General features: G+C 69.1%; 80 protein-coding genes (2 of these 80 only partly in view). 22 read left to right on the top strand and 58 right to left on the bottom strand.

Translation table 11 applies throughout. From position 1 onward, the window contains the following. Positions 1-808, top strand: partial view of an MFS transporter gene (locus NUG20_RS08760; protein ID WP_263397961.1) — the 3' portion only. Its footprint begins 440 nt before the window's first position; the window shows 808 of its 1,248 coding nt (coding positions 441-1,248); its start codon lies beyond the left edge, outside the window; it ends in the stop codon at positions 806-808. 22 nt (positions 809-830) lie between these two features. Here NUG20_RS08760 and NUG20_RS08755 read toward each other — a convergent pair whose 3' ends face one another. Together NUG20_RS08755 and NUG20_RS08750 are read right to left on the bottom strand one after the other, a co-directional pair. Beyond that, entirely contained in the window at positions 831-1,946 is a 1,116-nt protein-coding gene (locus NUG20_RS08755; RefSeq protein WP_263397960.1) for an alpha/beta hydrolase, read from the bottom strand. Positions 1,947-2,457: 511 nt separating this feature from the next. Further along, positions 2,458-3,423 (bottom strand): S41 family peptidase, encoded by a 966-nt coding sequence (locus tag NUG20_RS08750; protein ID WP_263397959.1) that lies wholly within the window; start codon positions 3,421-3,423, stop codon positions 2,458-2,460. Between the two features lie 404 nt (positions 3,424-3,827). On the opposite strand from NUG20_RS08750, the gene NUG20_RS08745 reads away from it, so the two are divergent. Continuing rightward, positions 3,828-4,400: a peroxiredoxin family protein gene (locus NUG20_RS08745; protein ID WP_263397958.1), complete on the top strand. Its 573-nt coding sequence runs from the start codon at positions 3,828-3,830 to the stop codon at positions 4,398-4,400. Between the two features lie 277 nt (positions 4,401-4,677). Here NUG20_RS08745 and dksA read toward each other — a convergent pair whose 3' ends face one another. Beyond that, complete coding sequence (gene dksA / locus NUG20_RS08740) at positions 4,678-5,781, bottom strand: RNA polymerase-binding protein DksA (protein WP_263397957.1); 1,104 nt, start codon at positions 5,779-5,781, stop codon at positions 4,678-4,680. Positions 5,782-5,896: 115 nt separating this feature from the next. Between dksA and yidD the strand changes: the two genes are divergently transcribed. Genes yidD through NUG20_RS08725 form a run of 3 tightly spaced genes read left to right on the top strand, consistent with a single transcriptional unit; the run spans position 5,897 to position 8,367 of the window. Beyond that, complete coding sequence (gene yidD, locus NUG20_RS08735; protein WP_263398428.1) at positions 5,897-6,169, top strand: membrane protein insertion efficiency factor YidD; 273 nt, start codon at positions 5,897-5,899, stop codon at positions 6,167-6,169. Further along, positions 6,170-7,507: a dihydroorotase gene (locus NUG20_RS08730; RefSeq protein ID WP_263397956.1), complete on the top strand. Its 1,338-nt coding sequence runs from the start codon at positions 6,170-6,172 to the stop codon at positions 7,505-7,507. It begins immediately after the preceding gene. Next, a complete protein-coding gene (locus tag NUG20_RS08725; protein WP_263397955.1) occupies positions 7,507-8,367 on the top strand; it encodes a M23 family metallopeptidase in 861 nt (286 codons plus the stop codon). The genes NUG20_RS08730 and NUG20_RS08725 overlap by 1 nt, the downstream gene beginning before the upstream one ends. A 349-nt stretch (positions 8,368-8,716) precedes the next feature. On the opposite strand, the gene NUG20_RS08720 is transcribed toward NUG20_RS08725, so the two are convergent. Both NUG20_RS08720 and NUG20_RS08715 read right to left on the bottom strand, forming a co-directional pair. Then, positions 8,717-9,673 carry a C40 family peptidase gene (locus NUG20_RS08720; RefSeq protein WP_263397954.1) on the bottom strand — a complete coding sequence of 319 codons (957 nt, stop codon included), beginning with the start codon at positions 9,671-9,673 and terminating at the stop codon, positions 8,717-8,719. Further along, positions 9,670-11,355, bottom strand: a complete 1,686-nt coding sequence (locus NUG20_RS08715; protein ID WP_263397953.1) for a sensor domain-containing diguanylate cyclase — start codon at positions 11,353-11,355, stop codon at positions 9,670-9,672. The genes NUG20_RS08720 and NUG20_RS08715 overlap by 4 nt, the downstream gene beginning before the upstream one ends. A gap of 491 nt (positions 11,356-11,846) precedes the next feature. Here NUG20_RS08715 and eat point away from each other — a divergent pair, with 491 nt between their 5' ends. The 4 genes from eat to NUG20_RS08695 all read left to right on the top strand — a co-directional run bounded on the left by eat (position 11,847) and on the right by NUG20_RS08695 (position 16,157). Continuing rightward, entirely contained in the window at positions 11,847-13,214 is a 1,368-nt protein-coding gene (gene eat, locus NUG20_RS08710) for an ethanolamine permease (protein WP_263397952.1), read from the top strand. A 49-nt stretch (positions 13,215-13,263) separates the two neighbouring features. Further along, positions 13,264-14,658, top strand: coding sequence for an ethanolamine ammonia-lyase subunit EutB (locus NUG20_RS08705; RefSeq protein WP_263397951.1), 1,395 nt, complete (start codon positions 13,264-13,266; stop codon positions 14,656-14,658). Between the two features lie 9 nt (positions 14,659-14,667). Further along, a complete protein-coding gene (gene eutC / locus NUG20_RS08700) occupies positions 14,668-15,492 on the top strand; it encodes an ethanolamine ammonia-lyase subunit EutC (protein ID WP_263397950.1) in 825 nt (274 codons plus the stop codon). A gap of 164 nt (positions 15,493-15,656) precedes the next feature. After that, positions 15,657-16,157, top strand: coding sequence for a MarR family winged helix-turn-helix transcriptional regulator (locus NUG20_RS08695; protein ID WP_263397949.1), 501 nt, complete (start codon positions 15,657-15,659; stop codon positions 16,155-16,157). A gap of 114 nt (positions 16,158-16,271) precedes the next feature. On the opposite strand, the gene NUG20_RS08690 is transcribed toward NUG20_RS08695, so the two are convergent. The 7 genes from NUG20_RS08690 to efp all read right to left on the bottom strand — a co-directional run bounded on the left by NUG20_RS08690 (position 16,272) and on the right by efp (position 23,563). Next, positions 16,272-17,927: an FAD-dependent oxidoreductase gene (locus NUG20_RS08690; RefSeq protein ID WP_263397948.1), complete on the bottom strand. Its 1,656-nt coding sequence runs from the start codon at positions 17,925-17,927 to the stop codon at positions 16,272-16,274. A 621-nt stretch (positions 17,928-18,548) separates the two neighbouring features. Then, a complete protein-coding gene (locus tag NUG20_RS08685; protein WP_263397947.1) occupies positions 18,549-19,250 on the bottom strand; it encodes an isoprenoid biosynthesis enzyme family protein in 702 nt (233 codons plus the stop codon). 22 nt (positions 19,251-19,272) lie between these two features. Further along, complete coding sequence (locus NUG20_RS08680) at positions 19,273-20,010, bottom strand: phosphoglycolate phosphatase (RefSeq protein ID WP_263397946.1); 738 nt, start codon at positions 20,008-20,010, stop codon at positions 19,273-19,275. A 49-nt stretch (positions 20,011-20,059) separates the two neighbouring features. Next, positions 20,060-20,779, bottom strand: a complete 720-nt coding sequence (ubiG, locus tag NUG20_RS08675; protein WP_263397945.1) for a bifunctional 2-polyprenyl-6-hydroxyphenol methylase/3-demethylubiquinol 3-O-methyltransferase UbiG — start codon at positions 20,777-20,779, stop codon at positions 20,060-20,062. Positions 20,780-20,831: 52 nt separating this feature from the next. Next, a complete protein-coding gene (locus tag NUG20_RS08670) occupies positions 20,832-22,166 on the bottom strand; it encodes a TRZ/ATZ family hydrolase (RefSeq protein ID WP_263397944.1) in 1,335 nt (444 codons plus the stop codon). 25 nt (positions 22,167-22,191) lie between these two features. Next, positions 22,192-22,842 (bottom strand): TMEM175 family protein, encoded by a 651-nt coding sequence (locus NUG20_RS08665; protein ID WP_263397943.1) that lies wholly within the window; start codon positions 22,840-22,842, stop codon positions 22,192-22,194. Positions 22,843-22,996: 154 nt separating this feature from the next. After that, on the bottom strand, positions 22,997-23,563 hold the full coding sequence (gene efp, locus NUG20_RS08660; RefSeq protein ID WP_263397942.1) for an elongation factor P: 567 nt from the start codon (positions 23,561-23,563) through the stop codon (positions 22,997-22,999). A 101-nt stretch (positions 23,564-23,664) separates the two neighbouring features. Between efp and epmB the strand changes: the two genes are divergently transcribed. Further along, complete coding sequence (epmB, locus tag NUG20_RS08655) at positions 23,665-24,696, top strand: EF-P beta-lysylation protein EpmB (protein ID WP_263397941.1); 1,032 nt, start codon at positions 23,665-23,667, stop codon at positions 24,694-24,696. A gap of 265 nt (positions 24,697-24,961) precedes the next feature. Then, positions 24,962-25,993 carry a glycoside hydrolase family 43 protein gene (locus NUG20_RS08650; RefSeq protein WP_263397940.1) on the top strand — a complete coding sequence of 344 codons (1,032 nt, stop codon included), beginning with the start codon at positions 24,962-24,964 and terminating at the stop codon, positions 25,991-25,993. A gap of 144 nt (positions 25,994-26,137) precedes the next feature. Here the strand turns inward: NUG20_RS08650 and NUG20_RS08645 are convergent, their stop codons facing one another. From NUG20_RS08645 to NUG20_RS08635, 3 genes are all read right to left on the bottom strand, one after another. Further along, positions 26,138-28,282: a putative bifunctional diguanylate cyclase/phosphodiesterase gene (locus tag NUG20_RS08645; RefSeq protein ID WP_263397939.1), complete on the bottom strand. Its 2,145-nt coding sequence runs from the start codon at positions 28,280-28,282 to the stop codon at positions 26,138-26,140. Then, positions 28,279-29,169, bottom strand: a complete 891-nt coding sequence (locus NUG20_RS08640) for a phosphate/phosphite/phosphonate ABC transporter substrate-binding protein (protein WP_263398427.1) — start codon at positions 29,167-29,169, stop codon at positions 28,279-28,281. Before NUG20_RS08640 ends, NUG20_RS08645 begins: the two co-directional genes overlap by 4 nt. Positions 29,170-29,401: 232 nt before the next feature. Further along, positions 29,402-30,160 (bottom strand): RNA methyltransferase, encoded by a 759-nt coding sequence (locus tag NUG20_RS08635; protein WP_263397938.1) that lies wholly within the window; start codon positions 30,158-30,160, stop codon positions 29,402-29,404. Positions 30,161-30,275: 115 nt separating this feature from the next. On the opposite strand from NUG20_RS08635, the gene NUG20_RS08630 reads away from it, so the two are divergent. Next, positions 30,276-31,103, top strand: coding sequence for an inositol monophosphatase family protein (locus NUG20_RS08630; RefSeq protein ID WP_263397937.1), 828 nt, complete (start codon positions 30,276-30,278; stop codon positions 31,101-31,103). 163 nt (positions 31,104-31,266) lie between these two features. Here the strand turns inward: NUG20_RS08630 and secF are convergent, their stop codons facing one another. From secF to NUG20_RS08595, 7 genes are all read right to left on the bottom strand, one after another. Then, positions 31,267-32,232 (bottom strand): protein translocase subunit SecF, encoded by a 966-nt coding sequence (gene secF / locus NUG20_RS08625; RefSeq protein ID WP_263397936.1) that lies wholly within the window; start codon positions 32,230-32,232, stop codon positions 31,267-31,269. A 112-nt stretch (positions 32,233-32,344) separates the two neighbouring features. Further along, positions 32,345-34,189 carry a protein translocase subunit SecD gene (secD, locus tag NUG20_RS08620; RefSeq protein WP_263397935.1) on the bottom strand — a complete coding sequence of 615 codons (1,845 nt, stop codon included), beginning with the start codon at positions 34,187-34,189 and terminating at the stop codon, positions 32,345-32,347. A 56-nt stretch (positions 34,190-34,245) separates the two neighbouring features. Then, the gene (gene yajC, locus NUG20_RS08615) at positions 34,246-34,590 is read right to left on the bottom strand and encodes a preprotein translocase subunit YajC (RefSeq protein WP_263397934.1); all 345 of its coding nucleotides are present in this window, start codon (positions 34,588-34,590) and stop codon (positions 34,246-34,248) included. A 445-nt stretch (positions 34,591-35,035) separates the two neighbouring features. Next, a complete protein-coding gene (tgt, locus tag NUG20_RS08610) occupies positions 35,036-36,178 on the bottom strand; it encodes a tRNA guanosine(34) transglycosylase Tgt (protein ID WP_263397933.1) in 1,143 nt (380 codons plus the stop codon). Between the two features lie 213 nt (positions 36,179-36,391). After that, positions 36,392-38,215 carry a S8/S53 family peptidase gene (locus NUG20_RS08605; RefSeq protein WP_263397932.1) on the bottom strand — a complete coding sequence of 608 codons (1,824 nt, stop codon included), beginning with the start codon at positions 38,213-38,215 and terminating at the stop codon, positions 36,392-36,394. Positions 38,216-38,474: 259 nt separating this feature from the next. After that, the gene (gene queA, locus NUG20_RS08600) at positions 38,475-39,560 is read right to left on the bottom strand and encodes a tRNA preQ1(34) S-adenosylmethionine ribosyltransferase-isomerase QueA (protein ID WP_263397931.1); all 1,086 of its coding nucleotides are present in this window, start codon (positions 39,558-39,560) and stop codon (positions 38,475-38,477) included. 278 nt (positions 39,561-39,838) lie between these two features. Then, positions 39,839-40,270 carry an Lrp/AsnC family transcriptional regulator gene (locus NUG20_RS08595; RefSeq protein ID WP_263397930.1) on the bottom strand — a complete coding sequence of 144 codons (432 nt, stop codon included), beginning with the start codon at positions 40,268-40,270 and terminating at the stop codon, positions 39,839-39,841. Between the two features lie 128 nt (positions 40,271-40,398). Between NUG20_RS08595 and NUG20_RS08590 the strand changes: the two genes are divergently transcribed. Then, on the top strand, positions 40,399-41,895 hold the full coding sequence (locus tag NUG20_RS08590; protein WP_263397929.1) for an aminotransferase class III-fold pyridoxal phosphate-dependent enzyme: 1,497 nt from the start codon (positions 40,399-40,401) through the stop codon (positions 41,893-41,895). Positions 41,896-41,902: 7 nt separating this feature from the next. Continuing rightward, positions 41,903-42,202: a hypothetical protein gene (locus NUG20_RS08585; RefSeq protein ID WP_263397928.1), complete on the top strand. Its 300-nt coding sequence runs from the start codon at positions 41,903-41,905 to the stop codon at positions 42,200-42,202. A gap of 43 nt (positions 42,203-42,245) precedes the next feature. Here NUG20_RS08585 and NUG20_RS08580 read toward each other — a convergent pair whose 3' ends face one another. Together NUG20_RS08580 and NUG20_RS08575 are read right to left on the bottom strand one after the other, a co-directional pair. Next, positions 42,246-43,349, bottom strand: a complete 1,104-nt coding sequence (locus NUG20_RS08580; RefSeq protein ID WP_263398426.1) for a phytase — start codon at positions 43,347-43,349, stop codon at positions 42,246-42,248. Positions 43,350-43,390: 41 nt separating this feature from the next. After that, entirely contained in the window at positions 43,391-45,910 is a 2,520-nt protein-coding gene (locus NUG20_RS08575; protein WP_263397927.1) for a TonB-dependent receptor, read from the bottom strand. Positions 45,911-46,047: 137 nt separating this feature from the next. Between NUG20_RS08575 and upp the strand changes: the two genes are divergently transcribed. Then, positions 46,048-46,680 (top strand): uracil phosphoribosyltransferase, encoded by a 633-nt coding sequence (gene upp / locus NUG20_RS08570; RefSeq protein WP_263397926.1) that lies wholly within the window; start codon positions 46,048-46,050, stop codon positions 46,678-46,680. A gap of 669 nt (positions 46,681-47,349) precedes the next feature. Here the strand turns inward: upp and NUG20_RS08565 are convergent. The 7 genes from NUG20_RS08565 to rsmD all read right to left on the bottom strand — a co-directional run bounded on the left by NUG20_RS08565 (position 47,350) and on the right by rsmD (position 54,436). Beyond that, on the bottom strand, positions 47,350-49,083 hold the full coding sequence (locus tag NUG20_RS08565; RefSeq protein WP_317852738.1) for a glycoside hydrolase family 9 protein: 1,734 nt from the start codon (positions 49,081-49,083) through the stop codon (positions 47,350-47,352). A gap of 333 nt (positions 49,084-49,416) precedes the next feature. After that, positions 49,417-50,307, bottom strand: a complete 891-nt coding sequence (locus NUG20_RS08560) for an MBL fold metallo-hydrolase (RefSeq protein ID WP_263397925.1) — start codon at positions 50,305-50,307, stop codon at positions 49,417-49,419. 110 nt (positions 50,308-50,417) lie between these two features. Next, positions 50,418-52,157, bottom strand: a complete 1,740-nt coding sequence (gene ggt / locus NUG20_RS08555) for a gamma-glutamyltransferase (protein ID WP_263397924.1) — start codon at positions 52,155-52,157, stop codon at positions 50,418-50,420. Continuing rightward, positions 52,154-52,438, bottom strand: coding sequence for a YfhL family 4Fe-4S dicluster ferredoxin (locus NUG20_RS08550; protein WP_003466018.1), 285 nt, complete (start codon positions 52,436-52,438; stop codon positions 52,154-52,156). The genes ggt and NUG20_RS08550 overlap by 4 nt, the downstream gene beginning before the upstream one ends. Before the next feature lie 358 nt (positions 52,439-52,796). Continuing rightward, complete coding sequence (locus tag NUG20_RS08545; RefSeq protein WP_263397923.1) at positions 52,797-53,291, bottom strand: hypothetical protein; 495 nt, start codon at positions 53,289-53,291, stop codon at positions 52,797-52,799. Between the two features lie 36 nt (positions 53,292-53,327). Continuing rightward, entirely contained in the window at positions 53,328-53,834 is a 507-nt protein-coding gene (gene coaD / locus NUG20_RS08540; RefSeq protein WP_184411109.1) for a pantetheine-phosphate adenylyltransferase, read from the bottom strand. Beyond that, positions 53,831-54,436, bottom strand: a complete 606-nt coding sequence (gene rsmD / locus NUG20_RS08535) for a 16S rRNA (guanine(966)-N(2))-methyltransferase RsmD (RefSeq protein WP_263397922.1) — start codon at positions 54,434-54,436, stop codon at positions 53,831-53,833. Before rsmD ends, coaD begins: the two co-directional genes overlap by 4 nt. Before the next feature lie 202 nt (positions 54,437-54,638). Here rsmD and htpG point away from each other — a divergent pair, with 202 nt between their 5' ends. After that, positions 54,639-56,543: a molecular chaperone HtpG gene (htpG, locus tag NUG20_RS08530; protein ID WP_263397921.1), complete on the top strand. Its 1,905-nt coding sequence runs from the start codon at positions 54,639-54,641 to the stop codon at positions 56,541-56,543. A gap of 369 nt (positions 56,544-56,912) precedes the next feature. Here htpG and NUG20_RS08525 read toward each other — a convergent pair whose 3' ends face one another. Genes NUG20_RS08525 through NUG20_RS08515 form a run of 3 tightly spaced genes read right to left on the bottom strand, consistent with a single transcriptional unit; the run spans position 56,913 to position 63,459 of the window. Beyond that, positions 56,913-57,266: a hypothetical protein gene (locus NUG20_RS08525; protein ID WP_263397920.1), complete on the bottom strand. Its 354-nt coding sequence runs from the start codon at positions 57,264-57,266 to the stop codon at positions 56,913-56,915. Next, positions 57,266-58,276: an RHS repeat domain-containing protein gene (locus tag NUG20_RS08520; protein ID WP_263397919.1), complete on the bottom strand. Its 1,011-nt coding sequence runs from the start codon at positions 58,274-58,276 to the stop codon at positions 57,266-57,268. Before NUG20_RS08520 ends, NUG20_RS08525 begins: the two co-directional genes overlap by 1 nt. Next, positions 58,276-63,459, bottom strand: a complete 5,184-nt coding sequence (locus NUG20_RS08515) for an RHS repeat domain-containing protein (protein WP_263398424.1) — start codon at positions 63,457-63,459, stop codon at positions 58,276-58,278. The genes NUG20_RS08520 and NUG20_RS08515 overlap by 1 nt, the downstream gene beginning before the upstream one ends. Before the next feature lie 476 nt (positions 63,460-63,935). Between NUG20_RS08515 and NUG20_RS08510 the strand changes: the two genes are divergently transcribed. Then, positions 63,936-64,961 (top strand): Ldh family oxidoreductase, encoded by a 1,026-nt coding sequence (locus tag NUG20_RS08510; RefSeq protein WP_263398423.1) that lies wholly within the window; start codon positions 63,936-63,938, stop codon positions 64,959-64,961. Positions 64,962-65,372: 411 nt separating this feature from the next. Here the strand turns inward: NUG20_RS08510 and NUG20_RS08505 are convergent, their stop codons facing one another. The 21 genes from NUG20_RS08505 to NUG20_RS08405 all read right to left on the bottom strand — a co-directional run bounded on the left by NUG20_RS08505 (position 65,373) and on the right by NUG20_RS08405 (position 107,211). Continuing rightward, positions 65,373-68,261 carry a TonB-dependent receptor gene (locus NUG20_RS08505; protein WP_263397918.1) on the bottom strand — a complete coding sequence of 963 codons (2,889 nt, stop codon included), beginning with the start codon at positions 68,259-68,261 and terminating at the stop codon, positions 65,373-65,375. A gap of 630 nt (positions 68,262-68,891) precedes the next feature. Then, positions 68,892-70,478 (bottom strand): glycoside hydrolase family 27 protein, encoded by a 1,587-nt coding sequence (locus NUG20_RS08500; RefSeq protein WP_263397917.1) that lies wholly within the window; start codon positions 70,476-70,478, stop codon positions 68,892-68,894. Between the two features lie 56 nt (positions 70,479-70,534). Then, complete coding sequence (locus NUG20_RS08495; protein WP_263397916.1) at positions 70,535-72,955, bottom strand: glycoside hydrolase family 127 protein; 2,421 nt, start codon at positions 72,953-72,955, stop codon at positions 70,535-70,537. A 216-nt stretch (positions 72,956-73,171) separates the two neighbouring features. Next, complete coding sequence (locus NUG20_RS08490) at positions 73,172-76,081, bottom strand: TonB-dependent receptor plug domain-containing protein (protein ID WP_263397915.1); 2,910 nt, start codon at positions 76,079-76,081, stop codon at positions 73,172-73,174. Between the two features lie 381 nt (positions 76,082-76,462). Then, entirely contained in the window at positions 76,463-78,802 is a 2,340-nt protein-coding gene (locus tag NUG20_RS08485) for a S9 family peptidase (RefSeq protein WP_263397914.1), read from the bottom strand. 14 nt (positions 78,803-78,816) lie between these two features. Further along, complete coding sequence (locus NUG20_RS08480) at positions 78,817-80,406, bottom strand: family 43 glycosylhydrolase (RefSeq protein ID WP_263397913.1); 1,590 nt, start codon at positions 80,404-80,406, stop codon at positions 78,817-78,819. After that, complete coding sequence (locus tag NUG20_RS08475; protein ID WP_263398422.1) at positions 80,403-84,635, bottom strand: Ig-like domain-containing protein; 4,233 nt, start codon at positions 84,633-84,635, stop codon at positions 80,403-80,405. Before NUG20_RS08475 ends, NUG20_RS08480 begins: the two co-directional genes overlap by 4 nt. Before the next feature lie 95 nt (positions 84,636-84,730). Beyond that, entirely contained in the window at positions 84,731-87,565 is a 2,835-nt protein-coding gene (locus tag NUG20_RS08470; protein WP_263397912.1) for a TonB-dependent receptor domain-containing protein, read from the bottom strand. A gap of 331 nt (positions 87,566-87,896) precedes the next feature. Then, the gene (locus NUG20_RS08465) at positions 87,897-90,266 is read right to left on the bottom strand and encodes a glucosidase family protein (RefSeq protein WP_263397911.1); all 2,370 of its coding nucleotides are present in this window, start codon (positions 90,264-90,266) and stop codon (positions 87,897-87,899) included. Positions 90,267-90,805: 539 nt separating this feature from the next. After that, on the bottom strand, positions 90,806-91,114 hold the full coding sequence (locus NUG20_RS08460; protein WP_263397910.1) for a flagellar basal body rod protein FlgC: 309 nt from the start codon (positions 91,112-91,114) through the stop codon (positions 90,806-90,808). 548 nt (positions 91,115-91,662) lie between these two features. Further along, positions 91,663-93,996, bottom strand: coding sequence for a S9 family peptidase (locus NUG20_RS08455; protein ID WP_263397909.1), 2,334 nt, complete (start codon positions 93,994-93,996; stop codon positions 91,663-91,665). A gap of 134 nt (positions 93,997-94,130) precedes the next feature. Beyond that, entirely contained in the window at positions 94,131-95,702 is a 1,572-nt protein-coding gene (locus NUG20_RS08450; RefSeq protein ID WP_263397908.1) for an APC family permease, read from the bottom strand. Positions 95,703-96,159: 457 nt separating this feature from the next. Then, a complete protein-coding gene (locus NUG20_RS08445; RefSeq protein WP_263397907.1) occupies positions 96,160-97,983 on the bottom strand; it encodes a DUF885 domain-containing protein in 1,824 nt (607 codons plus the stop codon). Further along, positions 97,980-99,809, bottom strand: a complete 1,830-nt coding sequence (locus NUG20_RS08440; RefSeq protein ID WP_263397906.1) for a DUF885 domain-containing protein — start codon at positions 99,807-99,809, stop codon at positions 97,980-97,982. Before NUG20_RS08440 ends, NUG20_RS08445 begins: the two co-directional genes overlap by 4 nt. A gap of 79 nt (positions 99,810-99,888) precedes the next feature. Further along, complete coding sequence (locus NUG20_RS08435; protein WP_263397905.1) at positions 99,889-101,094, bottom strand: M24 family metallopeptidase; 1,206 nt, start codon at positions 101,092-101,094, stop codon at positions 99,889-99,891. Beyond that, a complete protein-coding gene (locus NUG20_RS08430) occupies positions 101,091-102,683 on the bottom strand; it encodes an aldehyde dehydrogenase family protein (RefSeq protein WP_263397904.1) in 1,593 nt (530 codons plus the stop codon). The genes NUG20_RS08435 and NUG20_RS08430 overlap by 4 nt, the downstream gene beginning before the upstream one ends. Position 102,684: 1 nt before the next feature. Beyond that, entirely contained in the window at positions 102,685-103,590 is a 906-nt protein-coding gene (locus tag NUG20_RS08425) for a dihydrodipicolinate synthase family protein (RefSeq protein ID WP_185813247.1), read from the bottom strand. Positions 103,591-103,594: 4 nt separating this feature from the next. Continuing rightward, entirely contained in the window at positions 103,595-104,935 is a 1,341-nt protein-coding gene (locus NUG20_RS08420) for an NAD(P)/FAD-dependent oxidoreductase (protein WP_263397903.1), read from the bottom strand. Further along, a complete protein-coding gene (locus tag NUG20_RS08415; protein ID WP_263398421.1) occupies positions 104,928-105,164 on the bottom strand; it encodes a 2Fe-2S iron-sulfur cluster-binding protein in 237 nt (78 codons plus the stop codon). The genes NUG20_RS08420 and NUG20_RS08415 overlap by 8 nt, the downstream gene beginning before the upstream one ends. Before the next feature lie 8 nt (positions 105,165-105,172). Next, on the bottom strand, positions 105,173-106,273 hold the full coding sequence (locus NUG20_RS08410) for an NAD(P)/FAD-dependent oxidoreductase (RefSeq protein ID WP_263397902.1): 1,101 nt from the start codon (positions 106,271-106,273) through the stop codon (positions 105,173-105,175). Next, positions 106,270-107,211, bottom strand: a complete 942-nt coding sequence (locus tag NUG20_RS08405; protein WP_263397901.1) for a 4-hydroxyproline epimerase — start codon at positions 107,209-107,211, stop codon at positions 106,270-106,272. The genes NUG20_RS08410 and NUG20_RS08405 overlap by 4 nt, the downstream gene beginning before the upstream one ends. A 173-nt stretch (positions 107,212-107,384) precedes the next feature. Here NUG20_RS08405 and NUG20_RS08400 point away from each other — a divergent pair, with 173 nt between their 5' ends. The 4 genes from NUG20_RS08400 (at position 107,385) to NUG20_RS08385 (ending at position 111,137) form a co-directional block, all read left to right on the top strand. Continuing rightward, the gene (locus NUG20_RS08400) at positions 107,385-108,092 is read left to right on the top strand and encodes an AraC family transcriptional regulator (RefSeq protein WP_263397900.1); all 708 of its coding nucleotides are present in this window, start codon (positions 107,385-107,387) and stop codon (positions 108,090-108,092) included. A gap of 163 nt (positions 108,093-108,255) precedes the next feature. Continuing rightward, a complete protein-coding gene (ftsY, locus tag NUG20_RS08395) occupies positions 108,256-109,602 on the top strand; it encodes a signal recognition particle-docking protein FtsY (RefSeq protein ID WP_263397899.1) in 1,347 nt (448 codons plus the stop codon). Between the two features lie 164 nt (positions 109,603-109,766). Then, positions 109,767-110,828, top strand: coding sequence for an A/G-specific adenine glycosylase (gene mutY, locus NUG20_RS08390; RefSeq protein WP_263397898.1), 1,062 nt, complete (start codon positions 109,767-109,769; stop codon positions 110,826-110,828). A gap of 30 nt (positions 110,829-110,858) precedes the next feature. Continuing rightward, a complete protein-coding gene (locus NUG20_RS08385; RefSeq protein WP_263397897.1) occupies positions 110,859-111,137 on the top strand; it encodes an oxidative damage protection protein in 279 nt (92 codons plus the stop codon). 40 nt (positions 111,138-111,177) lie between these two features. Here NUG20_RS08385 and NUG20_RS08380 read toward each other — a convergent pair whose 3' ends face one another. Further along, on the bottom strand, positions 111,178-111,666 hold the full coding sequence (locus tag NUG20_RS08380) for a DUF6491 family protein (RefSeq protein WP_263397896.1): 489 nt from the start codon (positions 111,664-111,666) through the stop codon (positions 111,178-111,180). A gap of 175 nt (positions 111,667-111,841) precedes the next feature. Between NUG20_RS08380 and NUG20_RS08375 the strand changes: the two genes are divergently transcribed. Further along, positions 111,842-113,590, top strand: coding sequence for a vWA domain-containing protein (locus NUG20_RS08375; RefSeq protein WP_263397895.1), 1,749 nt, complete (start codon positions 111,842-111,844; stop codon positions 113,588-113,590). Between the two features lie 111 nt (positions 113,591-113,701). Here NUG20_RS08375 and NUG20_RS08370 read toward each other — a convergent pair whose 3' ends face one another. Continuing rightward, on the bottom strand, positions 113,702-114,613 hold the full coding sequence (locus NUG20_RS08370; protein ID WP_263397894.1) for a M48 family metallopeptidase: 912 nt from the start codon (positions 114,611-114,613) through the stop codon (positions 113,702-113,704). Positions 114,614-114,695: 82 nt separating this feature from the next. Further along, a protein-coding gene (locus NUG20_RS08365) for a formylglycine-generating enzyme family protein (RefSeq protein ID WP_263397893.1) crosses the window boundary here: on the bottom strand, positions 114,696-115,343 show its 3' portion. 1,203 nt of this gene lie beyond the right edge of the window; 648 of the gene's 1,851 nt are visible here — the last part of the coding sequence; the start codon falls outside the window, past its right edge — the gene reads right to left on this strand; its stop codon occupies positions 114,696-114,698.

The following is a 115,343-nucleotide window of genomic DNA, read 5'->3' as shown; positions in this document are numbered from 1 at the left end:
TGCGCGCGGCGCCAGCATCGGCAGCGTGGTGTTCCAGACCGGCATGGTGATCGGGCCGGCGCTGGGCGGGGTGCTGGTCGGCTGGGGCGGCAAGGGCCTGTCCTACGGCGTGGCGATGGCGGTGGCCTGCGTGGCGATGCTGGCGCTGTTCCTGCTGCGCGTCGCCGAGCCGGTCAACGACGGCCCGCGCGCGCCGATCTTCCGCAGCATCGCCGAGGGCGCGCAGTTCGTGTTCTCCAACCAGATCATGCTCGGCGCGATGGCGCTGGACATGTTCTCGGTGCTGCTCGGCGGCGCGGTATCGATGCTGCCGGCCTTCATCCACGACATCCTGCACTACGGTCCCGAGGGCCTGGGCATCCTGCGCGGCGCGCCGGCGCTGGGCTCGGTGCTGGTCGGGCTGTGGCTGGCGCGGCGCCCGCTGCAGCGCAATGCGGGTCGCATCCTGCTGCTGGCGGTGGCCGGCTTCGGCCTGTGCACCATCGCCTTCGGCCTGTCGCGGCATTTCTGGCTGTCGGCGGCGATCCTGCTGGTCTACGGCATGTGCGACGGCGTGTCGGTGATCGTGCGCTCGACCATCCTGCAGCTGGCCACGCCGGATGCGATGCGCGGGCGGGTGTCCTCGATCAGCGGCATCTTCATCGGCTCGTCGAACGAGCTGGGCGCGTTCTACGACGGTGTCATGGCGCGACTGGTCGGCCTGGTGCCGGCGGTGGTGATCGGCGGTTGCGTGACCCTGGGCGTGGTCGCGACCACCGCCTGGAAGGCGCCGAAACTGCGCAAGCTGGACCTGCGCGAACTGCAATGACGGCGTGCGGGCGGCGCGCCGCTCAGCGCGCCGCCGCCGCGTCCGCGCGCTCGTCGGCAGCCCACGCCGCGGCGCAGTCGGGCAGCTCCGCCGGCTGGGTCAGTCCGCCCTTGCCGGCCAGGAACCGGCACGTCGCCGCGAACACCGCCGGCACCGCCCTGGAGCGGATCGGCGAGGCCAGCACATGGTTGCCGGCCTCCGGAAAATCCACCGCCTGGCGCAGCGCCTTTGGGGTGCCCAGCTGCGCGAACATCGCCTGCATCGCCGCCACCGACACCGTCGCGTCCTGCTGCTGCGCGTCGCGATAGTAGTAGCCGAGGAACACCGGCACACGGATCCGCGCATAGGTCGCCGGCAGCATGCCGCCGCGGGTCAGCGCGGCCAGCGCGCGGTAGCCGTCGACATGGGTGGCGTCGGCCCAGTAGCCGCTGTCGACCGGATAGCGCATGACCGGATCGCCGCCGTTGCGCGACCACAGCAGCAACTGCGCGCCCCACGGCCACAGCAGCGGCTGCAGTTGCTCGCCGTGCTCGCGCACCAGCGGCGACCACAGCACCAGGGCCTGCACCTGCTGCGGATGCGCAGCCACGGTCTGCAGCGCCAGCGCGCCGCCCATCGAGTTGCCGATTACCACCACCCGCCGGCCCAGTACTCGCGCCACCGCCAGCGCCTCGGCCGCGCCGCCGAGCAGACGCGGCGCATCGACGCCGCGCAAGGCGTCGGCGGCGACCAGGCCGTGCCCCGGCAATCGCGGCAGGTACAGATTGCAGCCGAAGCTGCGCGCCAGGCGCAGATGGGTGGGGGCGCCCTCGCCCTGGCTGGCGGTGAAGCCGTGCAGGTAGACGATGGCGCAATCGCGGCGCCCCGGATGCGCCGGGTCGGCCCAGACGATGCGCGCCTGGTTGTCCTTGCGCAGGCCCGGGGTGGCGCGTTCGCGCGCGTCCAGCCAGGCCTGCAGCGCAAGCGGATCCTGCGGCACGCTCGGCATCGCGACCTGCGGCAGCGCCGAATCGACCCGCGGCCCGAGCGCCAGCGCCGCCAGCAGCACCAGCACGATCAGCAGCGGCCAGCGCAGTCTGCGCCATTTGCCGCCGCGTCGGCCCGACCGCAGCGCAGCGCGCACGGATGCGCGGCTCATGCGCATGCTCCCGCGGCCCGACGCGGGCAGCGCCGCGCCCACGTCGGCATCCTCGGCTGCTGGTGCTGCGCCGCGCGCACGCTACGCGCGACGATGCGGCACGCCGTTGCAGGCGCGTGCGCGATCGTCACGGCCACGCACTGCGGCATCCGGGAAAGGCGACTGAAAAGCATCGGGAGGCGGCGGCCGCGTGGCCATGCGCCACGCGTCCAGTCTGCGGCGACGGCATGACAGGCGGATTTAAGCCACGGCACCTGCCCGGCATGCACCGCGTCACCCAGGACCGAGCCTAGTGATCGGACAGATGATCATGGGTAATCGGTTATTGCTGCAGCTGCCGGCGTTGGACCTCGGCCAGGCCGCCATGCAACGCAATGCACGCCGCGTGCGGCGCCGCATCTGCAACGTCGCTGGTGGCCACCGCGCGGGGCGTCGCCAGCGCGCGGCGCAGGCACGAGCGCGGCCGCATCTCGGTCGCATGCGCCGGTACCGCCGTCGCTGCGCGCGCCGGCTATTTGCCGAGCGTTTCCAGCAACCCGCGCAGGCGTTCGGTCTCGCCCGCATCGCGGCTCGCCGCCAGCAGGCCCTCCAGGCTCATGCGGTAGGCCGTCTGCAACGCCTGCGCCGCCGGCACCGCGACATCCGGCGCCACCCCGTCACCCTCCCAGTTGCCGCCGGTGATCGGGCTCACCGATTTCGCATACGGCACGCTGATGGCGAAATGCTCGGTGAGCCGGAAGGCGCGGCTGGGATGCGCGCCGCCGCCGGTGGCCTCGCCGACCACGGTGGCGCGCTTGAGATGCTTCAGCGCGTAGGCGAAATCCTCGGCCGCGGAGAACGTCTGCTTGCTGGTCAGGACGTACACCGGCTTGCTGCCGCCGAACGCGCGCCCGGGCACCGTCGGCGTGGTCCAGAACTGCTCGGTCGCGCCGTCCTTGCGGGTGTAGATGTAGTTCAAGTGCACGCGGCCGTCGAACAGATAGCTGGCGATGAACGCCACCATCGCCGGATCGCCGCCGAAATTCTCGCGCAGGTCGATGATCAGCGCATCGGTGTTGGCGACGAAGTCCATCGCCGAGCTGGCGGTCGCCGCCGCCAGGTAGGGATAGGCGAAGATGCGGAACTTGACGTAGCCGACGTTGCCCTGCATCCGCTCGACCTTGTCGAAGGCGAAGTTGTCCCTGGCGACCGCCGGCCGCGCCGCATCCAGGTCGGCGCGGCTGGGATACAGCGGTTCGTCGCGGGCGCCCTCCGGGTGGTATTCCAGCCACAGGTGCCCGTCGTGGCTGACCGCGCGCAGGTCCTCGGTCAGGCGGCGGGTCAGTGCGGCGGGGTCGTCGATACGTTCGTAGTCGCCGCGCGCGGCGTGACGCTGCAGCGCCTTGCCCATTTTTCTGGCCAGCGCTGGATCGATGTACTCCGCTTCCAACTTGACCGCCACCGCATGGATCAGTGCGTCCCGCTCGGCAGAAGTCACCGCTGCGGTTTGCGCCTGTGCCGGCGTCTGCAGGCAGAGAAATGCCCACGCCGCCGCCCCGTAAATCGCCATCCGCCACATGATCGGTCTCCTCGCGCCCGGACACTACCGCCCTGGCGCATGCTAGCGATTGCAGGCGACAAGCGCACCACCGCCGAAAGCGCGAGGCATGACCGGCGCCAATGCCATGGTTCGACACGCCGGCAGTTGCTCTGCCGACGTGCGCGAATCGGCAATGCTGCAAGCGGATGCGGCGCGCCCTTTCCGCTGTCCTAGGTGCGTTCGGCGAACTGGGATGAGCATCCATCACCGGGTTCGCAGCTCGCGCTTACTCTGCGGACAAGGACGACGGCGTGCGGCAGTGCTCACTGCAAACGCGCACCCTGGATATGGGAGATCTCACGATGAGAAGTACGCCCTTGTTGGCCATTGCCTTGGCAGTCGCCTGCAGCCTGGTCGCCGTGCTCGGCTATCAGAACCGCCAGTTGCAAGAGCTTCAGGACCAAGCCTTTTACCGAAGCCTGCGGCCGCAGCCGGGCACATGGCTGCCACCGCTCGAAATGGTGGATGTGCAGGGGCGGGCGTTGACCGTGGCCGGCGGGAGCGGACAGTTGATCTATTTCTTTCAACCCGGCTGTCCTGTCTGCGAGCGCTCCAATGCTGCCGTCAGGTCGTTGCAGCAAACCCTGCAACAGGCAGGGACCGCAGCGCCGTCGATGATCGGGATGGGCAGTGGCGCAGCGCAGGCGCTTCGGCATTACGCCCAGAGCAATGCGTTCGCATTCCCGGTGGCACAGCTTTCCGGCAAATCCCAGCACTTGTTGGGGGCAAAGCAGGTACCTCTCCTGGTGCTGATCGATGACGACGGCAAGGTTCTCTATTCCCATGTCGGGCTGATCACCAACAAGAACAAGGACGACGTGACCCACCTGATGATCAAGGCCGCGCGCAAGGATGCGTCGGTCGCGATCCAATGACGGAGCTCCAACCATGAAGACGGCAGCACAGCGAATCAAGGGTGCCCTGGTGGCATTGGCAGTGATCGGATCCCTGAGCTTCGGCGCAGCGCAGGCGGTGAGCTCCCACAGCTCCGGCAGCAAGTGCGTCAACCCCGATACAGGGTGCCCGTGCAAGCCCGGATGTCAGTATGGCGGTCAGAGAATCGGGTGTTGTCTGCTGCCCTAACCTCAATCGCAGCAACGAAAAAGGGCCGGTCATTGGACCGGCCCTTGATGTTGTCGCCAGGCAGACGGCTCAGTCGCCCTGCTGCTTCTGCAGGTGTTCCCAGCGTTCCTGCGCGTCGATGGTGCGCTCGGCGGTCAGGCGCGCCTCCAGGCGCTCCAGGCCGATTTCTTCGCCGGTATCGACGCAGTAGCCGTAGTCGCCGGCATCCAGGCGCTTGAGCGTGCTGTCGATCTTGCCGATCAGCTTGCGGTAGCGGTCGCGGGTGCGCAGTTCCAGCGAGTTCTCGGTCTCGCGGGTGGCGCGCTCGGCCTCGTCGCCGATGTCGCGGACTTCGTCGCGCAGGTTCTCGATGGTCTGCTTGGACTCCTCCACCAGATCGGCGCGCCAGTTGAGCAGGCGCTGGCGGAAGTACTCCTGCTGCAGCGTGCTCATGTACTCCTCGTCGCCGGCCGGCTTGTAGCCCTTGGGCAGGATCGGACGGCCCGTGGCTTCGTCGGTCTTGTACTCGACCACTTTGTACTTGGCCGGCTTGGTGGGCGTGTTGGACTTGGCGGTCACGGCGACGGCAACCTTGCCGGTCGGCTTGGCGATCGGCGCCTTGGGGGTGGATTCGGATTTGGTCGGGGTTTTCGCGGAGGATTTCGAAACGGACACGGGATTCTTATGTGGCGGGGCCGAGGGCGCGGCAGGCTTGGCGGCGACCGGCTTGGACACCGGGGCTGCGGCAGGCGTGACGGCCTTGGCCGGGACAGACTTGGCCGGCGCCGGCTTGGCAGCCGGCTTCGGTACGGATTTGGACACCGCCGGGGTGGCCGGGGCGGTAGCCGATTTCTGCTTTGCTGCGGGCACGGCCTGCTTCGCCGCCGGCGTGGCCGACTTTGCTGCGGGCGCGGCCTGCTTTGGCGCGGCGGCGGGCTTGGCCGCCGGCTTGGCTGGCTTGGCGGGCGGCTTGGCCTGGGCCTTCTTGGCGGGCGCGGCGGCCGGCTTGGGCGCCGGCTTCTTCGCCGCCGCCTTGGCCGGGGCCTTCTTTGCCGGCGCAGGCTTGGCTGCCGGCTTCGCCACCGGTTTCTTCAGCGGCTTGGCAGCAGCGGACGCCGTCGCCTTCTTGGCAACGGGCGGGACGGGCTTCTTGGCGGCCTTGACGGCCTTCTTTGCAGGTTTTTTAGCAGCCACGAATCGCTCTTCCTTGGTTTCCCCGGGGCCCGGGAAAGCGGGCCTTTATAGCCTACCCGCCCCCCAGCGGCAACCACACGGCCTACACGCCGGTGAACGGCGGCCCGTCGCGCAACTGGCATATCATGGCCGGGTGATCGCCCGCGCTCTCATCGCCTTGCTGCGCCTGTACCAGCGCTTCATCAGCCCCCTGCTGGGTCCGCGCTGCCGTTTCGTGCCCAGTTGCTCAGCCTATGCGGTCACCGCCCTTGCCCGCTACGGCGCGCTGCGCGGGGGCTGGATGGCCGCCCGCCGCGTCGGCCGTTGCCATCCCTTCCACCCCGGCGGGTTCGACCCGGTGCCCGATCCCGCGGCGCCGCCGGCCTGCCGCAGCCCAGGAAAACACTGAATGCCCGCCTCCTCCACCCTCATCGTCAACGCCCGCCTGGTCAATGAAGGCCGGGAAACCCAGGGCGACCTGCGCATCGCCGACGGCCGCATCGCCGCGATCGCCCCGCAGCTGGCCGCCCGCGACGGCGAGACCGTGGTCGACGCCGCCGGGCGCTGGCTGCTGCCCGGCATGATCGACGACCAGGTGCACTTCCGCGAACCCGGCCTGACCCACAAGGGCGACATCGCCAGCGAGTCGGCGGCCGCGGTGGCCGGCGGCCTGACCAGCTTCATGGACATGCCCAACACCAACCCGCCGACCCTGGACGCGGCCGCGCTGCAGGCCAAGTACGACGCCGCCGGCGGCCGCGCCTGGGGCAACTACGGCTTCTACCTGGGCGCCAGCAACGACAACCTGGCCGCGATCCAGACCCTGGACCCGAAGACCGCACCGGGGATCAAGGTGTTCATGGGTGCCTCCACCGGCAACATGCTGGTGGACAACCCGCAGACCCTGGACGCGATCTTCCGCGACGCGCCGACCCCGATCATCACCCACTGCGAAGACACCCCGACCATCGACGCGACCCTGGCCGCGTTCAAGGAAAAGTACGGCGAGGCGCTGACCCCGGAGATGCACCCGGACATCCGCTCGCGCGAGGCCTGCCTGAAATCCTCGCAGCTGGCGGTGTCGCTGGCCAAGAAGCACGGCACCCGCCTGCACGTGCTGCACATCTCCACCGCCGACGAACTGGCGCTGTTCGCGCCCGGCCCGATCCAGGGCAAGCGCATCACCGCAGAGACCTGCATCCACTTCCTGCGCTTCGACCGCGCCGACTACGCCACGCTGGGCAACCTGATCAAGTGCAACCCGGCGATCAAGGACGCCAGCGACCGCGAGGCGCTGATCCGCGCGCTGGCCGAGGACGTGATCGACGTGCTCGCCACCGACCACGCGCCGCACACCTGGGAAGAGAAGAGCAAGCCGTATGCGCAGGCGCCGTCGGGCCTGCCGCTGGTGCAGTACGCGCTGGTCGCGGCGCTGGAACTGGTGCACGAGGGCCGGCTCAGCGTGGCGCAGGTGGTGCACAAATTCGCGCATGCGCCGGCGCTGCTGTTCGACGTGCACGAGCGCGGCTTCCTGCGCGAGGGCTACCACGCCGACCTGGTGCTGATCGACGACGTCTCCTTCACCGTGCGCCGCGAGGACATCCTGTCCAAGTGCGGCTGGTCGCCGTTCGAGGGCCGCACGTTCCGCTCCAGGATCGCCGCGACCTGGGTCAACGGCGAGCTGGCCTGGGACGGCACCCGTCTGGTCGGCAGCCCCAACGGACAGCGCCTGGCGTTCGACCGCTGATGCGGCGCACGATGCTGCCGGGCGCCGCGCTGGCGCTCGGCCTGCTGGCGTGGGGCGCGGCGATGCCGTCGCTGCAGGCGCAGGCCGCGCCCGCCGCCAGCGCCGACACGCGCAGCGTATTCCCCGCCAGCACCTCGCAGGGTGCGTTGGTGATCGGCAAGGTGCCGCCGGGCAGCCGCGTGCAGTACGCCGGGCGCACGCTGCGGGTCAGCGGCTACGGCAGCGTGGTGTTCGGCATCGGCCGCGACGAACGCGGCCCGCTGCGGCTCCTGGTGCAGCGCGCCGACGGCGGCAGCGAGACCATCGACATCGCGGTGACCCCGCGCGACTGGCCGCTCGAACGCGTCAACGGCGTGCCGCCGAAGACGGTCAACCCGCCGCCGGCGGTCGCCGAGCGGATCAAGCGCGAACAGGCCCAGGTCAGCGCCGCGCGCGACCGCGACGACGACCGCACCGACTTCGCCGCGCCCTTCATCTGGCCGGTGCAGGGCCGCATCAGCGGCCGCTTCGGCAACGCCCGCGTGTACAACGGGCAAGCCGGCGCCGGCCACTCCGGCATGGACATCGCCGTGCCCACCGGCACCCCGGTCAAGGCGCCGGCGGCCGGGGTGGTCACCTTCGCCGCGCCGGACCTGTACCTGACCGGCGGCACCGTGCTGCTCGACCACGGCTACGGGGTCAGCTCCAATTTCCTGCACCTGTCGCGGATCGACGTGAAGGTCGGCGACCGCATCGCCCAGGGCCAGGTGCTCGGCGCAGTCGGCGCCACCGGCCGCGCGACCGGTCCGCACCTGCATTGGGGAATGAACTGGTTCGACGTGCGTGTGGATCCGCTGCTGGTGCTGGAGCGGACCAAGTAACAGCAACTGTTTTTTGTGGGAGCGACTTCAGTCGCGACGGGCCTTACCGGTAGAGCCCGTCGCGACTGAAGTCGCTCCCACAGAAGTCGCTCCCACAAATGTCGAAGCGCGCTTGCCCTTCTGTAGCACCGGCTTCGGTCGCGATCGGCGCAGCGGCGGACCTTCCGGCTTCGGCAAGGTCGCGGCTGAAGCCGCTCCTACAGTGCACATGGCAAGCGTCCGCGTCCCTTGTAGGAGCGGCTTCAGCCGCGACAGGCACTATCCGCCAACGCACTGCCGCAGCTGCCACAACCGTCGCAGCTGATGCAGCAGTCACAGCTGACGCAGTTTCCCGCATCCCACCCTGAAGCTATGCCGGCGCATCCTCCGCCTGCAGCAGCCGGCCCAACACCACGTGCGAGGGGCTGTTGGCCAGATCCAGCGGCATCACCAGCTTCGGATTGGGATGCGGCAGCGGCGTCGGCGTGGCGTCGGCGGTGGCCTCCAGCAGCAGCGAACCGTCGTCCTGCGCTTGCGTGGTGATCGGCAGCGGGTCCAGGCCAAGCCCGGCGCGGACCGCATTGGCGCGTGCGGCCAGTTCGTCGTCGTCGACCATGGTCAGCGACGACGCCAGCATGCCCGCCGGCGCCCCCTCCACCGCGGCCAGGCGCTGCGCCACGTCGCCGAGCGCCTGCTGCCGCTTGGGGTGCAGCAACTGCCAGACCTCCTCCCACAGCGCCTTCCAGTCCATGTCCGGGAACGGCAGGTGGGTCGGACCGCTGAGCACGATCTGCGGCGCCAGCCGCCCGCTCGGCTGTGCGTCGCATTCGGCCAGGGCGCGATACACCACTTCGCTGCACACCATGTGCGAGGGGGTGTCGCGGACCAGATGGTCCAGCGCCTCGCGCACCACGATCCGCGCCAGCCAGTGTTGCGGCCACTTGCCGCGGATCGCCACCAGCACGCCCAGCGTGGCCAGGCTGTCCAGCGGATATGGGATTCCGAGCAAGGACTGCGCCTTGGCCAGCACGCTGGCGCGATCGGCGTCCTCGAGCGCGATGCCGGCGTCGCTCAGCGGCCGGTAGGCATCGATCAGCAGATAGTTGCCGGTATCGGCCAGCCGCTGCTGCAGCGGATAGCGGCGCACGCCGTCGGCCGCCGCTTCGATCAACTGGTCCTGGTCGACCACGATCGCGGCATGGCTGTAGATGCTGTCGCCGCACCAGGCGATCAGTTCCGAGACCGGGCCGCGGCCCAGCTGCAGCAGGATGTCGGCGACGCGCAGTTGCGCGGGATCGAGTGCGGAGACGGCGGGACGTGCGCTCATGGCGGAGACTCCTGGTGGGTGGACGTGATCGCGGAAACGCTGACCCGGTTGCGGCCGGCGGCCTTGCTGGCGTAGAGCGCGGCGTCGGCGCGCTGCAACAGCGACTCGATGCTTTCGCCTGGCCGCCATTGGGCCACGCCGACGCTCAGCGTGCATGCCAGCGTCTGCCCGTCGCGCTGCAGGGGCTGTTCGTGCAGATGCCTGCAGATGTCCTCGGCCACGCGTCGCGCCGCGGCAAGCGTGGCGCCCGGCATCAGCACCAGCATCTCGTCGCCGCCCTGACGGCCGAGCGTGTCGGTGCTGCGCAGGCGCGCACGGGCGCATGCGGCGACCCAGCGCAGGCAGTCGTCGCCTGCGGCGTGGCCGTGCACGTCGTTGATGCGCTTGAAGTGGTCGATGTCGATATAGGCCACGGCCAGCGGCTGCGCGGCGGCCGTGGCGTCCAGCATCGCCTGCGCCAGGCGCTGCTGCGTGGCCGCGCGGGTCAGCATGCCGGTGAGGCCGTCCACCGTCGCCAGCCGGCTCACCCGGTCGCGATCGCGGCGCAGCTCCAGCATCTGCTCGGCCAGGCCGATCGTCACCAGCAGGCACGAACTGGCCAGCGCCAGGCTGATCCCGTGCGCCACCCACGGCGTGGCCTGGTCCAGGCGCAGCCAGCCGCTCAGCTCCAGGCAACGCAGCACGCAGAACGTCAGCAGCGGCGCCCACGACGCCAGCAGGTGCCAGGCGTAGCGCTGCCCGCGCAAGGCCAGCAGCAGCGAGCACGGCAGCAGCAACATGGCGCCGAGGATCAGCGCCAGGTTGCCCAGCAGGCTCAGCCAGGACGCCGTCGACACCAGGCAGGCCACGGCGATGCACAGCAGGACGGTCGCGCAGGCTTGCAGCACCCGGTCCAGCCGCGGCAGATGCCGGTGCATTTCCAGTTGCCGGCGCTGGAAGTTGATGATGAAGAAGCCGCCGAGCGCCGCCACGATCCGTATCGGCGCCGGCGAAGAAGCGAACAGGACGTCCAGGCCCGGCACCGCCCGCGCTTCGCCGCCGATGCCGAGCAGGTACAGCAGCACGCACAGGACGTTGGCGGTGAAATAGCCGTAGACCCGCTCGCGCAATCGCGCCCACAACGCGATGGCCAGGATCGCCAGCACCGCGGTCGAGCCGATGATGAAGGCGCGCCAGCCGACGTAGTGCAGATCGTCGCGATGCACCTGCGCCAGCGGCGCGATCGACACCGGCATCGGGACCGCCGCCGGCGCCTGCACCCGCAGCCAGACCGAGGCGCCTTGCGGCAGGCCATGCGGCAGCGCGATGACCAGCGCGCGGGTCGAATAGCCCAGGTCGGCGTCGGCGCCGTACAGCGCATGCCGGGTCGGCGCGGCCTGGCCCGGCACCCAGGCTTCCACCCGGGTCAGGTACGGCGCCTGCAGCACCAGTTGCGGATCGCCGTCGGCGCCGATCGCCCGATCGGCGCGCACCCGCCACCAGGTCGGCGTCTTCAACGGCTCGTACAAGGTGCTGCCATGCAGGTCGTCCTGCAGTTGCGCCAGGTGTGCGCCCGCCACCACCTCCGCGGCCGGCGGATCGGCGGGCAGGCGTTGCAAGTGCACGCGCTGCGCGAGCGCGGCGTCGGCCGCGCACACGCACAGCAACAGCAGCCAGCGCGACCAACGGCACGTGCGCGTCATACGTCGATCATGGCCTGTCGGCGCGCCGGGGCTGGGCCACGCTGCGTACCCGGCGTCCAACTGCGCGCCTGGCGCCACGGCTCGCCGCCGCCTGTCGATGGCGCGCAGGCGCCTGGGCACCGAACACGACGAACCGGCCGGACGCGCTTGCGCGCGCCCGGTACGGCGGCGACACGCGCCCGCTCATCGGCATGAATCCACTCGATCTTCCTCGTCCCGTCCGCGCCGAACACGGCGTAGCCCGTCCCTACCGGACTGACGGCCCCCCTGACCTCTGCGCCGAGCATAGCGCAGCCACCACCATCGATCGTATCCAAATGCGGCCGCGGGCCAGGCGCGCGACGCCATGCTGCTTTGCGGTATAACCGCTGGGCGGCCAGCCTGCAGCGGTGGCCGGGCGCCCGCAACGGCGCGCAATGCGCAATCGCAGTCCCCGCGGCGGATCTCGCCGCGGCGTTCGCTCTCCCTCCCCCCGTCCAGGAGATGTGCGCATGACGATCGAAAAGCTCAAACCCACCCTCGGAACCCTGCACCTGTGGGGCATCGCCGTGGGCCTGGTGATCTCCGGCGAATACTTCGGCTGGAGCTATGGCTGGGGCGCCGCCGGCACGCTCGGCTTCCTGGTCACCACGGTGCTGGTGGCGGTGATGTACACCTGCTTCATCTTCAGCTTCACCGAACTGACCACCGCCATTCCCAACGCCGGCGGCCCGTTCGCCTACAGCCTGCGCGCATTCGGCACCGCCGGCGGGATGATCGCCGGCATCGCCACGCTGATCGAGTTCGTGTTCGCACCGCCGGCGATCGCGATGGCGATCGGCGCCTACCTCAATGTGCAGTTCCCGACGCTGGACCCGCGCCTGGCCGCGGTCGGCGCCTACGCCATCTTCATGACCTTGAACATCCTCGGCGTCGGCATCGCCGCCACCTTCGAATTGATCGTCACCGTGCTGGCGGTGATCGAGCTGCTGGTGTTCATGGGCGTGGTCGCGCCGGGCTTCAGCGTGGCCAACTTCGCGCGCGGCGGCTGGGCCGGGTCGGACAGCTTCAGCCTGGCGGCGGTCGGCGGCATTTTCGCCGCGATCCCGTTCGCGATCTGGTTCTTCCTGGCGATCGAAGGTGCGGCGATGGCCGCCGAGGAGGCCAAGGACCCCAGGCGCACCATTCCGCGCGCCTACATCGCCGGCATCCTGACCCTGGTGACGCTGGCCTTCGGGGTGATGATCATGGCCGGCGGCGTCGGCGACTGGCGCACGCTGTCCAACATCAACGATCCGCTGCCGCAGGCGATGAAGGCGGTGGTCGGCAACGACTCGACCTGGCTGCACATGCTGGTGTGGATCGGCCTGTTCGGCCTGGTGGCAAGCTTCCACGGCATCATCCTGGGCTATTCGCGGCAGTTCTTCGCGCTGGCGCGCGCCGGCTTCCTGCCGCACGGCCTGGCCAAGCTGTCGCGCTTCCGCACCCCGCACCGCGCGATCCTGGCCGGCGGCGTGGTCGGGGTGGCGGCGATCTACAGCGACGGACTGGTGCAGGTACAGGGCATGTCGCTGACCGCGGCGATGATCACCATGTCGGTGTTCGGCGCGATCGTCATGTACATCATGAGCATGCTCAGCCTGTTCAAGCTGCGCCGCGCCGAGCCGCAGTTGCAACGCAGCTACCGCGCGCCGGGCTATCCGCTGGTGCCGGCGCTGGCGCTGCTGCTGGCGCTGGTATGCCTGGCGGCCATGGTGTGGTTCAACGCGCTGCTGGCGCTGGTGTTCCTGGGCCTGATGCTGCTCGGTGCGGGCTGCTGCGGGTTGAGCCTGCGCCGCAGCGGCGGCGTCATCGCCGCCGAGGCCAGCGGCGAGGCATGATCGAGAACACGGCGCCCGCCGCGCGCAGGCGCCTGCAGGAGGACCCGGAATGAGCGGTTTCGCACACAGCGTCGGCGGCCAGACCTGGCGCTTCGACGACCTCAAGGACCTGCTGGCCAAGGCCACGCCGGCGCGCTCGGGCGACCGCCTGGCCGGGCTGGCCGCGGCCAGCGAGCCGCAGCGGGTCGCCGCGCAGATGGCGCTGGCCGACCTGCCGCTGCGGCACTTCCTGCACGAGGCGGTGATTCCCTACGAAGAGGACGAGGTGACCCGACTGATCGTGGACAGCCACGACGCGGCTGCGTTCGCGCCGGTGGCGCACCTGACCGTGGGCGGCTTCCGCGACTGGCTGCTCGGCGAGGCGGCCGACGAGACGACGCTGGCCGCGCTGGCGCCGGGGCTGACCCCGGAGATGGCCGCGGCGGTCTGCAAGCTGATGCGGATCCAGGACCTGGTGCTGGTAGCGCAGAAGATCCGCGTGGTCACCGCGTTCCGCAACACGCTGGGGCTGCGCGGGCGCTTGTCGACGCGGCTGCAGCCCAATCACCCCACCGACGACCCGGCCGGTATCGCCGCCAGCGTGCTCGACGGGCTGCTGTACGCCAACGGCGACGCGGTGATCGGGATCAACCCGGCCAGCGACAACACCCGGACCATCTGCGAGTTGCTGAAGATGCTCGACGCGGTGATCGCCGGCTACGAGATCCCGACCCAGGCCTGCGTGCTCACCCACGTCACCACCGCCATCGAGGTCATCGAACGCGGAGTGCCGCTGGACCTGGTGTTCCAGTCCATCGCCGGCACGCAAAAGGCCAATGCCGGCTTCGGCATCGACCTGGCACTGCTGCAGCAAGGCTACGAGGCCGGACTCAGCCTCAAGCGCGGCAGCGTGGGCGACAACGTGATGTACTTCGAGACCGGCCAGGGCAGCGCGCTGTCGGCCGACGCGCACCACGGCGTGGACCAGCAGACCTGCGAGGCGCGCGCCTACGCGGTGGCGCGGCGGTTCAAGCCGCTGCTGGTCAACACCGTGGTCGGCTTCATCGGCCCCGAATACCTGTACGACGGCAAGCAGATCATCCGCGCCGGGCTGGAGGATCACTTCTGCGGCAAGCTGCTCGGCGTGCCGATGGGCTGCGACATCTGCTACACCAACCATGCCGAGGCCGACCAGGACGACATGGACGTGCTGCTGACCCTGCTCGGCGCCGCCGGCATCAACTTCATCATGGGTATCCCCGGCTCCGACGACGTGATGCTCAACTACCAGACCACCTCGTTCCACGATGCGCTGTACGCGCGCCAGGTGCTCGGGCTGCGCCCGGCGCCGGAGTTCGAGGCCTGGCTGGAACGGCTGGACATCCTGCGCCTGGAGCATGGCCGCTTCCGGCTCGGCGATGCACCGCCGCCGGCGTTCCAGCGCGCGCTGGCGCAATTGGACTGAGGACCGCATATGCACGACGACAGCGACCGCCCCGCCCGTGCCGATCCCTGGTACGCGTTGCGCCGGCTGACGCCGGCGCGCATCGCGCTCGGCCGCGCCGGCACCAGCCTGCCGACCGCCGCGCAGCTGGATTTCCAGTTCGCCCATGCACAGGCGCGCGACGCGGTGCACCTGCGCTTCGATCACGCGGCGCTGCGCGCGGAACTGGCACGGCGCGGCCGCGAGCCGCTGTTGCTGCACAGCGCCGCCAGCGATCGCCACGTCTACCTGCAGCGCCCGGACCTGGGCCGCCGGCTGAGCGAGGAATCGACCGACCAGCTGCGCGGCCACGCCGCGCTGCAGCGCGCACCTGCCGACCTGGCAGTGATCGTCGCCGACGGCCTGTCGGCGCTGGCGGTGCACCGGCACGCTCTGCCGATGCTCGAGCGCATCGACGCGCTGGCCGTCGCCGAAGGTTGGTCGCTGGCGCCGGCGACGCTGGTCGAACAAGGGCGCGTGGCGATCGGCGACCAGATCGGCGAGCTCCTCGGCGTGCGCATGACGCTGATGCTGATCGGCGAACGTCCCGGGTTGAGTTCGCCCGACAGCCTGGGCGCGTATTTCACCTACGCCCCGCGCATCGGCCTCACCGATGCCTGCCGCAACTGCATCTCCAATATCCGCGGCGAAGGCCTGAGCTATGCGCAGGCCGCACACAAGCTGGCGTATCTGATGCGCGAGGCCTGCCGGCGCCAGCTGTCCGGCGTGCAATTGAAGGACGAGGCGCAGGGCACGGCGCTGGGCCACGACGGCGATGCGCCGCCGGCAACGGCGAATTTTCTGCTGCCGCGCTAGCCCGCGCGCCACGCTCGCACTGAGATCGCCCGCTGCGGCATCTGCGCAGTGCCGGTGCGCATCACCGGTGCCGCAGCAGTGAGCGACACCTCGCAAGGATCCGGCGGACATCGCGCCCGCGCACTGCATGTATATTGCACCCATTTCCGCAAGAGTCCGCGCCAGTGCCGAAGAAAGCCGCCACGCCCCCCATCGACCTCGAGATCCAGATGCTGCATGGCGCGCTGATCGACCTGGTCGGCGTGATCAACCGGCCGCAGGGCGATGCGGCGATGGTCGAAGAAGCCGGCATTTCCCTGGACAGCACGCTGTTCCCGCTGCTGGTGGGCATCGCCCGCTTCGGCCCGATCGGCGTGGTCGAGCTGGCCGAGCGCTTTGGACGCGACTACACCACCGTCAGCCGCCAGGTGGCGAAGCTGCAGAAGCTCAAGCTGGTCACCCGGCGCGCGGCGCAGACCGACGCGCGCGTCAACGAGGCCTTGGTCACCGGCAAGGGCCGGGAGATGGTCGATGCGATCGACGCGGCACGCAAGCGCATCGTCAGCGCGATGCTCGCCGACTGGAGCGAGCAGGACGTACAGCGGCTGACGCTGCTGCTGCGGCGGCTGGCCGACAGCGCGCTGTTGTGGGAAGGCACTATCGCCCGCACGCGCGTTTCGGCATAGCGCCAACGCCAGTGGTGGCCGGCACAGATCGCCGCCGGTGCCGCCACGATCGTCCGCATCGCCTGCGACTGGCGCTCGAACGCCGCCCTCGCCTGCGGGCGGCGCCGACAGCGATCAAGCCGCGTGCGCGTACGCCGCCAGACCCACCGCGCCGAGATACGCCTCCAGCGCCGCAGCCTCGTGCGCCGAGACGATGGCACCGACATGGCCATCGGGACGCACCAGCACCCAGTCGCCGGGCGCCAGGCCATACGCGGCGCGGAGATGCCCGGCATCGTCGACGATGTCGGCGTCCGGCCCCACCCGATGGACATGCAGGCCGGCGCGCGCGGGCGGCGCCCACGCATCACGGTCGACGTGGTAGCCGAGCAACGTCCAATGCGGCCCCTGGAACAGCTCGAACAAACGCCGCGGTTGCCCACCCGCCCCGCGACACGGCGCGTCCGCCGCGCGATCGCCGGCACGGATGCCGCCATCGCGCGCCGGCCGCTCCAACGCCAGCGACGACCCGCGGTAGCCGATATCGAGCTGCTGCACCTCGCGACCGCGCCGCACCGGGCCGCTCGCCGACGCCTCCAGCAGCCTGGTCGCCAGGCCCAGCATCTGCGCCGCGACCGGGCGGCGTTCTTCTTCGTAGCTGTCCAGCAGCGCCTGTGGCGCGCCGCCGAGCACCGCGGCGAGCTTCCAGCCGAGGTTGTAGGCGTCCTGGACGCTGGTGTTCAGGCCCTGTCCGCCCGTCGGCGGATGGGCGTGGGCGGCGTCGCCGGCGAGCAGCACGCGCCGATCGCGGTAACGCTCCGCCAACCGCGCCTGCATGTTGAACGCCGATGCCCAGCTGACCGAATCGACGACGATATCGCCGCGGCCGCTGCGGCTGGCGATCATCTCGTTCAGCCCCTGCACGCTCAGATCGACCTCGCCCTCCAGCGGGACCGGCGCCTGTAGCTGGAACAGCGGCGTGCCCATCAGCGGGCACAGCGACAGCTGCGTCTGCATCGAGTCCTCGTTGAAGCGGTGCCAGGCGTGCCGGTCCAGACCGTGAAGCATCAGGTCGGCGACGACGGCGCGCACGCCGAGGGTCTTGCCTTCGAAGCCGATGCCCAGCGCACGCCGCACGAAGCTGCGGCCGCCGTCGGTACCGACCAGGTAGCGCACGCGCACCGTTTCCTCGCCCTGTGCGCTGCGCAGCTGCGCGGTCACGCCGTCCGCATCCTGGGCGAAGCCGATGAGTTCGCAGCCGAATTCAGGCCGCCTGCCGAGTTCGGCCAGGCGCTCGCGCATCACCGCTTCGGTCAGGAACTGCGGCACCATCAGCGGAATTCGATACGGCTCGCCCGGAGTGGGCCCGTGCTGGTCCGCCAGCGCGGATTCGCGGCAACTGCCGTCCTCGCGGTAGCTGCGCTGCGGCGGATAGACGCCGCCGGCCGCCACCAGGCGATCGACGATGCCCAGGTCCTCGAACACCTCCTGGCTGCGCGGCTGGATGCCCTTGCCGCGCGAACCGCGGAACGGCCCGTCCAGCTTGTCGATCAGCCGGAACGGCAGGTTGCGGCGGGCCAGGTCCAAGGCCAGGGTCAGGCCGGCGGCGCCGGCGCCCACGATCAGGATGTCGCTTGCGAAGTTCTGGGTCATTGCAATGTCCTTGCGGTGGCCGTCGTGATTGGCGCGGAACGCGCCTGTTAAGTGCAAAAAGCACGTTACTTTATAGATTCGGATAGAGCCAAGTGCGCTGGCGTGTCGCTCTATGCTTTTGTTTTTTACGATATCCACTGCAACAAAAGCTGCCTCACGCGCATGATGGCATCAAATCTAAACATGTGCAAATTGCACTTATATTCGGAGCGACAGCGGCGCCCGGCCGACCTGCCCGGTTGAATATGGAAGGACAGACGACGCCGCATGAAAGCGCGCACGGCCCTGCACGGGCCCGGATCGGGTTGCAGACGCCAACGGCGTTATCCGCAGCCGCTGGCATGCCGCTCCATGTCCCGCCTCGGCATGGCGCCGCCGTGTCGCCGGGCGCACTACCCCCTGCGGCATAGACTTGCTGGCCCGGCGCAGGGCGCAGACGATCGCCACGCCCGCCCCAAGGCAAACGCCGGTATCTGGATCTGGCATCACTGGACGGCGCGCGACCGCAGCGATTGCAAGCACGCGCGCATCGATGACCGCCGGTCAGGCGTAGCTCGCTGGCCAGCGGGATTGCGCCGCAGCTGTTGCCAGGCGAAATCAGCGGTCATGCACGTGATCGCGCGCATCCACTGCGCAGGCTGGCGCTGCTACTCGCCGGCAGCGTCCGCACTTACTCCCACCGATCGGCTGCGGCAAGCGCGTGTGGCGACACCGAAGGCACGCGCTCCGCCGCGGCGCCGCTCGATCCCGGCCCTGACCTCAGCCCAGGCCGGCCCACCACGCGCGCCACAGCGAGGCCATCTGGCTCGGCGGCTTGCGCACGCCACGGGCCTGTTGCGCGATCCGCGCGCGCGCCAGCGTCGACACGATGCGCCGCGGTCGCGGCCCATCCACGCGCCGCGGCCAGCGCTGCAGCAAGGCCTGCGCCCAGCGCTGTTGCGCCTGCGCGTCGTCGCCGCCACGCAGCGACAGCGGCACCGCGGCGATGCCGGCGGCGGCCAGCCGCTGCGCCAACACCTGCGTGGCCAGTGCGGACGCGGCGTCGCGTTCGCCCTCGAACACCGCACGCTCGACCTGCGCGGCGGCCAGCGCGAACGCCTCCAGGCGCTCGTAGGCGTGCGCCGGATCGGCCGCGGCAGCGCGCGAGGCGAGCAGGCCCGGCAAGGCCTCGGCCAGCTGCGCCCACGGCGCGGCCACCGGCTCCAGCACCCGCCCCAGCGGGTGCCGCGAGCGTTGCGCGGCCCAGCTGCGCAATTCCTCGCCCCACCAGGCCAGCTTGGCATCGGCCGGCAGCGGATCGCCGGCGATGTTGAGGATGTCGTCGAATTCATGCAGCAGCGCGAACCAGGCCACGGCGCGCACGCGCTGCGCCGCGGGCACGAACGTTTCGGCCACCGCCCATTCCGGCCAGCGGCTGCGCCATTTGTCGAGAAAGGCATCCAGGGCGGAGGTGCTGCTCATGCGATCACGGGATTCCGGAAAGTCAGGGACGCTGCAGTGCGCCGGGCCAGGCGCTCGCATCGAACAGGTCGGACGGCGCGGCGACCAGCGCATCGGCGCGCCAGGCCAGCGGATCCTCGCCGTCCAGGCGATAGCCCCACAGCACGGCCACCGAAGCCATGCCGGCGGCGCGCGCGGCGATGATGTCGCGCTCGTCGTCGCCGACGTAGGCGACCTGCGCCGGCGCCAGGTCCAGGCGCTGTGCGGCGACCTGCAGCGGCAGCGGATGCGGCTTGCGCTCGGCCAGCGTGTCGCCGCCGATCAGCACCGCGCAACGCCGTTCCCAGCCCAGCTGCGGCAGGATCAGCCGCGCCAGGTATTCGGGCTTGTTGGTGACGATGCCCCACACGCAGCCGGCATCTTCCAGCCGCTGCAGCAACGTCGCGATGCCGTCGAACGGCTGCGAATGCCGGCCGATCAGGGTTTCGTACTGGCGCAGGAACTCGGGGATCAGCGCATCGCGCGCAGCGGCAGGCAGGTCGGGAAAAGCCACGCCCAGCATCGCGCGCGAACCCTTGGACACCACCGGACGCAACTGTTCCAGGGTCAGCGCATCACGCCCGCGCTCGGCCCGCAGCACATTGGCCGCAGCCAGCAGATCCGGCGCGCTGTCCAGCAGCGTGCCGTCCAGGTCGAACAGCACCGCGCGCGGAAAATTCCGGGATGCCCCGGCCTGCGGCGGCTGGACATCGCGATCCTGACTTCGGGAATCGGAAGGCATCACGCGCACGCACACATGCTGTTGCCAATCCCGAATCCCGAATCCCCAATCACGGCTTCACCGCACACGCCAGATAGTTCACCTCGGTGCGCGTGGACAGCCGCGCGCGGTTGCGCCACGGCTCGTAGGCCATGCCGCTGACGTCGTGCAGTTGCAGGTCGGCCTGGCGCAGCCATGCGGCCAGTTCGGCCGGCTTGATAAAATCCTGGTAACGGTGGGTGCCGGTGGGCAGCAGCCGCGCCACGTACTCGGCGCCGACGATGGCCAGCGCGAACGCGGCCGGGGTGCGGTTGAGCGTGGACAGGAACAGCTGGCCGCCGGGCTTGAGCAGGGTCGCGCAGGCGCGCACGATCGCCGCCGGATCGGGCACGTGCTCGAGCATCTCCATGCAGGTGATCGCGTCGAAACTGCCCGGGCGCTCGGCGGCGAGATCCTCGACCGACTGTACGCGGTAGTCGACCTCCACGCCGGACTCGAGCTGGTGCAGCCGCGCCACCTTGACCAGCTCCGGAGCCAGGTCGATCGCGGTGACCTGCGCGCCCTCCTTGGCCAGCGCCTCGCTCAGCAGGCCGCCGCCGCAGCCCACGTCGAGCACGCTGGCGCCGCGCAGCGGCAACCGGTCGGCGACGTAGCGCAGCCGCACCGGGTTCAGCGCGTGCAGCGGTTTCTGCGGGCCGTCGGCGTCCCACCAGCGGGTGGCCAGGGCACCGAACTTGTCCAGTTCGGCCTGGTCGAAGTTGGCGGAGGTGTTGTAAGCGGAAGCGGTCATGACGGCATCTCGGTTGGGCCGCGCGCGCAGCGCGGCACGGCAGTAGAGCGGATCAGGCGTGCACGCTGCGGATACGCTCGCGCCATTGCCGCGCGTTGGCGACCAGCGCGTCCACGTCCATGTCCACCAGCACGCGCTGCTCCAGCTTGCGCTGGCCGGCGATCCACACGTCGCTGACCTGCTGCCGGCCGGTCGCATAGACCAGCTGCGACAGCACGTTGTGCAGCGGCTGGGTCTCCAGCGCCGACAGGTCCACGCAGATCAGGTCGGCCTGCTTGCCGACCTCGATCGAGCCGATCTTCTCGCCGAAGCCGAGCGCGCGCGCGCCACCCAGCGTGGCCGCGCGCAGCGTGCTGGCCGCGTCCAGCGCGGTGGCGTCGTTGGCCACCGCCTTGGCCAGGATCGCCGCGGTGCGGTTCTCGCTGAACATGTCCAGGTCGTTGTTGCTGGCGCAGCCGTCGGTGCCGATCGCCAGGTTCACCCCCGCGCGCTGCAGCGCGCAGGCCGGGCAGAAGCCGGAGGCGAGCTTGAGGTTGGACTCGGGGCAATGCACCACGCTGACCCCGCGCTCGGCGCACAGGTGGATCTCCGCGTCGGTGAGCTGGGTCATGTGCACCGCGATCAGGCGGTCGTTGACCAGGCCGAGCCGGTCCAGCCGCGCCAGCGGGCGCTGGCCGTACTGCTTGAGCGAGTCGGCGATCTCCTGCGCGGTCTCGTGGGTGTGCAGGTGCACCGGCACGTCGAGCTGGTCGGACAGCATCCGCACCCGCTCGAAGTTGGCGTCGTTGACCGTGTACGGCGCATGCGGGGCGAAGGCGATGCCGATCAGCGGATCGTCGCGCCACTGGTCATGCACCTCGCAGGCGCGTTCGAAGTATTCGTCGGAGGTCTTGGCCCAGGCGGTCGGGAAATCGATGATCACCGTGCCCACCCGCGCGCGGAAGCCGTGCTGCTTGTACACCGCGGCCTGCACGTCGGCGAAGAAGTAGTTCTCGTTGGCGCAGGTGGTGCCGCCACGCAGCATCTCGGCGATCGCCAGCGCAGTGCCGTCGGCGACGAACTCCGGGCCGATCACCGCGGTCTCCACCGGCCAGATGTGCTGCTGCAACCACACCATCAGCGGCAGGTCGTCGGCGATGCCGCGCAGCAGCGTCATCGGGTTGTGGGTGTGCGCGTTGACCAGGCCCGGCAGCAGCGCCGCGTCCGGGCGCGACACGGTGCGCGTGGCGGAAAAGCGCGCGTGCGCCTCGGCGCGCGGCAACACCGCGACGATCTCGCTGCCGCGCACCGCCACCGCGTGGTCCTCCAGCACCACCGCATGCGGCTCGATCGGGACCACGTAGCCGGCTTCGATCAGCAGGTCGCAGGATTCGGGAATGGAGGTCATCGCAAGTGCTCTGGAAAAGGGAGAATCAAGTCGCCGCGGCCGCCTGAAGAAGGATGCGCCGCCGGTATACGCGCATCACCACCCACTGCAGCACGAACACCGCCACGAAGCCCAGCCGCCCCAGCACCGGTGCGACCATCGCCAGCGGGATGCACAGCGCGAACACCACCGGCGCGATCGCCACGCGCAGCGTCATCGCCCGCGCCTGCAGCGCGCCCAGCCGCTGCACCAGGCCCTCCTTGCGCACCGCGTAGGCGTGCATCAGCAAGGCCGCCGCACCGATCGCGGCCAGGTGCGCGCAATACACCGCGAACGCCTGGTGGCTGCCGAAGTAGTCCGAATACAGCGCAGTTGAGAACGGCAGCAGGCCGATCAGCAGCAGCTGCAGCACGTTGAGCCAGATCAGCCGGTCGTCGAACTGGCGGATATGCCGGCACAGCTGCAGGTGCGACTTCCAGAACAGCGCAGTGACCAGGAAGCTCACCGCGAAGCCGATGAACAGCGGCAACATCCCTTGCAACGCGGCCAGGATGCCGCCGGCGGCCTCGACCTGGGCATGCCCCGGCACCTTGATCTCCACCGCCAGCAGGGTGATGGCGATGGCAAAGACCGCATCGCTGAAGAACACGACCCGGTCGTGCGGGTATTTGGCATCGGCGCTGTCGGCGTGGCTCATCGTCGCGGGATTTCCTGGAAACGGATCGGCCGTGATCGCGGTGCGGCGATTCGGCATTGCAGATACGTGGCGGCACGCGGCGAACGCACGCCTGGGCGACGCCGGCCGCCGCCCGCAGGCGTCGGTGCGGCGCCCGGCCGCGCGGGCGGTCGGCTTACTTGACGCGCGAGAAGTACTCGCCCGAGCGGGTATCGACCTTGATGATTTCGTCCTGGCCGACGAACAGCGGCACCCGCACCACCGCGCCGGTTTCCAGCGTGGCCGGCTTGCCGCCGCCGCCGGAGGTGTCGCCGCGCACGCCCGGGTCGGTCTCGACGATCTTCAGCTCGACGAAGTTCGGCGGGGTGACCTGGATCGGGGTGCCGTTCCACAGCGTCACCACGCAGTCTTCCTCGCCCTTGATCCACTTGGCCGCTTCGCCGACGCCGGCCTTGTCGGCCTGCACCTGCTCGAAGGTTTCCTGCTGCATGAAGTGCCAGTACTCGCCATCGGTGTACAGGTACTGCATGTTGGTATCGACCACGTCGGCCGCTTCCAGGCTGTCGGTCGCCTTCATGGTCAGTTCGACCACGCGCCCGGACTTGATGAAGCGGTACTTGATGCGGGTGAAGGCCTGGCCCTTGCCCGGCTTGACGTATTCGGTATCGGTGATGATCGCGGGCTCGCTGTTGACCAGGATCTTCATCCCGTTCTTGACGTCGTTCATGCCGTAGCTGGCCATCTGAAACTCCTCGGGTAAGGCAAACCCGCCGCGTTCGGCGGCCGGCCGGATAGAATGGGAAGCCCCGCCGCAACCGGCGGGCGCTCGTTTTATGACCGCATATGATAACCGCAGCCCCCCGCCCGATGCAGCCGTCCCCGTCCCCCACCGTATTGGCCCCGCCGCGCTGGCAGCAGCTGTGGCGCGATGCGTTGCGCGACCCGCATGAATTGCTGGCGCTGCTGGGACTGGACCCGCAGGCGCTCGGCGTCTCCGAACAGGCTGCGACGCAGTTCGCGTTGCGCGTGCCGCGCGGCTTCGTCGCGCGCATGCGCCATGGCGACCCGCACGATCCGCTGCTGCGCCAGGTGCTGCCGATCGACGCCGAACTGCGCCGGGTGCCGGGGTTCGCGCTGGACGCGGTCGGCGACGCCGCGGCCAAGAAGGCCGACGGGGTGATCCAGAAATACCGCGGCCGCGCGCTGCTGGTCGCCACCGGCAGCTGCGCGGTGCACTGCCGCTATTGCTTCCGCCGCCACTTCCCGTATGCCGAGGAAACCGCGGCGCGCGACGGCTGGCGCGAGGCGGTGGCGGCGATCGCCGCCGACCCGGACATCGACGAGGTGATCCTGTCCGGCGGCGATCCGCTGTCGCTGGCCACGCCCAAGCTGGCCGAGCTGACCGACGCGCTGGCGACCATTCCGCAGCTCAAGCGGCTGCGCATCCACAGCCGCCTGCCGGTGGTGCTGCCCGAGCGCGTCGATGCGCCGCTGCTGGCCTGGCTGCGCGCGCTGCCGTGGCCGCTGGCGTTCGTGATCCATGCCAACCATGCCAACGAATTCGACGCCGGGGTCGATGCGGCGCTGGCGCAGTTGCGCAGTACCGGCGTGCAACTGCTGAACCAGGCGGTGCTGCTGCGTGGGGTCAACGACAGCGTCGAGGCGCTGGCCGCCCTGAGCGAGCGCAGCTTCGCCGCCGGCGTGCTGCCGTACTACCTGCACCAGCTGGACCGGGTCGAGGGCGTGGCCCATTTCGAAGTGGACGACGCGACCGCGCGCGCGCTGCACCAGGCCCTGGCCGCGCGGCTGTCCGGCTATCTGGTGCCGAAGCTGGTGCGCGAGATTCCTGGCGATACGGGCAAGCGCGCGCTGTAGGCGCGGGCGCAGCGGTGGCTGCGCCGGGACCGGGGACCAGGGACCGGGGACCCGGAAAAGCAAAGCCGTGCGCTGAGGACGATCGCGACGCCATCGTTGGCAGCTCTATGCAAAATTAGAAAAGCCGCCATCCGCGTGGCTTTTTTCGGAATCTTGCAGCCTCGGGAACTCGCTGTTCCGGGTCCCTGGTCCCCGGTCCCCGGTCCCCGGTCCCGGCTCCCAGTGAGTTAGCATCGCGATGCTAGCGCTACCAAAGGAGATCTCGATGAACGTCTTGACGATGACCTGGCGCCGCCGGCAATGCCGTTTCGGACTCCTGGCGCTGCTTGCGGCGGCCGCAACCGCAGCGGTCGCGGCGGCAGCGCCGGCACTGGCCGCTGGCGCCAATCCGATCGTCCGCGACAAATTCACCGCCGATCCTGCGCCGCTGGTGGTCGGCGACACGCTGTATCTGTACGTCGGCCACGACGAGGCGCAGCGCGACGAGATGTTCACCATGCGCGAGTGGCTGGTCTATTCGACCAAGGACATGAAGACCTGGACCGCCCATGCCCCGGTCATGCGCGTCAAGGATTTCAAGTGGGCCAAGCAGGACGCGTGGGCGTCGCAGGCCATCGAGAAGAACGGCAAGTTCTATTTCTACGCGGCGGTGGAGCACGACGCCACGCATCCGGGCAAGGCCATCGCGGTCGCGGTCGCGGACACGCCGACCGGCCCGTTCGTGGATGCGCGCGGCTCGGCCCTGATCACCAATGCGATGACGCCCAAGGGCACGCACAGCTGGGAAGACATCGACCCCACCGTGCTGACCGACGACGACGGCACCACCTGGATCGCCTGGGGCAATCGCCAGTGCTACCTGGCCAAGCTCAAGCCGAACATGATCGAGATCGACGGCCCGATCCGCGAGATCACCCCGCCGCATTTCGAGGAAGGCCCGTGGCTGCACAAGCGCGGCGATCTGTACTACCTCACCTACGCCTCGCTGGACCGGGACACGCAGCGCGACGAACACGTGTCCTATTCGACCGCGCCCGCCCTCATCGGGCCGTGGACGTATCGCGGCGAACTGACCGGCTCGGGCAAGTACAGCTTCACCATCCACCCGGGCATCGTGGAGTTCAAGGACCGCTGGTACCTGTTCCTGCACAACGCGACCCTGGCGATCGGCGACTTGAACGGCGCGATCGGCCGGCGCGCGGTGACGATCGAATACCTGCATTACAACCCGGACGGGACCATGCAGCCGGTGCTGCAGACCGAAGCCGGAGTGTCGGTTCCCAACGTGGCGCGATAGGCCTGATGCGAATTGCCAGGGCGATGCCGGCGATGTTGCCATCGCCTCTGTAGGAGCGGCTTCAGCCGCGACAGGCATTACCGATAGCGCCTGTCGCGGCTGAAGCCGCTCCTACAAAAACGAGCGCAGTCGTTCGCGCCCCGCCTAGCCGCGCGGCACGCCCTCGTTGGCCAGCAACTGGCGGAACTCGGCGGCGCTGAGCGGATGGCTGAGCCAGAAGCCCTGCCCCAGTTCGCAGCCACGCTCGCGCAGTAGTTCGAACTGCACTTCCTGCTCGATGCCCTCGGCGACCACGGTAATGCCCAGCGAATGCGCCATCGCGATGATCGCGGTGGTCAGCGCCAGGTCGTCCGGATCGCGCTGCAGGTCGGCGACGAAACTCTTGTCGATCTTGACTCCGTCCACCGGCACCTGGCGCAGGTGGCTCAGCCCGGAGAAGCCGGTGCCGAAGTCGTCCAGCCAGACCTTGACCCCGGTGCGGTGCAGCCGCGCCAGCATGCTGGCAGCCTGCAGCTCGTCGCCGATCACCGCGGTCTCGGTCAGCTCCAGGTGCAGCTGCGCCGCCGGCAGGCCGGATTCGCGCAGGCAGTCGGCGACGATTTCCGGCAGGTCGCCGCTGCGCAACTGCCGCGGCGAGACGTTGACCGACACGAACAGGTCGCGGCTGCCGTCGAAGCGCTGCCACTGCATGGCTTCGTGGCAGGCCGCGCGCAGCACCTTGGGGCCGATGCTCTCGATCAGCCCGCTCTGTTCGGCCACGTCGATGAACACCGTCGGCGAGATCGTGCCCAGCGCCGGGTGCTGCCAGCGCAGCAGCACTTCCACCCCGACCATGCGCCGGTCCAGGGTGCGGAAGATCGGCTGGTACACCAGCTTCAGTTCGTCGCGGTCCCAGGCCCCGCGCAGTTCGTGCTCCATGTGCACGCGCCGCTCCACCGCATAGTCCATCGCGCGGCTGTAGAAGCGGTGGCAGTTCTTGCCGGCCAGCTTGGCCTGGTACATCGCGATGTCGCCGTTCTTGAGCAGCGCCGAGGCGTGTTCGGCATCGCCGGGATAGACGGTGATGCCGATCGAGGTGCCCATGAACACCTCACGCTCCTGGATCCGCAGCGGTTCGCGCAGTTCCTGCACCAGGCGCTCGGCCAACCCGGTGGCGACCTGCACCACGTGCTCGGGCTCGTCCTCGACCAGGATCACGAACTCGTCGCCGCCGAAGCGCGCCAGCAGCGCGTCGTGCCCGCCCAGCTGGTCCACCGCCTGCTGGATGCGCCGCGCGAACTGCAGCAGCGCCTCGTCGCCGGCCTCGTGGCCGAGGGTGTCGTTGATCCGCTTGAAGTCGTCGATGTCGGCGAACAGCAGCGCCAGGCGCCGCTGCGAGGTGCGCGCGGACAGCATGCGATGGTCCAGCGCCTCGCGGAACGCGAGCCGGTTGGTCAGCCCGGTCAGCGCATCGGTGTAGGCCATGTGGCGCACGTCGCGGTCGTGGCGCGCGATCGCCTCGCTCATGCGCCCGAACGCGCGCAGCAGTTCGCTGACCTCGTCGCGGCGGCCACTGTCGCGGCGTTCCACCACGTAGTCGCCGGCCTCGATCTGGCGTGCGGCCGCGGCCAGCCAGCGGATCGGCGCCACCAGCGTGCGCTGCACGTAGATCGCCACCATCACCGCAGTCAACCCCAGCGCGGCCAGCAGCAGCAACAACCAGCCCAGGTGCCGCTTGCCCAGCGCGTCCAGGCGCTGGTCCAGGTTCTCGCCGGCCTGGCGTTCGTAGACCAGCGCTCGCGCCCAGGACATGCCCACGCGCACCCCGCCCACGCGCTGGTCGCCGATCATGATCGGCATCGATACGTCGAGGATCTCGTTGGACTCCTGCGCCAGCAGGCCGTTGGCCTTGATCGCCGCCTCCGCCACCGGCCCGCGCATGCGCTGGCCGTAGCCGGGCAGATCGTCGCTGCCGTCGTGGATCAGGCGCCCGTCGGCGTCGTAGACCAGCACATAGGCCACAGCCACGTAACCCAGCGCCGAGCGCGCCTGGCTGCCGATCGCATCCAGATCCGAGTAGTACACCGGATTGGCCAGCGATTCGGACAACTGCTGCGCCAGCGTCTCGCCGCGGCTGCGCATGCTGCGGTCGAACAGGCCATGGATCACGTTGCCGCTGAGCGTGCGCACTTCGTTCTGCATCGCCGCCTGCCGCTCCAGCATCAGCGCCAGGATCGCCAGGATCAAAACAGCGGCCACGCCCATCGCCAGCAGGAACCTGGCCTGCAACCCGAAGCGCAACGTCTTCATTCGACTTCCAGCTTGACCCGCGCGACGCCGGCGCGCAGTTGGTCCAGCCGCTTCTGCGAGGCCTGGTCCAGCGGATAGAAGCCGGACGTGCCGAAGAACTTGCGCAGCGCCGCACTGCCCTGCGGATCGTCGGCGGCCTCCAGCAACACCTCGCGCAGCCGCGCCTCCACCGGCGAGGCCAGGTCGCCGCGCACCATCTCCACCGCGCGCGGATACGCTTCGCTGCGGTAGATCACCCGGAAATCGCGGCGGAACGCGGGCGGAACGCGGCGGTCGTCGTCCCAATCCAGGTTGCTCAGCGCGCCGGCGTCCACCAGGTGTTTGTGCACGTAGGAGGCGATGTTGAGTTCCGAGCGCGCGAACACGTAGCCGACCGTGTTGGCCGATGCCTGGTCCTTCGGCGAGAGCAGGATCTCCGGGTGCAGGTCATGCTCGAGCAGGGTCATCATCGGCACCAGGTAGGCACTGGTGGACAAGGTGCTCTGCAATGCCAGGGTGCGGCCGCGCAGGTCGTCCAGCGAGTGCAGCGGGCCGTCGCGGCGCACGAAGAACACGGTGTGGTATTCGCGCACGCCGCCGCGTTCGGTCAGCAGCAGCGGCCGCACCCCGCCGCGCTGTTGCAGCGCCATCGCGGTGGACGCGGTCTCGGTGACCCAATCGACGCGGCCGCGGCGCAGGTAGCTGCTCATCTGCTGGCTGTCGCGGGCCATCAGGATCTGCCCGGAGGTGATGCCGACGTCGCGCATGCGCGGCACCACGTAATCCAGCAACGGCTTCAACTGCTCGTAGTGGGCCTTGGGGTTGTCGCTGATGCGTCCCAATACCAACACCGACGGACGCGCATGCACAGCCGCAGGCCAGTACATCGCCAGCGCCAGCCACACCATGACGATACGCCACCGCGAACTTTGCAAACCACATTCCCCATGTAGAGGCTATAAGCCTAGCCGAAAGCGTGATCCGGTGACAGCTTGTGAAGCCGGGACGCGGGACTGGGGACCCGGGACTCGGTGGTCATGGCACGGCAAGGAAGCGAACGTCCCATGCACCACGACAAGCGACCCGCCACCAAGGACTCGAAATCCCTGCTCTGCCGAGTCCCCAGTCCCGAGTCCCGAATTAGCTGCGCGCCTGCCCGGCCAGGCGCGCCATGCGCTGCGCGTCGGACAGGATCCCGCGCAGCAGCCGCACTTCCTGCTCGGTCAGTGCGTTGCGCAGGAACAGCCGGCGCAGCTTGCGCATCGCCGAATCCGGCGCACGGCCCTTGTGGAAGTCGATGTCGTCCAGCGTCTCGGCCAGTTGCCCGAACATGCCTTCCAGTTGCGCGTGGCTGGCCGGTGTCTCGCGGAAACCGGGGTCCGGCGCCGGCGCCGGTTCCGCGCCGCGCAGCTGCGCCAGGCGCAGTTCGTAGGCCAGCACCTGCACCGCCGCGGCCAGATTGAGCGAGCTGAACGCGGGGTCGGAGGGAATGTGCACCGCCGCATGGCACAGCTGCAGTTCCTCGTTGGTCAGGCCGGTGCGCTCGCGGCCGAACACCAGCGCCACCTCGGCCTGTTCGGCGGCCGCGGCGACCAGCCGCTGCGCGCCGTCCGCCGGCAACAGTTCCTCCAGCGACACCCGCCGGCTGCGCGCGGTGCAGCCGAGCACCAGCCGGCAATCGGCCACCGCCTCGGCCAGGGTGGCCAGCACCGGCGCCTGCTGCAGCACGTCCTCGGCACCGGCCGAACGCCGGTAGGCGTCCTCGTCGAGCGCGCGCTCCGGCGCCACCAGCACCAGCCGCGCCTGGCCCATGGTCTTCATCGCCCGCGCCGCGGCCCCGATATTGCCGGGGTGCTGGGTACCGACCAGAACGAAGCGAATGTGGGCAGAAGCGGTCATGGCAGGAAGATGCGGAGCGAACGGGGCGTAGATGGTAAACTGCGCGGCCGGTCTTCGCGCCGGACTGTTCTTTTCCTCCGCCAGATCCTTCTCCGCCCTCTCGGGAGCCGTTGCCATGCAAAAACCCGCCGTCACCGTCATGGTCAAGGCCGCCCGCCTCGCCGGCAACGTGCTGCTGCGCCATATCAACCGGCTGGAAGCGCTGAACGTGGTGCAGAAGGACCGTATGGACTACGCCAGCGAAGTCGATGCCGACGCGGAGAAGGTGGTCATCAAGGAACTGCGCCGCGCCTATCCCGACTACGGGGTGATGGGCGAGGAAGGCGGCGTGCAGGGCGGCGGCCGCTACATGTGGGTGATCGACCCGCTCGACGGCACCAGCAACTACCTGCGCGGCTTCCCGCACTACTGCGTGTCGATCGCCCTGGTCGAGAACGGCGAGCCGATCGACGCGGTGATCTTCGACCCGCTGCGCAACGAGCTGTTCACCGCCAGCCGCGGCAACGGCGCGGTGCTCAACGACCGCCGCATCCGCGTTAGCGAGCGCAAGGACCTGAATGGGGCGATGGTCAACACCGGCTTCGCCCCGCGCGAGCGCAAGCGCACCACCGCGCAGCTCAAGTGCGTGGACGCGCTGATGGTGCAGGCCGAGGACATCCGCCGTACCGGCTCGGCCGCGCTGGACCTGGCCTACGTGGCCTGCGGCCGCACCGACGCCTATTTCGAGGCCGGCGTGAAGGCCTGGGACATCGCCGCCGGCGTGCTGCTGGTGCGCGAGGCCGGCGGCCGCATCACCGACTTCAAGGGCGCCACCCCGGGCCGCATCGACGACCGCGGCGCCCCGCAGTTCCAGATCGTGGCCGGCAACATCAAGGTCAGCGACGCCCTGCAGAAGCTGATCGTCAACACCGGGTATGCGGCGGAGTTCGACGCGAAGTTTTGATGGGGCCGGGATTGGGGAGTTGGGATTGGGGATTCGCAAGAGCGGCACCCCATCGCTGACCACCTACTCTCCCCAAAACGAAAAAGCCGCGCAGATGCGCGGCTTTTTCGTTACGGAACCGGGAACCCGCTTTTGCGAATCCCAAATCCCCAATCCCGGCCACTCAGGGCCTGCGCGCCAGCGCCTCCACATCCTTGGCCTTCGGCAGCAGGTCCTGCTTGGTGACCTGGAACGGGCCGATCGACAGCAGCGGCACCGCCACGATCACCGAGGACACCACCACGATGACCGCGCCGATCATGTGGGTCAGCGCCAGGCCTTCCATCGAGTTGCCGCCGTACAGGTACAGCGCCAGCGCCGACAGGAAGAACATCACCGCGGTGATCACGGTGCGCGACAGGGTCTGGTTGATCGAGCGGTTCAGCACTTCCACCGGCTCCACCCGCAGGCTGCGGAAGTTCTCGCGGACGCGGTCGAACACCACGATGATGTCGTTGATCGCAAAGCCCATCACCGACAGCAGGCCGGCCAGCACGGTCAGGTCGAACTCGCGGCCGGTGAGCGAGACGTAGGCCACCGTCACCAGCAGGTCGAACAGCGCGGTCAGGCTCGCCACCACCGCGAACTTCCACTCGAAGCGGAACGCGATGTAGATCAGGAAGCCGACCAGCATGAACACCGTCGCGTAGACGCCGTTCAGCGCCAGGTCCTTGCCGACCTGCGGGCCGACGAACTCGCCCGGCTTCACCGTCGCCGGGTTCTGCGCGCTGTCCACCGCCTTGTGCACCCGCTCGGCGAGGCTCTTGGCCACGTCCTCGTTGTTGTGCTCGCCCTGCGGCTGCAGGCGGATCACGACCTCGTTGCCGCTGCCGACGTTCTGCACCTGCGCGTTCTCGAAGCCGGCCGTGGCCAGCTGCTCGCGCACGTGGTCGATGTCCACCGGCTTCTGGAAGCTGGTCTGCACCAGCGCGCCGCCGGTGAACTCCAGCGCATAGTTGAAGCCCTTGGCGAAGATCACCCCTAGCGAGGCCACCGCCAGCACCAGCATCAGCACCAGGGTCGGGCGCCGCCAGCGCATGAAGTCGATCTTGGTGTCGTTCGGGATCAGATGAAGCGGGAAGATTTTCATGGAGACATGCTCTTCATAATTTGGACCCCGCACATGGCTGTGCGGGCTCTTGCGAAGGACTCGCATTTCCTGCCCCGCACCTGGATGTGCGGGCTATTGCGAGGGACTCGCATCAGATGGCGACGGACTTGAGCTTCTTGCGGCGGCCGTAGATCAACGTCGCCAGCGCGCGCGACACGGTGATCGCGGTGAACATCGAGGCGAAGATGCCGATCATCATGGTCAGTGCAAAACCGCGTAGCGGTCCGGTGCCGAACGCATACAACGCGATGGCGACGATCAGGCCGGTGAGGTTGGCGTCGAGAATGGTGCCGCCCGCCTTCTCGTAACCGGCGACGATCGCCGACTTGGGCGGTACGCCCAGACGCAACTCCTCGCGGATACGTTCGTTGACCAGTACGTTGGCATCCACCGACAGGCCGACCGACAAGGCCAGGCCGGCGAAGCCGGGCAAGGTCATGGTGGCGCCGAACAGCGACATCACCGAGACCACGATCAGCAGGTTCATCAGCAGCGCCACCGAGGTGATGGCGCCGAACATGCGGTAGTACACGCCGAAGAACACCAGGGTGAACAGGAACGCGTAGATCACCGCGGTGACGCCGCGCTCGACGTTCTCCGCACCCAGGCTCGGACCGATCACGTACTCCTCGACGAAGTCCATCGGCGCGGCCAGCGAGCCGGACTTCAGCAGTTTGGCCAGGTTCTCGGCTTCGGCTTTTTCCAGACCGGTGGTCTGGAAGTTCTTGCCGAACACGCCGGCGATGCGGGTCGGCGACAACGCCTCTTCCTTGACCCGCACGCTGCGCACTTCCTTGCCGTCGACCACGGTGACGGTGGGAATGCGCTCGATATAGACCACCGACATCAGCTTGCCGGTGTTGGCGCTGGTGTAGTCGAACATGCGCTGGCCGGCGACGTTGTTGAGCGTGACCGCCACGGCCGGCAGGCCGTTCTGGTCGGTACTGACGGCGGCGGCGACCATCTGGTCGCCGGTCACCAGGGCACGCTTGTTGAGCAGCACAGGCGCGCCACTGTCGCGCAAGCGGTAGACCTTGGCCTCCGGCGGAATGGTGCCGGTGCGCACAGCGTCTTCGGCGTTGCCGTCGACCACCGCACGGAACTCCAGCGAGGCGGTGGCGCCAATCATGCGCTTGGCTTCGGCGGTGTCCTGCACACCCGGCAGTTCGACCACGATGCGGTCTTCGCCCTGACGCTGGATCGTCGGCTCGGACACGCCGAGCTGATTGACGCGGTTGCGCAGGGTGATCAGGTTCTGCTCGATCGCGCCGCTGGCGATCTGCTTGAGCTCGGCGTCGGGCACGGTCACCGCGATGGTCTGCCCGGACACGGCATAGCTCAGCGTCGGCTGCGCCTTAGCCAGCGCGGCACGCGCGGCGTCGGCATCGGCGCCTTCGCCCAGGCCGACCTGGATGCCGTTGTCGGCGCGGCGCTCGACCACGCGGTAGGCGATGCGGTTGTCGCGCAACGTGGTGCGGATGTCCTCGGCGAACGCGTCCAGGCGCTTGTCCAGCGCCGCCTTCTGGTCCACCTGCAGCGCGAAATGCACGCCGCCGACCAGATCCAGGCCCAGCACCATCGGCTTGCCGCCGATCTTGGACAGCCACTCCGGCACGGTCGAGGCCAGGTTCAGCGCCACCGTGTAGTTCTCGCCCACCTGCTGGCGCAGGATGTCGTTGGCGCGGGTCTGCGCCTCCAGGCTCGGCAGGCGCACCATCAGGCTGTCGCCTTCGTTGGCCACCGACTTGGGGGTGATCCCGGCCGCCTTGAGGTCGGCGCTGACCCGCTCGCGCAGGGCCGCGTCGAGCTGGCCGCCGCGGCTGGCGGTGATCTGGACCGAGGGGTCCTTCTGATACACGTTGGGCAGTGCGTACAACGCACTGAACGCCAGCACGATCAGGATGAGGAAATACTTCCAGCGCGGAAACTCGAGCATTGCAGGACCCCGCACGACGCCACGCCGGCGCCGCGCCTAGCAGTAAGAGAAATGGATCAGGCGGACTTCAGCGTGCCCTTGGGTAGCACGTTGCCGATGGCGCCCTTCTGCACGCGGATGCGCACGTTGTCGGCGATTTCCACGGTGATGAAGTTGTCGCCGATGTCGGTGACCACGCCGGCCACGCCGCCGGAGGTGATGACCTCGTCGCCGCGGCTAAGCTTGTCCAGCATCGACTTGTGCTCCTTCTGCCGCTTCATCTGCGGGCGGATCATCACGAAGTACATCACCGCGATCAGGATGATCGGCAGCAGGAACATCTGCATGCCGCCACCGGCGGCGGGAGCGGCGCCGGCGGTCTGCGCCTGGGCCACGGGAATCAGGAAATCGAGCGGGTTCATCGGTGTGTCCTATGGTTTGGGCAGCCCGTCGCCGTTGGGCACGGACCGCTGGTTTGTCGCCGGGGGCGGCAAGCAGCCGCCGATTATGCCACGATCTCCCCTTGCCCCCGGAACGACCGTCGCGCCCTCCCTTCTCCCCTCGGGAGAAGGTGCCGCGCAGCGGCGGATGAGGGTATGGGCGCAGCCTCGTGTGCCTGCGATGCCCGCGAGGCTGCGCCCGTACCCTCACCCCAACCCCTCTCCCGAGGGGAGAGGGGCTTATTCCTGCTACGACAGGCCACCGCCACTTACTGAAGCAGGCCGCAGCCCCCCCCTTCTCCCCCCGGGAGAAGGTGCCGCGCAGCGGCGGATGAGGGTACGGGCGCAGCCTCGTGTGCTTTCGATGCCCGCCAGGCTTCGCCCGTACCCTCACCCCAACCCCTCTCCCGGGGGGAGAGGGGCTTGATCAGCGCTCCGAGGGCAGTGGTGTCGCTTCCGCGCCGCGCGCCGCATAGAAGGACCGCCGGAACTGGGCAAAGGTTCCCGCCGCGATCGCGGAGCGCATCTCGGCCATCAGCTTCTGGTAGTACCAGAGGTTGTGGAGGGTGCCCAGCATCGGCGCCAGCATCTCGTTGCAGCGGTCCAGATGGCGCAGATAGGAGCGGGTATAGCCGCCGCTGCAGGCGTGGCAACCGCAGCCCGGCTCGATGGGGTCCAGGTCGCGCTCGTAGCGGGCGTTGCGGATGCGCACGGTGCCGAACGAGGTGAAATAGTGGCCGTTGCGCGCGTTGCGGGTCGGCATCACGCAATCGAACATGTCCACGCCGCGGGCCACGCCCTCGACCAGGTCCTCCGGCCGCCCTACCCCCATCAGGTAGCGCGGGCGGTCGGCCGGCAGGCGCGGATGCAGGTGCTCGAGCATCGCGTTGCGCTCGTGCTCCGGCTCGCCCACCGCCAGTCCGCCGATCGCGTAGCCGTCGAAGCCGATCGCCTGCAGGCCCTCGATCGAGCGCGTGCGCAGGTCCGCGTGCACGCCGCCCTGGACGATGCCGAACAGCGCCGCGTCGTTGTCCAGGCCGTCGTGCGCATCGCGCGAGCGTTGCGCCCAGCGCAAGCTCAGCTCCATCGAGCGCCGCGCCACGTCCTCGGTGGCTGGGTACGGAGTGCATTCGTCGAAGATCATCACGATGTCCGAATCCAGCACCTTCTGGATCCGCATGCTCTCCTCCGGCCCCAGGAACACCTTGGCGCCATCGGTCGGCGAGGCGAAGGTCACGCCCTGCTCGCTGATCTTGCGCCGGTGCGCCAGCGAGAACACCTGGAAGCCGCCCGAGTCGGTCAGGATCGGGCCGTCCCAGCGGGCGAAGCCGTGCAGCCCGCCGTGGTCGCCGATCACGTCCAGGCCCGGCCGCAGGTACAGGTGGAAGGTGTTGCCGAGGATGATCTGCGCGCCCAGCGCGCGGATCTGCTCGGGCAGCACGCCCTTGACCGAGCCGTAGGTGCCGACCGGCATGAACGCGGGGGTTTCCACCGTCCCGCGCGGGAAGGTCAGGCGGCCGCGGCGCGCGGCGCCGTCGGTGGTGTCGAGCTGGAACTGCAATCGGGACATGGTCGGACGGAAGTCGGCTAGCCGGCTATTGTCGCATTGCCGGAGCGCCGAGGCTCGGACCGGTGCCTGGCGACCTGGCAAGCCCCGTTTCGTCCTAGTCTTTGTTGGCGAAAGGGTCGCGCTGCCGCCACGGACGCCCGGCTTTCGGTCGATCGCCAGCGCCGGCACCGCGTAGGTGCCGACCCGTCCCGGCGCCGGCACCCGTTTGCGCCATCAGTAACCGTAGATCTCGATTTCCGAATACGCCAGCCACGAGTACGGATTGTTGGCCTCGATCTTCAGGTAGCGTGCACCGCCGCTCAGCGCGATATAGACCGGCGCCACATCGGATTGATCGGCCTCGGTGTAGTAGACCGGCGCGGCGTAGCTGACCTGTCCGCCGCCGCTGCCGCCACCGAACACCGGGCCGGGAACGCCAGACGACACCGCAAAGTCGATCGGTTGCGCCGAGCCGGCCAGTTCGCTGGCCGCGGTGCGCACGGTGATCCGCACCCCGGTCACCGTGCGCATCTGGCCCAGGTCCAGGGTCACGCTGCCCCAATTGGTCTGCGCATTCCAGTAATCGACGTCGCTGAAGAACTTGCCGTCGTACAGCGACGCCAGGTTGGCCAAATTGGTCGGCGACGTCGCCGCCGTCACCGGCAGGCGTTTGGGAATGTTGAATTGGGCAGGCGCGACGTACTGCACCTTCTTCAGCGGCAATCCGGCTTCGCTGTAGCCGGTGGCGGCCAGGCCGGCCTTGATGTAGGCCTCGCGCTCGATCGGCCGGGTCTGGCTGTCGCCGTAGCGCGACGCGATCGCCGCCACGATCGGCGCGGCGAACGAGGTGCCGGACACCGCCTCGATGCCGCCGCTGTAGATCAGGTTGGTGATCTCGTGCGCCGGCGCCCAGGCTTCGATGCAGGGACCGACGGTGGAACCGCTTGCGAATCCGTCCCACTGCGCGCTGTTCTCCGCGCCGCCGAAACGCGAGCCGTCGCGCTGCAGGCCGCCGACCACGACGATGCCGTCCATGTCGCGGGCCGTGCCCGCAGCGTTGTAGGCGAGCTTGCAGGCATCGGTCTCCAGCGGAGATCGCCCATTGGTGTAGGCATTGCCCGCCGACTGGGTGATGAAGAAGCGGTTGCTGGCGGCGCGGATCCTGCGGCCCCACTTCTGACTCGATGCGAACCAGTTGGCCGATCCGGGATAGGTGTTGAACGACATATTCAATACGGCGAACTCGCCGATTCCGTCGGCGTAGCGCGTAGCCGCGTCGAGCGCATTGGCGACGGTATCCTCGTTCAAGTCGTTCAAGCCGAACGCCTTAATCGGCTGGCCGGGATTGATTCCGCGCAGCAGCTGGCCGTTCTGCCTGGCGCCGACCAACCCGGCCACGGCGGTGCTGTGCAGCGGATTAGTTGTGGCCGACGGCGAATCCTGCCGGTACACGACATTGAGTTCCGGATGCGGCGGGTTGTCCAGCACCGCGTCCAGCAGATAGAACGGGTTGGACGTGGTGATGGCGTCGTTGGTGTTGGTGTACGGCAAGGCCCACGAGGCGATCTCGGCGCCATTGACGATATCGCCTGCGGCCGAGAAGGTCGCCGCGGACGCCTCCACCCCACGCACCGACACGACGTACTCGATCCGTGCCAGCTGCGCGGCCACGCGTTCCGGCATCCATGCATAGACGGTGTTGGAAACAGTCGACAGGACCCGCTCGATCTTCACCCCCGGCATCCTCGCGATCTGGTCGGCGAAATGCACCATACCCTTGCTGTTCTGGTGCGGACGGATCGCCGGATCGATGCTACGGAAGTCGGCGGGACTGGTCTTGGCGTACAGCCGCTCGGTCTCCTGCAGCACGAACGGATTGAGGTTGATCGCGTACAGCCGGCGGCCCTGGGCGTCGGTACGCGGCATGTCCGCCTCCAGCAGCATGCGCTTGGCCGGAAACTTGCCGCCGCCCACGGCCGGGGTCTGCGCCTGCGCCGAGGCTGCCGCCAGGCTCATCAGCAACGCGGCAAGCAGCAGATCTGTGGGTTTCTTCTTCATGGGAACCGTCCTTTGAGTGATGACATGTCCCGCTCATCGGGACATCCGGAGCGCAAGCTCCACTCATCAAGACGAGATGCGCGCGCCCATCCCCCAACGCCGTACGGCATCGTCTACGCAAGAAGACGCGGCATGTCGCCCGTCACAATCCTGCGCGATCGAGGTTGCCGGACGTGCAGCTTGCAGCCGAGCGCTGTTGCGCAATGTCGTGACACGAGCCGATCGGCGTGCCAAAAGCAGACGCCAGGTCGTGCCGCCGTTACGGATCCCCACTCCCGGATCCCCACTCCCGGCCCCACAACAACATCGCATCGCCATAGCTGAAGAAGCGGTAGCGCTGCGCGATCGCGTGGCGATAGGCATCGAAGATGCGCTCGCGGCCGGCGAAGGCCGACACCATCATCAGCAGCGTGCTTTCCGGCAGATGGAAGTTGGTGACCATCGCATCGACGCTGCGGATGCGGTAGCCGGGCAGGATGAAGATCTGCGTTTCGCCGGCGAAAGGATGGAGTTCACCGTCCTTGGACGCGCTCTCCAGCGCGCGCACGACCGTGGTGCCTACCGCGATCACGCGGCCGCCGGCGGCGCGCGTGCGCCGCACCTGCTCGACCAGGCTGGCGCCGACGTTGAGCCATTCGCGGTGCATCACGTGCTGGTCCAGCGCCTCCACCCGCACCGGCTGGAAGGTGCCGGCGCCCACGTGCAGGGTGACGTGACCGAAACCGACGCCACGCGCCCGCAGCGCCTCCAGCAACGGCGCATCGAAGTGCAGGCCGGCGGTCGGCGCGGCGACCGCACCGGCCTCGCGCGCGAACACGGTCTGGTAGCGCTCGCGGTCGTCCAGCCCTGGCTCGCGGCGGATGTACGGCGGCAACGGCAGCCGTCCGGCCTGCTGCAGCCACGCCTCCAGCGTGTCGGACACGTGGAATTGGAGCACGTAGAACTCGCCGTCGCGGTCCAGCACCTCGGCCTCGCCGCCGGCGTCCAGGGCGATGCGCGCGCCGGCCTTGGGCGACTTGCTCACGCCCAACTGCGCACGGGCGCGCTGGCCGCCGAGCAGGCGTTCGATCAGGATCTCGACGCGGCCGCCGCTGCTCTTGTTGCCGAACAGGCGCGCCGGAATCACCCGGGTGTCGTTGAACACCAGCAGGTCGCCGGCGCGCAGCAGCTGCGGCAGCTCGCGGATCTGGCGGTCTTCGAACGGCGCCGGCGCCGGCGGCACCAGCAACAGGCGGCTGGCCGAACGCTCGGCCAGCGGCGCCTGCGCGATCAGTTCCTCGGGCAGGTCGTAGCGGAAATCGGACTTCTTCAAAGCCGGCGGGTCGCGGAATAGGTGGCCGGACATTGTAGCTGGGAGGCCGGGACTCGGGACTCGGGACTCGGGACTCGGGACTGCAGGATGATGTTCCGGGGCAAATCGCTGTCAAGCGGTTTGATGAAAAAAGCGCGTTTTTTGCACAAAAAGTGGCTTTTTGCGGCTCCGGCGTAACCGCTTTTCTGTGGGAGGGGCTTCAGCCCCGACGCATTATCGGTAAAGCGTCGCGGCTGAAGCCCCTCCCACAGAAAGCGCAAATGCGCCGAACTCGCGAAATCCCGAGTCCCGAGTCCCCAGTCCCGCCCCCCTCACCTCTCGAACTTCGTCGAAAGAATGATCGACGAGGTCGTGCGCTCCACCCCGTCCACCGCGCCGATGCGGTCGGTCAGCACATCCATGTCGTTGACGCCCGGCACCACGCCCAGCGCGATCAGGTCGTAGGAGCCGCTGACCGAATGCAGCACGCGGACCTCGTCGATCTCGCGCAGCGCCTTGACCACCGAGGTCATCTTCTTCGGCAGTACGGTGATCAGGATGTGCGCGCGCAGATGGCCCTGCTCGAAGTCGTCGCGGGTGCGCACCGTGTAGCCGCAGATCACGCCCTCACGCTCCAGCCGCTCGATCCGGCTCTGCACGGTGGTGCGCGACAGGCCGAGCTTGCGCGCGATCTGCGCGGTGGAGGCGCGGGCGTCCTCGCGCAGCAGCGAGAGCAGGCGTTCGTCGGAGGGGGTGATCTTCATGCGCGGCCGGATTTCGTCGAATCGACGAAATTATCCGATTTCCTGCACAAATCAACTCTGCCAACCGACGATCCGGTCCCGATAATAGAAGGTCTATCACTGCACGACCCGCCTCCAGGAGATCCCGCATGACCGTACTCGGCCCCCTCGCCCCGCTGCGCGCCCATGCCGGCGACCGCCTGACCGCCGGCCTGGACGATGCCAGCATCGCGCGCCTGGCTGCCTCGCATCCGCAGCTGGGCGCCGCGATCGACGCCGCCGCGGCCGAGCATGCCCGTCTGGCGCAGGAGTTCGCCGAGCTGCTGGAGCTGGACGAGGCCGAGCAGATCCGCACGCTGCAGGCCGGCTTCGTCAATTTCTACGCCGACGACGCGGTGACCCCGTACGTCGCGCTGGCCGCACGCGGGCCGTGGGTGGTCACGCTGAAGGGCGCGGTGCTGTACGACGCCGGCGGCTACGGCATGCTCGGCTTCGGCCACACCCCCGACGCGGTGCTGGAGGCGATGGCGCGGCCGCAGGCGATGGCCAACGTGATGACCCCGAGCGTGTCGCAGCTGCGTTTCGACCGCGCGCTGCGCGCCGAGATCGGCCAGCAGCGCGGCGGTTGCCCGTACAGCAAGTTCATGTGCCTCAACTCCGGCTCCGAAGCGGTGGGCCTGGCCGCGCGCATCGCCGACATCAACGCCAAGCTGCAGACCGACCCGGGCGCGCGCCATGCCGGCGCGAAGATCAAACGCCTGGTGGTCAAGGGCAGCTTCCACGGCCGCACCGACCGTCCCGGGCTGTATTCCGATTCCAGCCGCAAGGCCTACGTGCAGCACCTGGCCAGCTATCGCGGCGAGGACTCGGTGATCGCGATCGCGCCCTACGACGTGGACGCATTGCGCCGCGCGTTCGCCGAGGCCGAACAGCATGGCTGGTTCATCGAGGCGGTGTTCCTGGAGCCGGTGATGGGCGAAGGCGACCCGGGCCGCGCGTTGCCGCCGGCGTTCTACGCCGCCGCGCGCGAACTGACCCGCGCCCACGGCAGCCTGCTGCTGGTCGATTCGATCCAGGCCGGGCTGCGCGCCCACGGCGTGCTGTCGGTGGTCGACTACCCCGGCTTCGAGCAGCTCGATCCGCCGGACATGGAGACCTATTCCAAGGCGCTCAACGCCGCGCAGTACCCGCTGTCGGTGCTGGCGGTGACCGAGCACGCCGCGCAGCTGTACCGCAAGGGCACCTACGGCAACACCATGACCAGCAACCCGCGCGCGCTCGACGTGGCCAGCGCCACGCTGGCGCAGCTGACCCCGCAGGTGCGTGACAACATCCGCGCGCGCGGCGCCGAGGCGGTGCAGAAACTGGAGAAGCTCAAGGCCGAACTCGGCGGGCTGATCACCCAGGTGCAGGGCACCGGCCTGCTGTTCTCCTGCGCGCTGGCGCCGCAGTTCAAGTGCTACGGCGCCGGTTCCACCGAGGAATGGCTGCGCCAGCACGGGGTCAACGTGATCCACGGCGGCGAGAACTCGCTGCGCTTCACGCCGCATTTCGGCATGGACAGCGACGAGCTGGACCTGCTGGTCGGACTGATCGGCCGTGCGCTACGCGAGGGTCCCCGGCTGGCGCAGGCCGCGGCGGCCTGACCGAGGCGTGCTGCAAGCACTGGCCGAGTCGATCGCCCGGCCGCTGTTCGAACTCGTCGCGCAGTTGTTCGGCTACTGGAGCGGCCGGTTGTTGCTGCCGTTGCTGTCGCTGGGCTGGATCCGTGCCGAGACCCGGCGCGACCAGCCGTCGCGCCGGCCGGGCAAGCGCGGCCACGGCAGTCCGCTGTTCTACCGCAACGCCAGCGGCAGCCTGATCGCCAGCGACGATGCGGTGATGGCGCTGGGCCTGGGCTGCTGGGCGTTGCTGGCGCTGGCGGTGTTCCTGCTCTACCGCTTGGCGTCCTGAGTCCGTGCCGGCGCGAGGGGCTGCCCTGCGCCGGCATCGCCGCTCACCGCGCGCACTCCTTCAAGCGCAGGCTGCGCGCGATGTCGCGCCAATCGAACGCGGCCACCGCCTGGTCGTCGTGCAGGGCGTAGAACACGCCCTGCGGGAAGCGCGCGTCGCCGCGCTGATCCAGCCACACACCGTCGGTGTTGGCGGTGACCTTGCCGGCGAAGGCGCCGACATGCGCCAGCGTCTGCCGGTCGTACACGTGGAACAGGCTGCGGTCCTTGAACTGGTCGGTGCCGATCCAGTAGCCGCTGCCGTCCGCGCAGCTCAGCAAAGCGATGCCCTCGGCCTGCGCCTTGTACAGGTCCGCGCCGATGTCGCGCCCGCGATACCTGCCGTCGGCCAGGCCGTATTCGCGCAGGCGGGTGCCCGTGGCCACGTCTTCCTCGGCCAGCAGCAGGCGGTCGTGCGCCGGATCGGCGAACACCGATTCGGCGATGCGGATCGCGCCGGCCGCCGAGGTCTCGCCGAAGGTCTGGGTCAGCGTCGCGCTCCAGGCGTCGCCCTGCTTGCGCAGCTGGTAGCGGCGGAAGCGCTGGCCCAGTTCGGCCAGCGGCGGCACGGTTTCCTCGTCGGCGCCGAGCATGTAGTTGTCGCTGACGATGACCTCGATGCCGCCGTCCTTCGGCCGCGCCCACAGCCCGTACGGCTTCTTCAGGTCCTCGGCGCCGAACAGCGCGACGGAGGCGAAACCGGGCAACGCGAACGCCTGTACGCGATGGTTGTCGCGCTCGACCACCAGCGCCAGATCGCCGACCACGGCAATCCCGTTGGGTCGGTCCATCTGTCCGGGCGCGACGCCCTTGCCGCCCACGGTGCGCAGGCGCTGCCCGCTGGCACCATCGAACACCACCAGCTCGCCGCTCTTCTTGGCGGTGGTGATGACCCAACGCTGGCCCTGCGGCGTGGTCCAGCTGGCCGGCGAATCGAGGTTGTCGGCCGGGGTGGACGCGGTGAGGAAGGCTTCGGCAATCACGGTGTGCGGCAAATTGGCCGCGCTCAGCAACGGGTCGTGTTGCGCGCCCTCGTCCGGCTCGCGGTCGGCCGCCGGCGCGGTGCCGGCCGGCGGCGTATTGGCGCAGGCCGCGACCAGCCCGCAGATCAGCGTGATCGCCGCCAGGCGCAGCGTCGGCTGCGCGCCCGTCACAGCTTCACCCGCAGGCCGACGGCGAAGGTGCGGCCGTATTCCTCGTACTGCTGGGTATGCGTGCGCGTGCCCTGGTAGCGTTCCAGTGGCTTGTCGAGCAGGTTGGAGGCGTCGAAGTACAGCTGCACGGTGTCGGTCACCTGGTAGTCGAGACTGAAGTCGAGTTGGGTGTTGGGGGCCACGAAGATATCGTAGTCGCGGGCCTTGCCCAGTTCGTCGAGGTAGTCGCTGCGGTACACCGCCGAGAGCCTGGTCGAGAAGCCGTCGCGTTCGTAGCCGAGGAAGGCGCTGTAGACGTTCTTGGAGGCGCGCGGCAGCGCGAAGTCCTCGCCCTGCCGATCCTCCAGGCCCGGATCGAACTCGGTATGCAGCCAGGTGCCGCTGACCCCGCCGAGCAGTCCGTTCCAGCCGTCCGGCAGGAACGCGAACTGTTGCTGCCAGTTGAACTCGGCGCCGTAGACTTTGGCGCTCTTGCCGTTGATCGCCATCGCGACGTCGTAGCCGGCGAAGGCAGGATCGTCGTCGATCACCGTGTCCACGATGTAGCCATCGATCGACTTGTGGAACAGGCCCAGCGAGACGATGCCGGTCTTGCCCAGGTAGCGCTCGAACGACAGGTCGAGGTTGGTCGATTCGTAGGGATCCAGGTTCGGATTGCCCAGCTCCACTTCCTCGTCGTCGTTGTTGATCGTCGCGTGCGGCGCGATCTGGCCGAAGCCGGGGCGCGAGACGGTCTTGTTGAGCGCCGCGCGCAGCGACCAGTCGTCGCCGCCGTTCCAGCGCAGGTGCAGGCCCGGCAGCACGTTGGTGTAGCTGCTGCTGGCCTGCAACGCGCTGGCCGCGAACGATTCGCCGTCGTCGGCGAGATCGACTTGGTTGCCGCTGGCCCTGAACTGGGTGTTCTCCACGCGCACGCCGGCGATCACCCGCAACGCGCCGATGTCCCAGGTGCCCATCGCGTAGGCGGCCAGCACGTCTTCCTTGGCGACGTAGTCCTCCGCCAGCGCGCCCACCGCGTTGCTGCCGACATCGCCGTCGTCGGCGCTGTACTGGCTGCCGTCCTGCGCCCAGTAGCGGCGCAATGCCGAGGAACTCAGCGCTTGGCCCAGGCTGTTGCGCCGGTGTTGCGGCAGCGCCACGGTCCAGTCGGCCAGGTCGATGGCCGGTCCCTCGGACAGCTCGCGCTCGTCCTTGTCGACGTCGCGGTCGCGCCAGCGCCCGAGCAGGCCGAATTTGTAGCTGGCGTTGTCGCCGTCGAAGCGCACGTTGAGCTTGGCGCTGTACTCGTCGTCGTCGGTGCGGCCGGGCGAGAGCACGAACTTGTCGAATGCGTAGTCGTCGTTGGACACCCAGTCGTCGCTGGACAAGCCGATGGCGGGCATCCGCTTGTTCTGGTCGATGGTCGCGTCGAGATCGTCGCCGTCGTACTCGAAGCGCGCTTCCTTCTCGTCGTTCACCCGCTCGCGGGTCTTGGTGTAGCCGGCCTGGTAGTCCAGCACCGCGCCGCTCAGGCGGTTCTCGCCGCCGAAACTCGCCGCCAGCGTGTCCTGTTGCTTGGTGCGGTAGCGCACCCGCTTGGAGATCTCGTCGACCGGCGCCGCGTAGGTGCCGTCGCCGTTGCCCTGGATGTCGTCGGCATCGAAGGCGATCACCGTGTTCTGCCGGGTCTCGGCGTCCTCGAAGCTGCTGAACAGCGTGCGCAGGTAGTAGCGGTTGTCCTGGTCCGGATGCCAGTCCAGGTTGAGGTTGGCGCCGATGCGCTTGCGGTCGATGTGGTACTTGCGGCGCTGCTGCTCGACCATGACCAGGTCGCCGCCGTCGATCGCGTCGTACTCGCCTTCGGTGTTGTCGGACTGGAACTGGCGGTCCTGGTAGTTCAGCCCCAGCGCCACACCGAACGTGTCGTCGGCGAACAGGTCGCTGTAGTTGAACGAGGCCTTGGGGCTGGTCTTGTCGCTGAGCTGCTGGTGGTTGGCCTCGAGCTTGGCGCGGATGCTGCGGCCGTTGCGGTCGAATGCCGAGGCCGACTCGACCAAGATCGCGCCGCCGATCGCATCGCCCGGCATGTCCGGAGTCGGCGACTTGACCACCTTCAGCCGCTCGGTGGATTCGGACGGGATCACGTCCATCGGCGCGGCGCGGTTGTCGCTCTCCGGCGTGCCGATGGCGATGCCGTCGACGCTGACGCTGTTGAGCGCCGCGTCCAGCCCGCGCACCACCACGAAGCGGCCCTCGCCCTGGTCGCGGGTGACGCTGACCCCGGGCAGGCGCTGCAGCGACTCGGCCACGTTCTGGTCCGGATAGTCGCCGACCTCGTCGGCCGAGACCGCGTCCAGGATCGCATCGGACTCGCGCTTGAGGTCCACCGCGCGGGCCTGGGCCTCCAGTTGCGGGCGGACCTCGACCCGATCGAGGTCGGTCGCCGCATCGGCGGCGGCGGCCTGTGCGCCGGGAGCGGCGCAGGCCGCGCTGAGGCCGAACGCGATCGCCACGAACAGCGGAGTCTTGGTATGCACGGAAGCCGATCCCCATTTCACGTTAAGAATGGGGAAACAACATATTTCCGACACGTTGCGTGCTAGTGACACGCAGCCGCTGGCGGCCGCCAAGCCCGCTGCGGCACACTGTGCGCAACCCCGTCGCGAGCGCCCCCATGAAGATCGTCGAAGTCCGCCATCCCCTGGTGCAGCACAAGATCGGCCTGCTGCGCGATGCCGCGCTGAGCACCAAGGGCTTCCGCGAACTGGTCACCGAGTTGGGCACCCTGCTCGGCTACGAGGCCACCGCCGACCTGGAGACGGAGACGCATACGATGGAGGGCTGGGCCGGCCCCACCCAGGTGCAGCGCATCGCCGGCGCCAAGATCACCCTGGTGCCGATCCTGCGCGCCGGGCTGGGCATGCTGCCCGGCGTGCTGGCGCTGATCCCGGCGGCGCGGGTCAGCGTGGTCGGCCTGCAGCGCGACGAGGAGACGCTGCAGCCGGTGCCGTACTTCGAACGCCTCACCGGCCGCCTGGAGGAACGCGACGCGCTGATCCTGGACCCGATGCTGGCCACCGGCGGCACCCTGATCGCCACCGTGGACATGCTCAAGCGCGCCGGCGCGCGGCGGATCAAGGGCATCTTCCTGGTCGCCGCGCCGGAAGGGCTGAAGGCGCTGGAGGCGGCGCACCCGGACGTGGAGGTCTACACCGCCGCGATCGACGACCACCTCAACGACAAGGGCTACATCCTGCCCGGCCTGGGCGACGCCGGCGACCGCATCTTCGGCACCCGGGTCGGCTGAGCTCGGGCGGTTGGGCCCGGGACCAAGTGCGGGCGCTTCTGCATTGGCGTTGGCGTTGGCGCGGCATGGCGTGCCGGACCTACTGTGGGAGGGACCCCTGTGGGAGGGACTTCAGTCCCGACTGCACAATGCCGTTCGAATAGTCAGCTGGGCGCACTGTGGGAGGGGGCTTCGGCCTCGACGGTTTCCGAAGCCGGGAAGATCGTCGCTTCGCTCGTCGCGACTGAAGTCGCTCCTACAAGGACCTTCGGATAGCTGATTGAGTGCTGCAGGTGGGCTTCAGCCTCTGCGGTTTCCACAGCCGGAAGATCACTGCTTCGCTCGTCGCGACTGAAGTCGCTCCCACAAGAACCTCCGGATCGCTGGCTGGGCGCTCTGCAGGTGGCCTTCAGCCCCAACGTTTCCGCAGCCGGAAAGATCGCCGCTTCGTTCGTCGCGACTGAAGTCGCTCCCACAACGACCTTCGGATAGCCAGCCGGTGCACTGTGGGAGGGGCTTCAGCCCCGACTGCTTCCGAAGCCGGGAAGATCGCCGCTTCGCTTGTCGCGACTGAAGTCGCTCCTACAGATACTCCGACAACTGTAGGGAGCTGAATCGAATGCGCTTGCAGGCCCGGTCGCGGCAGCAGCGGCGCGCCGTCGCCAGCCAGGCCGGCGACCGCGCACGCACTCAGCGCTGCAGCACCTGCAGCGCCGCGCTCACGTACACCAGCGGCGCGTTCCAGTTGATGGCCACTTCGTTGGTCGCGTAGCTGCACTCGGCGTCCAGGTAGGACAGCGCCGGCAGCGTCGAGGCATAGGCGTGCTTGCACTCCTTGGCGTCCTGCTGGCCCGGCTGCGGGCCGCCGACCAGCAGGCCCGGCACCGGCATGGCGACGCCGTCGGCGATGGAGATGCGATGGTGGATGTGCAGCGGTGAGCGCGCGCCGATGCCGGTGACGAAGGACATGCCCAGTGGGTTGCGCCCGAGCACGTAGTCCAGCTGCGACTGCGCGGCCTGCAGGTACTCCGGCTTGCGCTCCAGCTGGTACGCCTGCAACAGCAGCATCGCCTGGTTCAGCGCGGTGCTGTTGCTGCCCCAGTGGAAGTCGGCCGGGGCCATCGCCACCTTCCATGCCGATCCCTGCCAGGCATGCAGCAGGTGCGTGGCCACGCCGTCGATCTCGCGGGCGATGCGCGCCTGGTCCGCGTGCGGCGTCAGCCGCGCGCGGTGCTGCGCCAGCGACATCCACGCCAGTCCGCCCACCGAGCCCCAGTTCGGCACGCTGGCCGGCACGTTGCGCGCCATCGCCGCGTCGTAGAACGCGTCCTCGCCGGTGGCCAGGTACAGCTCGGTGGCCGCCCAGGCGAACTCGTCGTCGAGCTTGGCGTCGTCGTAGCCGCCGGTGTGCACGTCCGCCGGCTGCCGGTAGATCGCGTCCGGATGCGCCTGCGCCCAGGCCCAGGCGCGGCGCGAGGCCTGCAGCATGCGCTTGGACACGCCGCCGAAGCGGTCGTCGAACGGTGCGTAGATGCGGCTGGCCTGGGCCATCACCGCGGCGAAGTCGAGCGTGGCCGCGGTGCTCTTCTGCACCACGTAGCGCGGCGCGTTGGCCTGGTCGGGCATCTGCATGCCGCCGAAGTCCAGGTTGGTCAGCTTGTGGTACACGCCGCCGTCGCCGGGATCCTGCATCGCCAGCAGCCACTGCAGGTTCCAGTCGACCTCGCGCAGGATGTCCGGCACGCCGTCGCCGCTGTCCGGAATGCCCTCCTTGTGCGCGGCGAAATAGGCCGGGAACTGTTCGTAGGCGGCCAGCAGCGTGTACACGCTGATGCCGGAATTGACCACGTACTTGTTGTAGTCGCCGGCGTCGTACCAGCCCTTCGGCGCGGAGATCGCGGTGCCGGCCGGACGCCCGGGCGAGGCCGCCGAGGCGTGGACCAGCACATGCGTATCCGGGTGCCCTTCCGCGCGCGCGTGGCGGCCGGCGTACTCGCCGGGCAGCGCGGTGCTGGCGCGGTTGAAGTAGTAGGCCTTCAGCGCCGCGCGCGTCACCGCCTCGTAGGCATCGGCGCCGATGGCGAAACTGTCCGACGGCGGCAGTCCGTCCACGCGCAGGCGATAGCGGCCCGGCGCGCGCAGCGTGGAGAAGTCGGCGATGCGCACCGTCTGCTGTGCCGGCGCCCAAGTCGCCGCGGCGCCGAGCGTGCCACGCAACACCACCTTGCCCGAGTCGGCGCGTTCGACCGCGAATGCCTCGCCGTGGCCATCGGGCACCACCGCGAGCTTGCTGGCGGCCGGCAGGTAGCCGACCTGGTTGAGTCGGATCGGCGGCATGGTGGCGTCCTCGGAGCGCGAGGCGCAGCCGCCGACGATCAGGCAGGCGAGAAGCAGGCAACGCAAGGCGGCAGGCAGGTTGTTCATGCGGCGATACTGGCCGGCCGCGATGACGGCTGCAAGCGCTGCGCGGCGGGCTTTCAGCCGCCAGCGGGAATGCGCGGCGCGTGGGGCTGATCGACGCGATCGGGATGGGCCGCGCCGCGATGCTGGGGCGCGTACGCGCAAGACAGGGCGAGGGAACGCATGCCGATAGGCGATCAGGCGCTGATGCCGTCCGTACGCGCCCAGGCGCGGCCTTTCGGGTCGGCGTGCGCGCACCAAGCGACCGCGTGCGGCTTGTGACTGGCAACCAGCTCGCGCGCGGCTGCCTGAGCGCCGGGCACGGCAACGTGGCCTGCGCCAATCGTGGCAACCGCCCTAGCCCGCCAGCGACCTTGCCTGCAGCGTCGCCAGTTCGTGGGTGGTGACGAACCGGCCCTTGGCGTCGCGCGCCAGTTGCGCCAGCGCGCAATCCGGATCATGGGTAAAGAACAGGTGCACGTTGCGCGCCAGCGCGTCCTCCAGGAACGCGCGCTTCTCGTCGATCAGCAGCTCGGCGTTGCGGTCGTAGCCCATCGTGATCGGCACATGCACCCACGAGCGTCCCGGGATCAGGTCGGCGCAGAACGCGACGCCGCCATGCGTCTGGCCATCGGCCTGCTGCGCGCCGACGATCTCGGCGAGCATCAGCCCCGGAGTATGCCCGTCGCTGAAACGGAAGCGCACCGCCTCGCCCAGCGCGTGCGAATGCGCGCCGTCGACCAGCTCCAGGCGGCCGCTGGCCTCGAGCAGGCCAGGCAATTCCGGAATGAAACTGGCGCGGTCGCGCGGATGCGGCTGCAACGCGCGTCGCCAGTGCGCCGCGCCGACCAGGAAGCGCGCGTTCGGAAACAGCAGTTCCGGCGCCGCGCCTTCGCGCCACGGCGCCAGCAATCCGCCGGCATGGTCGAAGTGCAGATGGCTCAGCACCACCACGTCGATGTCGGTGTGCGCCACGCCGGCCTCGCGCAGCGAATCCAGCAGCACGTGGCGGTCTTCCTGGACCCCGTAGCGCTCGCGCAGCGCCGGCGCGAAGAACGCGCCGATGCCGGTCTCGAACAGCACCGTCTTGCCGGCCAGCGGCCGCGCCAGCAGTGCGCGGCAGGCCAGCGCGATGCGGTTGCCGTCATCGGGCTCGGCCCACTGCTGCCACATCGCCTTGGGCGCGTTGCCGAACATCGCGCCGCCGTCGAGTTTCTGGGAGTTGCCTTGGATGGACCAGAGTTTCATTTTTTCGGGACTCGGGACTCGGGACTCGGAAAGGCTCGCAGGCGTTACGCGGCGACGACAACTCGCAACGGCGCGGGCGATGCCGTCATGAAGCTGCCGACACGCATGGCTCAGCGCGCCGGCGTCGTCAGTTGCACCTCGGCCTTGCCGACTTCGTTGCGCGGGTCGCTGCCGCCGCTGAGCGTGTTGCTGCGCTTGTCCCATTGCACCGTCTGCAGGTTGCCCCACACGTGGCTGGAACCGCGCCCGCCTTCGGCGCTGTCGCCTGGCAGCTTGAGCGTGTGGCCCATCGCCTGCAGGCCCTGCACGGTGGCCGCGTCGAAGGTGCCGGTCTCGGCCTCGATCACGTCCGGCAGCCACTGGTGGTGGTAGCGCGGCAACGCGGCGACCTGCTGCGCGCTCAGGCCGTCGTCGTAGCCGAGGATGCCGAGCAACACCATGGTGATGATGCGGCTGCCGCCCGGGGTGCCGAGCACGATGGTCTTGTCGGCGTTCTCCATGAAGGTCGGCGTCATCGAGCTGAGCGGGCGCTTGCCTGGCTTGGGCGCGTTGGCCGCGTAACCCATCACCCCGAATGCGTTGGGCGTGCCGGGCTTGAGCGCGAAGTCGTCCATCTCGTCGTTGAGCAGCACGCCGGTGCCCTTGGGGATCAGCCCGGAGCCGAACAGCAGGTTCACGGTCTGGGTTCCGCCGACGCGGTTGCCCTCCCCGTCGATGATCGAGAAGTGGGTGGTCTCGTCGTCCTCCAGCGGGGTCGGCTGGCCCGACAGCAGGTCGCTGGGGGTGGCCTTCTCCGGATTGATCGTCGAGCGCAGGCCGATCGCGTAGTCCTTGCTCAGCAGCACGCGCTGCGGCACCGCGGTGAAATCCGGATCGCCCAGGAAGAAGGTGCGGTCGCGGTAGGCGCGGCGCATCGCCTCCACCACCAGGTGGGTGCGGTGCGCCGGGTCCATCGCCTTCAGGTCGTAACCTTCCAGGATCTGCAGCATGCTGGCCAGGGCGATGCCGCCGGAAGACGGCGGCGGCGCGGTGGTGACGGTCCAGCCCTTGTACTCGAACTGGATCGGCGTGCGCTGCTTGACCGTGTAGCCGGCCAGTTCCGCCGCGGTCCAGTGGCCGCCGGCCTGCTTGACCCCGGCCAGCAGCTTCTTGGCGGTGGCGCCGCGGTAGAAGCCGTCGAAGCCCTTTGCCCCCAGCAACTGCAGGGTGTCGGCCAGTTCCGGCTGCTTGAACAGGTCGCCTTCGGCGATCGGCTTGCCGTTGCGCAGGTACACCTCGCGGGTGCCGGGATAGCGCTCCATCACCTTGCGCCGGGCCTGGTAGCCCTCGGCCATGCGCCGGTACACCGGGAAGCCCTCGCGGGCGATGCGGATCGCCGGCGCCAGCGACTGCTGCAGCGGCAGCCGACCATGCTTGGCCGCCAGTTCCACCAGCGCCGCCGGCAGGCCGGGGATGCCGGCCGACCACGGGCCGTTGACCGAGCGGTCGCGGTCCAGCGCGCCCTTGGCATCGAGGAACTTGTCCGGCGTGGCCGATTCCGGCGCGTATTCGCGCGCGTCCAGCATCGTGTCCTTGCCGGTCTTGGCGTCGTGCAGCAGGAAGAACCCGCCGCCGCCCAGGCCGGAGCTGATCGGCTCGACCACCGCCAGCGTCGAGGACACCGCCACCGCCGCGTCGAATGCGTTGCCGCCCTCGCGTAGGATCTGCAGGCCGGCGTCGGTGGCCAGGCCGTGGCCGCTGGCGACCGCGGCGCCGGGCGGATGCGCGGCGGCGGCGGCCGGCGCTTCGGCCCACGCCGGCGGCGCCAGGACCAGGGCGAGCAGCAGGACACGGCGGACGAGCGTTCTCATGCGGCGGGGGGCTCCTGTGGGTACAACTCGGGATGATCGCGCTGCAATTGCAGCAGCTTGGCCAGCAACTGGTCGTGGCTCTCCGGGATCGCCGGATCCGGGTCGATGCATTCGACCGGGCACACCACCACGCACTGCGGCTCGTCGAAATGGCCGACGCATTCGGTACAACGGGCCGGATCGATCACGTAGATCGTCTCGCCCATCGCGATGGCCTGGTTCGGGCAGGCCGGCTCGCAGACGTCGCAGTTGACGCAGAGCTCGTTGATCTTGAGGGACATTTCGCAGACTTCGGCACTAACCCGGGCATCTTACCGGATCGGGCGTGGAGGACCCGGCGCGCGGGGTTCTTGCCTGGTGGGACGCTGCATCGCGCAGGCGGTCGGGCACAGGCCACAGCAGCTGTCGCAGGAACGGGGCGCATCGTGTGCGCGCATCGGCGGCGATTGCGACGGCATGCGGGAACGATGGCGCTGTCAGCGCTGGCGGGCCGCGCTTGATCCGACATCACGCTCCAAATGGCAGCGGTGCCGACTGCGGCAGGCAGCTAGGGGCCGTCGGTCGCGGCGATGGCAAGGGAGGCATCTCCCTGCCAAGCAATACGTCCGGCGCGCCCAGGCGGGCGCGCCGGACGTCGCATCACTTCGCTTCGACGAAGATGTACTCGGCGCCGGTCGGCTGGATCACGGTCTGCACGCGGGCATTGTCGGCGGCGGCGCCGATGTAGACCACGCGCACGCCCTTCATCGTGTTCGGCTCGACCTTGGCGAACGCCGCGGCGATCAGGTCGGCCATCTTGGCCGAGGCCGAGGAACCGAACGCCAGCATGTTGCCCGGCTGGATGCCGCGGCCGATGGCGGTGGTGGCGCTTTCGACCTGGCGCTCGTACTTGGCCTGGAACTCCGGATCCGACTCCGGCGGCAGGTAGTACAGGAACGGGCTGTTGGTGACGTTGCCCATGTTCTGGATCGCCACTTCCTGCAGGTACTTCTTCCAGCCGGCATCGTCGTCCTTGGACGGCGCGGTCAGCGCCGCCTGCGCGTCGGCGGCGGGCGCGGCGGGCTCTTCCTTCTTGCAGGCGGTGAAGCCCAGTGCCAGCGAGGCGATCAGCAGCACGCGTACGGTGTTCTTCATGGATGGCTCCCTTGTTGTCTGTGAATGGCGGACGGCTCAGCGCTGCGCCGCGGCCTGGCGGGCCTGGACCAGCGCCTGCACCACCGACGGCGGCACGAAGCCGGACACGTCCCCGCCCAGCCGCGCGATCTCGCGCACCAGCGACGACGAAATGAAACTGTGTTGCTCGGCCGGGGTGAGGAACAGCGTCTCCACCTCCGGGATCAGATGCCGGTTCATGCTCGCCATCTGGAACTCGTATTCGAAATCCGACACCGCGCGCAGGCCGCGCAGCAGCACCCCGCCGCCGACCGAGCGCACGAAATGCGCCAGCAGCGTATCGAAGCCGATCACCTCGACGTTGCGGTGCCCGGCCAGCGCCTCGCGGGCCAGGTTCACGCGCAGCTCCAGCGGCAGCGTCGGCCCCTTGGACGGGCTCTGCGCCACGCCCACCACCACCTGTTCGAACAGCGGCGCGGCCCGGTTGACCAGGTCGATGTGCCCGTTGGTGATCGGATCGAAGGTCCCGGGGTAGACGGCGATGCGGCTGTGGGCCACGGTCATGCGTTGGATACCGCGTGAAGGTCGCCGGGAAGTGTAGCAGCGGTGCGCCGGTACAGGGCAGCGCGGACCTCGCGGCTGCCACCCTCGCGGTACAGCGCCCACTGCGCCGGCAGCGCCGGCGCGTGCCCGGCCGGCGATTCCAGGTACAGCCAGGCGCAAGGAGCCAGCCGCGCCGGCAGCCGCTGCAGCACCGCGTCCCACAGCCCGGCGGCGAACGGCGGGTCGACGAAGGCGATGTCGGCCGGGGCCTCGGTGGCCGGCGCGGCCAGCCAGCGCAGCGCGTCGTCCTGCACTACCTGCACCTGGTCCTGCGCCTGCAGCTTGGCGACCGTGGCGCGCAGCTGCGCGGCCAGCGCCGGATCGCGCTCGACCAGGCAGGCCGAGGCCGCGCCGCGCGACACCGCCTCCAGACCGAGCGCGCCGCTGCCGGCGAACAGGTCCAGCACGCGCGCGCCGGGCAGCGCCGGCAGCAGCCAGTTGAACAGGGTCTCGCGGACCCGGTCGGAACTCGGGCGCAGGCCCGGCAGGTCCGGCACCGGCAGCCGCGTATTGCGCCAGCGCCCGCCGATGATGCGCACCTGGCCTACGCCGGCACGGCTCACCGGCCGCCTCGCACTTGTCGGGACTGGAAAGGAAACGGGCGCGGGCTCGGCATCGACGGCGGCGGCACGGAACGGGGCCCGGATGATAGACCAGCGCCGCGGCCACCGCTCGCGCTTGAAGCCGGACCCGGCCGCCACCATGTCCGCTGGCAGAGTCGCGCCCTCCTCCGCGCGGCCAGCCATCACCATGGAGCAAGCACCGATGAGCGTGGAAACCCAAAAAGAAACCCTGGGCTTTCAGACCGAGGTCAAGCAGCTGTTGCAGCTGATGATCCACTCCCTGTATTCCAACAAGGAGATCTTCCTGCGCGAGCTGATCTCCAATGCCTCCGACGCGGCCGACAAGCTGCGCTTCGAGGCGCTGGTCAAGCCCGAGCTGCTGGACGGCGATGCGCAGCTGCGCATCCGCATCGGCTTCGACAAGGACGCCGGCACCGTCACCATCGACGACAACGGCATCGGCATGAGCCGCGAAGAGATCGTCTCGCACCTGGGCACCATCGCCAAGTCCGGCACTTCCGACTTCCTCAAGCACCTGTCCGGCGACCAGAAGAAGGATTCGCACCTGATCGGCCAGTTCGGCGTGGGTTTCTACAGCGCCTTCATCGTCGCCGACCAGGTCGACGTGTACAGCCGCCGCGCCGGGCTGCCGGCCAGCGAAGGCGTGCACTGGTCCTCGCGCGGCGAAGGCGAGTTCGAGGTCGCCACCATCGACAAGCCCGAGCGCGGCACCCGCATCGTGCTGCAGCTGAAGGAAGGCGAGCAGGACTTCGCCGACGGCTGGAAGCTGCGCGGCATCGTGCGCAAGTATTCCGACCACATCGCCCTGCCGATCGAACTGCCCAAGGAACATCACGGCGAGGACAAGGACAAGCCGGAAACGCCGGAGTGGGAAACCGTCAACCGCGCCAGCGCGCTGTGGACGCGGCCGCGCAACGAGATCAAGGACGAGGAATACCAGGAGCTGTACAAGCACATCGCGCACGACCACGAGAACCCGGTGGCGTGGAGCCACAACAAGGTCGAAGGCAAGCTCGACTACACCTCGCTGCTGTACGTGCCGGGGCGCGCGCCGTTCGACCTGTACCAGCGCGACGCCTCGCGCGGGCTCAAGCTGTACGTGCAGCGCGTCTTCATCATGGACCAGGCCGAGCAGTTCCTGCCGCTGTACCTGCGCTTCGTCAAGGGCATCGTCGATTCCAGCGACCTGCCGCTGAACGTGTCGCGCGAGATCCTGCAGTCCGGCCCGGTGATCGACTCGATGAAGTCGGCGCTGAGCAAGCGCGCGCTGGACATGCTGGAGAAGCTGGCCAAGGACGAACCCGAGCGCTACAAGAGCGTGTGGAAGAACTTCGGCCAGGTGCTGAAGGAAGGCCCGGCCGAGGATTTCGGCAACCGCGAGAAGGTCGCCGGCCTGCTGCGTTTCGCCTCCACCCACAGCGGCGACGCCGAGCAGAGCGTGGCGCTGGCCGACTACGTGGCGCGGATGAAGGAAGGCCAGGACAAGCTGTACTACCTGACCGGCGAGAGCTACGCGCAGATCAAGGACAGCCCGCACCTGGAAGTGTTCCGCAAGAAGGGCATCGAAGTGCTGCTGCTCACCGACCGCATCGACGAATGGCTGATGAGCTACCTCACCGAGTTCGACGGCAAGTCCTTCGTCGACGTCGCCCGCGGCGACCTGGACCTGGGCAAGCTCGACAGCGAGGAAGAGAAGCAGGCCATGGAAGAAGCGGCCAAGGCCAAGCAGGGCCTGGTCGAGCGCATCCAGCAGGCGCTGGGGGAGGACGTGTCGGAAGTGCGCGTGTCGCACCGCCTGACCGACTCGCCGGCGATCCTGGCCATCGGCCAGGGCGACCTGGGCCTGCAGATGCGGCAGATCCTGGAAGCCAGCGGACAGAAACTGCCGGAGAGCAAGCCGGTGTTCGAGTTCAACCCGGCGCACCCGCTGATCGAGAAGCTGGACGCGGAAGCCGACGGCGAGCGCTTCGGCGATCTGGCGCGGGTGCTGTTCGATCAGGCCGCGTTGGCCGCGGGCGACAGCCTGAAGGATCCGGCTGCTTATGTGCGGCGGCTCAACAAGTTGTTGTTGGAGTTGTCGGTGTAAGCGGGCGTTGCCGCTGCCTGCGTTATGCGCAGCGCAGCCAAGAAAGAAGAGGGCCTGCGGGCCCTTTTTTGGTCAGCCGCCGACGCTGCAGCGATGGGAAGACCGGGTCATCTCCTGCTAAAGATCTTGACCTTGTCAAGGCCTAAACCTTCGGCTCTTGAATTGAGTGTCATTCCACCGCGGTTGATACCTTCACTGCAGTATCGGCTTGCGACAATACATTCGGGACGGATTGTGCAAATGGCATAGCCAACACGGCTAGAGTCAAATCCTGAACAATCAATGCAGCACCCTGGTTGGTGGCATAGGCTTTTGCAAGTAGTCCAGCATCCGCCTTTGCCGCCCCTCCTAACTGACAATGGATGTGCGCTAGTCAACTACACCTAAACGACTTTCCAGTATTTCGATGAGTTGAGACAAGCTTAGGCCCTGCCTCTCTTCCCCAAAGCTTCGTGAAATGAACCTATTTAGAATAACTTTTAACTCACTACTTTCATCCAAACCAAACGCAGGCTCCGCCAGCTTAACCAATTCGACTTTATTTAACCTAAGGCCTAAAAATTTAACTTCGTCCACCTCAGCAGCAAGAGCCAACCTTTTTCCTGATGAATCAAATACCAAATACTCGCCTATGTCAGGCGACTCAACATAACGAACGAGCGAACTTTCAGACCCAAAAAGAGTTACGTCGCCGCCATCAACCAGAATAAGAGGAGGCTTCATTAGAATTTATCCCAAAGTGATTTATCTGTCGACTTTGACTCCCAGGGCCGATGCCTCCCTATTCCTTGGCCCGGCAATGTCTCCCCTTTTGAGTCCGTCACTCTTCGATGATAATGCGGCCACCTTCCAAGAGGATGGCCGGTTCTATTCCCAAATGGAGCAAGACGAAAATTCTTCCCCCCGCTTACTTCATATCCAAGCCGAATGAATCTGATGGCGGTTCCAGTTGCGGACAAAACCACCGGGAATCTTACAGCGACGTATCCCACCCCTAAAACACCCACACCAATCAGAGCCCCACCGCCCTGGCCTTCATAGTGCTCCATCAATTCACTCCTACTTATTCTTCCTTGAGAATATAGATTCTGCTGCCTGATAGTAGCGCAGTCGGCTGGAGACTCGCAAAACATAGGTATAACAGGCACGTCAGCAGCTGCAAAAGCGCTGCTAGGATCAAATCCGAGTTGCGCCTCTATGTACGCTTGATGCACGACAGATTGTGCACCACGCATCGTTGGACCAGGACCTTGGGTAGTAAAGTCCCCGGAACTCACGCATGTTCCGTCTCTATTTTCTATGTGTGAACCAGTGCATCTTCCATCCGCGTCCGAAAACGCAAATGGATTATTATTTCCATACCAATACCCATTGAAATTCTGGTCTTTGCCGCTATCAGTACCAACTGGGTCCACGCTCAAGAACCTCCCAATTATTGGATCATAATACCGCTGCTGCATGTATGTCAGCCCGGTGGTCGCATCCTGCACATGCCCAGTGAATCCGGGCCCATCTGTCAATGGACGGTTGAGCAGCTTGCCGTACGGTTCGTACTCGCTGGTCTCAATCAGGTTCCCGCTGGCGTCGGTGACCGCGATCGGGGTTCCGAGGGCGTCGGTGTGGACGTACTCCACTGTTTCGGCCGCCGCATGAAGAGGCAGCGCGAGGACCAGCAGCCACAGCAGTTTGATCAAGGGCTTGGCGATTCCTTTCATTTCGTATCCGATGCTCATTAGCCTCTCCCCTCAAGCGTCGGCGTGAAGACGGCGGACCAGGCCGAGCATCCGTTCTCGTTGCAAGCGCGCACCTGCACGGTGTTGACGCTGCCGGTCTTGCTCAAGGTGACGAAGGTATTGGGTCCGGAGTAGCTGACCGCACCACTTATCTCGTACCGCGTGGCGCGCGCCCTCGGCGTCCAGTCCAGTTCGAACGTGGCTGGGGAGGTGTTGATGTAGCGATAGCCGGTATTGAACGACGGCGTGGCCGGTGGCGAGGTATCCACCACAGTGGCCTGCGTATTGGAGTACGGTCCGCAGCCGGCGATGTTGCAGGCCTTGGCCCGGTAGGCGTAGCTCCCGTTGCCCTTGCCGGTGAATGCCTGACTGGTGGCGCTGGCGTTCTGCGTGGCCGTCCAGCCGCCGCTGTTAGCGCTTTCTTCCAGAACATAGCTGCTGGCGCTGGCCACGCCGCTCCAGCTCACCGTGTACCCATTGACACCGGCGCTGGCAGGCGTGCTCAGGCTGGGCGCGCCGCTCGGGGCGAAGATCACTTGAGTGGAGACGTTGCCCGAGTATGGACCGCAGCCGGCCGCATTGCAGGCCTTGATCCGGTACAGGTAGGTGCCGGCGCCGCGGCCACCGACCCCGGCGCTGGTGCCGGGAACCGAGGCGATGCCGGTCCAGGCACCGCCATTGGCGCTCTCTTCGAGGTTGTAGCTCACGGTGCTGGCCACCGTGCTCCAGCTGAGCGTGTAGCTGCCGGTGGTGTTGGTCGCTGGTGCGCTGAGCGAGGGCGCCGCGGCTGGCGCATACACGGCGAGTACCGTGCCGGTGCCCGAGTACGGACCGCACCCGGCGGGGTTGCAGCCGCGCAAGCGATACGCGTAGCTGCCCGCTGCCTTGCCGCTATAGACGTTGCTCTGCGCGCTGCCGCTGTAGGACACGCTCCAAGCGCCGCCGTTGGCGCATTCTTCCAGCGCATATGTGGCCGCGCCGGTGACCGTGCCCCAGCTGATGGTGTAGTTGCCGACCACGCCGGTGCCGGGCACGCTGATGCTGGGCGCATCGCTGGGGGCGAACTGCACCACGGCCGTGCCGATGGCGCTCCACGCACCGCAGTAGCTACCCAGGCACGCACGGGCGCGATAGCCGTAGCTGCCTGCCGCCTTTCCGGAAATCGCCTGGCTGCTCGCAGTTCCCGAATACAGCGCGGCCCAGCTGCCACCGTTGGCCTGCTCCTGCAGTTCGTAGCGGTTGGCCGAGGCCACCGCCGACCACTGCACGGTGTAACTGCCGGAACTGCTGTAGCCGGGAACGGTCACGCTGGGCGAGGCCAGCGTCGGCAGGTTGCTGACCTTGGCCAGCAGGCTGCCGCCCAGGTACACGTACTCGGTGATCTTGCCGACGCGTTCGTCGCGCTGGTAGCGCAACACGCCGTCCTGTCCGTACAGCGAGACGATGTTGCCCAGGCTCGGACTGTTGGCCAGCACCCGGCGCCCTTGCGCGTCGTAGCGGTAGGTCTCCACACCGGTGACCTCACGCAGACGGTTGCCCTTGTCGAACAGGTAGTGGATGCCGTTCTTGTTGGACAGGTTGCCCTGCGCGTCGTAGCTCAGCCCGATCACCGCCGAGCTGTCGGAACTGTTGTTGACGCTCAACAGTTGCCGATTGGCATTGTAGAAATAGCTGTAGTCGCGACTGCCGCCGACCTTGACCGCGGTCAGGTCGTCGAGCACGTTGTAGCTGTAGCGAGCCAGGTTGTCGCCGCCAAACATCACCGATTGCGTGGTGGACAGGCGATCCGATCCGTCGTAGCTCATGCTGCGGGTCTGCCGGCCATGCGCGTAGTCGGTGATGCCTCCGACGTTGCCGTTGGCATCGTAGGCATAGCCCAAGTCCAATGGATTGCTGGCGCCGCTATCGGAGCTGCGCGCCGGCAGCTGGCGCGCGTTTTGCGCCATCGTGTGCACGATGCCGTTGCCGTAGGTGAACTGTTTGATCGCCCCGTTCGGATAATAGCCCACGCCCATTGCGTAGCCGTTGGCCTGGGTAGGCTGGCCCAGTGCATTGGGCGCGTAATTCAGTGCCAATCCCGAAGGATAAGTGCCGCCGGCCGGATGGCCGTTGACTGTATAGGCGTAGCTGAGGCCAAGCGCGCTCGACCCCGGCTGGATCATGCTCTCGCTCTGTAACAGGCGGCGCTTGTTATAGGTATACGCGTTGACTACAGCGTCGCCGCCGTTGCTGTTGTTGGTGGTCACCTGCGCAGGCAGTCCATCGGCGGTGTAGACGAAAGACTGATTGCCTACGCCGTCTGGAAACGCGAGCGTGGCCAGGCGGTTGCGCGCATCGTAGCCTCTGCCGACCTTGGCGCCGGCGGCAACGTCGGCGCTGTTGCAAGCCGAAGTCGAGGTGTAGCCCTGCCCGCTGGCCGACCAGACCAGGTTCCCAGCCGCGTCGTAATCCATCACCGTGGCGCCGGTTTCCGGCTCGATGGTCTTGCACAGCTGCTGATAGCCATCGTAGACGTAGCTGCGCGTGACCGACAGCGAACTGTCGGCATTGCGGCGGCGGATCGACGTCGGCTTACCGAACACGTCCAGCGTGATGTCGGTATTGGCGCCTTCCGGATGCATGATCCACACCGGCTTGGCGTAATCCGGCTGATCGAATATCTGGAACCCGCTGACCGTCTGTTGGCCACGCGGATTCGTTACGCGGGTCTGGCCATTCGGCAAGTATTCGGTACGTGTGGTCAGCAGCCCCAGTTCGCTATCTTGCGACACGGAGGTCGCCCGGCCCAGCGCGTCGTACTCGTTCCAGGTGCCGGTGCTGAGCGAATCGGACGTTCCAGGGTAGGAGCTGAACGTGGTACGGCCGTCGTAGTCGTAGGCGAACCTCTGGAAGCGCTGGGTGCCGGCTTCGTTGCCGGCATCGAACTCGCGGGACAGCACCGGGCGCCACAGTGCATCGAAATAGGTCAGCTTGCGCCCATTGCCGGTGGCCACGGTCTGCCGCCAGTGGCCGGCGTCCAGCCCGTACTCGCTGCCGTTGACCTGTTCGAACGCCTGGGTGGTGGTGTTCCAAGCTACGCTGTCGTTGGCCGGATAGGCGATGCTCGCCATCCGACCCATGGCGTCGTAGCCATAGGTGGTGGTATAGCCGTTCTCGTCGGTGGTCGAGGTGATCCAGCCGCTGTCGTTGACCGTGGCCGACTCGGTGTTGCCGTCGGCGTAGTGGATCGATTGCGGGACGCCGCGTTTCCAGTTGGAGACGGTGGTCGTGTTGTTGTTGCCGTCCTTGACCGTGGCCAGCGTGCCGTCGCTGTTGTAGCCCAGGGTCAGGCGCAACTTGCCGAACGACCAGCGTTGCGACGGCATCGCATTGGTGTCGTAGCTGGTCTGCGACTCTACCAGCCCGGTATTGGTATTGGTGCTCTTGGCGCTCTGGCCGACGATCCACTTGCCCAGATCGTCGTAGTACTCGGTTGCATCCGTGCGCGAGTGCCAGGGGCTGGCACGGGTGACGCTGAGCGTACGTGCAAATGCATCGAAGCCGTTTGCGGTCCAAGTGTGGGAGACGCCGTTCTGCTGCACGACTTTGCTGCGCAGCGGGCGAAGCACGTTGGTCAGGGGATTGGGAATACCGAGCAACGACTGCCCCATTTCCGCAGGGAAGGGCTGCGCGTCCACGTCGGCATCGGCGAAATAGGTGTTGCTGGTCTTAGACAGCGTATTGCCGTTGGCATCCAGCGCCGTGGTACTCAGTAGGCGGCCATCGTTGAGGCCGTACATGATTCCGAATTCGTAAGCGGTGGCGGTGCCGTCCGGATTGGTCACCTTGGCCGTCTTGCTCGGCGTGCAGGTCGGGCAGGGATCGGTCGCTTTGCCCGTCTTGTAAAATTGCGTTACGCCCTCGCCCGGCAGGTAATGCCAAACCTGCTGCGCTAGACCCGGACCCGTCACGATCTTCGACGTCAGGACATAGTTGTCGGAGTAGTTGGGGACATAAGGATTCGGCGGCTGCTGACCCGTCGGTAGAGCACACCGGATGATGGGGGTATGGCTCCGGTACTGACGTCGGTAGTCGAAAGCGAACATGCCTACGGCCCCGGAAGGATGGGTCACCTGCAGCGAAACCGCGCCATCCATGAGATCAGGCTCATAGACGCAACTGCTAGCACCACCGCCGGCTGGTGGCTCGCGCTTCGGCAGCATGTTGCCGCTGACGATGCTGTAGGTCCACTGCGAGCCATCGGGTTGAGTAACCGTCTTCAGGCGATAGGCCCCTTGTGCCGATGGATACGCGGTACTGAATTCGTACCCATACGTCCAGGTCTGGCCATTGGTCTGGATGCTGCTGATCAGGTCGCCGTTGTAGTTCAGCGCGATCGCGCGCCCGTCGCTGGATTGGATGGAGGACAGCTTGTCGCCCGTATAGCTGTACGTCACCCAGTTGCCGAAGCGGTCTTCGACACGGCTGGCCGCAAGCGCGACGCGGGCACGCACAGCAGGATTACCCGTGCCCGCCTGCTCGTAGCCACCGATGGGGGTGACGATCGCGTAATCGAAGTAATACTTAACCCCGGCAGGCGAAATCGCCAGAAAGCCCTCGCCGCCATAGTTGATCGTATTGGCCAGACAACCCAAGCGCCAACCATCCTTGGTGATCCACGGACGCGCAAGGCCATCGGTCGGGCGCGGCGTCTTGGTCTGGTTGTCGACCAACAACTCCTGCTCGCCCGCACCTGGGATATGCAAATAATAGCCATGCCACATGTCATAAGCGCTGTACGCAACGCTTCCGATCGTCATCGCCGCATCAGGTATGGCAGGAATGGAACATCGCGCAGTAGGCGATGCGCCTTTTATCACCCAGCCTATGTCAGCTCGGAACTCGCCATAGACGCGCGGCGTGTCGATTTCCCAGTCGCCGAAGCCTTTTGCCGCGTATACCGAACGTCGATTCATGACCTTGAATTCGCGTCCAACCGCGACGGGCAATCCGTTGTTGCCCGGTACGTCCACGTCGGCGGCGTAAAAGCTGACGCTCATGTTGTACAGACTGATGCTCTCGCCGAAGATGTCGCCCTTCAGCGGGCCAACCACCTGCGAGGCCTTGATCTTCTTCTCGTACTCCTCGTAGGGCCCCAAATCATCTGACGCATGCGCACGCGCACCCAGGCACAGCAGCAGCATGCCGATCACCAGCCGTATTCCGACCATCGTTTGCCTCTTCCCTTTCAGCCCGTTGCGGGCCGAATTCCCTGAATGACCGCGAGGCTCCCAACGGGGGAGTATCGCGATAACGAAAATCGCAGAAAAACGCAATGCAAGCCTATCGCGCCAAGGCGCGAGGCAATCGATCGAACGGAGGATCCCCTGTCGGCCGGATCCCGGCCTCGTCGAATTATCTGACTAATTCAGGGATGGCTGTCAAGAAAATTTTCAAACATCCGATGAGCGGCCTCGCCTCAAAAAGTTCGGCGCCGTCAGCTTGCCGCTACGCAGTTCGCGTACGACCGATTCATTACAACGTCATCCAAATGTGTGGGCGTTGTATGGCGCGACGCAACTGGCACGCATGTCAAACCTCGATGCTGGCTGGCAGCCCGAGGTTTTCACAAAGCGCGACGTGGGAGAGAATCCCAGATCCTCCCTTCCGCGCTTTTTCGATGAACGCGAGCGATACCGTCGCACTGTCCTTGGATCAAGCTTCCGCATTGGTCGAACGCATCCTGCGCCATGCCGGTTTCGGCCCGGCGCATGTGCGAACCCTCACCGCCACGATCGTCGCGGGCGAACGCGACGGCTGCGCGTCGCATGGGCTCTACCGCACCCTGGGATGCGTGGCGACGCTGCGCAATGGCAAGGTCGTGGGCGATGCCGAGCCGGTCGTGCACGATCAGGCACCCGGGATCGTCCGCGTCGATGCACGCAGCGGCTTCTCGCTGTTGGCGTTCGAACGTGGCCTGCCGGCGCTGATCGAGAAGACGCGCGGCAATGGGCTGGCGGCGCTGGCGATCAACCATTGCGTGCATTTCTCCGCGCTATGGCCGGAAGTCGAACGCATCACCGAGGCCGGGCTGGTCGCGCTGATCTGCAATCCCAGCCATGCCTGGGTCACGCCGGCCGGTGGCCACACGCCCCTGCTGGGAACCAACCCGCTCGCGTTCGGCTGGCCACGCGGGGACGCGCTTCCCTTCGTGTTCGATTTCGCCACCAGCGCGGTGGCGCGCGGCGAGATCGAACTACACCGCCGCGCCGGTCTGCCGATTCCCGAAGGCTGGGGGGTGGACGCCGCCGGCAGGCCGACCACCGATCCGAACGTGGTCGCCGGCGGCGGTGGCGCGATGCTGACCTTCGGCGGACACAAGGGCTCGGCGCTTTCCGCCATGATCGAACTGATCGCCGGGCCGCTGATCGGCGACCTCACCAGCGCCGAATCGCTGGCGCATGACGCCGGCACCGGCGCTTCCCCGTACCACGGCGAATTGATCATCGCCTTGGACCCGGTGCGGTTCCTGGGCGCGGAGTGGGCGGCGCACATGGCACGCGCCGAGGCGTTCTTCGCCGCCTACCAGGACACCGGTGCGCGGCTGCCCTCGCAACGCCGCTATCAGGCACGCGCACGCAGCGTCCGCGAGGGTGTGCGGATTCCGCACGACCTGCACCGGGACCTGCTGAAGTTGTTGGAGTAGCCGGCGCAGCGCGGCTGTGCGGCGCGAGCGCCAAGTGCCGCCCAACGTCACGGCTGCGCAGGCAACAAGGCGCCGCATCGATCCGAAAGCCTAGCCGTCCAGCGTAAACGGCAACCGGACATAACACGCATCGAGGGAAGTGCCGGATTCCTGCGGTCGCCTATTTACCGGCAGTCTGGTACTCGCCGTATCAGTCGTCGGCGCCGTCACAGTCGCGCAGTAGGCCGACGTCATGAGCGCTGATCGCCACGCCTTGGCGATCGTTCCACAGCACCCCAGGATCTGTCCGCACCGGCGGCAGCCATGTACGGGCTGCCGCCAGGATCGCGCACTACGACATCGAAGCCCGCGTGCAGACGCCGACCGGGAACGGCGTCCGCACGTCCTGGTTCGGACTGGACGACAGCAGGCCTAGAACTTCACCGTCGCCCGCGCCCAGTAGTAGCGGCCGAGCAGGTCGTAGGTGGCCACGTCGGTGTTGGCGTTGCCGACGTTGTTGGCGTAGTACAGCGGCGGCTGCTTGTCGGTGAGGTTGTCCACGCCGAGTTCGACGCGGGTGCGCCACTGCGCGAACTGGTAACCCACTTGCGCGCTGTGATAGACGTAGGCGCCGATGCCGCGCACCACCCCGGGCTCGCCGACGTCGGCCGACAGGTTCTGCCGCGCGTCGGCGCTGCCGATCTCGGTGGCGCCGATGTAGCGCATGCGGTAGTTGGCGCTCCAGTTGCCGAGATTCCAGCCCAGGGTGCCGAGCGCGCGCCAGCGCGGGAAGTTGCCGTAGGCCTGGGTGTACTTGCCGGCGTTGTGGATGGTGACGGTGTTAGGGTCGGTGCTGTCCGGGTTGACGTCGTAGCGGATGGTGTAGGTGCCGTTGAGGCCGGCGTTGAAGCTGCCCCAGGCGGTGTCCGGCAGGCGGTAGTTGAGGCTGAAGTCGGCGCCGCGCGCCCACAGCTTGCCGAGGTTGACCGTGGGTTCGGCGACGTAGTTGATGGTGCCGTTGTCGTTGCGGTGGATCAGCGCGCAGAACGCGCTGCCCGAGTTGGCGTAGCACTGGTTGAACACGGTCTGCGCCGACACGGTGGTGATGGTGTCGTTGAGATCGATGCGCCACACGTCGGCGCTGATCGACAGCCCGTCCAGCCAGCCCGGATCGTAGACCACGCCGAAATCGTAGGACTTGCCGGTCTCCGGCTTGAGCTGGTAGCCGGCCACCACCGCACCCGAGGCCTTGGCCCCGATCTGGTTGTCCGCCTGCTGGTAGCTGCCGTCGGTGGGCACGTTGGCGCAGGCGCCCTCGTGGCCGCCGGTGTAGCCGTTGCAGGGATCGTTGACCGTGGCCGAATCGCCGACCACGCCGGAATACAGTTCATTGATGTTGGGCGCACGGAACACCTGCGAGACGGTGCCGCGCAACAGCAGGTTCTCGATCGGGCGCCATTCCAGCGCAACCTTGCTGTTGGTCTTGCTGCCGACCGAGTCGTAGTCGGAGAAGCGGCTGCCCACGGTCAAGTTCAGCGAATGCACCAGCGGCAGTTCCGACAGCAGCGGGAACAGCGCCTCGGCATAGGCCTCCTTGACGCTGAAACTGCCGCCGAGCACGGTGGCGCAGTATTCGATCACCCCGCACAGGCCGTTCTCGTCGCCCGTCCACAGCGCGTCGGCGGCGGTGGAGGTGCTCTCCTTGCGGTAGGACACGCCGGCGGCCAGGCTCACGGTGCCGGCCGGCAGCTCGAACAGGTTGCCGTTGGCGTTGGCCTCGAACTGCTTGACCCGGTACACGCTGGTGACGATCGGGTTGACCACCAATGCCTGCAGCGCGGCAAGGTTGTTGGGGCTGTTGAGGTTGAAGATGTCGATCGGGGTACAGCCGGCGATCGCCGCGCCGGCGCTGCCGCACTTGACCGTGCCGTCGCTGTCCAGGAACGAGGGGCCGACCGCGGCGTTGAACCCGGCGTAGTCGAGGAACCCGTTGTTGATCGATTTCTGCTTGACCTTGCCGTAGTTGATGCTGGCGTCCCACTGCCACGAGCTGTCGCCGAAGCTGCCGCGCAGGCCCGGATTGATCTGGAAATTGTAGGTGTTGTACTCGTAGCGGCGATTGCCGAGCACGGTGGCGCGGCTGTTGAAGTCGTTGTAGGACTGGCCGGCGCTGCGGTCGGTGCCGAAGTTCAGCCCGAACGGGTTGTAGTAGCTGGCCGAGGACACCAGGAAGTTGTCGCCGTTGGAGAAGATCGGGATCGGCGCGATGATCGAGGCCGAGCTGGTCTTGCTGAAGTAGCTGTTGACGTAGCCTTCCAGGTGATCGTTGAAGCGGAAGCTGCCGATCACGAAGGCGTTGGTGCGCTCCTGCGGGGTCTGCAGCAGGTTGTACGGCTGGTAGTTGTAGGAATCGGTGGAGGCGACGTAGCAGTGGTACTGGCTGGGATCGGTCGGGCTGCTGCTGCCGCCATTGAAGGTGACGCGCGAGCAGCCGTTGCTGGCCGCCAGCGCCCTGGCCTGGGCCGAGCCGTCGTTGAAGCTGATGCTGCCGGTCGGCGTGGCCGAGGAGCCCTGCTTGACCGGCACGCCGCCGATCAGCGACAGCGCATCCTTGGAGTAGCCACGCGCGCCGGCCGACACCGGATCGATGTCGTGGTAGGACACGCCGGCGATCACGCTGCCGCGGTCCCAGGTCTTGCCGGCGGTCAGCGAGAAGTTGCGGCGGTTGCCGTCGCTGCGCGAGCTGGTGCCGAAATCGGTGCTGGCCTCGATGCCGTCGAAACTCTTGCGCAGGATGAAGTTGACCACGCCACCGATCGCGTCGGAGCCGTACACCGCCGAGGCGCCGTCGCTGAGCACTTCCACCCGCTCGATCATCGTCGCCGGGATCGCGTTGACGTCGTTGCTGGCCAGGCGCGTGCCGTTGACCAGGATCAGTGTGCGCTTGTCGCCGAGGCCGCGCAGCGAGATGGTCGAGGCGCCGGTACCGCCGCCGTTGTTGGTGTTGGGATTGGTCGCGTTGCCGGCGATCGAGGGCAGTTCCTGCACCAGATCGCCGAGCGTGGCCTTGCCGGTGGCCTCGATCTGCGCGCGGCTGATGGTCACCACCGGATTGGCGGTTTCGGTGTCGACGCGGCGCAGGCGCGAGCCGGTGACCACGATGCTGTCCAGGGTCTGGGTCTTGCCGCCGTCCGCGTCCGCCTCCTGCGCCAGCGCCGACCACGACGCGCCCAGCGACAGCGCGGCGATCACCGCCAGCGCCAGCGGCTGCGGCACCGGTGCGTTGCGATGCGAGGAAGGGTTTGCGTGTGGAAACGACATGGGAATCTCCTGAGCGATGGCGACACGGGGCATGGACGAAAACGAATGGCCGAACGGATCCGCGCCGGCTCTGCGCCAGCGGACGGTTGATGCAACGAGCGCGACGCTTCCAGCGCCGCCAGCAACTGCGTTTCCCGCGCCCGGTCTATGCAAGAACGGACGCAACGGCGGGGATGCTCGATGTCCTTCGCGCAACGCGGTGCGCGCGGATCCCCGGTATTGCAGATGGAGGGCGAACGGCAGCGGCGGGTCCTGTCCCGCACGCCGGCGTGTCGGCCGAAGAAACAGCCAGGTCATCACGTTTTAACGACGTGGTCACAATGTGCCCGGAAGTGGAGCCTGCGTCTTGTCGCAATTAGCGGCTCTGCATGCGGAATAATGCATGGTCGTGACCATCCGGCGCGTTGCTTGCTTGCCCGCCGCGCATGCGGGCTGCTGCACACGCGACATGATGGTTATGCGCGGCAGAGCTTTGCTTGATGCAACTCGGCATAGCGCCAGTCACCCCGGCAGCGTTGCGATGCGCGCGTAGCGGACTTTCGGCATCGGACCAGATGGCGATCGAAGCGCGAGCGTGGTCGCATGCGCGGCGGGCGGCATGCGCCGCCACGCGTGCCGCCGCCCGTGCGCTCAGTGCGCGCGTACGGCCGGCGGCGGCGACAACCGCAGCAACACCACGCCATGCGCGGCGACCTGCACGCTGCGCAGTCGCTCGGCCGCCTGCGAACGGCCGCGCCACAGATCGCGCCAACGGCGTCCGTGCAACGCGGTGCCGGCGTCGTCGGCCGTCAGCATCACCTGCTGCGGCTGCGTATCGCGGTTGAATACGCCCAGCGCGACGCCGCCGTCGGCCAGCGGCTTGCGCCAGATCTCGATCGCGCCGTCCTTGCGCACCGCCCTGCCCTGCACGCCCAGCGCATCCTGGTCGATCGCCAGCACCTCGCGGTTGCGCAGGATCGCCAGCGTCGCCGGCGTCATCTGCCGCAGATCGTTGCCCAGCAGCAGCGGCGCCGCCGACAGCGCCCACAACGCCATGTGCGTGCGGTACTCGTCCACGCTCATGCCGCCGTTGCCGACCTCGAGCATGTCCGGATCGTTCCAGCCGCCCGGCCCGGCGTCGGCGGGATCGCCGTTGCGGTCGAAGCCGATCGAGGCCATCTTCGCGTAGCTGTCCTCGATGTCGCCGGTGGTCCGCCACAGATGGCCGCCGACCTCGCGCCCCCATTGGCCGACGTGGTCGCGGCCGTACTGGCACAGGCTGTAGACGATCGGCCGTCCGGTCGCGCGCAGCGCCTGGCCCATCTGCAGGTAGGCGCGGCGCACCTGCTGCGGATCGCGGAAGATGCCTTCGCCCGAGCACAGGTCGTACTTGACGTAGTCGATGCCCCAGCCGGCCCAGGTGCGCGCGTCCTGTTCGACGTGGCCGTAGCTGCCGGCGTAGCCGGCGCAGGTCTTCGGCCCGGGCGAACTGTACAGGCCGAGCTTGAGGCCTTTGCCGTGCACGTAGTCGGCCAGTGCGCGCATGTCGGGGAAGCGCGCGTTCGGCTGCAGCACGCCGTCGCGGTCGCGCTCGCCCTGCCAGCCGTCGTCGATGTTGACGTACACGTAGCCGGCATCGCGCAGTCCGGACGCGACCATCGCGTCGGCGATCTGGCGCACGGTGGCGTCGTCGATATGTTCGGCGAACCGGTTCCAGCTGCTCCAGCCCAGCGGCGGGGTCCGCGCCAGGCCGTCGCTCGGCAACGCCGCGTAGTCCGGCAGCGGCGTGACGGGGAATGCCAGCCGCGCCGCATCGGCCTCGCTGCCGCGGCGCGCGCGCACGTCGACCTGCTCGTCCCAGATGCGGCCGGCCACGTGCAGCTGGCCGTCCTCCAGGGTCGCGGTCCACGGCTGCGCCGGCAGCCGCGGATTGCCGTTGTCGATCTGGAAACGGGCCACGCCGCCGTCGATGAGCAACTGCTGCATCGGCACGTCGCCGTACCAGTCGGTGGTGATGCTGCCGTGCGGTCGGCCATCGCGCTCGGCGATGCGCAGGTAGCGCGGGCCGGGGAACGATGGGCCCTGGTCGATCACCCAGATGCCGTGCAACGGGTTCGCCGAACGCGCCGCCGCGGCCTGGGACAGCGCATGTGCGCAGCCGCCGCTGCCAACGGCGGCGAGCGCGAGCAGGCCGTGCCATAGCCAGCGGCGAGCGCAGAAAGCGGAGCGCGCGGCCATCGCTGGCTCCTGGCGGGGAACCAGGCCAGCGCCGCGCGCGTGCGCTGCGGCAGCGCTCATGCGCTCGCGGCCGGGATCAACCAGCCGCCGAACAACGGCCCGGCGGTGTCGCCGTGCTGCGGCTCGATGCGCAGCGTCAGCTGCGCCGCATCGCGGGTCAGCGCCGGCGGTAGCGGATAGTCGCGGTCGACGAAGTCGATCACCTGCCCGCGCTCCACCTGCACCTCCACCGCCAGCTTGCCGTTGACCAGGATGTTGAAGCGGCCCTTGTCGCTGCCCCAGAAGCGCAGGCGCAACGCCAGCGGCTGTGCGCTGCCGCGCATCTGGAATTCGACGAAGCCCTTGCCGCGCACGTCGCGGCACTGCTGGCGGCGGTAGGCGCCGCCGAAGGAGGTGTCGCTGCGCAGCTTGTGCGCCTGCTCGGAGGCCTCGTCGCCGAACTGGATCATGTCCACCGCACTGGCCTGCAGCGCCGCGCGCTCGGCCTGCTGGCGGGTGCGCCGCGCCGCCTCCTGCGCCCACTGCGCCGGCGCCATGCGCTTGAAGTACAGAGCGCTGCGGCGTTCGTACTGCGCGTAGAACGGCACGAAGGTCAGCCCCTGCGGCTGCGTGCTGCTGGCCAGGAAATGCCCGGACTGCGGCAGTTCGGCGAAGCCGGCCAGCGGGTCGGCGGTCGCCACCAGCGCCGGGTCCGGCGCATCGTAGGGTTCGGCGACCGGACCGAGGTCGGCGGCCAGCGCCAGCGGACCGCGCATCACCACCACCGTGTCGGCATCGCCGGCGGCGTGCTCCAGGCGCAGCGGCGTGGCCAGGTCCAGTTCGATCACGTCGCCGCTGCGCCAGTCGCGCTCCAGCGCCAGGTAGCCGTCGGCCAGCGTGCCGCGCTGGGCCTTGCCGTTGAGACGTACGGTATAGCGGCCCTGGCACCAGGCCGGCAGCCGCAGCAGCAGGCGCCGCGGCGTGCGCGCGCCGGCGCGGCGCAGCTGCAGCCGCACCTTGCCGTTGTCCGGCACGCCGCTGTCCAGTTCCAGCGCCAGGTCGCGCTCGGGCCAGTCCAGGGTGGAAGGGATGTACAGGTTGACGTACAGCGCCGAAGCGTCCTGCCAGTAGATCGAATCGCCGAACTGCGCGTGCGCTTCCATGCCGCTGCCGACGCAGCACCAGAACGAGTCGAACTTGTCGGAGAAGCCGCGCTCGCCGCCGCTGATCATCGGCGTCATGTAGGTGAACATGCCCGTGCCCGGATGCTGCGCGGCCATGACGTGGTTGTGCAGGGTGCGTTCGTAGTAGTCGAAGTAGCGCGCCTGCGGCGTCCACTGGTACAGGTGCCGGGTCAGCTTGAGCATGTTGTAGCTGTTGCAGTGCTCGCAGGTCTGCTCGGTCAGGAACGCGGCGATGGTGTCCGGTTCCTGGAAGTACTCGCGGTCGGCGTTGCCGCCGATCACGTAGCTGTAGTGCGCGGTCACGGTTTCCCAGAAGAAGCGCGCCGCGGCGGCGGCATCGGCGTCGCCGGCGACCTCGAACTGGCGCGCCTCGCCGATGAACTTGGGCACCTGGGTATTGGCGTGGATGTGCGGCAGCGCGTCGCGGCCGGCCGCCGCCGGGTCGATCACCTTCTCGTGGCGCAGGCGCTTGCCGATCGCGATCCAGCGTGCGTCGCCGGTGCGCGCGCCCAGTTCGATGTAGGACTCGTTGAGGCCGCCGAACTCGGTGTCCAGCAAGCTCTGCATCTGCGCATGGTCGAGCGCGTCGAACACGCCGGCGAAATAGCCGGCCATCGGCACCAGCACCGCCAGCGCCTGGGCGTTGCCGGCCAGCGCATGCGCATCGAGCAGGCCGGCGAACAGCTTGTGCTGGGTGTACAGCGGCGACCAGCTGCCGTTGAGGTTGAACTTGCTGCCCTTGATGATGCCGCGGCGCACGTCCTCCATGACCGCCTTGCCGCCCTCGATCTCGCCCTTGTCGTTCTTGCGGGTGAAGCCGCCGACGTAGCCGTCCGCGTCCTTCGCCTGCGCGCGCGCCAGTTCGGCGACGATGTAGTCGATGCGCTTGCGCAGCTCGGCGTCGCGGGTCTGCGCATGCATCTTGGCCAGCGCGCTGAGGTAGTGGCCAAGGGTGTGGCCGGCGATGGTGTCGCCTTCCCAGCCGCCGTAGACCGCACCCTTCGGCGGCAGCCCCGCGTACTGCAGGAAATTGTGCAGCAGCCGGTCCGGTTCGAGCTCCATCAGGTAGCGGCGATTGGTCTGCAGCGAATCCAGGAACAGCGAGGGTTTGAGCGTGACCTGCTGCAGCGGTAACGCCTGCACGCGCCCGGCGCTGGATGCGGCCGCATCCAGCGGGAAGCGCAGCAACCCGGCGGCCATCGCCAGCGCGCTCCATTGCAGGAAGCGGCGGCGCGATGGATCCAGCGCCGCCGCATCGGCGGCGGCGGCGTGCGCGCACTGCGCCGTATGGACATGACCCGAACCCGGACTCATCGGGCACCGCTCTGCTGGACGGCCTCGGGACGCGGCGAGAAAACATGGCAATACATAGCGCTTGCTCCTTTGCACGTGGCGGCGGCAGGCAGGCCCGGCCGCGGCCACAACAGGACGGGTTGTCGCCACTGTGTCATCGATACGTCATCGCGTCTTGTCGCCACGGCTGCGCAGACATGCGGATTTGTGCCGAATGGCGCGGGCGGCAGGCGGTCGTCACAGCGCCAGGCGGATCCCGCCGTAGTACATCCGCCCGATCACGTCGTACACGCCGGCGTGGTAGCCGAGTTCGAAATTGGCGCCACCGGCCTCCGCGCCCGGCACCCGCGGCGGCGCGCGGTCGAATGCGTTGGTGATGCCGCCGAACAGTTCCAGCCCCGACTTGAGCCGGTAGTAGCCGGACACGTCGCTGTAGAACACGTTGCCGGTCCAGACCTTCTGGTAGTCGGTGTCGGTGATCTGGGTGCTGGTGCGCATCTTGGCGATGTGCCGCAGCGACCAGGTCGCGCCGGCATGCTGGTTGGACCAGGTGCTGCGCAGCACGCCCTTCCACTGCGGCGAGCCGAACACGCCGGCGAAGCGGGTGACGTCTTCCGGCTGGTCCGGATCCAGGGTGTAGTCCTGGCGGATCAGGCGCGTGTAGTTGAGGTCGAACGACAGCGCGCCGGCGTTCTGGCCCCAGAGTCCGGCCAGGTCGTAGCGGTATTGCGCGGCGAAATCGACGCCGCGGGTCAGGTAGCGCGACAGGTTCAGCTTCTGCGTGATCACGTCGAGCAGATTGCCGCCGGCGTCGCGGCCGACGAACGAACAGAACTGGTTGTCCAGGGTCGGCGCGTCGACGCACTTGTTGATGATGGTCTGCGCCGGGAACGAATCGATCGCGCCGCGCAGATCGATGTTGTAGTAGTCCACCGACAGCGAGAAATCCTCCAGGAAGCGCGGCCGCAGCACCACGCCGACGGTGCGGGTCTTGGCGGTCTCGTTGCCCAGGTCCAGGTTGCCCTTGGTGATGATGTCGCGGTACAGCCAGTAGGTGTCCTTGTCGGACGGGTTGAGCTGCGCGCAGTTGGCCGCTGCGTACTGGCTGCGGTCGGTGCGATAGCGCAGGTTGTAGGTGTTGCACGGGTCGGTGATCCACATGCCGCCGATGCTGCTGGCGGTGTACAGCTCGCCGATGTTGGGCGCGCGCACCGCCTTGCCGTAGGTGCCGCGCAGGGTGATGTCGCGGATCGGCGACCAGTCGATGCCGAACTTGTTGGTGACGGTGCGGCCGGCGGTGTTGTAGTCGGACACGCGTACCGCCGCGTCCACGCCCAGCCGCTCGGCGAACGGCTTGCCGGCCAGCAGCGGCAGGTGCAGTTCGCTGTACAGCTCCTTGACGTCGTACTGCCCGCGCAACGGCAGCTGGGTGGTGCCGAGGGTGGCGTCGTAGGCCGGGTTGGCCGGGTCGTACTGGGCGATCGCGCCGATGTCGTTGCGCTCCTTGCGGTACTCGCCGCCGAACACGATCTGCGCCTCGCCGCCGGGCAGGTCGAAGATGCCGCCGGAGGCATAGGCCGACAGCACCTGCTGGGTCATCGTGGTGGTGGCCCAGTCCGAGTCGTAGCGCAGGTAGCCGATCTCCTCGGCGGTCAGCCGCTTGAACGGGTTCAACGGCACGCAGCCGTTGCCCGGGTCGTCGAGCGTACTGCGGCAGATCGCGCTGCCGTCGGCGGCGGTGGTGGAATCGACCGCCAGGTAGTAGCGGTCGTAGGCCACCGTGTCGATGTCGCGGTTGCGCTGCCGGGTGCGGCCGTAGGAGTAGTACGCCGCGTAGTTCCACGCCCGCCCGCCCAGGCTGAAGTCGCCCTCCAGCCCGACCACGCCCTGGAACAGCCGGCGCCGGTATTCGCTGCCGCCCTGCCCCAGTTCGTCGTCGAAGTGCCGCGCGAAGTACACGCCGTCGGTGATCGTGCCGCCGTTGGCCGCGCGCATCTCGTCGGTGATGAACGGGCTGTCGGCCGGCACCGCCTCGCTGCCGAACGCGCTCAGCGCGCGCCAGGCCGAGCGCGAACTGTTCTGCGAATAGCCGACGTTGGCGAACAGGCGCAGGCTGTCGCTGAAATCGAAATTGAACGTGGCGCGGCTGGAGAAGCGGTCCGACGGCACCGACAGGTACCACGAGTCGTAGCGGCCGCCGTACTCGCCGCCGTCGGTGAGCAGGCTGCCCAGCGCGTCGACCGGATTGGCCAGGCTCAGCGGTGCGGCGTTGACGTAGCCGCCCGGTCCCAGCACCGGCGCGCGCAGGCGCCCGTCGGCGGTCATCGCATAGTGGCGCCCGCCCAGGATCAGCTGCGCATCCTCGGCGTTGTTGATGTTGCGGTTTTTGTCGGAGATCCAGTAGCGCTGGTTGCGGTTGTTGCGCGTGTACATCGGATAGCCCATCGCGGTCCACGGCCGGTCCTGGCCGGACACCGAATCGGGCTCGCGTTCGTAGAAACCGTACACGGTGACGTTGCCGCGGTTGTCGGCGAAATTGCGGCCGAACAGCGCGTCGATGCTGGTGCTGCGCATGTCGCCGCGGCTGGACGCGCCATAGCGGGCGCTGGCGTCCACGCCCTGGAAGTCTTTCTTCAGGATGAAGTTGGCCACGCCGGTGACCGCGTCGGCGCCGTACAGCGCCGAGGCGCCGCCGGTGATGACTTCCACGCGCTCGACCAGGCTGGAGGGGATGTTGCTGACGTCCACCGCCGAGGTGCCGGGAATCGCCGGCACCTGGCGGCGGCCGTCGACCAGCACCAGCGTGCGTTGCGTGCCCATGCCGCGCAGGTCCAGCGCGTTGATGCCGGGATTGCCGGCCAGGTTGCCGGTCTGGCTGGTCTGGGTCAGCGCCAGGCTCGGCAGCTGGTTCACCACGTCGGCGATCTCGGTATAGCCGGCGGCGCGAATCTGCTCGGCGCCGATCACGGTCAGCGGCGTCGGGCCGTCCAGCGCATCGTTGCGGCGGATGCGCGAGCCGGTGACGACCACGCTGTCCAGGGTCTTGGCGTCGGCGGCGGTGTCGCCGCCATCGGCGGCAGCGGTTGCCTTATCGGGCGCCTTGGCAGCGTCCTGCGCCGCGGCGGGTAGCGCCACCAGCAAGGCCATGGCGATCGCGCCGCACAACAGGCTGCGCCCTTGCCGGCGGCGATCGCGACAGGAAGAAGCTGGACGGAGGGAAGGCAAGCGAACCTGGCGCATGGCGTGTCTCTCGGTTGGTCGGCCTGCACGAAAAATCCAGGCCGCACGACGCCACGTCCCCGTGGCCCAAGGCGGCGGGAACCTGCATCGATCGATGGAGGCCGTGCTTCCCCGCACGGCGCAGAATGCGTTGCGCGTCACTGCGCAGCGCACTTGCAGGGTTTCACGCTTGCAGGCGCAGCGTCTTGTGGAAAAACGTCGCCTTTGATGTGGAAATTTGTCGATATGTCGCAGCCGATCGCGGTCGTCGCCACGCGGCGACTTCCGCATGCCGCATGCGCATCACCGTCAGTGCGCGACCGCTGTCGGCGCCGCCGCCTGGCGGTTCCAGTCCGGCGTCGGCGCCTGCTGCAGCCAGCGCACGAAGAAATCCAGCAGCCGGCGCTGGCCGTACGCGCCGCCGGCGCCGTGGTCGCCGCCCGGCACCACCAGCAGATCGAAATCCTTGCCGGCCTTGATCAGGCGATCGGCGACCTGGAAGGTGCTGGCCGGATCCACGTTCTGATCCATGTCGCCGGTCACCAGCAGCAGATGCCCTTGCAGGCGCCAGGCGTTGTCCACATTGGACGAGGCCGAATACCACGGCCCGATCGGCCAGCCCATCCACTGCTCGTTCCACCAGATCTTGTCCATGCGGTTGTCGTGGCAGCCGGAATTGGCCACCGCGGCGGCATAGAACTCGGGATGGAACAGCAACGCGCCGAGCGCGCTCTGGCCGCCGGCGGAGGTGCCGTAGATGCCCACGCCCTGCTCGATCGCGTACCACGGATACTGCGCCGCGGCGGCGCGATGCCAGACGATGCGATCGGGAAAACCGGCGTCCTTGAGGTTGCGCCAGGCCACGTCGTGGAACGCGCGCGAGCGGTTGTTGGTGCCCATGCCGTCGATCTGCGCCACGGCGAAGCCGAGCGCGGTCAGCGCCGGCACGCGTGCGCTGAAGCGCTTGGGCACGAACGCGCCGTGCGGGCCGGCATAGATGTTCTCGACCACGCGGTAGCGGCGCTGCGGATCCAACCCCTGCGGACGATGGATCACGCCCCAGATCTCGGTCTTGCCGTCGCGGCCGGGCGCATGCAGCGGCAGCGGCGGCACCCAGCCGGCGGCGAGCAGCCGCGACAGGTCGGTGCGCTCGACCTCCCGCACCAGCGCGCCGTCGTCGCTGCGGCGCAGTTCCAGCACCGGCCCCAGATCCACGCGCGAATACAGGTCGAGCAGCCAGCGCCCGTCGGGCGAATAGACCACCTGGTGATCGGCCGGCGCCGGGGTCAGCGCGGTCAGGCCGCGGCCGTCCAGGCCGATGCGGTAGGCGTGCTGGTAGTACGGGTCCTCGCCCGGGAGCATGCCGGAGGCGGTGAAGTACACCTGCTGCGCCGCCTCGTCGACGCGATCGACCTTGCGCACCACCCACTCGCCGCGGGTGACCTGGCGCGGCGCGGCGTCGCTGCGCGTGTCGTACAGGTACAGATGCTCCCAGCCGTCGCGCTCGGACGCCCACAAGGTGCGCGCGCCGTCGGCGAAGTCGTGCCGGTAGTACTTGCCGCCGTCGCCGCTGAGCGCGCTGTATTCGATGAAGGTCGGCGAGGTTTCCTCGATCAGCGTGCGCGCCTGCGCGCTGCGCCCGTCCGCCTCGATGACCCGGTAGCGCTGATGGCCGCGTTCGTTGTACTCGAAGGTGAAGCCGCTGCCGTCGCGGCGCCACTGCGGCCAGCCCAGGGTGAACGCATTCGGGAACAGCGTCGCCGGCACCGCCTGCGCGCGGCGCGAGGCCAGGTCGAACAGCACCGGCCGCAGCACCGGCAGCGGATCGCCGGGCTTGGCGTAGGCCTGCTGGTGCAGCTTCGGCTGCAGTTGGTCGGAGGGCGCCGACTCGATGTAGTACACCGTGCGCGGCGGCGCCGGCGTGACCCGGTAGGCGACCAGCCGGGTCGAGTCCGGCGACCAGGCGAAGCTGTCCACCGCGTAGTACCCGGCCGCGCTGCCGTCGTGGCTGAGCGCAAAGGGCGCGCCGCCGGCCGTCGCCGCGACCACCACGTTGCCGGCTTCGACCCAGGCCCGCCACTTGCCGTCCGGCGAGGCCTGCGCATGCGCCGGGCCCTGCTTCAGCGGGATGCTCATGTCGTAGGAATCGGGTTCTCGCGCGCCCAGGTCGCTGCGCATGCAGCGGTAGTCCGGCAAGGCGCAGCGCCAGCGCACGCGATCGCGCTCGAAGTCCAACTGGCGCTCGCTCAGCGTTACTTCGGACAACTGCAACGCCGTCGCATCGACCGGCTGCCCGCCACTTGCGGACAGCGCCGCCGCCAGCCGCACGTGGTCGAAGGCGAGTTCGTTGCTGCCGCTGTCCACGGCCGCGCGCCGGTATTCGATCGCCGGTGCGGCGCCGGCGCGCGCGAGCGAACGCCGATACAGGAAATGCCCGGCGTCCAGCCACACCGGTTGCGACGGTTCGCGATCGACCAGCGCCTCGTAGCGGCGACTCAGTGCCTGCGCACGCTGGTAGTCGTCCGCGCCCGGCGCCGCCAGCGCGCACGGCGCCAGCGCGAGTGCCAGCAGCAGCGCTGCCACCGCACGCGGCGGCGCGCCCAGCAGCCACGCCTGTCGCCCGATGCGATGACCACGATCCCTCTGCATTGCCGCGCTCCTTTTCAACGATCGTCGCACTGTTGCGCAGCCGCCGCCTCGGCCGGCGCCAGGCGCTGCGCACGCGTGGCCCACATTTCCCACTCCTGCACCGCCACGGCGGCGTAGCGGCCGTCGGCGCCGGACGCATCGAACACCGCGCGCACGCAGCGCGTGGTCACCGGCGCGAAGCGCAGCGTCTGCACGCGGTCGGCGACCGGCGCGTGCGCCGCCTGCGCCAACGGCAGCCACTGTCCGTCCTTGCGGTATTCCAGGCGCCAGCGCGCCGGCGGCGCCACGCCTTCGTTCGCGCCGGGCGCGTGGTCGGCCCAGAACACGATGCGGCTGCGCTCCAGCGCCACCGGCTGCGCCCAGCTGTACTGGATCCACTGCTGCGGCGGATTGTGCGCGCTCCAGCTGCCCCACATCTGCGGCGGCAGCGGGTTGCGCTTGACCACGCCGTCGTTGAGCGCGGCGATCCAGTACTGGTGCGGGATGTCCGGGCCGTTGGAAGCGCTGGCCTGGGCGAAACGGGCGACATTGCGCTGCGGCGGCAGCGGCGGCTGCGCCCGGCGCGTGGCCTGCACCGGGCGGATCCGCGCCGGCCGCTGCGTGTCGTCCCACTGCAGCCGGTCGATCGCCACGCTGCGCCGGAAGTGGCCGCCGCCCTTGGCGTCGGCGGTGTGGTAGACCAGATACCACTGGCCCTTGAAGTCGACGATGCCCGGATGCGAGGTAGTGGAGGACACCGGCGGCAGGATCACCCCGCGGTAGGTCCACGGCCCCAGCGGCGACGGCGCCGTGCCGTAGGCGATGCAGGCGTGGTAGAGCGCCGGCGTGCATTCCGAATCCGGCCCGGCGCGGTTGCCGGCATAGGCCAGGTAGTAGGTGCCGTTGCGCTTGAACAGCCATGGCGCTTCGAAATAGCCGTCCAGCGTGGTGACCGCCACCGCCTCGCCCTTGGGCGTGACCATGTCGCGTTCCAGTTCGATGCCGAACAGTTTGCCGAAAGTGCCCCAGTACAGATACACGCGGCCGTCGTCGTCGACCAGCACGGTCGGGTCGATGTTCTGGATGGTGTTCCTGACCGGCAGCGACTGCGACAGGATCGGTCCTTGCGGATGCGCGTCGCGCCACGGCCCCAGCGGGCTGTCGGCGACCGCCACGCCGATCGCGAACGGATCGGCGTTGGGCGAATGCTTCTCGTGGACCGGTGCGTACAGGTAGTAGCGCCGGTCCGGCCCCTGCACGATCTGCGCGGCGTAGGCGCGGCCCGCCACGGCCCAGGCGAATACCTGCTCCGGGCGCAGCAGCGACGGATAGTGGGTCCAGCGGCCGCTGCCGACGTCGTCGGTGGCCAGCAACTGCCAGCGGCGCATCACGAAGTCGTTGACGTCCGGCGGCGCCTCGTCGCGGCCGGCGATGATGTAGAGCTTGCCGTCGGCGACCAGTGGCGCCGGATCTGCGGAATAGTCGCGGCCGTCGGCCAGGATCGGATTGCCGGCGGCGTGCACGCTGCGCGCGTCCGCCGGTGCCGCCTGTGCGCCGGCGGCGGACGCCACACCGGCGGCCAGCAACAGCCACGTCCAGCCGAGCCCAGCGCGGCGCAGGCTCATGGCGCCACCGCCGCATCGACCACGATCTGCAGCCGCACCGGCAGCTGCCCGCTGCCGCCGCGCCCTTGCACGCTGCCGACGATGCTGGCGTTGCCCGGCGCGGCGGACGCGGCCGGCGCCAGCGACGGCCACTGCACCGGCACGCGTTCGCGCGAACCATCGTTGTATTGCACGTTGACGTACTCCGGCAGCGCCGGCACCTGCCCGGCCCGCACATGCACCGGCGGCGGCGCCTGCACGGTGTTGATCTGCCCTGGCGCACTGGCGCGCACCCAGATGCTGGCGGCGACCGGCACGCCGCCGTCGGCCAGGCCCTGCAGCTGCACGCGGCCTTCGCCGGCCAGCGCGGCCGGTTCGAGCTGCGGCCAGCGCACGCCCAGCCACGCCCAGCTGCCGTCGGCGAAATAGCCGGCGATGCGTTGCGGCAACGCGGGCATCTGCCCCGGCGCCACGCGCACGTCGACCGGCTCGGTGCTGTCGGCGCGTTCGGCGAATACCTGCCACTCGTCCAGGCCGACCGCGGCGTGGCGGTCTCCCTGCGCGGCGGTGTCCAGCACCGCACGCAAGGCGGTGGTGGTCACCGGCGCGAACGCCACGCGGCTGGGTGCGCCGCGCGCGGCGACTGCATAGCCGCCGCGCACCGCGATATCGCGCCACTGCTCGCCGTCGCGGTACTGCAGCTTCCACGCGCGCGGCGGCGCCACCCCGCCCTGCGGCTGGTCGTCCCAGAAGTACAGCGCCGCCGCGTTCACCCGCTGCGGTTGCGGCCATTGATACTGCACCCACACCGAGGCCGGTTGCGCGCGGCCCCAGCTGCCCCAGCGCCGGTCCGGCGCCGGCGCCTGGCCAGGCTCGGGCAGCAGCCCGTCGTTGAGCGCCTGCAGCCGATGATGGCCGGCGGTGACCTGCGCGCTGGCCTCGGCCTCGCCCTGCACCTGCAACCCCTGCCCGGCGGGCAACGCCGCGGCGACCACGGCCACGTCGGCATGGCCCTGCAACGCGCCGTCGTCGGCCTGCAGCCGCAACGTATAGGCGCCGGGCGCGGTGAAGCGCACGCTGGTGCTCGCCGCCTGCGGGTCCTCGAAGATCGCCGCGCCCCCAGGCGCTGCCTGCAGCACGCGCCAGTGCAGCGCCAGCGTGCCGTTCGGCAACGCGTCGTCGCCGACCCGGCCGACCAGGCGCAGCGCACCGCCGCCGGCGCCGTCCTCCTGCCAGGCCTCGACCTGCGGCGCCTGGTTGGCGCGGGTCGTCGGCAGCGTCGCGCCACTGGCGTAGGCCTGGATTTCCTTGATGCCGGTGCGCAGCGCGCCGGCATGCGTGACCAACACGCGCAGCCGCTGCACGCGCAGCGCCGGGAAGCGCACGCGGTTGCGGTTGCCCTGCGCGATCGGCGCATCGCGCACCTGGCCGGGCACGGCCTTCCACTCGCGACCGTCGAAATACTGCAGCGCGTACAGCCACGGCGGCGCATAGCCGGCGCGGGTGCCGGAGGCAAAGCCGTGCTGTTCGCCGGGCGGCGAGGAGCTGCGGTAGAAATACAGGCGCACGTCGTCCAGCAGTTGCGGTCGGCCCAGGTCGAGTTCGATCCAGTCGCTGCGCGACGGCGAGCCGGCGCTGCCCCAGAACGGTTCGTTGGCGGTGCTGCCGTCCACCGCCGCAGTGGCCGGGAAGCCGTCGGCGGCGTAGCTGGCGCTTACCGTCGCGCCCTGCGCGAGGTTGCGCGCCGAAGCCGGCAACGCCGTGTCCACGCCGGCGTCGGCCAGCACGGCGGCGATGCGCGCATCGGCGGCGAAGCGCACCTGCTCCGGCGTCTGCAGCGCACGCGCGTGCGCAGCCAGCACCCGCACCTGCGCGGCATCGGCATTGACCGCGTCCGGCGCCGCCTGTACCTGGCCGCTGGCCGGGTCGTAGATCACGTGCGCCAGGCGATCGACGGTGAACGCGAGCTTCCCGTCCAGATACACCGAATAGCCCTTGGGCACCGCGCCACCGTAGTGGCGGCCGTCACGATCCCAGACGATGCTCAGGTCGCGGTCGCGGTAGCGCAGCGCGTCGGCGGCGAAGTGGTCCCAGCCGATGTCGATCGGAAACAGTTCGATCCTGCCGTCGCTGCGCGCGCGCAGCCCCATCGCGTCCTCGATCACGGTGAAGTTGGTCGCGCCGAGCTGGGTGTGGTGGATCCACGAGCGGTAGCCGATGCGGCCGCCGTCGGCGGCGCTGCCCTGGGCCCAGAACTCGTTCTGGTCCGGATAGCGGTTGTCGCCGTCGATGTAGTGCGCCCAGGCGTTCCAGTACAGCAGCTTGCGATAGCTGCTCGCGTCCAGGTACGGGCTGGGATAGTCGCGCAAGGCGCTGCCCAGCAGGCGGAACGCCACGGTGGAATTGATCACCGAGAAGTTGTTGCTGCCACCGTCGCCGCGCGCCTGCTGGTCAGCCTGGTTGGCGGTGTAGAACGGGAACAGCGGGTACTGCCGCGCGTCGGCGAACAGGCGCAGCGCGCGGACATACTTCGGGTCGTAGTCGGCCTCGCCCTGCTTCGGCATCAGGCCGACGCTGAACGGGTAGTAGTTGTTGGTCTCCTTCCAGTCCACCGGCAACCGCGCACCGTCGGCCTGGCGCTGCTTCAGCAGGTCGCCATGCACGCCCATGCCGTCCGCGCCCGCGCTGCGGTCCTGCCACAGCACGGCGAGCACGGCGCTGCGGATCTTCGCCGCCAGCGCCTGCATCCGCGTCGCGGTGGCGCTGTCGCCGGCCAGTTGCGCGGCCTGCGCCGCGGCCAGCGCATTGGCGTAGACGTAGGCGCTCTCGCTGCGGTCCATGCGCGCCTGGCCGTGCTGCTTGGCCCAGTCGAAGGAGACCGCGTCGGCGTCGTTGCCGGTCATCGCCGCCCAGTCGTACTCGATCAGGCCGTTGCCGTTGCGGTCGTAGGCGCGCAGCAGCGCGTCCACGTCGGCGCTGGCGTAGCGCGCCAGTTGCGCGGCCACCGCCGGCGGCCCACCGTGCAGTTGGTAGGCGCGCCAGGCGGCGGCGCTGAGGTACTGGGCGTAGGAATTGGACCAGTTCTCCGGCGCGCCGGGGTTGTCCACGTACTTGCCGCCGCCGGCGGTCTCGCCGGCGCCCAGCCAGGAGCCGTAGGCATAGCTGGGATCGCGCAGGTACTTGAGGTCGTCGATGAACATGCCGGTGGTCAGCACGATCGCGTTGTCGTAGCCGAGCACGCCTTCGATCGCCACCGGGAACTGGTAGTCGTTGCCGGGCACCGCGGCGTCGAGGAAATTGAAGCGCAGCAGCCACCAGCGGTAGAACAACGTCTTGTCGATGTTGTCCTCGGGCGTGTCCAGGTATGGCAGGTTGTCGGCCCACCAGCGGTTGTAGGCGACGACGTGTTCGCTGTAAGCCTGCTGCGGCGACTGCGCGGCGATGCGCCGGTATTCCTGCAGCGATGCCGGCAACTCGCGCGTGACCAGCCCGAGCTGCACCTTCAGCGTGGCCGCCTCGCCGCGCGCCGGCACTGTCACGCGGCGCGCGATGGAGCCGCCGTCGACCGCGAAGCCGTCGCCGGACAACCGCGGGAACACCGTGGTGATCGCGTTATGGGTGACGAACGCGCCGGTGAGTTCGGCGCCGTCGGCATGCGTGGCCATCGGCGAGGTCGCGCGCAGGGTCAGCGTCCGCGCCACGCCGTCGCTGCTGGATAGCGTGGCCTCGGCCACGGCCACGTTCTGCTCGCTGATGAACTTGACCAGGCGCAGCCGCACGCCCGCGGCGGCATCCGTGTAGACGCTGCTGAAGTAGCTCGGCGTCTGCCGCCGCTGCGCGCTGTCCTCGACCAGCTGCAATGGCGTGCCGTCGCGCTCGAGCTGCAGCCGGAACAACGCGTCGTGGCCGGTCTTGTGCGCGTAGGCGACGTCGCCGACGAAGCCCGGCTGCTGCGGCGCGTGCGTGTACATGTACGCGGCGCGGCCGCGGCTGAACAGCCAGTTGTTGCTGTCGTCGAAGCCGCCGCCGGTGCCGCTGCGCGCGAGCATGCGGTCGATCCAGAAATCCTTGCCGGGCGCGCTGCCGGCGCCGGCCGCCAGGTCCGCGGCGAACACCCGCCGCAGATGGCCGCCCGGGGCGAAGGCCACGCCATTGTCCGGCAGTGGCTGCGCATCGCCCTTGAAGCGCGGATAGCCGAGCGTGGCGTTGCTGTCCTGCAATCCTTCGCCGTCGCTTGCCGCGGCCGCCACCGTGGCGACCGCGGCGCCGAACAGCGCCGCGGTCAGTGCCACTGCGGCGCGGCGCCGCCAGCCTGAGGCGGCCTTGCCGCCGCTTGCCGCCAGCCTCAAAACTCGGTCCTGAGCCGCGCCCAGAAATACCGCCCCAACGTGTCGTAGGTGAACGCATCGGTGTTGGCCGCGCTGGCATAGCCGTAGTACTGCGGCGGCTTGCGGTCGCCGAGGTTGTTGACGCCGGCCGACAGCGTGGTGTGCAGGCTCTCGAACTTCCGGCTCAGCGAGGCGTCGTGGTAGGTCACCGTGCCGACGCGGAAGTACACGCAGCTGCCGTCGGCGGCGGTGTTCACGCAGAAGTCCTCGTAGGCACTGCCGACCGTGGTCGGGCCGAGCAGGCGCGTGTTCCAGCTGGCGTGCCACGGCCCGTTGTCCCAGCCCAGGTTGAAGCTGGCGCGCCAGCGCGGCATGTTGCCGTAGCTGGAGGTCTCGCCGACGTAGTTGTGGTCGTCGCCGCTGAACTTGTAGCTGGACAGGAAGGTGGCGTCGACGCCGGCCTGGAAGCTGCCCCAGGCGGTGTCGCGCAGCGCGTACTTGATGCCGATGTCGTAGCCGCGGATATCGACCTTGCCGCTGTTGATCGCGAACGGCACGGTGACGCTGACCAGCTGCCCGCTGGCGTTGCGCTGGATCAGCGGGCAATACGCGCTCTGCCCGTCGTAGCAGTTCTGCAGCACCTGGTCCAGGCCGGAACCGTTGATCATGTCGTCGAGCGTGACCCGCCAGCTGTCCAGGTTCAACGACAGGCCGTCCGCCCAACCCGGATCGTAGACCGCGCCGAGGTTGTAGGAACGGCCCTGCTCGGGCTTGATCTTGAAGCCGGCGTTGGCCGAGCCGGTGGTCAGCACGGTGAACGAGGAGGTGTTGACGAAGCTGCCGTCGGTGGGCACGTTGGCGCAGGCCGCGGCATTGCCGCTGCCGGTGTAGCCGGCGCACGGATCGGTGAAGTCGCCGCTGGCATCGATCACCGCGTTGAACGGCGAACCGTACAGGTCGCCCAGCGCCGGCGCGCGGAACACTTCCGAGCCGGTGGCGCGGATCAGCAGGTTGTCGATCGGCCGCCATTCCAGCGCGATCTTGCTGTTGGTGGTGTTGCCCCAGTAGTCGTACTTGGAATAGCGCGTGCCCAGGTTGAGGTTCAGCGCCTGTGCGCCGGGCAGATCCTTGAGCAGCGGGATCAGCACTTCGGCATAGGCCTCCTTGATGGTCTCGTCGTGGCCCTGGTTCATGATGCAGCCGTCGTTGTAGTCGCAGCTGCCGCCCGCATCGGCGGCGGCGACCGGATTGCTGGTGCCCTGCGAGAAATCGTTCTTGCGCAACGACAGCCCGAACGCGGCCTGCACCATTCCCGCCGGCATCTTGAACAGGTCGCCGTTGACGCTGGCCTCGGCGAACTTCATCGTGCTTTCGTCGATCAGGTCGACCGCGCTCTGGGTGGCCTTGATCCCGGCGATGGTGGCCGGATCGTCCGGGTTGAACACGTTGATCGGGGTACAGCCGGCGATCACGTTGCCGGGCGTGCCGCACTTGACCACGCCGTCGCTGTCCAGGAACGAGGCGCCGGCCGCGTTGTTCAGCGCCGAGGTGATCGAGAAGCCGTTGCGCACCAGGGTGTCCTTGTAGCGCGCATAGCCGGCCGCCGCGTCCCATTGCCAGCTGCTGTCGGAGAACTTGCCGCGCAACCCGGCCACGATGTTGGTCTGGGTCATGGTCGAGGAGTAGACGCGGGTGTTGGCCGGCACCGAGCGCAGCAGGTAGCGCGACAGGTCGCTGCCGAACGGGTTGTAGTAGTTCTGCGCGGCGTTGGGCAGCTCCAGGCCGAAGGCGGTCAGTTGCGAGGTGGTCTTGCTGCGGGTCCAGAACATGTCCAGGTAGCCCTGCACGTCCGGAGTGAAATCGAAGCTGGCGTGGGCGGAGAAATTGGTGCGCTCCACCGGGGTGATCAGGTACTGCCCGGTGTAGGAGTTGTAGCCCTCGACCGCCTGGCTGTAGGTGTGGAAGTCGCCGGCGTCGACCGCGCCGGGCGCCAGGTTGCTGTTCGGGGTCAGCACGCTGCCGTCGCTGAGGAAGGCGCGGGTGCCGTTGCCGCGGCGTTCCACCACCTGCCCGTTGAGGTAGTTCACCGCGGTCTTGGCGTAGCTGCGGTCTTCGTCGTACAGCGCGTTCATCGAGCTGCGGCTCAGGCCCAGGATCAGCCCGCCGCGCTCCCAGGTCTTGCCCCACTCCACGCCCAGCGTGCGGCGGTTGCCGTCGCCATGGGTGCTCTGGCCGTAGTCGACGGTCGCCGCGGCGCCGTCGTACTTGTCCTTGAGGATGATGTTGACCACGCCGGCGATGGCGTCGGAGCCGTACACCGAGGAGGCGCCGTCGGTCAGCACTTCGATGCGCTCGACCATCGCCGCCGGGATCGCGTTGATGTCCACGCCGGGCGCGGCGGAGACGCTGCTGGCCGGGCCGGCCATGCGGTGGCCGTTGACCAGCACCAGGGTGCGCTCGGCGCCGAGGTTGCGCAGCGACACCAGCGCGCGGCCGTGGCTGAAGCCGGAGTTGAGTGAGATGTTGGGCATGTTGCCGGCCATCGCCGGCAGCTGCTGCAGCAGTTGCCCGAGCGTGTTCTGGCCGCTGTCCTCGATCCGCTGCCGGTCGATGGTGATCACCGGGCTGGCGGTTTCCGCATCGACGCGGCGGATGTGGCTGCCGGTCACGCTGACCCGTTCCAGCGTGGTCGCCGCCGGATCGGCGGCGGCGGCCTCCTGCGCCAGCGCGCACGGCGCCACCGCGGCGACCGCCAGTGCGCTGCAGATCGCCGCCGCCAGCGGACCTGGCCGCTGCACGCGGCGCCATGACGACGGGAAAAGCGGCGCAACGCGTTGGGACAAAGACGACATCGGAATCTCCTGGGCGGCGAGGCATGGCGATCGGCGAGGTCGGCGCCCATCCCCGGGCGGCCGTCCCCATCGCCAGTGGTCGGTGGCGGGTACGGAAAGGACGTCCGCGGGCGCGACGGCAGGTGGAGGGTCCCACCGCCGCGCCCGCGGCGACGCGTACGACGACGCGTTGCGTCCGGCTACTTCGTGCAGGAATCTCCCCCGGAGATTTCACTGCACGGCCACAATGTGCGCGTAGGGTGATGGCCCCGTCTTGTCGTATTTATCGGGAAAATGTGCGGAATATCGCACTGCGCGACAGGTTTCGGGACGTTTCCGACTTTTTCGCCACTCAGCCGTAGGCGGCCGAAATCGTCATCTGCCGCGCCGCGCCGGCCGGCACCTGAACGCGCTCGTTGCGCGGCCCGGACAAGGCCACCGCGCGCCCGTCGATCAGCACCTCGCGCAGCTGCATGCCGGCCGGCACGCGCAGGGTCAGCCAGGTCCGGGCCGGCGCCTGCGCCGGCAGGGTCAGCGTGCCGTCGATGCGCTTGCGCGCCGGGTCGGCGCGCAGCGCCAGCGACACCGCGCCCCACCGGGTCGGCGCGGCCTCGATTGCGATCGCCTCGCCGCTGCCCAGCCAGTCGCGCGGCAGCGCGCGCGCCAGGAACAGCTCCTCGCCAACGCTGTCCTCGAACACCAGCATCCAGCGCAGCAGCAGCGGGATGGTCATCTGCGCCGGGATGCAGAACAGCGGCATGCCGCCAGTGATGCCGCTGACCTCGCCCGCGGTCCAGCTGCCGCGCGTGTGCACGTGGTAGCGGTGCGCGTACAGGAACAGCAGGTATTCCTCGATCCGGTCCAGGCGCAGCAGTTGCTGCGCGTAGCCGTAGGAAATGAAACCGAGCAGGTCGCGCCCTTCCGGCGTGGGCGGGGCGATGTTGCCGACCACGCCCAGGCTGGTGCCGCCATGACCGCGCACGCAGTCGATGACCAGGTGCGCGAGGTCGTCGGGCAGCACGTCGGCCTGCAGCAGCTCGGCATAGACGCGGTGCGGCCAGCCCTGCTCGCTGGGTTTTTCCTGCTGCAGCGACTGGCGAAAGGTCAGCTTCACCCCCGGCAGCGGGCCGATGTAAGGCGGGGTCAGATCGCGGCGGATATTGCCGCGCAGGGTCTTGTGCAATTGCGCGGTGAGTTGCTGCGCGCGCCGCCGCCACTGCGCCGCGGTGCCTTGCGCGCCCGGACCGGCGATGGTGGTCCACACCGCGGCGATGTCCTGCCAGCCGCGGATCGCCAGCGCGCTGTTGGCGTAGTACGGCTTCCACCACAGGGTCGGGTCCGGGAACAGGCAGGCGTCGGATTCGTTCCAGCCATGGATCAGGCCATGCCCGGGCGCCTTCGCCGGCAGCTGCAGGCTGGCGTCGTGCAGTTCCAGCAGGATCTGCGCGGTCGCGGCGATCTTGCCGCGGTGCTTGCGCAGCAGCGCCGCATCGCCGGTGTAGCGCAGATAGCGCGCCAGCAGCGACAGGGTCAGGCCGAACTGGCCGGTCTCCGCGCCGCGCATGTTGACCATGCCGTCGTCCTGCACGAAGTCGCTGAAGTAGCCGTCCAGCACCGCCGCGGCCTGGGCGAAGCGGCCCCACTCCAGGTTCGCGTACAGCGAGCTGGTGAAGGTGTCCTGGAAGCCGTCGTATTCGTTGCCGTAGTAGTCGCGATCGACCGCGCCGTATTTCGGATAGGTGCCGCCGGGGCGCACCACCAGTTCGCGGGCGAAGGCGAAGCGCGCCATGTCGCTCCAGCTCGGGTCGGGCAGCCGCGCCTGCACGGTGTCGGCCAGCAGCCCCTGCCAGTAGCCGGCGAAGGCCAGCAGGCCGCGGTAGAAGTCCTCGGCGCTGCGCGGGCCGCGCCGCGGCGGGTAGTCGGGATAGCTGTAGCCGTACACCACCTTGGTCACCTTGCCGTGCTCGACCAGCGCGCTGCGGTGCCAGGTCTGCACGATGAAGCGATCGGTGGCCAGCACGTCGGCGAACAGCAGCACGTCGTAGTAGCGACCTTCGCCAGCCGGCACCACCTTGCGCACCGCCGGCATCCAGCCGCCGATCAGGCCCTCGTGGCGGCGCGCGACGAGGTCGGCCTTGCCCAGCTCGGGGAACGCGTGCAGCGCGCGATAGGCGCGGGTGCGCCCGTCCGGGTACACCGGCATGGTGTCGGCGCATTCGCGGGTACCGACGAAGGTGGTCCACGGCAGGCGGCCGTTGTAGTCCTTGGGATCCAGTTGCGAGGCCGGTGGCGGCGCCGCGTCGCGCACCTCGTCCGGGCGCGGATCGCCGTCGCGCAGCAGGCGGTCGGCGAGCAGGTCGGCTTCGGCCATCGCCACGTCGGCCAGTTTCATGCCGAAGTACGGCGCCTGCGCGCTGGGATAGACCGCTTCGGTGCGCTTGCCGAGCACCAGCGCGCCGCCCGGGCCGAGCAGGGTCAAGTCGCCGTCGGCGCTGCGCAGGTCTTCGTACACCTGCCATTGCGCGCCGGCCTCGACGAAGCGGCATTGCAGGGTGTGGCCGGCGAGCGCATCGGCGGCCAGCGGCTGCAGGCGCAGCGGCGCAGGCGCAGACGGCGCTGCCGGCACCGCGTTGGCGGCCGCAGCGACGCTGCCGGCGAGCGCTTCGACCCCGGCCACCGCGCCGACCGCCAGCCCCTGACGCAGGAAATCTCTCCGATCCATGTCCCGTCCCCGATGAGCAATAGCGCATCATCGTGCGCCGCAGGTGGCGCTACGTCTTGTGCGCTGTGGCGCGGATCGGTGCGGAAAATTGCATAGCTGGGGCGGGGCGGCGGCGACGGCACGAGGCTTCGCGCGTGCCATCGGAGGTTGTGCAAGACCGGCTGCATGAGGCTTTGCGCGTACCCTCGTCCCCATCGGGGCGCCTTCTCCCCGATGGCAAAAGGAACGGCCGGCTAGCCCCTCTCCCACCGGGAGAGGGGTTGGGGTGAGGGTCCGGCGCGAAGCGTCTCACGGAGTTGGGTGCACGAGGCTTTGCCCGTACCCTCATCCGCCCCTTCGGGGCACCTTCCCTCCGATGGCAAAAGGAACGGCCGGCTAGCCCCTCTCCCACCGGGAGAGGGGTTGGGGTGAGGGTACGGCGCGAAGCGTCTCACGGAGTTGGGTGCACGAGGCTTTGCCCTACCCTCATCCGCCCCTTCGGGGCACCTTCCCCCGAGAAGGGGGCCATGGTCCCGATGGAAGAAGGAGTGGCCGTGGCCTCAGGCCAGGACGTCCAGCAGGCTGCCGACCGTGTCGTCGGCCGCGCGCAGCACTCGCGCGTTGGCCTGGAATTCGTTGCGCGCGGACAGCCCGCCGACCATGTCGTCGACCAGGTCGCTGCCCTCGCCGCCCACCGCCTGCACCTGGCTGGTCACGCCGCCGCCGGGCGCTTCCTGGTTCACCGTCACCTGGCGCTGGAAGCCCTCGGTGGCGGCGTTGGCCACATTGTGCGCACGGGCCTGCAACCCGGACGCGGCGGCGCGCATGCCGGACAGGGCGATCGAGGACACCGAGGCGATGGAACTCATGCGCGTTTGCTCGTCGGGCGGCCGCGGTGCGGTCGCAAGGTCGGTAAGTTGCCACAGTCTCCCGCAGCGCGTCGTGGCCATTGCGCAGCGCTTGCGGCCGCAGCCGGTCGCGTCGCCGCTCGACAGGCGTACGTACCGGCCACCGCCACGAACGTGGCGGCCCTGCTCCAGGCGCAATGGTTGCCCGTTGTTGCCATCGGCACGATCGCCGACAACTTTACTGCGGGAACTGAAACCTGCGACCAGGGACACCTTCGACTGCCGTTTCCGACGCCGGCGCGTGCAGCAGGGCCAGCGCTGTGCGGATCGGCCGATGCCGGGATCCGCCTCTGCGAAGGCAGCGACGTTCCGTCACCGCCCGACCCCAGCGCTGCCTTCCTGGCTCAACCTGCGGCCAAGGCGCAGGCTTGACCGGGACCGCGGCGCCAAACGCTCGCCGCCGCTCCCTGTAGGAGCGGCTTCAGCCGCGACAGAGATTCCCCGACGCCGGGATCGTGCGACTCCGACGTCGCGGCCGAAGCCGCTCCTCAGGCGAGGCGACGAGTGCTTCAGTCACCGCGCCCGCCCGACGGCAGCGCATTCCAGCGCGGCGTCGGCGCATCCAGCAGATGCCGCACGAAGAAGTCGTACTGGCGCCGCTGCACGTAGTCGATCGGACCGCTGGAACGGCCCACCGAATGCTCGCCGCCGGGCACGTTCAACAGGTCGAAATCCTTGCCGGCCTTGATCAGCGCATCCACCACCTGCGCGGTCGAGGCGGGGTCGACGTTGCTGTCCTGCTCGCCGACGATCAGCAGCAGCTCGCCGCGCAGCTTCGTCGCGTTGTCCACGCCGGAGGCGGCGGCGTAGCTGGCATCCACCGGCCAGCCCATCCACTGCTCGTTCCAGCTGATCTTGTCCATGCGGTTGTCGTAGCAGCCGGCGAACGCCACGCCGACCTTGTAGAAGTCCGGATGCCGTTCCAGCGCGCCGAGCGTGCTCTGCCCGCCGGCCGAGGCGCCGTAGATGCCGACGCGGGAAATATCGTAGGACGGGTCCTGCGCGGCCAGCGCCTTGTGCCAGGCGATGCGGTCGGGGAAGCCGGAATCGCCGAGGTTCTTCCAGGCCACGTCGTGGAACGCCTTGGAACGGTTGGCGGTGCCCATGCCGTCGATCATCACCACGATGAAACCCAGGTCGGCCTGCGCCTGCATGCCGATCTGCTTGTCGCCGCCGGAGTGGTAGCCGAACGGCCAGAAGGTCTTGGGCACGAAGCTGTCGTGCGGGCCGGCGTAGATGTTCTCGATCACAGGGTACTTCTTGTGCGGATCGTAGTCGCGCGGGCGCACCACCATGCCCCAGATGTCGGTGCGGCCGTCGCGGCCCTTGGCGACGAACGTCTGCGGCGCGCGCCAGCCGGCGGCCTGCAGCTCGCCGATGTCGCCGCGTTCGACCACCTGCAGCAGCGCGCCGTCGATGGCATGCAGTTCCATCACCGGCGGCAGGTCCGGGCGCGAATAGGTGTCCACGTAGTGGCGGCCGTCGCCGGCGATGGCCACGTCGTGGTCGGCATCGGCCGTGCTCAACCGGGTCAGCCGGCCGCCGTCGAAATCCACCGCGAACAGTTGCCGGTAGTACGGATCCTTGCCCGCGTCCATGCCGCTGGCAGAGAACCAGATGCGCCGCTGCGCATCGTCCACGCGCAGCACCTCGCGCACGATCCAGTCGCCCTTGGTGATCTGGCGCTTGACCTTGCCGCTGGCACCGTCGAACAGGTACAGGTGGCGCCAGCCGTCGCGCTCGGAGATCCACAGGATCTCCGAGCCGAGCCCGTCCACGTCGTGGCGGAAGCTGCGGTCGGCGTAGACGAAGGTCTTGGCGTCCTCGCCCACCGCCACGTGCGCGCGGCCGCTCGCCGCGTCCACCGCGATCGCGCGCATGCGCTGGAAGCCGCGCTGCACGTAGTCGAAGACGAAGCTGCGGCCGTCCTTGCGCCACTGGATCGGCGACAGCTGGTAGGGATTGGCGAACAGCGCAGCGTCGATGTCGATGCGGCGCGCGCCGGCGCCGGTGGACATGCCGCCGAGGTCGAACAGCACCGGCCGCTCGACATCCACCGCGTCGCCAGGTTTTGGATACAACTGGGTACGCACGCGCGGCTGGCCGCCGCCCGGCGGCGCCGCCTCCACCCGCGTCACCCGCCGCGCGAATCCGGGCCGTACCCGGTACAGCGCCAGCCGCTGCGAATCCGGCGACCAGGCCAGCGTTTCCGGATCGTAGAACTCGTCGGCGCGGCCATCCTCGCTCAGGCGCAGCACGTGGCCGTCGGCGACGCTGCGCAGCACGATGTCGTGGCCGTCGGCGAACGCCTCCCAGCGCCCGTCAGGCGAACGCCGCGGCGTGTTGTCGGCGGCCACCGCCGGATCGCGGACCACCCCGAAGCCGCGCGGACGCGGCTGCGGACCGGCCTCGGCGCGCGCGCAGACATAATCGGCGAGCGTGCAGCGCCACGGCGCGTAGTCGATCTGGAACACGATCGCGGCATTGGCGCGGCCGGCGTCGGCCGCATAGTCGAAGCGGTCGAACGGCAGGCGCAACGCCGGGTAGTCGGTGCCTGCCGCCTCGCTCAGCCCGCGCGCCAGCCGCACCGCATCGAACGCCGGCTGCTTGCGCTGGCCGGCCACGTCCTCGAGCACGAAGGCGAAACCGCCGGGCACCGTCTTGCGGTAGTAGAACGCACCGTCGTCGCGCCACTGCGCCGGCCACGCGACGTTCTCGGTCAAGGTCATCCACGCTTCGCGCAGGCCGAGCGAGCGCTGGTAGTCGGCCGCGCTGGGCGCGGCCTGGGCCTGGCCGGCGAAGGACGCCGCGGCCAGCACGATCGATGTAAGGAGTCTGTTCATTACGTTCCGATATCCCCTGAATTCCGGCTCTTCTGTAGGAGCGGCTCTACGTGGCCTCGGGCCATCAGCCGCGACAGGATGCTGCAGAGCGCCTGTCGCGGCTGAAGCCGCTCCTACAAAAAAGCGAGCACAACCTATTCCCCGTCGTCCTCTTCCAGCGCCAGTTCGTCGCTGCGCAATCCGGTGCGCGCGCCCCAGTGGTAGCAGCCGAACGCGATCACCGCCACGCTCAGCGTGTCCCAGGGATGCGCGATCCAGCCGATGCCGCCGAAGGTGCCCAGGTAGGACACCAGCAACACCAGCACGAAGAAGCCGATCAGCCACAAGGCGCCGCGCACCTGCCGCCACAGCAGCGCGCGTGCGGACGCGCGCGGCAGCCGGTACAGCACGTACAGCGCGAACATCGCGATCTGCAGGCCGAGCAGCCACGACAAGGTTTTCCAGGTGGACCAGTACACGATCAGCGCGGCGACGATGAACGACAGCGGCCCGAGCAGCCCCATGCCACGCAGCAGGAACGGCCGCGGCAGCTCCGGCGCGCTGCGCCGCAGCGCGGCCACGGTGACCGGCGCCACCGCATAGCTCAGCACCAGCGCCGCCGACACCACCTGGATCAGCGTCTCCCACGACGGGAACGGCAGGGTCCAGAACACCGACATCGCCAGGCTCAGCCACAGCGCCGGGCGCGGAATGCCGGACTTGGCGTCCACCTTGGTCAGCACCGGCAGGAAGCCGCCGCTGCGCGCCCAGCCGTAGACCACGCGCGGGGTGGCGTTCATGTAGATGTTGCCGGTGCCGCTGGGCGAGATCATCGCGTCGCAGATCACCAGCGCCGCCAGCCAACCCAGGCCCAGCGCCAGCGCGATGTCGTGGTACGGCAGCGCGAACGCCTTGTCGATGCCGCCCCAGCCCTGGGCCAGATAGCTGCCCGGCACGCTGCCCAGGAACGCCAGCTGCAGCAGCACGTAGATGACCGTGGACAGCGCCACCGACAGGATCAGCGCGATCGGGATGTTGCGCTGCGGATCGCGCACCTCGCTGGCCACCGACACGATCGGGGTCAGCCCGAGGTAGGCGAAGATGATGCCGCCGGCCGAGATCGCCGCTTCCACCCCGGCCGCGCCGAACGGCGCGAAGCCCTGCACGTGCAGGTTCTGCGGATTGAAGTGCGCCATCAGCAGCACGATGATCAACACCGGCACCAGGAACTTGAACACGCTGACGATGTTGTTGGCGGTGGCGAAGGTCTTGACGCTGAAGTAGTTGAGCAGGAAGAACACCAGCAGCAGCGCGAACTGCAGCAGCCACCCGGCGATGCTGGGATGGCTGCTGCCGGCCTGGTTCAGCGAGGGAAACCAGGCCGCGGCGTACTGCCGAGCGGCCTCGACCTCGATCGCGATGAGGCTGGAAAACGCGATCAGGGTGATGAAGCCCATCAACCAGCCGAGCAGCGCGCCGTGCGAATACTCCGGGTAGCGCACCACGCCGCCGGCACGCGGCAGCGCCGCGCCCAGTTCGCAGTACACCAGGCCCAGCAGCAGCACCGCCACGCCGCCGGCGATCCACGACACGATGCCGGCCGGACCGGCGATGGCCGACACGTGGCTGGCCGAGAACAGCCAACCGGAACCGAAGATCGAACCGAGCCCGATGAAGGTCAGGTCGGTCAGGCTCAGACGCTTGTGGAACTTGCCTTGTGTGGCCATGGTGCCCCCGCTGGAAGTTGTAACCGGCTATTCCTAACTACTGTTCCCTTCTCCCTTCGGGAGAAGGTGCCCCGAAGGGGCGGATGAGGGTACGGGCGAAGCCTCGTGTCGTTTCGACTGCATGAGGCTTCGCGCCGTACCCTCACCCCAACCCCTCTCCCGAAGGGAGAGGGGCTCAAAGCGACGCGCCCAGGTGCTTCCTGCTCCAATTGCAAGCTTCCTCCCCCCCCTTTTCCCCCCGGGACCATGGCCCCCTTCTCGGGGGAAGGTGCCCCGAAGGGGCGGATGAGGGTCCGGGCGAGCCTCGTGTCGCTTCGACCGCATGAGGCTTCGCGCCGTACCCTCACCCCCGCTCCGCGCCCCGGCCCGCGCCAGCGGCGCGGGCTCCAGAGCACGCGCGCCGGTGGCGCGCAAGCTGTGCCCTGTCGCCCCGAGGGGAGAGGGGTTTTGGGTATGCCTATTGCTTTGGCGCCTCCTGCGCCCAAGGCGATTTCCCACCCTCTGCGATGAAACGGTCGATGCGCTGCTCCAGCACCGGCAGCGGCACCGAGCCGGTTTCCAGGATCGCGTCGTGGAAGGCGCGGATGTCGAACTTTTCGCCGAGCGCGGCTTCGGCCTTGCGCCGCAGCTCGATGATCTTCAGCTCGCCCAGGTAGTACGACAGCGCCTGTCCCGGCCAGGCGATGTAGCGGTCGACCTCGGTGGTGACTTCGTGTTCGCTCAGCGCGGTGTTGTCGCGCAGGTAGGCCTGCGCCTGTTCGCGGGTCCAGCCTTTGTGGTGGATGCCGGTGTCGATCACCAGCCGACAGGCGCGCCACATCTGGTAGGTCAGGTAGCCGAAGCGGTCGTACGCGGTGTCGTACATCCCCATCTCCCGCCCAAGGTATTCCGAGTACAGCGCCCAGCCTTCGCCGTAAGCGGAGATGTAGCCGTAACGGCGGAAGTCCGGCAGGCCCTGCTGTTCGGCCGCCAGCGGCATCTGCAGCGCGTGGCCGGGCGAGGATTCGTGCAGGGTCAGCGCGGTCAGGTTGTACAGCGGCCGCGACGGCAGGTCGTAGGTGTTGACCAGGTAGATGCCCGGGCCGCCGCGGCCGCCGGTGTAGAACGGCGCCAGGTCCGGCGGCACCGGCTCGATCGCGAAGCGCTGCCGCGGCAGCCGGCCGATGTAGTCGCCGACCTTGGCGTCCACGCGCTTGGAGATCCACGCCGCCTGCTTGAGCAACTCCTCCGGCGTCTTCGGATAGAACTGCGGGTCGGTGCGCAGGAATTTCAGGAACGCCGGGAAGGTCGCCTGCCCCGGCGGCGCGACGAAGCCGCTGGCGGCGATGGTCTGGTCCATGTCCTTGCGCAGCTTGGCCACTTCGCGCAGCCCGATCTGGTGGATCTGCTCGGGCGACAGGTCCAGCGTGGTGAACTCGCGGATCTGCGCGCGGTAATAGTCCTTGCCGTCCGGCAACGCCTCGCCGGCGAGCGTGTTGCGCGCCTTGGGCTGGTATTCCTCGCGCATGAAGCGCAGCAGGTCGGTGTAGGCCGGCACCACGCTGTGCGCGATCGCGTCCAGCGCCTGTTGCCGTAGTTGCGCCTGCACCTCGGCCGGGATGCTGGCCGGCATCTTCTTGAACGGGGTGTAGAACAGGTTGGCCTCGCCGCTGGCCGAGGCCACGTCGGCGATCGACTGGTCGCGGCCGGCCAACGTCACCTTCGGCTGGCTGAAACCGCGCGCCAGGCCGGCGCGCATGTTGACGATCTGCTCGTCGAAGTAGCGCGGGATGTCGGCCAGCACCTTCAGGTAGCGCTGGTAGTCGTCGCGGGTGCGCAGCGTGGCGCGGGCGCTGAAGCCGAGGTTGCTCCAGAACGCGGTGTCGCTGTTGAACGGCATCTCCCAGGCGCGGAAGCGCTGCTGGTCCAGGAACACCGCGATCTGCTGGCGGTAGACCTGGTAGTTCACCTGGTCCTGCGCCGACAGCTGCGCCGGCGCGATCGCATCCAGCTCGCGCAGCACCTGCTGCCAATACGCGGTGCGCTGGTTCTGCGTGGCCAGGTCGACCTTGGGCAGATGGTCGGCCGCGGCGCCCTGGCTGTCCTCGTCGTCGGCGCCGGCGGACTGCTCCTGGCGCCATTTCCACTCGCGCAGGTACAACGCCTTGAAGCGCGCGCCGGCGTCGCTGGTGGTCGCTGCGGCGGCCTGCGCGGGTTCGGCCGCAGTGGCGGCGCCCTGCCCCGCAAGCGTGCAGACGATCGCCAGCAGCAGCGGCGCGCGAAGTCGGGAACTCAGGCTCATCGGGGTTTCTCCGGGGTGGCGACCGCAGCGGCCTTGGCCTGCGCGATCCACGCGTCGATGCGCGCATCCAGCAGGTCCAGCGGCATCGCGCCGCCGCCGAGGATCTGGTCGTGGAAGGCGCGGATGTCGAAACCCGCGCCGAGTTCGCGCTTGGCCTTCTCGCGCAGCGCCAGGATGTCCAGCTCGCCGAGCTTGTAGCCCAGTGCCTGGCCCGGCCAGGCGATGTAGCGGTCGGTCTCGGCCTGGATGCTGGGTTCGTCATCGGACGGATGCGCGTGGAAGAAGTCGATCATCTGCTGCCGGGTCCAGCGCTTGTAGTGCACGCCGGTGTCCAGCACCAGCCGGTTGGCGCGCAGCAGCTCGCCGGCCAGGCGGCCGTAGTCGCTGTACGGATCCTTGTAGAACCCCACGTCCTTGCCCAGGCGTTCGGCATACAGTGCCCAGCCTTCGACGTAGGCGTTGTAGCCGGACTGCTGGCGGAACGGCGGCAGCGGCAGGGTCTGCGCGAGCGAGATCTGCAGGTGATGGCCGGGCACGCCTTCGTGATACGCGGTGGCCTCGATGTTGACCAGGGTACGCTGCGCGTAGTCGCTGGTGTTGACCATCACCAGCGCCGGCTTGCTGCCCTGCGCGTCGCTCTGCCAGTACTCCGCGCCCGGCGCGGTGCTGCGGAACTCAGCCATCGCGCGCACTTCCAGCGGCGTCTTCGGCAAGGTGCCGAACAGCTTGGGCAGCTGCGGCTGCATCTGTGCGATGTCGTCGCGGTAGCGCTGCAGGATCTGCTCGCGCGAACTGGCGAAGAACCTGCGGTCGCGCGCCACCGCCTCGCGCAGCGCGGCCAGGTCGGCATAGCCGAGCTGTTTGGCGATGGCGCTCATCTCGCCTTCGATGCGCGCCACTTCGGCCAGGCCGATCTGGTGGATCTGCTCGGGCGACTTGTCGGTGGTGGTCTGGGTATGGATCGCGTAGCGGTAGCGGCGCTCGCCATCGGGCAGCGACCACAGCCCTTCGTGGGCGCGGCCCTGCGGCGCGTATTCGTCGGCGACGAAATCGGCCAGCTTGGCGTAGGCCGGGCGCACCTGCTGGTCGATCGCCGCGAGCATCGCCGCACGCAGGCGCGCGCGCTCGGCCGCCGGCACCGCGTCGGGGAATGTCTGCAGCGGCAGCGCGAACGGGCTGTCGGCCCCGGCCGGCGCGGCGATCTCGCGCACCTGCGCCGGAATGCGCTCTAGCAGGTATTTGGGCTGCACCAGCCCGTCCTTGGCGCCGGCGCGCGACAGCGCCACCACCTGGTCGAGCAGGGCCGGGATCGCCTGCAGGCGCTTGATGTAGTCCTCGTAGTCCTTGACGCTGGCGAACGGGAACGCCTGCGCATAGCCCGGCAACGCCAGTTGGATGCCGCCGACCGGCTCCAGCGGCATCGCATCGTTGTTCAGCGCGATCGCCTCCAGCCGGTCGCGCAACTGGCGCAGCATCATCTGCAGGCTCAGCTGGTCCTGCGCCGACAGCGCCGTCGCATCCACCGCCTCGAAGCGCTTCAGGAACTCGGCGGTAGCCTGCCGCTCGGCCTGCAGCGCCGCCGGCGAATAATCGCTCCAGCGGTCGTTGTAGCGCGTGTCGCCGATGATGCTGGCGAACTCCGGATGGTGTTCGAGCTGGTACTGCCACTGCGCGTCGAGCAAGGCGGCGAAGGCCTGGTCGGGCTTCTGCGCCGGCGTGGCCGCCGCGGTTGCCGGCTGCGGTACTGCCGACGGCGTGGCCGGCTGGCAGGCGGCCAGCAACGCCGCGGCCAGCGCGCCGGGGACGAACAGGCGGACGCATCTCATCGGCGGACTCCGGCAAACAGATGGAACGCGGGCGGCGGCACGCGCGATTGGCGCAAGGCGCTGGCGGCCGCCGCGCGCATCAGGCGAACGGCCGGTCGATCGCCGGCGACGGCGGCGTGAACCACTGCGCGCCGTGTTCGGTGACGTAGAAATGGTCTTCCAGGCGCACGCCGAACTCGCCCGGCACCACGATCATCGGCTCGTTGCTGCAGCACATGCCCGGCGCCAGCGCCAGCGCATTGCCGCGCACCAGGTACGGCGCCTCGTGGATGCTCATGCCGCAGCCGTGGCCGGTGCGATGCGGCAGCCCCGGCAAGCGATAGTCGGGCCCAAGGCCCGCGGCCTGCAGCACCTCGCGCGCCGCCTGGTCCACTGATGCGCAGCTCACGCCCGGGCGCACCGCGGCGAACGCGGCCGCCTGCGCATCGTGCTCCAGCTGCCAGATGCGCCGCTGCTTCTCGCTCGGCTCGCCGAAGATGTAGGTGCGGGTGATGTCGGAGTGGTAGCCGTGCACGGTGCAGCCGGTATCGATCAGCACCAGTTCGCCCGGACGCAGCGCCTGCACCCCGGGGATGCCGTGCGGATAGGCGGTCGCATGGCCGAACTGCACGATGCAGAAGGTGGAGCCGTTGTCGGCGCCGAGCGCGCGGTGCGCCTGGTCGATGAAGCGCACCAGTTCGGCGGTGGTGATGCCTTCGTGGACCAGTCCCGCGGCCAGGCGTTGCACCTGCAGGGTCATGTCGCAGGCCTGCTGCATCAGCGCCAGTTCCGCCGCCGACTTGCGCATGCGGCAGCCGTCCACGATCGGCGCCGCATCGCGGATCGCGACCCGGTCCAGCACCGCGCTCAACCCGCTGTGCACCGCGAAGGCGATGCCCGGATCCAACGCCAGCGCCTGCGCGCCGAGTTCGCTCAGCGCCTCGGCGACCAGCCCGTGCGGGTCCTCGTGTTCTTCCCACAGCCGCTTGCGCACCGGGATGCGCAGCACCGCGTCCAGCGAGCCTTCCTCGAACGCCGGGCAGATCAGCAGCGGATCGCCCTCGGCAGTCAGCAGCATCGCCACCAGGCGCTCGCTGGCGCCCCATGGCACGCCGGTGAAATAGCGCAGCGAGGCGCCGGCGCCGATCAGCAGCGCGTCGGCGCCGTGCGCGCGCAACAACGTGCGCGCCTGCGCCAGCCGCTGCTGGTATTCCTGCGGCTGGATCGGCGGCGCCGGCGTCGGCCACGGCGCCAGCTGCGCCTGCGCCATGGCCAGGCTCAGCCCGCCGATCTGCGCCGCGCTCATGTCGCCTGCCCCACGTCGGCAGCGCTCCACTGGCCGTCGATCAGCCGCTGCACGCCGCCAGGATTGCGGTCGCGCAGCAGTGCCGGCAGCAGCGCATCGGGCAGGCCGTCGTAGCTGTGCAGCGCGGCGAAGCGGCGGATCGCGGCCGGCATGCCGACCGCGGTGAAGCCGGGATGGCCGGTGCTCGGGTACGGCCCGCCGTGGTTCATCGCCGCGCTGACCGCCACGCCGGTCGGCATCTTGTTGCAGATCAGGCGCCCCACCCGCGGCCGCAACGCCGCGGCCACCGCGGCGAATAGCACGTCGTCGCTGCCGTCGGCGGCACGGTACACGGTGCCGGTGAGGTTGCCCTCCAGGCTGTGCGCCAGTGCGGTCATTTCCGCCAGGCCGGCGACACGCACCACCAGGCTGACCGGGCCGAACGCCTCGGTCTGCAGCGCCTCGGGCTGTTGCAGGAAGGCCTGCGCCGAGACCTGCAGCAGGGTCGGCGCATGCCGATAGCCCGGCGCCGCTGCCGCGTCGCCGCCGGCCAGCAGCGCAGCACCGGCGTCGCGCAGCGTGGCCACGCCGCGTTGCAGGTGCTCGAGCACGCCGCGCGAGAACAGCAGGCTCGGCGCGGCGCCGGCGAAGTGCGCCGCGGCTGCGGCGACGAACGCATCGCCGGCCTCGCCCTCGGGCACCACCAGGATGCCGGGATTGGTGCAGAACTGGCCGCTGCCCATCGTGCACGAGGAGAAGAACTCCTGCGCCAGCGCCGTGCCGCGCTCGGCCAGCACGCCCGGCAGCAGGAACACCGGATTGACGCTGGACAGCTCGACGTAGGCCAGCACGCCGGCGCGGTCGGCCGCGGCCTTCAGCGCCAGCCCGCCGGCACGGCTGCCGGTGAAGCCGATCGCGCCCAGCCGCGGATCGCCGGCCAGTTCCAGGCCCAGCGCGTTGTCGAAGTGGTACAGCAGCTGCACCGCCGCGGCTGGCAGGCCGTTGTCCAGCAGTGCCTGGTGCGCGAGCTGCGCCAGGCGCTGGCTGGTGGCCGGGTGCGAGGGATGCGCCTTGGCGATGACCGGATTGCGCGCGGCGATCGCCGAGGCGAAATCGCTGCCGGCCACCGCATTGAACGCGAACGGGAAGTTGTTCGGGCCGAACACCAATACCGGCTTGTGCAGCGGCCCCAGCTGCGCGCGCAGCCCGGCCGCGGTGTCGATCACCGGCTGCGTCCAGCTATGGCTGCGCACCGCCTGCGCGGCCTGGCGCAACTGGCCGCTGGCGCGCGGCAGTTCCACCTTGGCCAGGCGCGGCTCGACCGGCAGGCCGGTCTCGGCATGCGCCAGCGCGACCAACTGCTCGACGTCGGCCTCGATCGCCGCGGCGTAGGCGTCGAGGAAGCCGGCGATGCGCTCGGGCGACGCCGCGGCCAGCGCGTCGGCGACCAGCACCGCCGCGCTCAGCGCCGCTTCCAGGTCGGCGGCGCCGCTGACCGGGAACTCCGGGCCGAATGCGTTCCCGTCGCGCGGGTCCTCGGCGCGGAAGCTGCCGCGCAGTTCCAGCGAGGGCTGCCAGTGGCCGGCGAGCAACAGCGGCTGCATGCTCATCTCAGAGCCCGGGGTGGGTGGCGATGGCGTGGTCGATCACCTTCAGCGCCGCTTCGCGCTCGGCGCCGTCGACGACCAGGCGCGGTGCGCGCACGCGCTCGCTGCCCAGGCCGACCTTCTCCTGCACCAGCTTGATCAGCTGCACGAACTTGGGCACGGTGTCCAGGCGCAGCAGCGGCAGGAACCAGTCGTACAGCGCCTTGGCCGCCGGATAGCCGCCGTCGCGGGCCAGCTCGAACAGCTTCACCGACTCCTTCGGATACGCGTTGACCAGGCCGGCGATCCAGCCCTTGGCGCCCATGCTGAGGCCTTCGACGATCGCATCGTCCATGCCCACCAGCAGCACCAGGCGGTCGTTGAGCAGCTCGCCCAGCGCGGCGAAGCGGCGCACGTCGCCGGAGGATTCCTTGACCGCCTGCAGGTTCGGGAATTCGGCGGCCAGCTCGGCGATCTGCGCCGGGCTGAAATCGGTCTTGTAGGCCACCGGGTTGTTGTACAGGATCACCGGCAGGTCGGTGGCGGCGATCACCGCACGCGCATGCGCGCCCATCTCGCGCCAGTCGGTGGAGTACACGTACGGCGGCAGCACCATGATCCCGCCGCAGCCGACCTGCTTGGCGGCCTGCGCCAGGCGCACGGCCTCGTCGGTGGACAGCGCGGCGATGCCCGGCACCACCGGGATGCGGCCGTCCAGCGCCTGCACCAGGGTCTTCAGGACCGCGACCTTGTCGTCGAAGCTGAGCGTGGCCGCTTCGCCGAGCGAACCCAGCGGCACGATCGCGGTGCAGCCGGCGTCGACCATGACCTGCGCATGCTTGGCCAGGAACGCGTGGTCGATGCTGCCGTCGGCATTGAACGGAGTGGTGATGGCCGGCAGCACGCCGTACCAGAAGGAAGCCTTGCTCATGGGATTACACCTTGTCGAGGGTTGGGAAGGAGTGGTCGGGAGGGGAAGCGCTGGGCAGGCAATCGGCCAGCGCGGCCAGCCGCACCGGGAACAGCGGCGGCCGGCGGCCGTCGTCGGAGAAATCGTCGCGCCGCGGCGCCAGCCCCAGCTCGGTCAGCGCGCTGCCGCAGATGCGGCCCTGGCAGGCGCCCATGCCGCAACGCGTGGCCAGCTTGGCGTCGCGCAGATCGTCGTAGCCGCGCAGCGCCGACAGCGGCACGTCCTCGCAGCGGCACACCAGCGTGTCCGGCGCGGCCAGCGCGTGGATACGCGGGTCCAGCGCGAAGTGGCGCTGCAGCAAGGTGGCGAACGCGCGCGCGCGCCGCCGTTGCGGGTGCAGTGCCTGCGCGGCGGCGCCCTGCCCGGCCGCCAGGTGCCCGGCGATGGCGCCTTCGACCCGCGCGCAGTCGCGGCCGCCGATGCCCAGCGCTTCGCCGGCCGCGTACACGCCCTCGACGCTGGTGCGCAGTTGCGCGTCCACCGCCACGCACGGATGCGCGCCGCTGTGCGCCAGGCGGCAGCCGAGCAGCTGCGCCAGCTCCACGTTCGGCACCAGGCCGTAGCCCACCGCCAGCTGGTCGCAGTCGATGCGGCGGCGGCCGCGCGGGCCGTCGATCTCCACCGACTGCAGTTGGCCCTCGCCGTGCGCGGCCAGCACCACGCTGCCGCTGTGGTAGCCGACGCCGGCCAGTTGCGCGCGCAGCGCCAGCGCCTGCAGCGCCTTGTCCGGCCAGCGCCACGGCAACTGCGCGGCGAAGCCGGCCAGCGCGCGCAGCGGCGCCTGTTCGACGATGCCCAACACCTGCGCGCCGTGCCGGCGCAGCGTCGCCGCGCTGGCCAGCAACAGCGGACCGCTGCCGGCGACCAGCACGCGCTTGCCGGCCAGCGGCCAGCCCTGCTTGGCCAGCGCCTGCGCGCCGCCGGCGCCGGTGACGCCGGGCAAGGTCCAGCCCGGGAACGGCAGCAGCAGTTCGCGCGCACCGGTGGCCAGCACCAGCGCGTCGTAGCCGATCCAGCGCGCGCCCTGCGGGCCATCGGCCAGCAGTTGCCGGTCCTGCGCCATCAGCAACTGGGTCTGCGACAGGAATTCGATCTTGCTCGCCGCCAGCTGCGCCAGCACGCGCGCGGCCAGCCGCGGCGGCGCGTGGGCGACGTCGTGGCGCCAGATCTGGCCGCCGGCGCGCGCCTGCAGGTCGACCAGCGCCACGCGCCGGCCGTGCCCGGCCGCGGCCAACGCCGCCGCCAGGCCGGCCGGACCGGCGCCGGCCACGACCACGTCGTAATGCAGCGCGCGCGGCTCAGCCATCGGTCCACACCTGCATGCCGTCGCGCGCCGGGGTGATGCAGGCGCGCAACTGGCCGACGCCGTCGATGCGCACCCGGCATTCGCTGCACACGCCCATGCCGCACAGCGGCGCGCGCGGCTGGCCGCTGCGCGAGCGGCGGAAATGCACCGCGACCTGCGCCACCGCCGCAGCCACGCTGCTGCCGGCCAGCACTTCCAGGGCCTGGCCGTTGACCTGCAGGCGCAGCATCGGCGCGCTCACGACAGCGCCCGCGCCGGCGCGAACGGCGCCGGGTCCAGTGCGGGAGGTCGCTGCAGCAGCAGATCCAGCAGCAGCCGTGCGCTGCCCAGCGCGGTGGTCACGCCCAGGCCTTCGTGGCCGGCGGCGACCCACACGCCGTTGCGCTGCGGCACCGCGCCCAGGTACGGACGGCCGTCCGGCGTGGCCGGACGCAGTCCGGTCCAGACCCGGATCGCCTGCAACTGGCGCAGCCCGGGCAGGAACGCGAACGCGCGCTCGAGCATGCGCTGCAGCATCGGCATCGACACGCCGCGGTCGCTGGCGTCGAATTCGCGCGAGGAGCCGATCAGGATCTGTCCGGTCGGCCGCGGCTGCACGTTGAACGCCACGCTGCTGCCGTCGCTGCCGTGCGCGCTGTCGGCATAGCCCAGCTCCAGCAACTGATGGCCGACGAAGCCGGGATAGCGGTCGGTGATCACCAACTGGCCCTTGCGCGCCCGCATCGGCAGTTCCGGCAGCAGCTCCGGTAGCGCGCAGCCGGTGGCGACCAGCACCGGCCCGCTCAGGCGGCTGCCGTCGTCCAGGCGCAGCCCGTCGGCGGCCAGCGCCAGCGCGCGGCGCCCGGCGAAAAGCTGCGCACCGGCGGCGAGCGCGCGGCCGACCAGGTGCCGCGCCATCCGCGGCGGATACACCACCGCCTCGGCGGCCACGCGCATGCCGCCGGCCAGGCCCGGCACCAATGCCGGCTCCAACTGGTACAGCGCCTCGGCGCCGATCGCCTCGGCGCGCACGCCGGCGGCGGCCAGGCGCTGGATCTTGGCCGGGATCGCCTCCAGCTCGCGCGCCTGCCGCGCCACCCACAGCGTGCCGCAGCGGCTGTACTCGGCCTCCGGCAGCTGCGCGAATTGTTCCCACAGGCGCAGCGAATACGCCGACAGCGCCAGTTCCGCCGGGTCATCGTCCATCGCCACCAGATGGCCCATCGCCGCGGCGGTGGAGCCGCCGCCGATGCTGCCCGACTCGACGATCGCCACCCGCAGGCCAGCGGCCGCGGCCGCATCGGCGCAGGCTGCGCCGACGATGCCGGCGCCGACGACGATCAGGTCGAAGCCGCTCATTCGGCGCCGATGCCCCAGGCGAACGGATCCTGCGGATCGATCAGCAGCTGCGCGCGCGCGGTGAGGTGGGCCTGCCCGGTGATCCGCGGCAGCACGCCGCGGGTGCCCGGCACGTAGCTGGCTTCGAACAGGCTGCCGAGGATGCCCTGCTGGCGCCACACCTGGCCGGCGGCCAGCTTGCCGTCGGCGGCCAGGCACGCCAGCTTGGCGCTGGTGCCGGTGCCGCACGGCGAGCGGTCGTAGGCCAGCCCCGGGCACAGCACGAAGTTGCGCGCATCGGCGCTGGCGTCCGGCGCCGGACCGTTGATCTCGATATGGTCGATCTCGCCGTCGTCGGCGCCGCGGATGCCGGCCGCCTCCAGCGCCAGCCGCAGCGCCTCGGTGTAGGCGGTCAGCGCGCGCTGGTTGCGCAGTTCCAGCGCGCACGGGGTCTGTTCGGTGATGAAGAACCAGTTGCCGCCCCAGGCCACATCGCCGCGCACGCGGCCGTAGCCGGGCACCTGCACTTCGATGCCGCTGGCGTGGCGGTAGCTCTCCACGTTGTCCACCGACACCCGTCCGTCGCCGTGCAGTTCCACCCCGACCGTGCCCACCGGCGTCTCCAGGCGATGCGTACCCGGCGCCAGCCGGCCCATGTCGGCCAGCGTGCGCACCAGGCCGATGGTGCCGTGGCCGCACATGCCCAGGTAACCGACGTTGTTGAAGAAGATCACCGCGGCGCAGGCGTCGGCGGCGATCGGCGGCAGCAGCAGCGCGCCGACCATCGTGTCCGAGCCGCGCGGCTCGCAGGCGATGGCGCTGCGCCAGCGATCGAAACGATCGCGGAACAGATCGCGCCGTTGCGCGAGCGGGCCGGTGCCCAGGTCGGGAAAGCCGGCGACGACGACACGGGTCGGTTCGCCGCCGGTATGCGAGTCGATCACATCGAGTGTATGCATAGGCCCATGCTCACATTCCGGGCTGCCGCGGGCTAGCAGCGTTTGCCTGTCATAAATGCGGAAGTTCGCACAACCCCAATCGCCCGGGGCGCCCCACATAGGCTAGGATCGACCTACAGGGGTACGCCGCGGCGTACCTGTCGCAACAGCCTACAACCGCCCGGTGAATGCAGATGGAGACGATGATTTCGGCGCTGGAAATGCAGACGCTGTTCGATGCGTTGCCGGACGTGGTGTTCTTCGTCAAGGACCGCGACGGCCGCTACACCCACGTCAATCTGACCCTGGTGCGGCGCCTGGGCAAGAAATACCGCACCGACCTGATCGGCAAATCGGCGCTGGAAGTGTTCCCGCTGCCGCTGGGCGGCAGCTACCTGATGCAGGACCGGCGCGTGCTGTGCGGGGAGATGATCGAGAACCAGCTGGAAGTGCACCTGTTCCCGAACCGCACCCCCGGCTGGTGCCTGACCTTCAAGCGCCCGCTGTGCGAGCACAACGAGGTGATCGGCGTGGTCGGCATCTCCCGCGACCTGGGCCAGCCCGACAGCCGCCACTCCGCCTACGAACGCATCAGCCGCGCGATGGAGCACATGCAGATCCACTACGGCGACAACCTGCGCGTGCAGACCCTGGCCGACCTGGCGGAACTGTCGGTGGCGCAGCTGGAGCGGCACTTCCGCCGCGTGTTCCAGCTGACCCCGCAGCAACTGCTGACCAAGATGCGGATCGAAGCGGCGATGCGCCTGCTGCACGGCGAGGACAGCATCGCCAGCATCGGCCAGGCCTGCGGCTTCGCCGACCAGAGCGCGTTCGCGCGCCAGTTCAAGGCCACGGTGGGGATGACGCCGCGGGACTACCGGTCGATGAAGGGGAAGCTCTGAGGGGCTGGGATTGGGGATTGGGGATTGGGGATTCGTAAAAGCGGCGTTCCCGCAACTCCGCAATGCAGCGCCCCTTGCGAATCTCCAATCTCGAATCCCGGCCCCACAAGGGCCTAACAGGCGCAAGTGGTAGCATTCATGGTTTAAGGTCCACGCGTTACCCATGGTCAGCCTATTCCGCCGCAACAAGCCCCAGGACAACGCTGGCGACAGCCGCAGCACCCAGCGCTACAGCATCGAGGAACTGGCCGCCGCCTTCCCCAAGTCGGCCGGCGAAGCCGCAACTGAAGCCGCAACGCCGGCACCGGCTGCTCCTGCTGCGCCCGCGGCCGAAGCCGCCCCGGCATCGCCGCCGCCCGAGGTCGCCGCGCCCGCCGCCCTGCGCGATGCGCCCACGGCCGCGCCCGATCCCATTCCCGCGCCTGGCCACGTCGCGCTCCCGCCGCAGGCGCCCACGCCGCCGCCCGAGACGCGCGTGCCGGCGCCAATGGCGGCCCCGGCCCCGGCTGCGGCGGCGCCGCTTGCCGATCCGGCCGCGGCCTTCGCGGCGGCCTTCGACGTGCGCGCCGACGCGCCGCCCGCCGCCGCGGCCGGCAAGTCCGGTTGGCGCGAACGCCTGCGCAACAGCACCATCGCGCGCAGCTTCGGCGGCCTGTTCTCGCGCAATCCCAAGCTCGACGACGACCTGCTCGACGAGATCGAGACCGCGCTGATCAGCGCCGACGTCGGCGTGCCGGCGACCACGGCGCTGATCGAGAACCTGCGCAAGCGCATGAAGGCGCGCGAATTCGTCGACGCCCAGGCGCTGCTGCGCGCGCTGCGCGCCGACCTGATCGCGATCCTGCAGCCGGTCGCCAGGCCGCTGCAGATCGACCGCAGCGCCAAGCCCTTCGTGGTGCTCACCGTCGGCGTCAACGGCGTCGGCAAGACCACCACCATCGGCAAGCTGGCTAAGCGCTTCAAGGACGAGGGCCACAGCCTGATGCTGGCCGCCGGCGACACCTTCCGCGCCGCCGCGGTGGCGCAGCTGCAGGCCTGGGGCGACCGCAACGGCGTGACCGTGATCGCGCAGGGCCAGAACGCCGACGCCGCCTCGGTCGCGTTCGATGCGCTGCAGGCCGGCAAGGCGCGCGGCACCGAGGTGCTGATCGCCGACACCGCCGGGCGCCTGCACACCCAGACCGGGCTGATGAACGAGCTGGGCAAGATCCGCCGCGTGCTCGGCAAGATCGACCCGGCCGCGCCGCACGAAGTGCTGATGGTGATCGACGGCACTACCGGCCAGAACGCGCTGTCGCAGCTGCGCCAGTTCCACGCCGCGGTCGGCGTCACCGGGCTGGTGGTGACCAAGCTCGACGGCACTGCCAAGGGCGGCGTGGTGTTCGCGCTGGCGCGCGAGTTCGGCATCCCGATCCGTTTCGCCGGCATCGGCGAGCGCCCGGAAGACCTGCGCGTGTTCGACGCCGAAGCCTTCGTCGACGCGCTGCTGCCGGAAGCGCTCGGCGCCTGACCTAAAGCCCCTCTCCCACCGGGAGAGGGGTTGGGGTGAGGGTACGGCAAAGTCCGCTGGCGCAGGCACTTGCGCTGCCCGAACCGCACAGGCTTCGCCCGTACCCTCATCCGCCCCTGCGGGGCACCTTCTCCCGATGGGAGAAGGAACGACTCGATGCCAGCATGAGCCAGCCCCCAGACACCTTCGCCCCCCGCCTGCTCGCCTGGTTCGACCGCTCCGGCCGTCACGACCTGCCCTGGCAGCACCCGCGCAGTCCCTACCGGGTATGGCTGTCGGAGATCATGCTGCAGCAGACCCAGGTCGCGGTGGTGATCCCGTATTTCCTGCGCTTCTTGCAGCACTTCCCGAGCCTGCCCGACCTGGCCGCGGCCGGTACCGATGCGGTGATGGCGCAGTGGGCCGGGCTGGGCTACTACGCCCGCGCGCGCAACCTGCACGCCGCCGCCAAGCGCTGCGTGGAGCTGCACGGCGGCGAGCTGCCGCGCGATTTCGACGCGCTGCACGCGCTGCCCGGCATCGGCCGCAGCACCGCCGGCGCCATCCTGAGCCAGGCCTGGAACGACCGCTTCCCGATCCTGGACGGCAACGTCAAGCGCGTGCTGACCCGCTACCACGGCATTGCCGGCTATCCGGGCCTGCCGGCGGTGGAGAAGCCGCTGTGGGCGATCGCGCAGGCGCACGTGGCCGTGGTCGCCGACGGGCGCATGGCCGACTACACCCAGGCGCAGATGGATTTCGGCGCCACCCTGTGCACCCGCGCCAACCCGGCCTGCGTGCTGTGTCCGCTGCAGGACGACTGCGTGGCGCGCCGCGACGGCCTGGTCGAGGCGCTGCCCACGCCCAAGCCGGGCAAGACCCTGCCCGAGCGCGAGGCGCTGGCGCTGCTGCTGGAGAACGCCGCCGGCGAACTGCTGCTGCAGCGGCGTCCGCCGAGCGGCATCTGGGCCTCGCTGTGGACGCTGCCGCAGGCGGACAGCGAGACCGAACTGCGCGCCTGGCTCGAGCGCGAGACCCGCGGCCGCGCCTTCGACGACGCCGAGCCGATGCCGCCCATCGTCCACACCTTCAGCCACTATCGCCTGCACCTGCAGCCGCTGCGCCTGCGCAAGGTCGCCTTGCGCGACGCAGTGCGCGACAATGACGACCTGCGCTGGGTCGCGCGCGCCGACTTGTCCGCGCTCGGCCTGCCCGCGCCGATCCGCAAACTGCTCGACGGCCTCTGATCGTCGCCCGCCGCGCCACCAGGAACCGCCATGTCCCGCACCGTCTTCTGCCAGTACCAGCAACGCGACGCCGAAGGCCTCGACTACGTGCCGTATCCCGGCGAACTCGGCCAGCGCGTGTTCGCGCAGATCGGCAAGGCCGGCTGGCAGGCATGGCTGGCGCACCAGACCATGCTGATCAACGAGAACCGCTTGTCGCCGCGCGACCCCAAGCACCGCGCGTTTCTGGAGACGGAACTGGAGAAATTCCTGTTCCAGGGCGGCGCCGCCAAGCCCGAAGGCTACGTGGAACCCGAACAGGAATCCTGAGCCGTGTGCGCCGCGGCGCGCACGATGCCTGGCGCCGGCGCTATTCGTCCGGCGCGTTCTCGTCGGCCGCCTTCTCGTCCGGCGCCTGCTCCGCGCGCGCCTGCATCTTCGCCTCGCGCAACTCCTTCTCCGACATCCGCAGCGCCTTCACATCGAGCGGACGGACGCTCTGGATGCGGCACGGCAGCCGGATCGTGCGCGAGGAACCGCCGAACACGATGACGTCGTCGAACCGCGCCGAAACCCGGCTGCCGAAATGGGTGATGGCGATCGACGGAGCGAAATCCAGATCCATGCAGCGGCCGCTGAGCTCCAGCAGATAGGCCTGGTTCGGGCGCGTCCACACCGCCAGCGCGCTGTCGCCCAGCGCGGTCCAGCCGCTGAGCCGGTTGAAGTACTGGAAGTGGCGCACCGGCGCGCCGGCGTTGGCGCGGTACAGCGACAGGCGCTCGGCATCGCTGAGGCGGTTGGTGGCGCAGCCGGCCAGCAGCACGGCCAGTCCGAGCAACGGCGGCAAGAGGCGGTTCATGGCGAATGCTCCCGGTGGCGATGGACGCATGATGCACCCGCCGTTGCCAGGCCATGTGCAAACCAGGCGCATCCAGCGTGAAGGCATGCGCCGCGCGCACGGCAGCGAGCGCCGGCCAACCCCGATCCCGCCCGTCGCGCGTTTGCAGCATCGGACCACCACCGAGCGCACCGCCATGCACCCACGCCCGCACCGCCCCACCCTGACCTGCCTGATCCTCGCCACGCTGCTGGCCGGGTGCAGTACCGCCGACGAACGCACCGCCACGCCGGCATCGGCATCGGCGGATGCCGCTAGCGCCACCGAAACGTACGCGTCGCCGCAGCTGCTGCTCGAAGGCAGGGCAAGCTCCGAGCCGCAACTGGTGTCGGCGCCCGCGCCGCCCGCTCCACCGGCCCGGGCCATCGCGCCGGCACAGTCGTACGCACGCAATGCGGCGGCCAAGCGCATGCCGCTGAGCGCACCGCCGCCGCAAGCCGATCGCGAGCACTACCAGCACGCGTCCGACAACCCCGTGCACAGCGCGCGCGAGCAACCGCTGTCCACCTTTTCGATCGACGTGGACACCGGCAGCTACACCAACGTGCGGCGCATGCTGCACGACGGCCAGCGCCCACCGGCCGACGCGGTGCGCGCCGAAGAATTCATCAACTACTTCGACTACGCGCATCCGGCCCCGCGCGATACCGACACGCCGTTCCGCGTCACCACCGAACTGGCCGCCGCGCCGTGGAATCCGCAGCGGCAGCTGCTGATGATCGGCATCAAGGGCTACGACGTGCCGCGCCAGGCGTTGCCGCCGGCCAACCTGGTGTTCCTGATCGACACCTCCGGCTCGATGGCCTCGGCGGACAAGCTGCCCCTGCTCAAGCAGGCCTTCGCCATGCTGGTGCCGCAGCTGCGCGCGCAGGACCGGGTCTCGATCGTGGTCTACGCCGGCTCCGCCGGGCTGGTGTTGCCGCCGACGCCCGGCGACCGCCATGCCGAGATCCTCGCCGCGCTGGAGCGGCTGCAGGCCGGCGGCAGCACCAATGGCGGCGACGGCATCCGCCTGGCCTATGCGACCGCGCGGCAGGGCTTCGTCGCCGGCGGCAGCAACCGGGTGATCCTGGCCACCGACGGCGACTTCAACGTCGGCACCGTCGACCAGGGCGCGCTGGAAACCCTGGTCGCCGACCAGCGCCGCAGCGGCGTGGCGCTGAGCACGCTCGGCTTCGGCCGCGGCAACTACAACGATGCGATGGCCGAGCGCCTGGCCGACGTCGGCGACGGCAACCACGCCTACATCGATTCGGCGCGCGAGGCGCACAAGGTGCTGGTGCGGCAGATGCAGGCCACGCTGTTGACCATCGCCCGCGACGTCAAGATCCAGGTCGAGTTCAATCCGGCGCAGGTCGCTGAGTACCGCCTGATCGGCTACGAGAACCGGCTGCTGGCGCGCGAGGACTTCGCCAACGACAAGGTCGATGCCGGCGACATCGGCGCCGGCCACAGCGTCACCGCGCTGTACGAGATCACCCCGGTTGGCAGCGCGGCGCCGCGCCTGCCGGCCCTGCGCTATGCCGCACCGGCGCAGCCGCAGGCGCCGCGCCAGGCTGGCGAACTGGCGCAATTGCGGCTGCGCTACAAACTGCCCGGCCAGGAACGCAGCCGCCTGCTGCAGAGCACGATCGCCACCGCGTCGGCGACGACGCAGCCGAGCGCGGATCTGCGCTTCGCCGCCGCGGTCGCCGCCTACGCCGACCTGCTGCGCGGCGGCACGCACATCGATGGCTGGGGCTGGGCGCAGGTGGCCAGCGCGGCGCGCGCGGCGACCGGCGAGGACCGCAGCGGCAGCCGCCGCGAGTTCGTCGAACTGCTGGCGATCGGGCAAGGGCTGGTCGCGCCCGAGGCGGCGACGCCGGTCCAGGTGTCCACACGCTGATCCGGCAACCGGCGGCGGACTGCGCACGCAACCGCGTGCGCAGTCCTGTTAGGCACGACACGCGCGAGCGCGCGAGCGCCACGCCTACGACGCCTACGACGCCTACTACCGCTACCGCTGCGCAGTCTTCGCCGTTTCGCAGAAGCGCTGCCGGTATTCCATCGCCTTGGGCATCAGCGCCTGCAGGTTCTGGATCCGCGTGCCCGGGTTCGGGTGCGTTGAGGAGAACTCCGGCGGCGCCTGGCCGCCGCTGCTGGCGCTCATCCGCTCCCACAGCGGGATGGCCTCCTGCGGATCGAAGCAGGCCGCTGCGGCCAGCATCAGCCCGACCTCGTCGGCCTGGGTCTCGTGGCTGCGCGCGTACGGCAGCAGGTAGCCGTAGCCCATCGCCGCCATCGCCATCTGCTGCTGTTGCGGATCCATGCCGCTGGCCGCGCCGGCCATCTGCCCGATCTGGGTCAGCTTCTGCTGCGCCATGCGCTGCGCGCCATGGCGCAGCAACGCGTGCGCGATCTCGTGGCCCATCACCACCGCCACCGCATCGGCGTTCTTGGCCACCGGCAGCAGGCCGGTATAGACCGCCATCTTGCCGCCCGGCAGGCAGAACGCATTGGCCTGCTCGGACTCGATCACGTTGACGTCCCAGTCGAAACCGCGCGCATAGTGCTTGGCCTGCATGCCGTGCTCGGCGGCCAACGCATCCTCGACCACGTCGACCTTGGCGATCAGCCGCTGCGCGATCGCGCGCACCTGCTGCGCCACCTTCGATTGCGGATCGAGCGGACGCTCCTGCGCCAGGATCTCCTGGTAGGCCTGCAATCCCAGCGCCTTCTCGTCCTCCACGCCGAGCGAACTGTCGATCAGCACCTTCTCGCCGGTATACGGGTCCTCGCTGCGATTGGAGAACCAGTAGAACCCCGCGTACACGGCGAAGCCCAGCAGCACCAGCCAGCGCAGCCCGCCCAGCGGCCCGCGGCGGCTACCGCCCTGCTCCCCGCGCTGGCGGCCGAAGACGTTGCTCATGTCCAATCCCCTTGCTGGCTGGTGGGTGGCGACGGCGCCTGCCCGTGCGCCGCACTGTAGCCGCCGCGGCCGCGCGGCCGCGTCAAATTCCGCGCACCAGGCGGAAACCGACCCGGGCGCTGGTGGTGTCGGAGTCCTGCATCAGCCGCCACGCGGCACGGGTCTGCTCCGGCGCATTGGCCCAGTTGCCGCCGCGCACCAGCCGCGAGCGGCAGCCGGGGTTGTACCAGGCGTTGCCGTCGGCGGGCGCGCGGCGGTAGCTGGAATGCCAGCAATCGGCGACCCATTCGCTGAGGTTGCCGCCCATGTCGTGCAGGCCCCAGGCATTGGCCTTGAAGCTGGCGACCGGGGCCGGTCCCCAGAAGCCGTCGGCGTAGCCGACGAAGGCGTTGTTCCAGTGCCGGCCGCTGGGCGAGACGTCGCCGCCGCCGGTGAAGTTGCCGCTGCCGCGCGGCGGCACGCCTGCGTTGCCCCACGGATAGCGGCCGCGGCTGCCGGCGCGCAGCGCATATTCGAACTCGGCTTCGCTGGGCAGCCGGTAGTGGCGCCCGGTCTGCAGCGACAGCCATGCCGCATAAGCCTCGGCATCGCGCACGCTGACGTGCATCACCGGGCTGTTGGGCGCGGCGCGCGCGCCGTTGTAGTCCGATTGCCAGTCGGTGCCGCTGCGGCGCACGAAATTGCCGCTGCGTTCGTCGTAGACGATCGAATGCCCGCGCCGGGTCGCGCG

It is taken from the genome of Xanthomonas sp. CFBP 8443 (genome assembly GCF_025666195.1).
Taxonomy (GTDB): Bacteria; Pseudomonadota; Gammaproteobacteria; order Xanthomonadales; family Xanthomonadaceae; genus Xanthomonas_A.
Note: the sequence above shows the minus strand (reverse complement) of the source record. Positions and strands in the feature narration are given on the sequence as shown.

Excerpts from the sequence above, each read along its gene's own strand:
- htpG (WP_263397921.1), top strand. The coding sequence starts at position 54,639 with ATGAGCGTGGAAACCCAAAAAGAAACCCTGGGCTTTCAGACCGAGGTC.
- NUG20_RS08670 (WP_263397944.1), bottom strand. The coding sequence starts at position 22,166 with ATGACCTCCATTCCCGAATCCTGCGACCTGCTGATCGAAGCCGGCTAC.
- eat (WP_263397952.1), top strand. The coding sequence starts at position 11,847 with ATGACGATCGAAAAGCTCAAACCCACCCTCGGAACCCTGCACCTGTGG.
- NUG20_RS08550 (WP_003466018.1), bottom strand. The coding sequence starts at position 52,438 with ATGTCCCTCAAGATCAACGAGCTCTGCGTCAACTGCGACGTCTGCGAG.
- upp (WP_263397926.1), top strand. The coding sequence starts at position 46,048 with ATGAAGATCGTCGAAGTCCGCCATCCCCTGGTGCAGCACAAGATCGGC.
- NUG20_RS08680 (WP_263397946.1), bottom strand. The coding sequence starts at position 20,010 with ATGCCTTCCGATTCCCGAAGTCAGGATCGCGATGTCCAGCCGCCGCAG.
- NUG20_RS08430 (WP_263397904.1), bottom strand. The coding sequence starts at position 102,683 with ATGAGCATGCAGCCGCTGTTGCTCGCCGGCCACTGGCAGCCCTCGCTG.
- NUG20_RS08410 (WP_263397902.1), bottom strand. The coding sequence starts at position 106,273 with ATGAGCGGCTTCGACCTGATCGTCGTCGGCGCCGGCATCGTCGGCGCA.
- NUG20_RS08515 (WP_263398424.1), bottom strand. The coding sequence starts at position 63,459 with ATGCTGCTGCTGTGCCTGGGTGCGCGTGCGCATGCGTCAGATGATTTG.
- efp (WP_263397942.1), bottom strand. The coding sequence starts at position 23,563 with ATGGCCAGCTACGGCATGAACGACGTCAAGAACGGGATGAAGATCCTG.
- NUG20_RS08500 (WP_263397917.1), bottom strand. The coding sequence starts at position 70,478 with ATGGCCGCGCGCTCCGCTTTCTGCGCTCGCCGCTGGCTATGGCACGGC.
- NUG20_RS08590 (WP_263397929.1), top strand. The coding sequence starts at position 40,399 with ATGACCGTACTCGGCCCCCTCGCCCCGCTGCGCGCCCATGCCGGCGAC.
- NUG20_RS08745 (WP_263397958.1), top strand. The coding sequence starts at position 3,828 with ATGAGAAGTACGCCCTTGTTGGCCATTGCCTTGGCAGTCGCCTGCAGC.
- NUG20_RS08605 (WP_263397932.1), bottom strand. The coding sequence starts at position 38,215 with ATGAAGAAGAAACCCACAGATCTGCTGCTTGCCGCGTTGCTGATGAGC.
- NUG20_RS08470 (WP_263397912.1), bottom strand. The coding sequence starts at position 87,565 with ATGTCGTCTTTGTCCCAACGCGTTGCGCCGCTTTTCCCGTCGTCATGG.
- NUG20_RS08545 (WP_263397923.1), bottom strand. The coding sequence starts at position 53,291 with ATGAAGAACACCGTACGCGTGCTGCTGATCGCCTCGCTGGCACTGGGC.
- NUG20_RS08375 (WP_263397895.1), top strand. The coding sequence starts at position 111,842 with ATGCACCCACGCCCGCACCGCCCCACCCTGACCTGCCTGATCCTCGCC.
- NUG20_RS08565 (WP_317852738.1), bottom strand. The coding sequence starts at position 49,083 with ATGAACAACCTGCCTGCCGCCTTGCGTTGCCTGCTTCTCGCCTGCCTG.
- NUG20_RS08665 (WP_263397943.1), bottom strand. The coding sequence starts at position 22,842 with ATGAGCCACGCCGACAGCGCCGATGCCAAATACCCGCACGACCGGGTC.
- NUG20_RS08415 (WP_263398421.1), bottom strand. The coding sequence starts at position 105,164 with ATGCTGCGCCTGCAGGTCAACGGCCAGGCCCTGGAAGTGCTGGCCGGC.
- NUG20_RS08685 (WP_263397947.1), bottom strand. The coding sequence starts at position 19,250 with ATGAGCAGCACCTCCGCCCTGGATGCCTTTCTCGACAAATGGCGCAGC.
- NUG20_RS08630 (WP_263397937.1), top strand. The coding sequence starts at position 30,276 with ATGCAAAAACCCGCCGTCACCGTCATGGTCAAGGCCGCCCGCCTCGCC.
- NUG20_RS08405 (WP_263397901.1), bottom strand. The coding sequence starts at position 107,211 with ATGCATACACTCGATGTGATCGACTCGCATACCGGCGGCGAACCGACC.
- NUG20_RS08715 (WP_263397953.1), bottom strand. The coding sequence starts at position 11,355 with ATGACGCGCACGTGCCGTTGGTCGCGCTGGCTGCTGTTGCTGTGCGTG.
- NUG20_RS08650 (WP_263397940.1), top strand. The coding sequence starts at position 24,962 with ATGAACGTCTTGACGATGACCTGGCGCCGCCGGCAATGCCGTTTCGGA.
- NUG20_RS08480 (WP_263397913.1), bottom strand. The coding sequence starts at position 80,406 with ATGAGCCTGCGCCGCGCTGGGCTCGGCTGGACGTGGCTGTTGCTGGCC.
- NUG20_RS08385 (WP_263397897.1), top strand. The coding sequence starts at position 110,859 with ATGTCCCGCACCGTCTTCTGCCAGTACCAGCAACGCGACGCCGAAGGC.
- NUG20_RS08595 (WP_263397930.1), bottom strand. The coding sequence starts at position 40,270 with ATGAAGATCACCCCCTCCGACGAACGCCTGCTCTCGCTGCTGCGCGAG.
- NUG20_RS08730 (WP_263397956.1), top strand. The coding sequence starts at position 6,170 with ATGCCCGCCTCCTCCACCCTCATCGTCAACGCCCGCCTGGTCAATGAA.
- NUG20_RS08725 (WP_263397955.1), top strand. The coding sequence starts at position 7,507 with ATGCGGCGCACGATGCTGCCGGGCGCCGCGCTGGCGCTCGGCCTGCTG.
- NUG20_RS08705 (WP_263397951.1), top strand. The coding sequence starts at position 13,264 with ATGAGCGGTTTCGCACACAGCGTCGGCGGCCAGACCTGGCGCTTCGAC.
- NUG20_RS08440 (WP_263397906.1), bottom strand. The coding sequence starts at position 99,809 with ATGAGATGCGTCCGCCTGTTCGTCCCCGGCGCGCTGGCCGCGGCGTTG.
- NUG20_RS08645 (WP_263397939.1), bottom strand. The coding sequence starts at position 28,282 with ATGAAGACGTTGCGCTTCGGGTTGCAGGCCAGGTTCCTGCTGGCGATG.
- NUG20_RS08560 (WP_263397925.1), bottom strand. The coding sequence starts at position 50,307 with ATGAAACTCTGGTCCATCCAAGGCAACTCCCAGAAACTCGACGGCGGC.
- NUG20_RS08635 (WP_263397938.1), bottom strand. The coding sequence starts at position 30,160 with ATGACCGCTTCTGCCCACATTCGCTTCGTTCTGGTCGGTACCCAGCAC.
- tgt (WP_263397933.1), bottom strand. The coding sequence starts at position 36,178 with ATGTCCCGATTGCAGTTCCAGCTCGACACCACCGACGGCGCCGCGCGC.
- NUG20_RS08510 (WP_263398423.1), top strand. The coding sequence starts at position 63,936 with ATGAACGCGAGCGATACCGTCGCACTGTCCTTGGATCAAGCTTCCGCA.
- mutY (WP_263397898.1), top strand. The coding sequence starts at position 109,767 with ATGAGCCAGCCCCCAGACACCTTCGCCCCCCGCCTGCTCGCCTGGTTC.
- NUG20_RS08485 (WP_263397914.1), bottom strand. The coding sequence starts at position 78,802 with ATGCAGAGGGATCGTGGTCATCGCATCGGGCGACAGGCGTGGCTGCTG.
- ggt (WP_263397924.1), bottom strand. The coding sequence starts at position 52,157 with ATGAGAACGCTCGTCCGCCGTGTCCTGCTGCTCGCCCTGGTCCTGGCG.
- epmB (WP_263397941.1), top strand. The coding sequence starts at position 23,665 with ATGATAACCGCAGCCCCCCGCCCGATGCAGCCGTCCCCGTCCCCCACC.
- NUG20_RS08425 (WP_185813247.1), bottom strand. The coding sequence starts at position 103,590 with ATGAGCAAGGCTTCCTTCTGGTACGGCGTGCTGCCGGCCATCACCACT.
- NUG20_RS08755 (WP_263397960.1), bottom strand. The coding sequence starts at position 1,946 with ATGAGCCGCGCATCCGTGCGCGCTGCGCTGCGGTCGGGCCGACGCGGC.
- NUG20_RS08445 (WP_263397907.1), bottom strand. The coding sequence starts at position 97,983 with ATGAGCCTGAGTTCCCGACTTCGCGCGCCGCTGCTGCTGGCGATCGTC.
- eutC (WP_263397950.1), top strand. The coding sequence starts at position 14,668 with ATGCACGACGACAGCGACCGCCCCGCCCGTGCCGATCCCTGGTACGCG.
- NUG20_RS08640 (WP_263398427.1), bottom strand. The coding sequence starts at position 29,169 with ATGGTGTGGCTGGCGCTGGCGATGTACTGGCCTGCGGCTGTGCATGCG.
- NUG20_RS08400 (WP_263397900.1), top strand. The coding sequence starts at position 107,385 with ATGGAGACGATGATTTCGGCGCTGGAAATGCAGACGCTGTTCGATGCG.
- NUG20_RS08505 (WP_263397918.1), bottom strand. The coding sequence starts at position 68,261 with ATGTCGTTTCCACACGCAAACCCTTCCTCGCATCGCAACGCACCGGTG.
- NUG20_RS08460 (WP_263397910.1), bottom strand. The coding sequence starts at position 91,114 with ATGAGTTCCATCGCCTCGGTGTCCTCGATCGCCCTGTCCGGCATGCGC.
- NUG20_RS08435 (WP_263397905.1), bottom strand. The coding sequence starts at position 101,094 with ATGAGCGCGGCGCAGATCGGCGGGCTGAGCCTGGCCATGGCGCAGGCG.
- secD (WP_263397935.1), bottom strand. The coding sequence starts at position 34,189 with ATGCTCGAGTTTCCGCGCTGGAAGTATTTCCTCATCCTGATCGTGCTG.
- NUG20_RS08490 (WP_263397915.1), bottom strand. The coding sequence starts at position 76,081 with ATGGCCTTGCTGGTGGCGCTACCCGCCGCGGCGCAGGACGCTGCCAAG.
- ftsY (WP_263397899.1), top strand. The coding sequence starts at position 108,256 with ATGGTCAGCCTATTCCGCCGCAACAAGCCCCAGGACAACGCTGGCGAC.
- NUG20_RS08520 (WP_263397919.1), bottom strand. The coding sequence starts at position 58,276 with ATGAGCATCGGATACGAAATGAAAGGAATCGCCAAGCCCTTGATCAAA.
- NUG20_RS08370 (WP_263397894.1), bottom strand. The coding sequence starts at position 114,613 with ATGAGCAACGTCTTCGGCCGCCAGCGCGGGGAGCAGGGCGGTAGCCGC.
- yajC (WP_263397934.1), bottom strand. The coding sequence starts at position 34,590 with ATGAACCCGCTCGATTTCCTGATTCCCGTGGCCCAGGCGCAGACCGCC.
- NUG20_RS08450 (WP_263397908.1), bottom strand. The coding sequence starts at position 95,702 with ATGGCCACACAAGGCAAGTTCCACAAGCGTCTGAGCCTGACCGACCTG.
- NUG20_RS08465 (WP_263397911.1), bottom strand. The coding sequence starts at position 90,266 with ATGGATCGGAGAGATTTCCTGCGTCAGGGGCTGGCGGTCGGCGCGGTG.
- NUG20_RS08380 (WP_263397896.1), bottom strand. The coding sequence starts at position 111,666 with ATGAACCGCCTCTTGCCGCCGTTGCTCGGACTGGCCGTGCTGCTGGCC.
- NUG20_RS08525 (WP_263397920.1), bottom strand. The coding sequence starts at position 57,266 with ATGAAGCCTCCTCTTATTCTGGTTGATGGCGGCGACGTAACTCTTTTT.
- NUG20_RS08495 (WP_263397916.1), bottom strand. The coding sequence starts at position 72,955 with ATGAGTCCGGGTTCGGGTCATGTCCATACGGCGCAGTGCGCGCACGCC.
- NUG20_RS08420 (WP_263397903.1), bottom strand. The coding sequence starts at position 104,935 with ATGGCTGAGCCGCGCGCGCTGCATTACGACGTGGTCGTGGCCGGCGCC.
- NUG20_RS08455 (WP_263397909.1), bottom strand. The coding sequence starts at position 93,996 with ATGAACAGACTCCTTACATCGATCGTGCTGGCCGCGGCGTCCTTCGCC.
- queA (WP_263397931.1), bottom strand. The coding sequence starts at position 39,560 with ATGTCCGGCCACCTATTCCGCGACCCGCCGGCTTTGAAGAAGTCCGAT.
- ubiG (WP_263397945.1), bottom strand. The coding sequence starts at position 20,779 with ATGACCGCTTCCGCTTACAACACCTCCGCCAACTTCGACCAGGCCGAA.
- coaD (WP_184411109.1), bottom strand. The coding sequence starts at position 53,834 with ATGACCGTGGCCCACAGCCGCATCGCCGTCTACCCCGGGACCTTCGAT.
- NUG20_RS08720 (WP_263397954.1), bottom strand. The coding sequence starts at position 9,673 with ATGAGCGCACGTCCCGCCGTCTCCGCACTCGATCCCGCGCAACTGCGC.
- secF (WP_263397936.1), bottom strand. The coding sequence starts at position 32,232 with ATGAAAATCTTCCCGCTTCATCTGATCCCGAACGACACCAAGATCGAC.